The 115,343-nt window shown below is 39.8% G+C and carries 103 protein-coding genes, 1 pseudogene and 1 other annotated feature (2 of these 105 running past the window's edge); of the genes and pseudogenes, 35 read left to right on the top strand and 69 right to left on the bottom strand.

What is annotated here, in order from left to right:
- Nucleotides 1-67, bottom strand: the start of a protein-coding gene (locus tag AC4HCY_RS02750; RefSeq protein WP_323432373.1) for a rhodanese-like domain-containing protein. It extends 908 nt beyond the left edge of the window; only the first 67 of its 975 coding nucleotides appear in the window; the start codon lies at nucleotides 65-67; the stop codon falls past the left edge of the window.
- Between the two features lie 167 nt (nucleotides 68-234).
- Nucleotides 235-1,146: a sulfurtransferase gene (locus AC4HCY_RS02745; protein ID WP_323432372.1), complete on the bottom strand. Its 912-nt coding sequence runs from the start codon at nucleotides 1,144-1,146 to the stop codon at nucleotides 235-237.
- Between the two features lie 204 nt (nucleotides 1,147-1,350).
- Here AC4HCY_RS02745 and AC4HCY_RS02740 point away from each other — a divergent pair, with 204 nt between their 5' ends.
- Complete coding sequence (locus AC4HCY_RS02740; RefSeq protein ID WP_323432371.1) at nucleotides 1,351-2,898, top strand: glycosyltransferase family 39 protein; 1,548 nt, start codon at nucleotides 1,351-1,353, stop codon at nucleotides 2,896-2,898.
- Here the strand turns inward: AC4HCY_RS02740 and AC4HCY_RS02735 are convergent.
- The 8 genes from AC4HCY_RS02735 to rfbB are packed head-to-tail and all read right to left on the bottom strand — an operon-like array spanning nucleotide 2,890 to nucleotide 10,238.
- Nucleotides 2,890-3,618, bottom strand: a complete 729-nt coding sequence (locus AC4HCY_RS02735) for an ABC transporter ATP-binding protein (RefSeq protein ID WP_323432370.1) — start codon at nucleotides 3,616-3,618, stop codon at nucleotides 2,890-2,892. The two genes, AC4HCY_RS02740 and AC4HCY_RS02735, sit on opposite strands and share 9 nt — an antisense overlap.
- Nucleotides 3,615-4,373, bottom strand: a complete 759-nt coding sequence (locus AC4HCY_RS02730) for an ABC transporter permease (RefSeq protein ID WP_323432369.1) — start codon at nucleotides 4,371-4,373, stop codon at nucleotides 3,615-3,617. The genes AC4HCY_RS02735 and AC4HCY_RS02730 overlap by 4 nt, the downstream gene beginning before the upstream one ends.
- The gene (locus tag AC4HCY_RS02725; RefSeq protein ID WP_323432368.1) at nucleotides 4,363-5,340 is read right to left on the bottom strand and encodes an ABC transporter substrate-binding protein; all 978 of its coding nucleotides are present in this window, start codon (nucleotides 5,338-5,340) and stop codon (nucleotides 4,363-4,365) included. The genes AC4HCY_RS02730 and AC4HCY_RS02725 overlap by 11 nt, the downstream gene beginning before the upstream one ends.
- Nucleotides 5,341-5,380: 40 nt before the next feature.
- Nucleotides 5,381-6,610 (bottom strand): ATP-grasp domain-containing protein, encoded by a 1,230-nt coding sequence (locus tag AC4HCY_RS02720; protein ID WP_323432367.1) that lies wholly within the window; start codon nucleotides 6,608-6,610, stop codon nucleotides 5,381-5,383.
- Nucleotides 6,611-6,621: 11 nt separating this feature from the next.
- Nucleotides 6,622-7,356, bottom strand: a complete 735-nt coding sequence (locus tag AC4HCY_RS02715) for a glycosyltransferase family 2 protein (RefSeq protein ID WP_323432366.1) — start codon at nucleotides 7,354-7,356, stop codon at nucleotides 6,622-6,624.
- Between the two features lie 5 nt (nucleotides 7,357-7,361).
- Entirely contained in the window at nucleotides 7,362-8,501 is a 1,140-nt protein-coding gene (gene rffA / locus AC4HCY_RS02710) for a dTDP-4-amino-4,6-dideoxygalactose transaminase (RefSeq protein WP_323432365.1), read from the bottom strand.
- Entirely contained in the window at nucleotides 8,482-9,237 is a 756-nt protein-coding gene (locus AC4HCY_RS02705; protein WP_323432364.1) for a sugar phosphate nucleotidyltransferase, read from the bottom strand. Before AC4HCY_RS02705 ends, rffA begins: the two co-directional genes overlap by 20 nt.
- A 20-nt stretch (nucleotides 9,238-9,257) precedes the next feature.
- The gene (gene rfbB / locus AC4HCY_RS02700) at nucleotides 9,258-10,238 is read right to left on the bottom strand and encodes a dTDP-glucose 4,6-dehydratase (RefSeq protein ID WP_323432363.1); all 981 of its coding nucleotides are present in this window, start codon (nucleotides 10,236-10,238) and stop codon (nucleotides 9,258-9,260) included.
- An 89-nt stretch (nucleotides 10,239-10,327) separates the two neighbouring features.
- Here rfbB and AC4HCY_RS02695 point away from each other — a divergent pair, with 89 nt between their 5' ends.
- On the top strand, nucleotides 10,328-10,546 hold the full coding sequence (locus AC4HCY_RS02695; RefSeq protein WP_323432362.1) for a sulfurtransferase TusA family protein: 219 nt from the start codon (nucleotides 10,328-10,330) through the stop codon (nucleotides 10,544-10,546).
- Here the strand turns inward: AC4HCY_RS02695 and AC4HCY_RS02690 are convergent.
- Nucleotides 10,543-11,439 carry a LysR family transcriptional regulator gene (locus AC4HCY_RS02690; RefSeq protein WP_323432361.1) on the bottom strand — a complete coding sequence of 299 codons (897 nt, stop codon included), beginning with the start codon at nucleotides 11,437-11,439 and terminating at the stop codon, nucleotides 10,543-10,545. The two genes, AC4HCY_RS02695 and AC4HCY_RS02690, sit on opposite strands and share 4 nt — an antisense overlap.
- 228 nt (nucleotides 11,440-11,667) lie before the next feature.
- Here AC4HCY_RS02690 and AC4HCY_RS02685 point away from each other — a divergent pair, with 228 nt between their 5' ends.
- From AC4HCY_RS02685 to AC4HCY_RS02640, 10 genes are all read left to right on the top strand, one after another.
- Nucleotides 11,668-12,375 (top strand): YeeE/YedE thiosulfate transporter family protein, encoded by a 708-nt coding sequence (locus tag AC4HCY_RS02685; protein WP_491095339.1) that lies wholly within the window; start codon nucleotides 11,668-11,670, stop codon nucleotides 12,373-12,375.
- 48 nt (nucleotides 12,376-12,423) lie between these two features.
- Nucleotides 12,424-12,651 (top strand): sulfurtransferase TusA family protein, encoded by a 228-nt coding sequence (locus tag AC4HCY_RS02680; RefSeq protein ID WP_323432359.1) that lies wholly within the window; start codon nucleotides 12,424-12,426, stop codon nucleotides 12,649-12,651.
- Nucleotides 12,652-12,682: 31 nt separating this feature from the next.
- Nucleotides 12,683-13,216, top strand: coding sequence for a YeeE/YedE thiosulfate transporter family protein (locus tag AC4HCY_RS02675; RefSeq protein ID WP_323432358.1), 534 nt, complete (start codon nucleotides 12,683-12,685; stop codon nucleotides 13,214-13,216).
- A gap of 19 nt (nucleotides 13,217-13,235) precedes the next feature.
- Nucleotides 13,236-14,462: an FAD-dependent oxidoreductase gene (locus tag AC4HCY_RS02670; RefSeq protein WP_491095338.1), complete on the top strand. Its 1,227-nt coding sequence runs from the start codon at nucleotides 13,236-13,238 to the stop codon at nucleotides 14,460-14,462.
- Between the two features lie 528 nt (nucleotides 14,463-14,990).
- Nucleotides 14,991-16,214, top strand: a complete 1,224-nt coding sequence (locus tag AC4HCY_RS02665; RefSeq protein WP_491095337.1) for an SPFH domain-containing protein — start codon at nucleotides 14,991-14,993, stop codon at nucleotides 16,212-16,214.
- A 27-nt stretch (nucleotides 16,215-16,241) separates the two neighbouring features.
- On the top strand, nucleotides 16,242-17,270 hold the full coding sequence (locus AC4HCY_RS02660) for a TFIIB-type zinc ribbon-containing protein (protein WP_323433347.1): 1,029 nt from the start codon (nucleotides 16,242-16,244) through the stop codon (nucleotides 17,268-17,270).
- Nucleotides 17,264-18,085: a TPM domain-containing protein gene (locus tag AC4HCY_RS02655; protein ID WP_323433348.1), complete on the top strand. Its 822-nt coding sequence runs from the start codon at nucleotides 17,264-17,266 to the stop codon at nucleotides 18,083-18,085. Before AC4HCY_RS02660 ends, AC4HCY_RS02655 begins: the two co-directional genes overlap by 7 nt.
- A 14-nt stretch (nucleotides 18,086-18,099) precedes the next feature.
- Nucleotides 18,100-18,849 (top strand): YwaF family protein, encoded by a 750-nt coding sequence (locus AC4HCY_RS02650; RefSeq protein ID WP_323433349.1) that lies wholly within the window; start codon nucleotides 18,100-18,102, stop codon nucleotides 18,847-18,849.
- Nucleotides 18,850-19,044: 195 nt separating this feature from the next.
- The gene (locus AC4HCY_RS02645; protein ID WP_323433350.1) at nucleotides 19,045-21,108 is read left to right on the top strand and encodes a 2-dehydropantoate 2-reductase; all 2,064 of its coding nucleotides are present in this window, start codon (nucleotides 19,045-19,047) and stop codon (nucleotides 21,106-21,108) included.
- 153 nt (nucleotides 21,109-21,261) lie between these two features.
- Nucleotides 21,262-22,587, top strand: a complete 1,326-nt coding sequence (locus AC4HCY_RS02640; RefSeq protein WP_323433351.1) for a hypothetical protein — start codon at nucleotides 21,262-21,264, stop codon at nucleotides 22,585-22,587.
- An 84-nt stretch (nucleotides 22,588-22,671) separates the two neighbouring features.
- Here AC4HCY_RS02640 and AC4HCY_RS02635 read toward each other — a convergent pair whose 3' ends face one another.
- The 12 genes from AC4HCY_RS02635 to AC4HCY_RS02580 form a co-directional block, all read right to left on the bottom strand.
- Complete coding sequence (locus AC4HCY_RS02635) at nucleotides 22,672-24,867, bottom strand: DNA topoisomerase III (protein WP_323433352.1); 2,196 nt, start codon at nucleotides 24,865-24,867, stop codon at nucleotides 22,672-22,674.
- A gap of 183 nt (nucleotides 24,868-25,050) precedes the next feature.
- Nucleotides 25,051-26,214, bottom strand: a complete 1,164-nt coding sequence (locus AC4HCY_RS02630) for a M20 family metallopeptidase (RefSeq protein WP_323433353.1) — start codon at nucleotides 26,212-26,214, stop codon at nucleotides 25,051-25,053.
- A complete protein-coding gene (locus tag AC4HCY_RS02625) occupies nucleotides 26,215-27,453 on the bottom strand; it encodes a M20 family metallo-hydrolase (RefSeq protein ID WP_491095336.1) in 1,239 nt (412 codons plus the stop codon). It abuts the gene before it with no gap.
- 42 nt (nucleotides 27,454-27,495) lie between these two features.
- Nucleotides 27,496-28,680, bottom strand: coding sequence for a hypothetical protein (locus AC4HCY_RS02620; RefSeq protein ID WP_323433355.1), 1,185 nt, complete (start codon nucleotides 28,678-28,680; stop codon nucleotides 27,496-27,498).
- 254 nt (nucleotides 28,681-28,934) lie between these two features.
- A complete protein-coding gene (locus AC4HCY_RS02615) occupies nucleotides 28,935-30,347 on the bottom strand; it encodes a sigma-54 interaction domain-containing protein (RefSeq protein WP_323433356.1) in 1,413 nt (470 codons plus the stop codon).
- Between the two features lie 43 nt (nucleotides 30,348-30,390).
- The gene (locus AC4HCY_RS02610; RefSeq protein ID WP_323433357.1) at nucleotides 30,391-32,280 is read right to left on the bottom strand and encodes an ABC-F family ATP-binding cassette domain-containing protein; all 1,890 of its coding nucleotides are present in this window, start codon (nucleotides 32,278-32,280) and stop codon (nucleotides 30,391-30,393) included.
- 226 nt (nucleotides 32,281-32,506) lie between these two features.
- Entirely contained in the window at nucleotides 32,507-33,469 is a 963-nt protein-coding gene (locus AC4HCY_RS02605; RefSeq protein WP_323433358.1) for an ABC transporter ATP-binding protein, read from the bottom strand.
- Nucleotides 33,466-34,488, bottom strand: coding sequence for an ABC transporter ATP-binding protein (locus AC4HCY_RS02600; protein ID WP_491095335.1), 1,023 nt, complete (start codon nucleotides 34,486-34,488; stop codon nucleotides 33,466-33,468). Before AC4HCY_RS02600 ends, AC4HCY_RS02605 begins: the two co-directional genes overlap by 4 nt.
- An 11-nt stretch (nucleotides 34,489-34,499) precedes the next feature.
- Nucleotides 34,500-35,420, bottom strand: coding sequence for an ABC transporter permease (locus AC4HCY_RS02595; protein ID WP_323433360.1), 921 nt, complete (start codon nucleotides 35,418-35,420; stop codon nucleotides 34,500-34,502).
- An 18-nt stretch (nucleotides 35,421-35,438) separates the two neighbouring features.
- Nucleotides 35,439-36,362 (bottom strand): ABC transporter permease, encoded by a 924-nt coding sequence (locus tag AC4HCY_RS02590; RefSeq protein ID WP_323433361.1) that lies wholly within the window; start codon nucleotides 36,360-36,362, stop codon nucleotides 35,439-35,441.
- A 25-nt stretch (nucleotides 36,363-36,387) separates the two neighbouring features.
- Entirely contained in the window at nucleotides 36,388-38,202 is a 1,815-nt protein-coding gene (locus tag AC4HCY_RS02585; protein WP_491095334.1) for an alpha/beta hydrolase family protein, read from the bottom strand.
- A 98-nt stretch (nucleotides 38,203-38,300) separates the two neighbouring features.
- Entirely contained in the window at nucleotides 38,301-39,956 is a 1,656-nt protein-coding gene (locus AC4HCY_RS02580) for a peptide ABC transporter substrate-binding protein (protein WP_491095333.1), read from the bottom strand.
- A gap of 232 nt (nucleotides 39,957-40,188) precedes the next feature.
- Between AC4HCY_RS02580 and AC4HCY_RS02575 the strand changes: the two genes are divergently transcribed.
- Nucleotides 40,189-41,244 (top strand): ArsR family transcriptional regulator, encoded by a 1,056-nt coding sequence (locus tag AC4HCY_RS02575; RefSeq protein ID WP_491095332.1) that lies wholly within the window; start codon nucleotides 40,189-40,191, stop codon nucleotides 41,242-41,244.
- 99 nt (nucleotides 41,245-41,343) lie between these two features.
- Here the strand turns inward: AC4HCY_RS02575 and AC4HCY_RS02570 are convergent, their stop codons facing one another.
- Nucleotides 41,344-42,291, bottom strand: coding sequence for a helix-turn-helix transcriptional regulator (locus AC4HCY_RS02570; RefSeq protein WP_491095331.1), 948 nt, complete (start codon nucleotides 42,289-42,291; stop codon nucleotides 41,344-41,346).
- A 161-nt stretch (nucleotides 42,292-42,452) separates the two neighbouring features.
- Between AC4HCY_RS02570 and AC4HCY_RS02565 the strand changes: the two genes are divergently transcribed.
- The gene (locus AC4HCY_RS02565; protein WP_323433366.1) at nucleotides 42,453-43,109 is read left to right on the top strand and encodes a RibD family protein; all 657 of its coding nucleotides are present in this window, start codon (nucleotides 42,453-42,455) and stop codon (nucleotides 43,107-43,109) included.
- Nucleotides 43,110-43,347: 238 nt separating this feature from the next.
- Nucleotides 43,348-45,708: an ATP-dependent DNA helicase gene (locus AC4HCY_RS02560; protein WP_491095330.1), complete on the top strand. Its 2,361-nt coding sequence runs from the start codon at nucleotides 43,348-43,350 to the stop codon at nucleotides 45,706-45,708.
- A 5-nt stretch (nucleotides 45,709-45,713) separates the two neighbouring features.
- Here AC4HCY_RS02560 and AC4HCY_RS02555 read toward each other — a convergent pair whose 3' ends face one another.
- The 3 genes from AC4HCY_RS02555 to AC4HCY_RS02545 all read right to left on the bottom strand — a co-directional run bounded on the left by AC4HCY_RS02555 (nucleotide 45,714) and on the right by AC4HCY_RS02545 (nucleotide 47,418).
- Nucleotides 45,714-45,863 carry a hypothetical protein gene (locus tag AC4HCY_RS02555; RefSeq protein WP_491095329.1) on the bottom strand — a complete coding sequence of 50 codons (150 nt, stop codon included), beginning with the start codon at nucleotides 45,861-45,863 and terminating at the stop codon, nucleotides 45,714-45,716.
- Nucleotides 45,864-45,876: 13 nt separating this feature from the next.
- Nucleotides 45,877-46,566, bottom strand: a complete 690-nt coding sequence (gene rluF / locus AC4HCY_RS02550; protein WP_491095328.1) for a 23S rRNA pseudouridine(2604) synthase RluF — start codon at nucleotides 46,564-46,566, stop codon at nucleotides 45,877-45,879.
- A 234-nt stretch (nucleotides 46,567-46,800) separates the two neighbouring features.
- Nucleotides 46,801-47,418 (bottom strand): 50S ribosomal protein L25, encoded by a 618-nt coding sequence (locus AC4HCY_RS02545; protein ID WP_323433370.1) that lies wholly within the window; start codon nucleotides 47,416-47,418, stop codon nucleotides 46,801-46,803.
- Nucleotides 47,419-47,781: 363 nt separating this feature from the next.
- Between AC4HCY_RS02545 and AC4HCY_RS02540 the strand changes: the two genes are divergently transcribed.
- Nucleotides 47,782-49,530 (top strand): IS1634 family transposase, encoded by a 1,749-nt coding sequence (locus AC4HCY_RS02540; RefSeq protein ID WP_491095327.1) that lies wholly within the window; start codon nucleotides 47,782-47,784, stop codon nucleotides 49,528-49,530.
- A gap of 204 nt (nucleotides 49,531-49,734) precedes the next feature.
- On the opposite strand, the gene AC4HCY_RS02535 is transcribed toward AC4HCY_RS02540, so the two are convergent.
- Nucleotides 49,735-50,418, bottom strand: a complete 684-nt coding sequence (locus AC4HCY_RS02535; protein ID WP_323433371.1) for a phosphoribosylaminoimidazolesuccinocarboxamide synthase — start codon at nucleotides 50,416-50,418, stop codon at nucleotides 49,735-49,737.
- 154 nt (nucleotides 50,419-50,572) lie between these two features.
- A complete protein-coding gene (locus tag AC4HCY_RS02530; protein WP_491095326.1) occupies nucleotides 50,573-52,171 on the bottom strand; it encodes an MASE3 domain-containing protein in 1,599 nt (532 codons plus the stop codon).
- 372 nt (nucleotides 52,172-52,543) lie between these two features.
- Here AC4HCY_RS02530 and AC4HCY_RS02525 point away from each other — a divergent pair, with 372 nt between their 5' ends.
- Nucleotides 52,544-53,614 carry an ArsR/SmtB family transcription factor gene (locus AC4HCY_RS02525; protein WP_491095325.1) on the top strand — a complete coding sequence of 357 codons (1,071 nt, stop codon included), beginning with the start codon at nucleotides 52,544-52,546 and terminating at the stop codon, nucleotides 53,612-53,614.
- 242 nt (nucleotides 53,615-53,856) lie between these two features.
- Complete coding sequence (locus AC4HCY_RS02520; RefSeq protein WP_491095324.1) at nucleotides 53,857-55,191, top strand: MFS transporter; 1,335 nt, start codon at nucleotides 53,857-53,859, stop codon at nucleotides 55,189-55,191.
- On the opposite strand, the gene AC4HCY_RS02515 is transcribed toward AC4HCY_RS02520, so the two are convergent.
- The 4 genes from AC4HCY_RS02515 to AC4HCY_RS02500 all read right to left on the bottom strand — a co-directional run bounded on the left by AC4HCY_RS02515 (nucleotide 55,158) and on the right by AC4HCY_RS02500 (nucleotide 57,914).
- Nucleotides 55,158-55,913: an exodeoxyribonuclease III gene (locus AC4HCY_RS02515; RefSeq protein WP_323433375.1), complete on the bottom strand. Its 756-nt coding sequence runs from the start codon at nucleotides 55,911-55,913 to the stop codon at nucleotides 55,158-55,160. The genes AC4HCY_RS02520 and AC4HCY_RS02515 overlap by 34 nt on opposite strands.
- Nucleotides 55,914-55,991: 78 nt before the next feature.
- Nucleotides 55,992-56,528: a hypothetical protein gene (locus AC4HCY_RS02510; protein WP_491095323.1), complete on the bottom strand. Its 537-nt coding sequence runs from the start codon at nucleotides 56,526-56,528 to the stop codon at nucleotides 55,992-55,994.
- A 180-nt stretch (nucleotides 56,529-56,708) separates the two neighbouring features.
- Complete coding sequence (locus AC4HCY_RS02505) at nucleotides 56,709-56,912, bottom strand: cold-shock protein (RefSeq protein WP_491095322.1); 204 nt, start codon at nucleotides 56,910-56,912, stop codon at nucleotides 56,709-56,711.
- Between the two features lie 117 nt (nucleotides 56,913-57,029).
- On the bottom strand, nucleotides 57,030-57,914 hold the full coding sequence (locus tag AC4HCY_RS02500; protein ID WP_323433378.1) for a LysR family transcriptional regulator: 885 nt from the start codon (nucleotides 57,912-57,914) through the stop codon (nucleotides 57,030-57,032).
- Nucleotides 57,915-58,033: 119 nt separating this feature from the next.
- Here AC4HCY_RS02500 and AC4HCY_RS02495 point away from each other — a divergent pair, with 119 nt between their 5' ends.
- A complete protein-coding gene (locus AC4HCY_RS02495; protein ID WP_491095321.1) occupies nucleotides 58,034-59,224 on the top strand; it encodes a coenzyme F420-0:L-glutamate ligase in 1,191 nt (396 codons plus the stop codon).
- 72 nt (nucleotides 59,225-59,296) lie between these two features.
- Here the strand turns inward: AC4HCY_RS02495 and AC4HCY_RS02490 are convergent, their stop codons facing one another.
- Together AC4HCY_RS02490 and AC4HCY_RS02485 are read right to left on the bottom strand one after the other, a co-directional pair.
- Nucleotides 59,297-60,223, bottom strand: a complete 927-nt coding sequence (locus tag AC4HCY_RS02490) for a magnesium transporter CorA family protein (protein ID WP_323432937.1) — start codon at nucleotides 60,221-60,223, stop codon at nucleotides 59,297-59,299.
- Nucleotides 60,224-60,226: 3 nt separating this feature from the next.
- Nucleotides 60,227-60,601: a VOC family protein gene (locus AC4HCY_RS02485; protein WP_333783341.1), complete on the bottom strand. Its 375-nt coding sequence runs from the start codon at nucleotides 60,599-60,601 to the stop codon at nucleotides 60,227-60,229.
- A 119-nt stretch (nucleotides 60,602-60,720) separates the two neighbouring features.
- On the opposite strand from AC4HCY_RS02485, the gene AC4HCY_RS02480 reads away from it, so the two are divergent.
- From AC4HCY_RS02480 to AC4HCY_RS02470, 3 genes are read left to right on the top strand one after another with little or no spacing between them, the layout of a single operon-like run.
- Complete coding sequence (locus AC4HCY_RS02480; protein ID WP_323432939.1) at nucleotides 60,721-61,401, top strand: MBL fold metallo-hydrolase; 681 nt, start codon at nucleotides 60,721-60,723, stop codon at nucleotides 61,399-61,401.
- 15 nt (nucleotides 61,402-61,416) lie between these two features.
- Nucleotides 61,417-61,914 (top strand): GAF domain-containing protein, encoded by a 498-nt coding sequence (locus tag AC4HCY_RS02475; RefSeq protein WP_323432940.1) that lies wholly within the window; start codon nucleotides 61,417-61,419, stop codon nucleotides 61,912-61,914.
- A 22-nt stretch (nucleotides 61,915-61,936) separates the two neighbouring features.
- Nucleotides 61,937-63,073 (top strand): DEAD/DEAH box helicase, encoded by a 1,137-nt coding sequence (locus AC4HCY_RS02470; protein WP_491095320.1) that lies wholly within the window; start codon nucleotides 61,937-61,939, stop codon nucleotides 63,071-63,073.
- Nucleotides 63,074-63,216: 143 nt separating this feature from the next.
- Here AC4HCY_RS02470 and AC4HCY_RS02465 read toward each other — a convergent pair whose 3' ends face one another.
- The 3 genes from AC4HCY_RS02465 to AC4HCY_RS02455 form a co-directional block, all read right to left on the bottom strand.
- Complete coding sequence (locus AC4HCY_RS02465) at nucleotides 63,217-64,113, bottom strand: DUF4392 domain-containing protein (RefSeq protein ID WP_491095319.1); 897 nt, start codon at nucleotides 64,111-64,113, stop codon at nucleotides 63,217-63,219.
- A 159-nt stretch (nucleotides 64,114-64,272) separates the two neighbouring features.
- Nucleotides 64,273-64,596 (bottom strand): DUF3870 domain-containing protein, encoded by a 324-nt coding sequence (locus AC4HCY_RS02460; RefSeq protein ID WP_491095318.1) that lies wholly within the window; start codon nucleotides 64,594-64,596, stop codon nucleotides 64,273-64,275.
- 105 nt (nucleotides 64,597-64,701) lie between these two features.
- The gene (locus tag AC4HCY_RS02455) at nucleotides 64,702-66,438 is read right to left on the bottom strand and encodes an MASE3 domain-containing protein (RefSeq protein WP_323432944.1); all 1,737 of its coding nucleotides are present in this window, start codon (nucleotides 66,436-66,438) and stop codon (nucleotides 64,702-64,704) included.
- Between the two features lie 414 nt (nucleotides 66,439-66,852).
- Here AC4HCY_RS02455 and AC4HCY_RS02450 point away from each other — a divergent pair, with 414 nt between their 5' ends.
- Nucleotides 66,853-67,599: a YybI family spore inner coat protein gene (locus tag AC4HCY_RS02450; protein ID WP_323432945.1), complete on the top strand. Its 747-nt coding sequence runs from the start codon at nucleotides 66,853-66,855 to the stop codon at nucleotides 67,597-67,599.
- Between the two features lie 17 nt (nucleotides 67,600-67,616).
- Here the strand turns inward: AC4HCY_RS02450 and AC4HCY_RS02445 are convergent, their stop codons facing one another.
- The 6 genes from AC4HCY_RS02445 to AC4HCY_RS02420 form a co-directional block, all read right to left on the bottom strand.
- The gene (locus AC4HCY_RS02445; protein ID WP_491095317.1) at nucleotides 67,617-68,513 is read right to left on the bottom strand and encodes a GNAT family N-acetyltransferase; all 897 of its coding nucleotides are present in this window, start codon (nucleotides 68,511-68,513) and stop codon (nucleotides 67,617-67,619) included.
- A gap of 75 nt (nucleotides 68,514-68,588) precedes the next feature.
- Nucleotides 68,589-70,181 carry an S-layer homology domain-containing protein gene (locus AC4HCY_RS02440; RefSeq protein WP_491095316.1) on the bottom strand — a complete coding sequence of 531 codons (1,593 nt, stop codon included), beginning with the start codon at nucleotides 70,179-70,181 and terminating at the stop codon, nucleotides 68,589-68,591.
- 119 nt (nucleotides 70,182-70,300) lie between these two features.
- Entirely contained in the window at nucleotides 70,301-70,708 is a 408-nt protein-coding gene (locus AC4HCY_RS02435) for a hypothetical protein (protein WP_323432948.1), read from the bottom strand.
- 272 nt (nucleotides 70,709-70,980) lie between these two features.
- Nucleotides 70,981-72,327 (bottom strand): MATE family efflux transporter, encoded by a 1,347-nt coding sequence (locus AC4HCY_RS02430; RefSeq protein WP_323432949.1) that lies wholly within the window; start codon nucleotides 72,325-72,327, stop codon nucleotides 70,981-70,983.
- A gap of 277 nt (nucleotides 72,328-72,604) precedes the next feature.
- Complete coding sequence (locus tag AC4HCY_RS02425) at nucleotides 72,605-73,282, bottom strand: hypothetical protein (RefSeq protein WP_323432950.1); 678 nt, start codon at nucleotides 73,280-73,282, stop codon at nucleotides 72,605-72,607.
- A gap of 77 nt (nucleotides 73,283-73,359) precedes the next feature.
- The gene (locus tag AC4HCY_RS02420) at nucleotides 73,360-73,926 is read right to left on the bottom strand and encodes a TetR/AcrR family transcriptional regulator (RefSeq protein WP_323432951.1); all 567 of its coding nucleotides are present in this window, start codon (nucleotides 73,924-73,926) and stop codon (nucleotides 73,360-73,362) included.
- Nucleotides 73,927-74,074: 148 nt separating this feature from the next.
- On the opposite strand from AC4HCY_RS02420, the gene AC4HCY_RS02415 reads away from it, so the two are divergent.
- Both AC4HCY_RS02415 and AC4HCY_RS02410 read left to right on the top strand, forming a co-directional pair.
- Nucleotides 74,075-75,169: a threonine aldolase family protein gene (locus tag AC4HCY_RS02415; RefSeq protein WP_491095315.1), complete on the top strand. Its 1,095-nt coding sequence runs from the start codon at nucleotides 74,075-74,077 to the stop codon at nucleotides 75,167-75,169.
- Between the two features lie 61 nt (nucleotides 75,170-75,230).
- A complete protein-coding gene (locus AC4HCY_RS02410; RefSeq protein WP_491095314.1) occupies nucleotides 75,231-75,704 on the top strand; it encodes a flavodoxin family protein in 474 nt (157 codons plus the stop codon).
- Nucleotides 75,705-75,875: 171 nt separating this feature from the next.
- Here AC4HCY_RS02410 and queG read toward each other — a convergent pair whose 3' ends face one another.
- Complete coding sequence (gene queG / locus AC4HCY_RS02405) at nucleotides 75,876-76,766, bottom strand: tRNA epoxyqueuosine(34) reductase QueG (protein ID WP_491095313.1); 891 nt, start codon at nucleotides 76,764-76,766, stop codon at nucleotides 75,876-75,878.
- A 142-nt stretch (nucleotides 76,767-76,908) separates the two neighbouring features.
- Here queG and AC4HCY_RS02400 point away from each other — a divergent pair, with 142 nt between their 5' ends.
- The 5 genes from AC4HCY_RS02400 (at nucleotide 76,909) to AC4HCY_RS02380 (ending at nucleotide 80,863) form a co-directional block, all read left to right on the top strand.
- Nucleotides 76,909-77,886 carry an ABC transporter ATP-binding protein gene (locus AC4HCY_RS02400; protein WP_491095312.1) on the top strand — a complete coding sequence of 326 codons (978 nt, stop codon included), beginning with the start codon at nucleotides 76,909-76,911 and terminating at the stop codon, nucleotides 77,884-77,886.
- Nucleotides 77,883-78,686, top strand: a complete 804-nt coding sequence (locus tag AC4HCY_RS02395; RefSeq protein ID WP_323432956.1) for an ABC transporter permease — start codon at nucleotides 77,883-77,885, stop codon at nucleotides 78,684-78,686. The genes AC4HCY_RS02400 and AC4HCY_RS02395 overlap by 4 nt, the downstream gene beginning before the upstream one ends.
- Before the next feature lie 5 nt (nucleotides 78,687-78,691).
- Nucleotides 78,692-79,474, top strand: coding sequence for an ABC transporter permease (locus tag AC4HCY_RS02390; RefSeq protein ID WP_323432957.1), 783 nt, complete (start codon nucleotides 78,692-78,694; stop codon nucleotides 79,472-79,474).
- A 205-nt stretch (nucleotides 79,475-79,679) separates the two neighbouring features.
- Complete coding sequence (locus tag AC4HCY_RS02385) at nucleotides 79,680-80,273, top strand: hydrolase (protein WP_491095311.1); 594 nt, start codon at nucleotides 79,680-79,682, stop codon at nucleotides 80,271-80,273.
- A gap of 38 nt (nucleotides 80,274-80,311) precedes the next feature.
- Entirely contained in the window at nucleotides 80,312-80,863 is a 552-nt protein-coding gene (locus tag AC4HCY_RS02380; protein ID WP_491095310.1) for a helix-turn-helix domain-containing protein, read from the top strand.
- A 298-nt stretch (nucleotides 80,864-81,161) separates the two neighbouring features.
- Here AC4HCY_RS02380 and AC4HCY_RS02375 read toward each other — a convergent pair whose 3' ends face one another.
- Nucleotides 81,162-82,226 (bottom strand): NlpC/P60 family protein, encoded by a 1,065-nt coding sequence (locus AC4HCY_RS02375; RefSeq protein ID WP_323430403.1) that lies wholly within the window; start codon nucleotides 82,224-82,226, stop codon nucleotides 81,162-81,164.
- A 183-nt stretch (nucleotides 82,227-82,409) separates the two neighbouring features.
- Here AC4HCY_RS02375 and AC4HCY_RS02370 point away from each other — a divergent pair, with 183 nt between their 5' ends.
- Both AC4HCY_RS02370 and AC4HCY_RS02365 read left to right on the top strand, forming a co-directional pair.
- Complete coding sequence (locus AC4HCY_RS02370; protein WP_323430404.1) at nucleotides 82,410-83,084, top strand: uracil-DNA glycosylase; 675 nt, start codon at nucleotides 82,410-82,412, stop codon at nucleotides 83,082-83,084.
- Nucleotides 83,085-83,216: 132 nt separating this feature from the next.
- Nucleotides 83,217-83,488 (top strand) — a binding site (T-box leader).
- A 65-nt stretch (nucleotides 83,489-83,553) separates the two neighbouring features.
- Complete coding sequence (locus AC4HCY_RS02365; protein ID WP_323430405.1) at nucleotides 83,554-84,933, top strand: sodium-dependent transporter; 1,380 nt, start codon at nucleotides 83,554-83,556, stop codon at nucleotides 84,931-84,933.
- Between the two features lie 95 nt (nucleotides 84,934-85,028).
- Here AC4HCY_RS02365 and cysS read toward each other — a convergent pair whose 3' ends face one another.
- From cysS to AC4HCY_RS02330, 7 genes and pseudogenes are all read right to left on the bottom strand, one after another.
- Nucleotides 85,029-86,441, bottom strand: coding sequence for a cysteine--tRNA ligase (cysS, locus tag AC4HCY_RS02360; RefSeq protein ID WP_491095309.1), 1,413 nt, complete (start codon nucleotides 86,439-86,441; stop codon nucleotides 85,029-85,031).
- 337 nt (nucleotides 86,442-86,778) lie between these two features.
- Complete coding sequence (locus tag AC4HCY_RS02355) at nucleotides 86,779-88,077, bottom strand: sensor histidine kinase (RefSeq protein ID WP_491095308.1); 1,299 nt, start codon at nucleotides 88,075-88,077, stop codon at nucleotides 86,779-86,781.
- Nucleotides 88,070-88,525 (bottom strand): annotated as a pseudogene (locus AC4HCY_RS02350) (response regulator transcription factor); the annotation flags it as partial. The gene AC4HCY_RS02355 and the pseudogene AC4HCY_RS02350, both read right to left, overlap by 8 nt.
- A 115-nt stretch (nucleotides 88,526-88,640) precedes the next feature.
- Complete coding sequence (locus tag AC4HCY_RS02345) at nucleotides 88,641-90,572, bottom strand: tetratricopeptide repeat protein (RefSeq protein WP_491095307.1); 1,932 nt, start codon at nucleotides 90,570-90,572, stop codon at nucleotides 88,641-88,643.
- A gap of 266 nt (nucleotides 90,573-90,838) precedes the next feature.
- Entirely contained in the window at nucleotides 90,839-92,314 is a 1,476-nt protein-coding gene (locus AC4HCY_RS02340; RefSeq protein WP_491095306.1) for a protein adenylyltransferase SelO, read from the bottom strand.
- Between the two features lie 99 nt (nucleotides 92,315-92,413).
- On the bottom strand, nucleotides 92,414-92,878 hold the full coding sequence (locus AC4HCY_RS02335) for a hypothetical protein (protein ID WP_323430410.1): 465 nt from the start codon (nucleotides 92,876-92,878) through the stop codon (nucleotides 92,414-92,416).
- Between the two features lie 132 nt (nucleotides 92,879-93,010).
- Nucleotides 93,011-93,061: a hypothetical protein gene (locus AC4HCY_RS02330; RefSeq protein ID WP_442916624.1), complete on the bottom strand. Its 51-nt coding sequence runs from the start codon at nucleotides 93,059-93,061 to the stop codon at nucleotides 93,011-93,013.
- Nucleotides 93,062-93,474: 413 nt separating this feature from the next.
- On the opposite strand from AC4HCY_RS02330, the gene AC4HCY_RS02325 reads away from it, so the two are divergent.
- On the top strand, nucleotides 93,475-94,230 hold the full coding sequence (locus AC4HCY_RS02325) for a class I SAM-dependent methyltransferase (RefSeq protein WP_323430412.1): 756 nt from the start codon (nucleotides 93,475-93,477) through the stop codon (nucleotides 94,228-94,230).
- 304 nt (nucleotides 94,231-94,534) lie between these two features.
- On the opposite strand, the gene AC4HCY_RS02320 is transcribed toward AC4HCY_RS02325, so the two are convergent.
- On the bottom strand, nucleotides 94,535-95,791 hold the full coding sequence (locus AC4HCY_RS02320) for a serine hydrolase domain-containing protein (protein ID WP_491095305.1): 1,257 nt from the start codon (nucleotides 95,789-95,791) through the stop codon (nucleotides 94,535-94,537).
- Between the two features lie 243 nt (nucleotides 95,792-96,034).
- Nucleotides 96,035-96,514, bottom strand: a complete 480-nt coding sequence (rlmH, locus tag AC4HCY_RS02315) for a 23S rRNA (pseudouridine(1915)-N(3))-methyltransferase RlmH (protein ID WP_323430414.1) — start codon at nucleotides 96,512-96,514, stop codon at nucleotides 96,035-96,037.
- 166 nt (nucleotides 96,515-96,680) lie between these two features.
- Between rlmH and AC4HCY_RS02310 the strand changes: the two genes are divergently transcribed.
- Nucleotides 96,681-98,216, top strand: a complete 1,536-nt coding sequence (locus AC4HCY_RS02310; RefSeq protein WP_491096071.1) for an IS1182 family transposase — start codon at nucleotides 96,681-96,683, stop codon at nucleotides 98,214-98,216.
- Between the two features lie 54 nt (nucleotides 98,217-98,270).
- On the opposite strand, the gene AC4HCY_RS02305 is transcribed toward AC4HCY_RS02310, so the two are convergent.
- From AC4HCY_RS02305 to AC4HCY_RS02260, 10 genes are all read right to left on the bottom strand, one after another.
- Complete coding sequence (locus AC4HCY_RS02305) at nucleotides 98,271-99,416, bottom strand: S1C family serine protease (protein ID WP_491095304.1); 1,146 nt, start codon at nucleotides 99,414-99,416, stop codon at nucleotides 98,271-98,273.
- 263 nt (nucleotides 99,417-99,679) lie between these two features.
- Entirely contained in the window at nucleotides 99,680-100,474 is a 795-nt protein-coding gene (locus AC4HCY_RS02300) for an MBL fold metallo-hydrolase (protein WP_323431978.1), read from the bottom strand.
- A 153-nt stretch (nucleotides 100,475-100,627) separates the two neighbouring features.
- Nucleotides 100,628-101,890: a UDP-N-acetylglucosamine 1-carboxyvinyltransferase gene (gene murA / locus AC4HCY_RS02295; protein WP_323431977.1), complete on the bottom strand. Its 1,263-nt coding sequence runs from the start codon at nucleotides 101,888-101,890 to the stop codon at nucleotides 100,628-100,630.
- A gap of 171 nt (nucleotides 101,891-102,061) precedes the next feature.
- The gene (gene yycI / locus AC4HCY_RS02290; protein ID WP_323431976.1) at nucleotides 102,062-102,940 is read right to left on the bottom strand and encodes a two-component system regulatory protein YycI; all 879 of its coding nucleotides are present in this window, start codon (nucleotides 102,938-102,940) and stop codon (nucleotides 102,062-102,064) included.
- Between the two features lie 92 nt (nucleotides 102,941-103,032).
- Nucleotides 103,033-104,352, bottom strand: coding sequence for a hypothetical protein (locus AC4HCY_RS02285; RefSeq protein WP_491095303.1), 1,320 nt, complete (start codon nucleotides 104,350-104,352; stop codon nucleotides 103,033-103,035).
- 133 nt (nucleotides 104,353-104,485) lie between these two features.
- Entirely contained in the window at nucleotides 104,486-105,007 is a 522-nt protein-coding gene (locus AC4HCY_RS02280; protein WP_323431974.1) for a hypothetical protein, read from the bottom strand.
- Nucleotides 105,008-105,099: 92 nt separating this feature from the next.
- Nucleotides 105,100-106,863 carry an ATP-binding protein gene (locus AC4HCY_RS02275; protein WP_491095302.1) on the bottom strand — a complete coding sequence of 588 codons (1,764 nt, stop codon included), beginning with the start codon at nucleotides 106,861-106,863 and terminating at the stop codon, nucleotides 105,100-105,102.
- Nucleotides 106,864-106,866: 3 nt separating this feature from the next.
- On the bottom strand, nucleotides 106,867-107,562 hold the full coding sequence (locus AC4HCY_RS02270; protein ID WP_255228935.1) for a response regulator: 696 nt from the start codon (nucleotides 107,560-107,562) through the stop codon (nucleotides 106,867-106,869).
- 379 nt (nucleotides 107,563-107,941) lie between these two features.
- Nucleotides 107,942-108,724, bottom strand: coding sequence for a peptidase MA family metallohydrolase (locus AC4HCY_RS02265; protein ID WP_491095301.1), 783 nt, complete (start codon nucleotides 108,722-108,724; stop codon nucleotides 107,942-107,944).
- A gap of 222 nt (nucleotides 108,725-108,946) precedes the next feature.
- A complete protein-coding gene (locus tag AC4HCY_RS02260) occupies nucleotides 108,947-109,147 on the bottom strand; it encodes an FmdB family zinc ribbon protein (protein WP_323432387.1) in 201 nt (66 codons plus the stop codon).
- 97 nt (nucleotides 109,148-109,244) lie between these two features.
- Here AC4HCY_RS02260 and AC4HCY_RS02255 point away from each other — a divergent pair, with 97 nt between their 5' ends.
- Nucleotides 109,245-110,354 carry a S8 family serine peptidase gene (locus AC4HCY_RS02255; protein ID WP_491095300.1) on the top strand — a complete coding sequence of 370 codons (1,110 nt, stop codon included), beginning with the start codon at nucleotides 109,245-109,247 and terminating at the stop codon, nucleotides 110,352-110,354.
- A 323-nt stretch (nucleotides 110,355-110,677) separates the two neighbouring features.
- Here AC4HCY_RS02255 and AC4HCY_RS02250 read toward each other — a convergent pair whose 3' ends face one another.
- From AC4HCY_RS02250 to AC4HCY_RS02235, 4 genes are all read right to left on the bottom strand, one after another.
- Nucleotides 110,678-112,183: a LysM peptidoglycan-binding domain-containing M23 family metallopeptidase gene (locus AC4HCY_RS02250; protein ID WP_323432385.1), complete on the bottom strand. Its 1,506-nt coding sequence runs from the start codon at nucleotides 112,181-112,183 to the stop codon at nucleotides 110,678-110,680.
- Nucleotides 112,184-112,634: 451 nt separating this feature from the next.
- Nucleotides 112,635-113,012 carry a RidA family protein gene (locus AC4HCY_RS02245; RefSeq protein WP_323432384.1) on the bottom strand — a complete coding sequence of 126 codons (378 nt, stop codon included), beginning with the start codon at nucleotides 113,010-113,012 and terminating at the stop codon, nucleotides 112,635-112,637.
- Nucleotides 113,013-113,085: 73 nt separating this feature from the next.
- Nucleotides 113,086-114,369 carry a M24 family metallopeptidase gene (locus tag AC4HCY_RS02240; RefSeq protein ID WP_491095299.1) on the bottom strand — a complete coding sequence of 428 codons (1,284 nt, stop codon included), beginning with the start codon at nucleotides 114,367-114,369 and terminating at the stop codon, nucleotides 113,086-113,088.
- A gap of 21 nt (nucleotides 114,370-114,390) precedes the next feature.
- Nucleotides 114,391-115,343, bottom strand: the 3' portion of a protein-coding gene (locus AC4HCY_RS02235) for a M24 family metallopeptidase (RefSeq protein WP_491095298.1). 115 nt of this gene lie beyond the right edge of the window; only the last 953 of its 1,068 coding nucleotides appear in the window; its start codon lies beyond the right edge, outside the window; it ends in the stop codon at nucleotides 114,391-114,393.

Raw genomic sequence — 115,343 nt, 5'->3', positions numbered from 1 at the left:
CAGCCAGTGCAAAGGTGAGGATGACTGCCATCGCTAATGACAGTGTTTTTAGTTTTATAGACTTCATAATATTTCCCCCTTGTTTACAATGTTATTTTTTTCACATTTATTATATCAATAAAAGCAATTGCCACATAACATATTTTCTTTATACTGCATAAGAGTTTGTTATATATCAAACAAATAAAAACCCTGAATATTATAGCATATACGCTTTATATTCAGGGTCAAATATCAGGAATTATCCTTCTGACTTGCTTCTACCTTGCTGCCCTCCGGCATTTGGATAGGATTATTCGGGTTCGCAGACCATTCAAGCCAAGCGCCATCATATAATTTAAGATTTCTGTAGCCTGCATTATAAAGAGCAAGATATGTCTGTGCAGCCCTTATGGATGTTTTGCAATACATAATGACTGTTTTATCCGGTTTTATTCCTTTTTCCATATACTGAATCTTTATATCCTGAATAGACTTATAGGTGCCATCCTTATAATTGTTTTCGGAAAAGTCAAGCAACACAGAACCGGGTATTGTTCCCTGATCAAATTCTTCCTTGGTTCTGGTATCTAAGAGCACAATTCCTTTATTGGGGTCATTGGCAAGATCCTTGACCTCATTGATAGCAGCTATCATATCTGTGTTCTTGTCCTTTGCTTTGAATACAGAAGCCGCAACCGCAGGCACCTCTGTAGTTACTTCAGCCTTCGCAGATTTGAGAGCATTTATTCCGCCGCTTACTACTTTAATATTTTCATGGCCGTAGACCATGGCAGTCCACCAAAATCTTGCAGCCTCCATATTTTTATTATTATCATACACTATTATAGTTGTATCATTGGATATGCCGTTTTTCCCAAAAACCTCCTCTATTTTGGCTTTTGGTGCCAGCATATTATCTACAGGAACATTGATCACTATATCGTCTTTAACAATATTCACTGCTCCCTTGATATGACCTTTGGCATAATCCTCCGGTTTCTGCATGTCTACAAATACTACCTTATCCTTGCCGATCAGTGCCAGTGCATCCTTTGCCCCAATTATAAAATCCCCGGATGATTTGCCTTGGGAACTGCATCCAGGTAATAACATAAGTGCAGACATAAGCATTATGACCAATAAAATACGTGCAATGGTTTTCATAGGCTTACCCCCTTATTCTACTAATTTGTTAATAATTACACAAACCTTCGATTAAATTATACTTTATACCGATGCTCTTTCGATATAAGAGTTTGATATGCTATATATGATTTATTAATATTAAAAGTATGAAATCCCCATATTATTTGAATGATATTTGATATAATAAACTAAAAATGGCTTTTATACAAGAAGGGGACAGCTATGAAATTTTTAGCAAATAAATTTATTGTGGTTTTATTGATTGTTTTTTATTTCTCAATCAACCTGTATTTTTTGACTGATTTTCCCTTCGTTCATTCTGATGAATCCTGGCTAAGCGGTTTATCAAGAAATATATTGGAGAAAGGCAGCTTTGGGGTAACAGAAGCCTTTTTTGATTTGAAGCCAAGGAATCCCCATGCAATTAAAATATTGTTTCACAGCCTTCAGATTTTTTTTATCAAACTTACAGGCTATAGTATCTTTACTTTCAGATTTATATCATTGCTCTTTGGCATGCTGTGCTTAGCCTTGGTTTACCTGACTGCCGGAAAACTGCTGGATAGTAAAGCATTGGCTTTTTCAGCCGCATTCTTCTTAGCATCAGATGTGCAGTTTATATATGCATCGCATTTTGCAAGGCAGGAGATAATCATACTCTTTTTCTGCCTTCTTGCCTTTTATAGATTCATAAGCAGACCCGAAAAAAACAAGCTTAAGGATGATATTATAATCGCCTCAATTATTGGTGCAGCCATAGGCATCCATCCCAATAGCTTTATCATATCTCTGCCCTTTCTGTTTATGTACGCTTACGATGTATTCTGTCTTAAAAAATCAAGCATAAAAAGTGTTCTTATCTACATTTTAACCCTTGCCGTCTTTGCTAGTTTTTTTGTTGGCCTCAGCCTTTATTTTGATCCTGATTTTTTCAGGAATTATGCTTCCTACGGCAGCGAATTTGAGGTGTTCAATCCCATAACATCAAAGGTTGCAGAAATTAAATTTTTTTATCAAAAGCTTTATTATGGCATAAGCGGAACCTATTATACCCCTGATATCAGATTTCAGCTGATTCTCTTCCCATTGTTGATTGCTGCAGCCCTGATAATGATCAAAATAAGCAAGGATAAAAGCTTGAAGACTACCCTAACTTACCTGCTGCTATCCATATTAGGCATAAATACGGGAATCATACTTATCGGCAGATATAATCAGACAAGTGTGGTACTCCTGTTTCCATTCTTTTATTTATTAGCGGCGGCCCTGTTCTCATGTATGAAAAACCGTGGGACCAATTTTTTCGCTTTGCTCATCGGCGCTGCTTTGCTTTGCTCTACTGTTTTCAATGTGCTTCCTTATCTGAACAATAGTTATGATAGATATCTGGAGGAAATATCTCATTATGTTGATAAAGGCAGCAATGTGCTTGCCAACTTGAATGCAGAGTATTATTTTAACAACGGAAGGTTGTTTGACTACAGAAACCTTGGTTATCTTCAGGATTACGGAATAAGCTTCGAAGATTATATAAGAAAGAACCATATTGAATACATCATTTATTCTGAGGAAATGGAGGTCATATATGAGCAAAGGCCGAAATGGAACGGATTATATGGCAGCTTGTCATATTATGAGGACATGAAAAGCTTCATGGAGAATAAGTGCGTTCTGATTCATGAGTTCACCGATAGTACCTATGGTATAAGGATAGCCCGTTATGTAAATAAAGGAGATTGGTTTGTCAAGATATATAAAGTGCTACAATAACTCATATATTTCTTTCCAAAGCTTCATAAGCTCAGGGCTTCCGTAGTTCCTGGGCTTTGCTCCCTCTAATTCCATCCGGGTCTTTATGCCCTCTCCCTTATTCCCCATGACAAGGATTCTGTCAGATATGGCAAGAGCCTCATAAATGTCATGGGTAACAAAAAGTATGGTCAATCCTTTCCTTTTCCATATTCTCAATAAAAGCTCCTGCATAGAGTTTCTTGTTTGAGCATCCAGGCTTGCAAAGGGTTCATCCATCAAAAGCAAATCAGGATTCAGGCACAATGCTCGTGCAAGTGCTACTTTTTGCTTCATTCCTCCGGACAGCTGATGAGGGTATTTGCTGATAGAATCCTTGTATTCAACCATGTCCAGCATTTCCAAGGCTGCTTCATTCCGCTCTTTGTCAGAATATATCTTTCTTATCCCCATAGGGTATATTACATTATCCAATACAGTTCTCCAGGGAAACAGCTGATCAAAGTCCTGAAATATCATAAAGGCTTTACCGGTATTTCCATGCTCTGCTTCTACCCTGATGCTCCCCTCTTCAGGCTGCTCAAGCCCGGCTATAAGCCTTAGCAAGGTTGACTTTCCACAGCCAGAGGGACCCAGGATGCTTAAAACTTCACCCCTGATAAGCTTCAAATCAAAATCCTTCAATATATCAACGCTGTTATAGGATTTTCCCAAGCCTTGGATTTCTAAAACACAGCTCATTTACTCATTCCCCATTTCCTGATGGTCTGCTTTTCCAAAACAGTAAATAGCAGTTCTTCAACAATTACTCCCGTAACAATAATTACTATTAGCCCCGCAAACATACCCGGCGTGTCCATAAATACTCTTTGCTTAAAAATATACCAGCCTATTCCGCCTTTTCCTCCTGCAGCGCCAAAAATCATCTCTGCGCTGATTAGGGCTCTCCAGGCTCTGGCCCACGATATTTTTAAGCCTGCAATAATATAAGGCATAGATGCAGGAATATAAATATCCTTAAATTTATCAATGCCTGCAACTCCTATTAATTGGGCTGTTTCACCATATATTCCGGGTATGCTTTTTATGCCTGTCTTAAGATTTAAGAGCAGAGGCCAAAGAACAGAATGGAAAATTATAAAAATAACCGATTTGCTCCCCGTCCCGAACCATAAAATAACCAGAGGCAAAAGTGCAATACCGGGCAGAGGATGTATGATGGAAATCATAGCGTCTACAAAGCTTTCAAATATAGCACTTTTCAAAGATAAAATCACCAGAACCGCGGAGAAAGCAATGCCTAATATCATGCCCAAGCTTATTAACTCTATGGAATAAATCAATTCACTGATAATATTTCCGCTTGTGACGGATTCCTTCAAGGCTTGAAGTATCTGGCCCAAGGATGGAAATATTAAGGGATCAAAAACTCCTGTATAGTATATGAGCTGCCATGTTATAAGTATCATCATAAACCATATTGCTTTATTTTTCATGAATTTCATCATCCCATACAATATCTTTTTCAGCCGGCATATTTTTGATATATCCATTTTTGCTCATAAACTCTCCGAATTCCTTAATTCCTGACACCTCAGTGCTGTATGATGCTCCAGCCGTATTCATGTATTCATTTACTTCCTTCTCTTCCATTCCATAGGCTTTTGCCAATATTTTTATGCTTTCGTCAGGGTTTGCTTTAATATATTCTACAGCCTCATCAACGGATTTGGTCATTGCTTGATATGCTTCAGTCTTGCCCTTTCTAAATGCTTCCGCAGCTACTCCAACAATAAAGGTAAAATCCTTCCCCAGTGCCTCCTTGCCATCGAGGACTATATGGATTCCCGGTGAAGCCAGCTCCTTTTGCATATAGGGAGGCGTTGTGAAATGAGCGGTGATATCTTTCCCTGAAAGCAAAGCGTTAGTGGCATCAGGGTGAGATAGGGTGACTAATATGTTATCAAATCTATGGGCATCGCCGAATTGTTTTTCACATGCCATAGATAATAAAATATGCTGCACGCTTCCAGGCTGGGGTAATGCTATTCTGTCGCTGCTGCTTATATCCCCCAGCAACAGCACTCTCGGATTATTGCTCACCAATGCCGTTGGCACCGATGACAAGCCGCTGAATATACCCCATTTCATTCCTTTATCATATCCTATGAGAAATGGAGGAATAGCCATAAAGCCAGCATCTACTTCCCCGGCCATCATAGCTTCTCGTATAGCGGCAGTGTTTCCAAGCTGTCTCCAGCTGACCTTGACCCCCGGCAAATTTTTTTCCAGCAGTTTTTGTTCCTTAACTATTTCCAGAGGTGCATAGGCAAGACCATACTGTTCTGCAATGGTTATGGATTTCTCGGAGGTATTTGATTTTGCAGGAAGGCTGCATGCCCCAATACAAAATACCATTGCAGATACTATTCCAATAACTTTAATAAATGAGTCTTTTTTCATCTGTACCCTTCCTCTTATGCATAGAATATTATTGAATGACCTAAAATCTTATTAAAAGATCTCTTCCTTTTTCATCTTTTATCTTTATATGGTCCAGTGCATTTTTTACATTATGAATATATTCTTCCTCATCTTTACCGGATATTATTACAGCTCCTGCTCTGAATCTTGCATCACTGATTTCACCTATGCAATCTCCTTCAGCAAAGTTATAGCAGCCTCCTATTACTCCCGGTAAAGAAAGTATTTCCTCCATTCTTGTCATAAAACCGATTCTACCCGGTTTTATAAACAGCATATAGACAGCAAGATAGGAATTGGACTTCAAAATATCGTAACGGTCCAATAAGCTGTAGTCTATTTCAAGGCCAAGACTGCCGTCTATGAGCATATCCAAGACAGGGACAGCCGTTATTTGAGGAATGAATATATCCTCATAGGCCCCTCCTATACGGCAGGCAATCTCATTGACCAAGACACCCTGATCGCCTATAAGCATTTGATAATATATGGGCCCTTCTTTGATTCCAAATGCCTCAGTGATCCTATTCGTTATATCCTTTATTTCTTCAAAGCGTTCCTTTAAATACTTGGAAGGATATCTATGAGCAGCACAGATTCCGATATGCTTTCCCCTTGAAAAGGTCACTCTATCGGTAACAGTCAGTATATGGGGCTGTCCTTGTTTAACCCAACCGCTTACTGTAATTTCATCGCTTTCATAAAATTCCTCCGCAAGGATCTCTTTCTCACGGGAAAAGCTTAATACCTCCTCCATATGCTCTCTTATGCCGTTTATATCGTTAACCTTGTATACGCCTCTTTGCCCTTGGCTGTCCAAGGGTTTTATGACAAAAGGAGGCTTTAACCCATTAATATCGTCACAAGAGAAATCCTCTTTGAGTATCTTGTATTTGATGGTAGGAATATTGTTTTTGATAAAAATGTCCTTCATCACCTTTTTATTGGTCACAGCCTTGGCTGTATCTATATCAATAAAGAAAGGGAGTCCGAGTTTGTCTGCAACATATGCCGCCGTATAAACAGGCTGGTCGGTTCCTAATGTAAAAACACCGTCAACACTATATTTCAAAGCTACTTTCAAGCAATCCTCTCCATCAAAGGTGCTGGCCATATCGGAATGATCTGCATATTTTTTCCCCGGAGCATTTTCCAGATAGTCCGCTACAACTACCTTGCAGCCTCTGTCCTTGCATCTTTTTACAGCGTTCAGCTGACAGCTGCCGCCTCCTAAAATCAATATGTTCATAAAAGCCCTCCTCATGGTTTTACAACCGAAATGATATATTGAGGCTTCCTATTGAGAAGCTTCATATTCCCTGCATAAGAATAATATAATGCCAGCTTTATGAATAATTTGAAAAGCTTTATAAAGTTATAATTTGAACGGCCTATGGCCCTTCTGTTGTGCATCACGGTGACGTTCCCTATATTTTTTGTATGCTCCAGTGTAATGGCAGATATATATACAAATGATTTGCTGCATTTTTGAACTTTCTTTGCTATGTCGCTTGTCATGATCCTAAAGCTGCTTACACGTGCTCCAGAAGGCTTCCTGCATATTATATTAAATAGTCTGTCAGTAAGCATGGAGCCGAAATTTCTATATTTCCTATGCATTTTTTCTTTGGGTATGCCATATACAACATCAAAGCCCTCCATTATCTTATTCATAAGTTTTGGGATTTCTTCCGGAGGATGCTGCAAATCATCATCCATAGTAATGATATAATCACCCTGTGCATGTCTTATGCCGCATAGCAATGCATTCTGCTGGCCATAATTTGATTGGAGTCTGATTATCTTTGTTTTGGGAAAGCTATCATAAATCCTCATCATGATGCTAAAGCTTTCATCCTTGCTGCAGTCATCCACAAAAATCAGCTCAATGTTAATATCCATTGCATTTATTGCGTTGATTATCCGCGAAGCAAGTTCCTCAAGAGTATTTTGACTGTTATATACAGGTACTACTACAGAAATACATTTTTTCATAAATATTACCTCATTAGGGATTCTCTCAAATTACAGACCACATATTCCACCTCATTAACTTCCATTCCTGTATAAATAGGCAATCTTAAAAGCCTGCTGCTGAGGTCTTCCGTGGCAGGCAAATCTTCTGGCTTAAACCCCAAGGACCTCCCCATAGGCGAGCTGTGCAAGGGCATAAAATGAAAAGCAGTGCCTATTCCGGCTTCCTTAAGCTCTGCCTGTACCCTGCTTCTTTCCTTTTCATTTTTAAGCAGTATATAGAAGATATGATAATTGGGTTCACATCCGTAAGGCACCTTCATCAGCTTAATAATGCCTTTATCTTCCAAATCAGAGAGCTGCTCTATATAAATGTTGAATATCCGGCATCTGGCAGCCTTAACAAAATCAAGGTTTTTAAGCTGTCCATACAGCATTGCCATCAATACCTCAGAGGGGCAATAGCTGGAGCCTGCATTCATCCACCTATAGCTTGAGGCCTGCCCCCTTATCATATCCATTCTGTTGGTGCCTTTTTGCCTGACGATTTCCAAGAATCTCTTCATTGATTCATCTTCAGAATTAAATACAAGGGCTCCTCCCTCTCCGGAAATATAATTTTTAGTACCGTGAAAGCTGAGGCATCCCATATATCCGATGCCTCCGAGATATCTTCCCTTGTAAGCTGCATTTACAGCCTGAGCCGCATCCTCCACAACATAAAGCCTATATTGGGAAGCTAGGTCCATGATGCTGTCCATATCGCAGCCTATACCGGCATAATGGATGACATATATGCCCTTTGTTTTATCCGTGATCCGCCTTTCAATATCAGCAGCATCAATATTCATGGTATCTTCACTGATCTCGGCAAATACCGGCATTGCACCTCTTAAGACTACACTGTTAGCCATGGAAGGGAAATTATAGGAAGGCATTATGATTTCATCACCGACTTTAAGATCCAAAGCAATGGCTGCCATTTCCAGAGCATGAGTCCCGGAAGTGGTCATAAACACTTTGGAAAAATCGAAGCTGGTCTCCAGCAGCTCCTCAACAAGCTTTGTATAAGAACCATCACCTGCCGTGGCCCCTTTGTCCAGCACTTCCTTTATATATTGGATTTCACATTGGAAATGATATTCCTTATTGAAGGGTATCCTCATATTCATCACCGCAAATTATTTTATTTTCAATCCTTAACAGCATCTCATGGGCATAATGATAGGATTCAACAGTACCTGCATCTATCCAAAAGCCTCTCAGCTTTTCATAAGCTAAACGGCCTGCCTGCAGGTATCTGAGGTTAACGGGCGTGATCCCCCATTCTCCTCCATTAGCGGGCTTTGTCTCTCTTATATATTGAAAAACATTATGATCATACATATAAATACCCGTAACTGCAAAGGAGCTTTCGGGACTAACCGGCTTCTCAACAATATTTGCCAGCTTCCCATCACAAAAGCCTGCAATGCCATATCTCTTGGGGTCATCTACATCTTTGAGAAGCAGCATGGCTCCTGCTTTCCGTTTTCTATACTTGTCTACATAGGGCTTAATTGAATGGGCAGCGATATTATCTCCAAGTATCACCAATAAAGGTTCATTATTTGAAAACTCTTCAGAAAGCAAAAGAGCCTCAGCTATGCCTCCGGCAGCAGGCTGAACAACAAAAGAAAACCGGCAGACAGAACCCATATATTTAATGAGCAATCCTCTCATTTCATCAATCGCATCTTCACCGGTAATAACCATGATCTCCTTAATTCCCGAATATATCATCTGTTTAACAGGATTAAATATCATAGGCTCTTTTCCCAAAGGCAGCAAATGCTTATTCTTATTTTTTGTCAAGGGCAAAAGCCTGGTTCCTCTGCCTCCGGCTAAAACTACACCTTTCATACACATCACCAAAATACAGCTTATTTTGCCAAGTCCTTCCCATACCATCTGATTGTGTCATATAATCCTTTCTCAAAGGGCATTAATGGCTCCCAACCCAAATCCGTCCTTATCTTTTCTGAATTTATGCTATACCGTCTGTCATGCCCCTTTCTATCTTCTACAAAGGCTATCAGGTGTTTTAATTGCCCGAGGCTCCCTTCTTGCATATCATTCATATATTTTATTATCAGCTTTATAAGCTCAATATTTTCTACAGGATTATAAGCAGAGATATTATATATCTCACCGGGCATACCCTTAAACAATATACTTCCCAATGCACGGCAGTGATCCTCTACATAAAGCCAATCCCTTATCTGCCTGCCATCACCATAAATAGGGATAGCTTTTCCCTTCAGCAAATGGGCTATAGCCTTGGGGATGAATTTTTCTCCATGCTGGCCCATCCCATAATTATTTGTGCACCGGCTTATATTTACAGGCAGACCATAGGTGCTGTAAAAAGAAAGCACCAGCAAATCAGCCGCAGCCTTACTGGCTCCGTATGGATTTCTGGGCGATAAAGGAGCTTTTTCCGTAAAGGATTCTCCATCATATGCAGGACCATAAACTTCATCGGTGGATACTTGCACAAATTTTTTTATGCTTGAATCCAGAGCGCACTGCAGAAGTATTTGAACTCCCATTACATTGCTTCGGATGAATTCGTTAGAGTCTGCTATGCTTCTATCAACATGGGTCTCTGCTGCAAAATTAATTATATAATCAGGCCTGAAGCTCCCGAATATTTTCTTCATCTCATTATAATCACATATATCCTGCCTTAAAAATATATAATCAATCCTATCATCTATATCTGAAAGATTATTGAGATTACCTGCATAAGTTAGCTTATCTACATTAACTATCTTTATGCTGTCATCAACGCTTGACAATATGCTTTTTATAAAATGAGAACCTATAAAACCGGCACCGCCGGTTACCATGATTGTGTTCATAAGTATCTCCTATCATTTGGTGTATAGAATTTGTAGGTACAGACAAATACTGTTATAATAATATCAAAATATATGCAAAGGTGATTAACATGATTGAAATTGACTGTCTGGGGGATATGTGCCCAATACCCATGCTGAGGTTAAAGGCTGCATTATCTAAAATGAGTTCAGGTCAAAGCTTAAAACTTATCAGTGATCACAGCTGCGTAGTACAGAATGTTACAGATTATTTAAAGAAAACAAAAAACACTATAGTGGTCGATGAAGTAATGAACGGCATATGGGAGATATATGTTACTAAAGCTTAACAGAAGCTTTTTTCGCCGATTTTTTTCAAGAAGCTTATAAATTCCCTAACGCTTCTGTCCATATCCTTATAATGCTTATATATAATATAAACCTCATAATCCAAATTAAAATCAACGACATGTATTTCTTTAAGCTGCTTCGTATACAATTCTTTTTTTATGGAGATATAAGGCAAAAACGAAATGCCCAGATTTTTGGCAAGCAGTGACTTTATGGATTCGACGGAATCCATATTGAAGAGTATATTTTGTTTGTCTATATCAAACCCCAGGTTGGAGAAATACCCGTTAAGCTCTCTCCTGATCTTAAATTGTTCCATAAGCAAAATCATGGGATGCTTAAAGAGCTCTTTCATGCTGATATCTTCTTTAACATAATAGTCTTTACCTGCCACTATCACCATTCTATCCGTTCCGACTTTTGAATAAGCGAGCTCTTCATCGTTTGGCAAGCCCTGTATAAAACCTACATTGCAGACATCATTAATTACATTTTGTTCCACAACATCAGAAAAATTGGAAGTAAGGTTATAATTGCAATCCGGATACTTCTCCTTTATCATATATAATGTGCATGGCAAAGCATAAGTCGCCATAGTGGGACATGCATCGATCCTGATGGTGCTATTATTTTTGATTATAGCATTCAGGTCCTCCAGCATATTATCGTATACTTTTATAATGTTTTTTGCATATCTCTCCACAATTTTCCCTGCTTCAGTCAGCTCTACTCCCTTATTGCTCCTTATAAGCAATTTATATCCTAAATTGTCTTCCAGCTTTTGTATTTGCTGACTAAGTGCCGGCTGGGAAATATGCGAACTGTTTGCTACCTTGGAAATGCTTTTTACTTTTGCAACATCATAAAAGAACTTTAGATATCCAATGTTCAATTGATATTCCTCCTGCGAATTAGGATTTATAATGTTGTTATTTTATTAACAACATTATACTATATCTCTTGCCATAACAAAAGCTTATATTCAAATTTCCATTATAATATCTAGTTATATAGCATAATCAGATTAAATGATTAAAGAAAATTATATATGCTATAATCAAAATTGCAAATGCAGCATGCTTATATTTGTTAAAAATATATCGAAAAGGAGTGTGAAAATATGCCTGAAACCAATGCTTCAATCAGAACATCCTCCAGAACCAGAACAGGAACCAGCAGAAAGCCTAAAAAAAGCCAGTTGCCCTTTGGTATTGGTCTTTTCGCTTTACTGATTGTGTTTGGTATTTATCTATCAACCCTTTCGCCTAAATTAGGTTTGTTCTGGATTACCGGGTTATGCTTTGGATTTATTCTTCAAAAGTCAAGGTTTTGTTTCACTGCATCCATGCGCGACCCCTATTTGACAGGCAGTACAAGCGTTACGCGGGCAGTATTGATAGCCTTTGCTGTTACTACAATCGGTTTTGCTGCCATTAAATATGGGGCTTTCGTTAAAGGTCTTCCGGTTCCCGGCCAAGGTTATATTGTACCAATAAGCTTCGCAACAGTTTTTGGAGCTTTTATATTCGGCATAGGAATGGTAATAGCCGGTGGATGCGCTTCCGGCACGTTAATGCGTGTAGGCGAAGGCTTCGGCATGCAGATATTGTCACTGTTTTTCTTCGTAATAGGTTCTCTTTGGGGAGCCCATGATTTCGGGTGGTGGAAACTGAACTTCATGTTAAAAGGTCCAAAGGTTTTCCTTCCCGATATATTCGGATGGATCGGCGCTGTCGTGATTCAACTTCTCTTTATCGCTGTTTTATATATACTAGCTGATAAATGGGAAAACAGGAAATTTAGTGAAGATAATCAGTCGCAGCATTAATTTTATCTCTATTTAATAAATTGTGCGAAATTTAAGGAGGAATTATTCATGAAAGAAGTTATGTTAGATTGCTTAGGTGAGGCTTGTCCTGTGCCACTAATCAAAACTGAAAATGCTATGAAAAAATTATCAGCAGGCGATGTGCTTATCGTTCAGATTGACCACAGCTGCGCCATGAAGAATGTTCCCGAGTGGGCAAGAAAAGAAGGTCACAATGTTGAAATAGAAGAAGTAGATGACGGTGAGTGGGAAGTTATTATAGAAAAAGTTAGTTAACCCATTGAAATAACCCATTGGAGGTGAAACCTTGGATATCAAGAATAATAAATTCTATCAAACTTGGTTTAAAAATGCCTGGTCTTATGTTGTCGGTGCTATACTTCTATCACTGTTCCAAATCGTTACACTGGCTACAACAGATGATCCCTGGGGTGTGTCCGGAGCTTTTGCCAATTGGGGTGCATGGTTATACAGATTGGTAGGCGGCAATGTGGATAAGTGGTATTACTTCAGCAGCAAAGGAGCTCAGGCCACCTTAGAGGCAGGCTTATTAAGAGATCCCGGTTCAATCAGAAATTTTGGTATAATATTTGGAGCACTGCTTGCCACTTTAATGGCTTCACAGTTTAAGTTCAAGAAAATAAAGACTAGAAGGCAAATCTTGGCTGCCATCCTTGGCGGTCTCATGATGGGGTATGGTGCCCGTATTGCCTTTGGCTGCAATATAGGTGCATTATTCAGCGGAATAGCTTCCTTATCCCTCTCGGGTTGGGTATTTGCTCTATTCCTGTTCCTGGGAGCAATGGTAGGAAGCAAGCTCCTTGTAAAATATTTTATGTAACGGGGCGGTGTATAATTTAATGGAAAAAAAAGTCGAAAAGTATGACGTTGTCATTATCGGAGGAGGTGCCGCCGGCTTAACCGCAGCCATATATTGCGGAAGAGCAAGGCTTAACACTCTCCTTATAGAGAAATCTCTGGTAGGTGGTCTTGCCACATATACCAACGAAATAGAAAACTACCCCGGTTTTCCTGAAGGTGAAACCGGCTTAGGCCTTATGGACTTGTTCCATAAGCAGGCTAAAAAATTCGGTGTGAAATTCAAGCTGACGGATGTAAAATCTGTAAAACTCCATGGTGAAACAAAAATAGTTGAAACCTTTAGAAATATATATGAAGCAAAAGCTGTTGTAGTAGCTACCGGAGGAAAGCCAAGGCTGACCGGTGCCAAAGGCGAAGAAAACTTCCTTTATGATAAGGGTATTTCCTTCTGTGCTACTTGTGATGCCGCTGCAAATACAGATAAGGTTGTTATGGTCATCGGAAGCGGTGATGCAGCTATAGAAGAAGGAATGTTCCTTACTAAGTTTGCAAAAAAGGTAATAGTATCAGTGCTTCACGATACAGGCAAGATGGATTGCAATGAAATTGCCAGGAATCAGGCTCTTTCAAATCCTAAAATGGAATTCATATGGAATACTACAGTAAGTGAGTTTGTAGGAGAAGAAAGATTGCAGAAGGTTATACTCAAAAATCTAAAAACAGATGAGCTGATACCCGTTGAAGTAGATTCCTGCTTTCTTTTCATAGGCTATCTGCCTAATACTGAAATATTCAAGGGCATGTTGGATATGAACAGAGGCGGCTACCTGATAACCAATGAAAAGATGGAAACAAATATTGAAGGTGTTTTTGCAGTGGGGGATGTAAGAGACAAATTCCTCAAGCAGGTAGCTACAGCAGTAGGGGACGGTGCCGTTGCAGGATATGCAGTTGAAAAGTACCTTGCTGAAAGCGAACTATTCCACAATCAGATTATGCAGTCTGATATTCCAGGCATTGTATATATATGGAATGCAATAGATCCTAAATGCAGAGAATTATTGCCTATTATTGAAAGATTTGAAGAAAGCAATAAAGGCAAAATCAGAGTAACAAAGGTTGATATATATAAGTCTGGAGGTATAGCTAACAGACTTGGCGTCTCCTCGTACCCTTGCTTGGTCAGCATCAAAGACGGCAGAATTCAGAATGTAGCGGCCCGAATAGAAGGTGAAGATGAAATTGCAGCGGCTTTCCAGGGCTAAGAGCTGCTTAGGTCTGACTTGGATATTCAACCGCAGTCAGACCTTTTCTTTTTCATTTTACGAATCCTTCTTATATTATGAAAGAAGTAACGGTATTAAAAGGAACACTATTATCCAACTGAAGATTGAGATATATGCATTTGTATAATAGCCTTGCTTGCGGGATGCTCTGGCATATTTCCCAATAATTCTCTTACCGTTATCAAGCAATTCTTCTAATCGCTTGATTTCATCCAAAACTATAGCTCTCCCCCAAATTATTGTCTTTACTTTCTATATCAAATAAAGTTATATCATTTGTCAATATATCGTATAACGTTATATCATATCTTTAATATATCATTCCCCGATATATTCTGTAACATCTTTTTAAAATTATTAAGAATATGTTAAATTAAAAGCTCATATTGCTAATATGCGGCTTTGCTATGTTATACTTGAAGCAAAACTACATTGGCTAAGTAGTTATAAAAAGCATATAATTAATTGAGTAAAATGCAATTCAAGGGTTTTAAAGGAGGGTTTCAAATGGGAATAATCAGAGCTGTGGCAAGTGCCATGGGAGGCTCACTGGCAGACCAATGGTTAGAGGTTATAGAGCCTGATAATATGAGTGATACAACTGTGTTCGCCAACGGAACTAAGGTAAGGAAGAATGATAGGCGCAACTCAAATATAAAAGGTACGGATAATACAGTTTCTAACGGTTCAATCATCCATGTATATCCCAATCAATTTATGATGGTTTTGGATGGGGGAAAAGTTGTAGATTTCACCGCAGAGGAAGGATATTATACTGTCAATAATTCATCACTGCCTTCACTGTTCTCGGGCAGCTTAGGCGATGCAGTAAAGGAATCCTTCAATCGAATAAAATATGGAGGAGTTACTCCGACTGCCCAAAGAGTATATTATATAAACCTTCAGGAAATAAAAGGCATCAAGTTTGGAACTAAAAATCCTCTAAACTATTTTGATAACTTTTATAATTCAGAGCTGTTTTTGAGGACACATGGAACCTATTCCATAAAAATTACTGATCCATTGCTGTTTTACCAGGAAGCCATTCCGCGAAATAAGGATATGGTCGATATACAAGATATAAATGAGCAATATTTATCAGAATTTCTAGAAGCCTTGCAGACTTCTATGAATCAGATGTCCGTTGACGGTATCAGGATATCTCATGTGGCATCCAAGGGCGGGGAGCTGAGCCGGTATATGTCTGATGTATTGGATGAGGAATGGAAAAAGATGAGGGGCTTTGAGATTCAGGCAGTAGGAATCGCCAGCATTTCTTATGATGATGAATCCAAGGAGCTCATCAATATGCGCAATAAAGGTGCAATGCTGGGAGACCCGAGCGTTAGAGAGGGTTATGTCCAAGGCTCCATCGCCCGGGGCTTGGAGTCAGCCGGCTCAAATCCGGCAGGAAGCGCTGCCGCCTTTATGGGTATGGGAGTGGGTATGCAGTCAGGGGGAAGCTTCATAGGTGCAGCATCTCAAGCCAATATGCAGCAAATGCAGCAGCAGGCACGGCAAGCCGGGCAGCCCCAGGCAAAGCAGGCCCCGGCAGAGGCTCAGCCTGGAGCAGACCAATGGAAATGCGGCTGCGGCACCATAAATACCGGCAAGTTCTGCACAGAATGCGGAAATAAGAAGCCCCAAGAGGTCAAATGTACGAACTGCGGTCATATCATCAGCGGGCAAAAGCCTAAATTCTGCCCCGAATGCGGGAATCCGTTTAATTAATATATATTGAATTCAGGAAGTGATAATATGGCTGTTGAGAGCATTAAATGCCCAAACTGCGGCGGCGGGCTTAAATTTGATCCGGAGATTCAGAAATCCAAATGTGAATACTGCTTGAGCGAATTTTCCGCCGAAGAATTAGACAAATTAGCTGAGAGCTTTGAAGATAAAGCTGCCGGTCACGGGCATCTTATGGGGTATATCTGCAATAGCTGCGGAGCGGAAGTGGTGACTGAGGAAACCACCTCCGCCACCTTCTGCTACTATTGCCATAACCCGGTTTTGCTGACTGAAAGGCTTACAGGAGAGTTTAAGCCGACAAAGATCATTCCATTTGCTTATGACAAGGATAAGGCTGTCTCCCGTTTCTTATCTTGGGCAGAAACTAAAAAGTTTGTTCCAAAGGATTTCTACAGCGCTTCTCAATTGGAAAAAATAACGGGCATATATATACCCTACTGGATGGCCGATGTAGAAGCAGATGTGAATTACTCTGGAAAGGGAGTTAATTTAAGGGTTTGGAGAACCGGAAATACCGAATATACGGAGCACAAGGAATTCAGAATCGACAGGCGTGGCACCATCGATGTCCATAATATTCACGAGATAGCCATGAGAAAGATCGATAAAGCCCTCATCGATTCCATCTCTCCCTATGATGAATCAAAGGCCGTTGATTTTTCCATGTCCTATCTGAGCGGTTTTTTTGCAGAAAAGTATGATATCCAAAAGGATGAGATAAAGCCGGGTATAGAAGATAGGGCAAAAGCCTATGCCTCCAACTTGCTGCAGGAGACCATCGGAAGCTATCACAAAGTATATATGGAAAATACCGATATGGATATATCCATCAAGGACTGGAATTATACCCTTCTGCCCGCATGGATACTCACTTATATATATAAGGGCAGGACATATATCTATGCCGTAAACGGCCAGACGGGCAAATCCTTCGGCGAGCTTCCGGTGGATGGCAAAAAGCTCAGTGCAGCATCAGGCATGATAGCAGCAGCAATATTTGCATTTTCTATAATAGGAGGGATGCTGCTATGGTAAAGAGAACAACATACAGACTATCAGCCATAATATTCACATTTGTTTTCCTTTTAGCTTTCATGTCTTCAATATTTGCTGACAAAAGCTTTGCCGTTGACATGGCAGGAGCTTTCACAGCCGAAGAGAAAGAAAGCCTGGAGCAGAAAGCAATCTCATTGGGCCGGCAGTATGACATGGATATAGTGATCGTGACCACCTCCGATGCTGATGGAAAAAGCTCCCGTGACTATGCGGATGATTATTTCGATTATAACGGCTATGGAATAGGGGCAGATAGAGACGGCATACTTTTTTTGATAGACTTTGACAACAGCGAAGCCTATATATCCACATACGGCAGTGCCATACGCTATCTGACGGATGAGAGAATAGAAAACATATTGGATGATGTATTTGATAAGGGGCTTTCCGATAAGAGATATTATGATGCTGCTTCTGCATTCCTGGATTCTGCTGAAATATTCTTAAATAAAGGAATTCCGGAAGGCCAATACAACGTTCCTGAACCGGTGGAAAATACCCTTACCGCCGCCGAGGTGATCATCGGAGCAGCCATCTCCGGAGTTTCGGGCTTAGCTTTCTTATCCGGCACAAAGAGAAGATATAAGAGCAAGCCCAAAGCCCGGATATTTGAATATAAGAATAACAGCCATTTGAATTTGGGTATAACAGAAGATAATCCGGTAAACAGCTATGTAACTACAAGGATAATCCCGGTTGTAAATAAGCCTTCGCGCTCATCCTCTTCCGGCAGAAGCACGATCCATCGCTCCAGCAGCGGAAGGTCTCACGGCGGAGGGGGAAGAAAGTTTTAGAAAGAGGTATCATTATGTCGTTTTATGAATTCATAAGCAAGCATCCCAGTGTCATAAAGCCCTTTGCATTGTTCGGGACAAGCCATATACTGGCTCTTATGACCGCAATATTTTTTATTGCCGCATTTACAAACCTGTCGAATAAATATGAAGGGGTACAAAAATTCTATAAAGTGTTTCTGCTTACAGCCTTGCCTTTGCAAGAAATCACGTTCAGGCTATGGGATTGCTTTTATCAGGATTTAAGATTTGAATCCTTGTTTTCTCTTCATTTATGCAGTATAGCCATATTTTTATGCATAATCATTTTGGTGAAATATAATCAATCTATGTTTGAAATACTGTTTTTCTGGGGATTGGGCGGGGCCACGCAAGCATTGCTGACTCCTGATATCTCTATCTACGGCTTCCCCCACTTCAGGTTTTTCCAGGTATTTCTGTCCCACGGCCTTATAATAGCTACCATAATCTACTTTCTGCTTGTAGAGGGTAAGAGAGTCCGCAAGGGTTCATTGAAAAGAGTTTTGATAAACACCAATATATATGCTCTATTTGTTTTCTTTATAAACTCCATATTTAAAACAAACTATCTGTTTATAAATCATAAGCCCTACACTCCATCTCTGATAGACCTGCTGGGGCCATGGCCTTTTTATATCATCTGGCTTGAGTTGATCATGATAGTAGCATTCAGTTTGTTATATATGCCCGTTTTGTATGCAGAAAAGCATGCAGTAAAAGAAGAATTAGAGGTATCATCATAAGAAGCAGTGGGGATGGTTCTTTTTGCTTTCATTCATCTCAAGCCACTTCCCGGCTTTTTTTGTTTTTGCTATGTATATACCGATGAGTTTGTACATAAATATGTTTTAGAGGATAAAGAGCTTAGTGCCGCTTATATATCAGCAGCCTGGCTCTGGTATAATCAATATGCAAATCAATAAAAAGGGGGTAGTCCAGTGATTAAAAAGGTTGCAGTTCTTGGAGCAGGAGCAATCGGCGGAATAACCGGTGCACTGCTCTATGAAAAAGGCATCGATGTAGTGCTGATTCACCACAATGAGGAATTCATCAGCATAGTCCGCGAAAAAGGGCTTCATATTGACGGGCTTGAACTGGATCGGTACATTAATGTACCTGTGGTAAAAAAACCGGAGGAGGCAGGATGCAAATTTGACATGGTCATACTGGCGGTGAAAAACACCAGCAACAAAGAAGCAGTGCCTTCCATACTCCCGTACCTCAGTGAGGATGGGTTTATTCTAAGCGTACAAAATGGAATTCCTGAGGATGAACTCTTTGCCCTGGCAGGCAAAAACAAAATTGTATCGGGTATGACAGGCTGGGGAGCAAACAACGTGGAACCCGGCCACCTTACAAAGACTACCGGCGGTGTTTTTGAAATTGGAGAATATATGGGCAAGCCGTCCAAAAGGGTGCTGGAAGCTGCTGAAATCCTGAGACATGCATTTGAGGTCAAGGTGATACCCTTTATGGTGGTGCTTAAATGGTATAAGCTGTTTGTCAATGCATCCATGAGCGGCATGGGTGCAATTTCAGGATATCTGTACGGCGATACCCTGGCTGATGAAAATGCCACAAGGCTTGCAATAAAGATAATCACAGAAGCATATGATGTCACCAGGAAAGCCGACATACCATTCCCGGAAAAAGCATTAGCTCCATTTCCTGCACCGGATAAGCTTACGGCAAGATCAGAGCCTGTGCTGAAGAAAACTGCAGCTATGCTGAATGCGGTTTTGAAGGATCATCATGCGATAAAATCCTCAGTCCTTCAGGATCTTGAGAAGGGCAAGAAGACCGAGATCGATTACTGGAACGGATATATTTCTGCCGCAGGAAAAAAGCTTGGGGTAGAAACGCCTGTAAATGATGCCATAACAAGCATGGTCAAGGAAATCGAGGCAGGCACAAGAAAGATAACTCCCGATAATATTAAAGAGCTATGCGATAAAGGACTTCATAAGTTCCTCAATGAATATTATGAGGGAGTTATGGACGAATATAAGGATGTGACTCAATGCATCATCTGGCCTCAGCCCTCTATCGGCTTCATGCTGAGCGATATGTACAGCAGGCCCTTCTTTGAGCCCGGCTCGCCTAAGTGGGATATCCCCAAGCCTTTCGCCCTGAAGATTGCAGCATGCGGTGCTTATATAATGCCGTCCGTCAATCCAAATCAACCTTTGACTCAGGCTTTAATAAATCAGCAGGTAGAAAAATCTATAGATATCGGTGCATGTGCCTGCCACATTCACGTCCGTGATGATAACGGCATGCATACCCTTGAATTATCGCGCTTCCATGAGGTCATAGATAACCTCAGGGCAAAGTATGGAAAGGAAAACCTGCTCATCGACGGATGTCCCGAAGGAGGAAAAGACTTCCTTGACACCTGCGGACCATTGATTGAGTTCAAAGATGATTGGGAGACCTGTCCTTTGACATGCGCAGCCGTGTGGCTGGGCAATCTGTTATTTATACCCTCTACCTCCAAAGCCACTCAAGGAATGGGTGAGATAATGGAATCCGTGGGCATAAAACCGGAGATGGTATGCCATGATCTGGGAGACATAGACAATGCAAGAAGATGGCTTATAGATACCGGAATAGTTAAAAAACCATATTACTTCCGCATTTGCATGGGAGAGCCGGGCTGGGGCACCGTAACCAATCCGAGGGCCCTCATGGACACTTATCGTCAGGCATGTGACAGAATACTTGAAATCGATCCGGACTCTAAGGTCATGGTATCCATGTCAGGACGGGCAGGTATATGGGGCGTAATGCTTGCCGCTATGTACGGCCCTCCGATAATAGGCGCAAGGGTAGGTATGGAAGACTCTATATGGATGAGACCCTTTGATGATGAGGTTATAAAGGATAACCCTTCAGTAGTGGCAGAAATTGTTAAGGGCTTGGAATTCCTGGGAAGGCGCCCTGCTACTGCAAATGAATACAGAGAAATTCTAGGCCTCCCCAAGATATATGATAAGAAGTAATAACGGAGCATCATAATCAAAAAGAACCGTCCCTGCTGCTTTCGAGTATACAAAAATAGCTCATATGCGTATGGATTTGTTTGCATAAGTGCTGTATAATATATCTTACTTTAGGAAGTACTCCCAGACATATTTTATGCAGGAGGGATATTGATGAAAAAGATAGCAGCGATTATGATCATACTGGCAATGGTGTTTACCTGCGGCTTCAGCGACACTGCTCCAAGCGGATTATGGGCCAAATATACAGCGGCTGATGGCAGTTTCTCATTCCATTATCCCAAAGAATGGAAGGCCGCAGCGGACAAATCGGCAGTGTCAATTGATAATGCAAAAACTGACGAGCAGCTGATGATGGCAATGATCCCATATGATAAAGACAAGAATCCGGCCGCAATGGCCAACGATTTTATCACTTTGCTGAAAGAGAGCAATCCCAACATACAAGCTTCCAATTGGCAGACGGATCCTAAAACCGGCAGCAGTCAGGTCATCTTTGATCTTACCGATAAAATTGACCAAAAACAATATAATGGTTTAGGCATCGTCATCAAAGATAGCCAGCAAGCTATCTGGTTCTCATATACGGCACCGGCCGCAGGTTACTCACGTGATCGCGGCATCGCCCTGTTGCAGGGTCTCATAGGATCCCTTGCATATGGATCGGGATCGAAGGACCCGGAGATCATTTATGATCTCGATTTGACCGCCAAAATCGATGCCAATGCCAAGGGCTTCATATTCGTCTTGGAGTTTGCGCTGGGAGCTCCGCTTACCGGAAGCCAGGAGCAGGCAATTCTGGATGAATTGAAAAGCGGCTGGCGCTCGCTGACGGAAAAGGAGCTGACCGAATACGATCAGTATCCGGTGCTTGCTAAAACCATATTGGTGATGGGACAGAAGGATTTGGAGGAACTGCGGAGCGAACTTGAAAAGACCGTCATAGAGTGGATTGATGGATCTCCCGATTCCGATGAAGCGGTAAAGATAATCCGAGATCAGTTGAAAATCCGCGGTAAAGAAGTAATTGCCGGTGATCCGCCGCTTACCGAGATGGCCTTAACAGCGTACAGTGAGATCATCGCCTATTCCAGGCTGCTGCGGCAAAATCCCAAAGCCATGCCGGAACAAATCTCCCCGGATTCGGTAAAAGAGATCAAAAAGCAAGTTGAAGGTGTCTGGAAAACCTTTACAGATAAGGAACGGGAACAAATCGCTACCTGTCCAGGCTTATGGATCTGTCTCAGGACATTGCTGGCCGGTGGTTCCAAGAGCGAACAGGATAAAGTCCGAAGCGATATCGTCAATCTCACCCCGGAAACTCAGGCAATAAAAGGCAATGAAAAATCAGGAGCCGGAGAAAAGCCCATGACTATGGCAGCGCATAATTCATTGATGGCCATCCAGCAAATGACTTTCAATACCTATATGTGGAGCCGGGGCTTTAATTATAGCCCGGTCTTCGGGAAGATGTGGTAAGCCCATAATCAGGTTATATGCACAAGAATAAGCATCGGGGACGGTTTAAGCCGTCCCCGATGCATTTGCAAGCAAAGTCTGCCACTACAGCTTCAGCTTGGCAAGAGCGTCAGCGAGAGCCGTATTCATCGGCTCTTCTTTAGCTTTGTTCTGGTTTCTCAGATAATTTGCCACATCTCTTTTGGATACATTGACATCCTCTTTCTTCCTTCTTTCATTGAAAGCAGAAAGCTTCTCTCTATAGCCGCAACTGCATACGAATATCTGCCCTTCCCCCTCGCCGTGAAGCTCCAGCTTCTTATGGCAGTTGGGGCATCTGGCATTGGTTATTTTAGACAGCCCTTCTCTATGGCCGCATTCTCTGTCCTGGCATATGAGCATCTTCCCCTTTTTCCCGTTGACCTCCAGCATGTACTTGCCGCATTTGGGGCATTTGGTTCTGGTCATATTGTCATGCTTAAACTTTTCCTGGCTGTTTTTTATTTCGCTCACCACAGCTTTGGCATAGCTCCTCATATCATCCAGGAATAAATCCTTGTTCAATGAGCCCTTTGATATGGAGCCAAGCTTTTGTTCCCACACTGCAGTCAGAGCGGGGGTTCTCAGCTCCTCCGGCACCAGATCCAGCAGCTGCCTGCCCTTTGAGGTTATATATATATCCTTGCCTTTCTTCTCCAAAAGGAAGGTGTTGAACAATTTTTCTATTATATCGGCCCTGGTGGCAACAGTGCCGATGCCTCCGGTTTCACCTATGGTCTTTATCAAATCCTTGCTCTCTCCTGCCATATACTTTGCAGGGTTTTCCATGGCTGAAAGCAGTGTGCCTTCGTTGAAGGGTGCCGGAGGCCTGGTGAGCCCCTTTGTTTGTACCAAAGTATTGATGATGAGCTTTTCTCCCTTTTCTATCTTGGGGAGTATCTGATCTCTCAAGTCATCCTTGGGATCCTCTTCCTCATCGGAATCCAAGCTGTTATTATAAACTTCCTTCCAACCGTAATTTATAACGGTTTTGCCTTTGGCTGCGAAAGTCTCATCCCCTATCTTGGCCTTTATGGTTGTTTCCTCATATTCAAAGGGAGGATATAAAACCGCCAAAAAGCGTTTGACCACCAGATCATATATCTTCCTTTCCCTATCGTTCAAGCTGCTGAGATAGACCTTCTGCTCAGTGGGTATTATGGCATGGTGATCCGAAACCTTGCCGTCATCCACAAAGCTCTTGTTTCCCTTTATAGGGCTTATTAATATTTTCGCCGCTGCTGCGGAGTACGAGCCCACACCGCAAGCCTTTACCCTCTCCGCCAATGTATCTACAATGTCCGAAGACAAATATCTCGAGTCGGTCCTGGGATAGGTCAGAAGCTTATGGTTTTCATATAGGCTCTGCATTATAGATAATGTTTCCTTTGCAGAGAAATTGAAAAGCTTGTTGCCGTCCCTTTGAAGCTCGGTGAGGTCATAAAGTGCCGGGGAAAAGCTTTTCTTATAGGCCTTGTTCACCTCAGCCACAATTCCATCCCTGCCCTTAAGAGAAGCAAGTATCTTATCGCATCTATCCTTGTCAAAAATACGTGTTTCCTTTGTATGGGAGTCCTGCCATATAAGCTTCATACCCTTGGCTATGGCGTTTATCCCATAATACTCTCTTGGCTTAAAGCTGTTTATTTCCTCCTCCCGCTTGGCCACCATCGCTAAGGTAGGGGTCTGCACCCTGCCGCAGGAAAGCTGGGCATTGAATTTGCAGGTCAGCGCCCTGGTGGCATTGATGCCCACTATCCAATCCGCTTCAGCCCGTGCTACAGCCGATGCATAAAGATTTTCATATTCCCTGCCGTTTCTCAGCCTGGCGAAGCCTTCCCTTATAGCCTTATCCGTGACGGAGGAAATCCATAGCCTTTTTATTGGTTTCCTTATTTGTGCCTTTTCTATTATCCATCTTGCGACCAATTCGCCTTCACGGCCTGCGTCGGTTGCTATGATGATATCGGATACATCATTTCTTTTCATCTGCTCCCTGACGGTGGAATACTGCTTCGAGGTCTGCTTTATTACCACAAGCTTCAGTTCCTTCGGAAGCATAGGCAGATCCTCCAGCCTCCAGGTCGCATATTTATCTCCATAAGCCTCCGGATCCGCCAAAGTCACCAGATGGCCCAAAGCCCAGGTCACAATATACTTTTCACCTTCGAAAAATCCATTGCCCTTTTTACCGCAATTCAAAACTCTTGCCAGATCCCTCCCTACGGAAGGTTTCTCGGCTAATACCAATGATTTACTCATACAAACAATCCTCTCAATATAGTCTCTGCTAATATTATAACATTTTTAGCGATAAAGGCTTCTATATTTTGCTCTCTTGTTCACGGATATATGACAGCTACACTTTTTATTGCGGTATTTTGAATTGCATAAGGGCATCAAATCCCGGATTGCCCGTAAATTATAAATTTATACTTTACTCTATTATTCACTTAAAAAATCCAATGCATACTGAGCATAAAGAGCTGCTCCCATTTCCAGGGCATCCTCGTCGATATTGAATCTTCCGTGATGATGCGGATAGTTGCTCTCTTTTTCATCATTTCTCACTCCGACAAAGGCAATAGCTCCGGGAGCCTTTTCCAAGTATACGGCAAAATCTTCTCCCCCTGTTACCTTCTCCATGAGGGATACTGCATCTGTGCCGAAAAGCTTTTCGATGGTTTTTATTGCCCTTTCTGAACTTGTGGCATCATTGATAGTGGGCGGCGTGCCCAAAGTATATTCTAATTGTGCTTCGGCTCTATAGCTTTCTGCCGTGCTCTCAATGATCCTCTCCATCATTTTGGGGAATCTTTCCCTGATGTCAGGGCTGAAGCATCTTGTCGTGCCTTCTAAAACGGCTTCGCTTGCTATAACATTGAATCTTGTGCCTGAATTCAATACTCCAACACTGACCACAGCTGATTCCAAAGGGCTGATTTCTCTGCTTACGATGGACTGCAAATTCATAACAATTGCAGAGGAAGCAACCACGGCATCTATGCCTTGATGAGGAAGGGAGCCATGCCCGCCTTTGCCCTTTACCTTTATTTTAAACAAATCTGCAGAAGCCATTCTAGGCCCCGCTTCCACAGATATTTCGCCTTTTTCCAGATCGCTCCATAGATGTATTCCAAAAACTTCATCTACGCCATCCATGCAGCCTTCCTTTACCATGGCATATGCGCCTTCAGCCATCTCCTCGGCGGGTTGGAAAAAGAGCCTTACGGTCCCTTTCATATCATCTTTCATTTCATTCAGCATCTTCGCTGCGCCCAATAGCATGGCCGTATGCCCATCATGACCGCAAGCATGCATTACACCCACATTCTTTGAGCAATAAGGTACTTTATTTTGCTCTTTCACCTGTAAAGCATCCATATCAGCTCTCAGGGCTACCGTTTTGCCTTCATATTTCCCTTTTATGACAGCCATGACCCCTGTTTTGGCTATCTCTTTGTATGGCACTCCCATCTTGGCAAGCTCTTCTTTGACTCTGCCGGAAGTCCTTATTTCCTGCCAGCTGACCTCAGGATGCATATGGAATTCTCTTCTTAAATCCACTATATATTCTTTATACTGCTCTGCAAGATCTCTGATTTTCATTTATATCTCCTTTCCCAAATCCAATAGCGTATGATACATCAACTCAATACCCCTTTGCAGATCCTCATAATCGGTCCATTCCTCGGGGCAATGGCTCCTGCCATTTTTGCTGGGTACAAATATCAGGCCCACCCTGGTGAGTTCTGACATCACCATGGCATCATGGCCCGCTCCGCTGAGCATATTCATCCGGGAAAAGCCAAGAGCTTCACAGTTTTTATAACAAAGCTTAATTATCTCTTCATTCATCTCCACCGGAGACACTTTAAGCTTGCTGTCAATAGTATAAGTTACTTCCTTTTCTCTCCTTGCATCTTCCAGCCTGCTTTTTACAAAGTCTATCACTTTGCATATGGATCCTTCATCCTTTGATCTTACATCTATAGTAAACTTCACTTTCCCCGGCACTATATTGGCAGCCCCCGGAAGCGCCGTAATACTTCCTACAGTTGCTACCGTGCCATCCTTCAATGATCCGGCAAAACCGCTGATGTTATATATGACGCCTGCCGCTGCATCCAATGCATCCCTTCTCATATCCATAGGCGTAGTTCCTGCATGGTCGGCGCGCCCCTCTATGACCACTTCCATCTGGTTTATGCCCACTATATATTGAACGATTCCTATGCTTTTCTCCTCATGCTCCAATACAGGCCCTTGCTCAATATGGAGCTCCAAAAAAGCTTTTATATCACCGGGCTCCCTGACAGCCTGCAAAATATTATCCGGGTCCAGGCCAAAGTCAGACATGGCTTTTGCAATAGTTACTCCGTCTTCATCCTTTAACAGGTCCAGCTGCTCCCTTGGAATTTTTCCTGCCATTGCCCTGCTTCCAAATAGCCCGCTGCCAAAACGGCCGCCTTCTTCTTCAACGATTGCAACGAACTCAACAGGATGATTCAATTCCATTTTGTTTTCTTTGAGGACCCTTGAAATTTCAAGAGCTGTTACAACTCCTGCATTGCCATCGAAATTTCCACCGTTTTTCACGGAATCAAAATGAGAGCCCAGCATGATCACAGGAGCATCCTGGTTTTTGCCTTCCAGCCGGCCTATTATCGTGCCTGCTCCGTCTTCATATACCCTAAGCCCGGCTTTCTCCATCTCTTTTTTTATATATTCCCTCGCTCCCCTGTCTTCCTTAGTGAAAGAAAAACGGGTCAAGCCTTCTCCCGGTGTCGCATTATAACGGGATAAAGCTTCAATATCTTGTGCTATTCTAATCAAATTTGTCTTCATATATTTCTCCTAATAATCAAACGTAATTTTCAACAGGTCCATCTATAAGAACTTGATAAAAACACCGGCTATAATGACGGATGCAATTGTTACTGTTGTAAATCCGCCTACCAGCATCTTGGGAAGCATCTGATCCATTAAAAATTCCTTTTCTTCCGGAGTTTCTGCCAAAGCCTTTGATGCTTCATCCGTAAGTATATAGTTGGGAGGAAATCCGTAGAGGGCTGTCAAGGCTACTGAAAAAGCCATCTCTTTGGAATAGCCTAATCTTTTGCCTATAATAGTAGAAAATAGCGCCATACCTGCAACTCCGATAACGATGATGCCTAACAATGGAACAAAAATCTCCACTAACATGGCCGGTGTAGCCTTAGCCAGTTGAGCAAATACATATGCCATAAGTGAAGTCATAAGCCAGCCGAAGGAGTTTGATTCATTCAAAGGCTTTCTTTCCAGGAAACCGATCTCAGAAGCAATGACGCCAAAGATCAAACATACCACATACCTTGATATCACTTCATTTGTTGCCGCAGCAAAGCTGACCGCCGCCCATGCAACCAATCCAAGCTTTGCTAAGTACATGTAAGTTGTCCGATACTTTTCCGGCAATGGAGGGAATATATTATATTTGGACTTCTTAGGTATATCAACATTGAAGCTCTTAGGCTTTGCTGCAACCATTTCACCGCTTCTGTAAAGCGACAGCAAACGTTTTCCTTCCTTCTTTAAGCACAAAGCCGTAAGCGGATAACCGGCAAAGCCCTGCATGACATACATCACTATTGCCAGCACTGCCAAGTCCTGCATCCCTTTTGCCGCGAAAGCATCCGACATCATTATGGCTGCCACTATACCGCCGGTTAAAGGCGGAGTGCCTGCTACCACAGTATCCCAGCCAAACAGCAAAGTTCCTATGGTCATTGTGCCTGCGCACATTCCCACCAAACCCATAAAGGCGATTGTAATGGTCTTCCATTGACTTATCAATTCGCTGACACTCATCATGGTTCCCATGTGAGTTATGAGCAGATACATTGCTAATAGAGCAAAAGGCATTCCCAAACTGGAAATATCGATCAAATCCTGGGGAAGAAAAGTCCAAAATCCTATTAAAAACAATATTGCGGATACAAATACAGAAGGTATAAATGCTTTTGTTTTGGCTGATATGACATCTCCTATTGCCAAAACCACTAATACGACACAAAAAGCCATGATAATACTCATAATAAGCCTCCTTTTACTTTTTCACAGACTAATATCCATCCTGTATAAAATCATCTCCTTCTTATTTAGCCTGTGCATTGTTTCTAATATTCTTTTTATGTGCAATGTTTGTGCCAATTTTCTAAATTTAAAAAAGTTTTTATAAATTGTTTATTTTCAAGCCTCTCACGAAGCCTATTTTATTTTTATAGTGAAAAAACTCCAAAAAAAATAAAAGTGATGAATTTATTCATCACAAAAGATTCCTCTCGTCATCATCTAATATTTTTGTATTTATTTAATTTTTTTACCACAGTAGATTGATCTATTTCCAGAACCTTGGCGACCTCTCTCGTTGTCTTGAATTCTTCCATAGCCTTAAACAAAAGCTCCTTTTCTACTTTTTCTACCGCCTGCTTAAGAGGTATTATCCCGTTTATTTCTATTGTTGCTCTTTCATTAGAGCCATAAACCGTATTATACACATGGCTTGCATCTATCATATCCTGTCCGCAGGTTATGATAAGCCTCTCTATGACATTCTCAAGCTCCCTTATATTGCCGGGCCACTTATATTGTGCCAAAGCCTTGTGGGCTTCCATAGTCAATTGCTTGTTCATGCAGTATTTATTATTGTATTTGCTTAAGAAATGATGAGTGAGCAGAGGGATATCATCCATTCTTTCCCTTAAGGGAGGTATGAATATGGGAAGGACATTAAGCCTGTAGTATAAGTCTTCTCTAAAGCCTCCATCCTTTACCATAGCTTTCAGATCCTTATTGGTTGCTGTCAATATGCGCACATTGAATTTTGTGGGGCTTGAGCTTCCCACCTTATATATCTCATGATGCTCTAATGCATGAAGGAGCTTTACCTGAAGATACAAAGGAATCTCGGCAATCTCATCTAAAAAGATCGTTCCATCATTAGCTATCTCAAAGAAGCCCTTTTTGCCGCCTTTTGCAGCACCGGTAAAGGCTCCTTCCACATATCCGAACAGCTCAGATTCAAGCAGGTTTTCCGGGATGGCACCGCAGTTTATCTGTACGAAAGGATTTTCTCGCCTTGAACTGAGCTTATGGATCGTTTTGGCGATGAGATTTTTCCCCACCCCTGTTTCCCCCTGAAGCAAAACTGTGGCATCTACTCTGGATACCTGATTCACCAGATTGAAAATCTTCTTCATAGAAGAGGTTTCATTATATATAAAGGTTTCTTCAAACTCCTGCTTTTTCAGTATTTCATAACGGTACCAATCAAGGAGCTCTTCTGTTTCCTTAAGCCTATTATTCAGTTTTTCAATTTCGGTTATATCTCTGGATATGTTTATTATGCGTTTTAACCTTCCCTTATCGTCAAACATCGGGATACCAATGACCATAAACCGTTTTCCGCCCTGGGTGATCTGTACTGATGATATCTTTTTGCCGGTTTCCAAAACTACTCGAGTCACTGAATTGTCCACAATTCCCATTCTCTCTACATCGTAACAGCTTGAACCTATGATCTCGCCTTCCGAAACATTGAAAATCTCTTCTGAACCCTTGCTAAGCCTTAAAAAAATACCTTTTCCATCAGCAATGCTTATAAAATCAAAGGTGGTATCAAGGATCAAATTCAACTCTTCATATACTTGTTTATGATATTCCAGTTCCTTTAGCAGTTCTTCCAGCTGATTTTTCTCCACAATAGCAAACACCTCCATACATTATTGATCGCATAAACCTTGTTTAAACCCCCGGGGTTTTGCTCTCTTGTATCCTCTCTGCCAGTTCATTGAGATAAACCCATCTCTCCATCTTTTCCTCCAGCAGCTTTTCCTGCTCCTCCTTTTCAAGCAGCAGCTTCTGCAAAAGCTCATAGTCTGAAGCCGCTTCGTTTATCTTCGTCTCAAGCTCCCGGATATTCTCTTCTATTGAAGCAATAATTTCATCTATTTGTTCATATTCTTTTTGTTCCTTATAGGTGAATTTCAAAGCTTTCGGCTTTTCCCTGGCCTCAGCCCTTTTTTCCCTTGTATCCTTATGGTCTTCCTTATCGGCTGTATTCTCATCTGATTTTTCTTTGAAATCGGAATAGTTCCCCGTATACCGAGCTATGCTGCCATTCCCTTCAAAGCAAAAAATCTTTTCCGCCGCCTTATCCAGAAAATACCTGTCATGGGATACGGCAATCACCGCTCCCGGGAAGCTTTCGAGATAATCCTCCAATATGGTCAAGGTTTCAATATCCAGATCATTGGTCGGTTCGTCCAGAAGCAGTACATTTGGTGCCTCAATCAGCACCCTCAGAAGATGAAGCCGCCTTCTCTCCCCTCCGGAAAGCTTTCCTATGGGTGTCCACTGCATCGTCGAATCGAACAAAAAAGTCTCCATCATCTGGGAAGCACTGAGCTTGTATCCTTCTGCATTGGCAATGTATTCAGCGCCTTCCCGCACATACTCTATGGCTCTCATATCATCATCCATGTGGCTGGTCTCCTGGGTGAACATTCCTATGCGGACTGTTTCTCCTATATCCACATATCCCTTGTCCGGCGCAGTCTTTCCGGCTATGATATTCAAAAGGGTTGATTTGCCTATGCCGTTAGGCCCTATTATGCCTATGCGGTCATCCCTGAGAAGTATATAGCTGAAATCCTCTATAAGCTTCTTATCACCGTAAGCTTTGGATACGCCATGGATTTCAATTATCTTCCTTCCAAGCCTGCTCCCTCCCACGGATATCTCAAGCTTATCTTCTATAAAATCAGGCTCTCTATCTCTCAGCTCTTCAAAGCGTTGTATTCTCGCTTTCTGCTTTGTACTTCTTGCCTTGGCTCCCCTTTTAATCCAGGCTAGCTCTTTTCTCAGCAGATTTTGCCTTTTTTCCTCGCTGGCCCTTTCCATCTCTTCCCGAAGGAGCTTTTTCTCCAAGAAGCCATCATAGTTTCCGTCGTATTCATAGAGTCTGCCTCTATCCAGCTCTATTGTCTTATTCGTGACTCTCTCCAAAAAGTATCTGTCATGGGTTACCATGAGCAGTGCACCTTTTCTCTTGTTGAGATAAGCTTCCAAATAATCTATTATGTCATTATCCAGATGGTTGGTAGGCTCGTCGAGTATCAAAAGATCCGAGGGGTTTATGAGAGCGGCGGCTAGAGCTATGCGCTTTTTCTGCCCGCCGGATAAAGTGCTTATCTTTGCATTAAAATCAAATATACCCATTTTGGTCAGTATAGCTTTCGCTTCACTTTCCACATTCCAGGCGTCCAGAACGTCCATCTCATGGGTGAGCCTTATGATATGGCCTCCCGCTCCGGCTTCGAGAGCTTTTTCATATGCCCTTATCAGCTTCATCACAGGGGTATCGCCCCTGAATACCTGCTCCAGCACAGTGTCATCGGGATGAAAGTCCGGGCTTTGAGGGAGATACTCAACAATAACTGAGCTGCCCTTAGTGATCCTTCCCTCATCAGGCACTTCATGACCTGCTATTATTTTTAAAAAGGTGCTCTTGCCTGTACCGTTTATGCCGATGACTCCTATCTTATCGCCATCGCTTATTCCAAGGCTTATATTTTTCAGCAATATTTTTTCACTGTAGCTCTTGCTTATATTTTCTGCATTCAATATATTCATCAATATCACATCCTATTGTATATATTATCACATAGCAGGAGCTCCAATCCATAGAGAGTTTGAGAAGCAGACGTGCTTTATCAGATGCATACGGAGAGTTTATGGATAAATTAATAATCACGGGCAAACAAGCAGATTTATTTACCCGTGATTTTAACTGGATATAGCAGCAGTCGCTCAAATATCCTTAAGCTGCTGCGTACACCTTTTGATAGCTGTGCAAGTGCTAATTGTTATACAAAAAACAAGCAACTTTATGGGTTTCATCAATTTCACTGAGCTTCGGCTCTTTTACCTCGCATATATCTATCTTATGGGGACATCTATTCACAAATACACAAGCGCTTTTTCTATCTATTGGAGAAGGTATATCTCCGTTAAGCTTTATCCTTTTTCTTTCTTTTTCAATTCTAGGATTAGCTATAGGTATAGCTGATATCAATATCTTTGAATAAGGATGAAGGGGGTTATTGAATACCTCTTCACTGTTGCCTATTTCAACTATCTTACCAAGATACATTACTGCAATCCTGTCAGAAATTAATTTTACCATTTTTATATCATGGGATATAAATAAATATGTAAGTGAAAGGTCTTTTTGTAGTTTATTTAGTAAATTTACTATTTGTGCTTGTATGGAAACATCCAATGCCGATATAGGCTCATCACATACAACAAATTTTGGGTTTAAGGATATAGCCCTTGCTATGCCTATCCTTTGCCTTTGACCTCCGCTGAACTCATGAGGATATCTTTGAGCAGCCTCTTTCTCTAGTCCAACAGTTTGAAGGAGATTTAATACTCTCTCCTGTCTCTCAATGCCTTTGCATTCACCGAAAATATCAAAGCCTTCCGCTATAATGTCAAGTATCTTCATCCTTGGATTCAACGAGGAATATGGATCTTGAAATATTATCTGAGTGTTTTTTCTAAAATTCGTAAGCTCACCTTTATTCAATTTATGTATGTTTTTATTTTCAAACATGATATCTCCACCAGTGGGCTTAAAAAGATTTATAAGCATTTTCCCTGCTGTAGACTTCCCACAGCCTGACTCGCCTACAAGTCCCAGAGTTTTTCCTTCTTTTATGTCAAAGCTTATTCCATCCACTGCCTTTAAAATATGTCCTCCGCCTAAATCAAAATACTTCTTCAAATCGTTTACGCTTATTAAAATTTTATCACTCATATTTTTACATCCCTTTTCATTTTTTCTATTAATTCCTTTGGAGCATTTTCATGCAAAAGCCAGCAATGAGCAAAATGATTTTCATTAATATCAATGCGCTCGGGAATCATCAGTCTGCAAACCTTCATAGAATATTTGCATCTTGGCGAAAAAGGACACCCTTTAGGCGGACTTATAAGATCTGGAGGATAACCTTCTATAGGGCTTAATATTTGTTTTGATTTACAATCAAGGTCGGGGATTGAATTGATTAAACTTATAGTATATGGATGTTTTGGATTTTCAAACAACTCTATTATTTCTGCTTTTTCTACAATCTTCCCTGCATACATAACTGCTGCATGATTTGCCATGTTGGCTACTACTCCAAGGTCATGGGTAATGAGTATTATAGAGGTACCGAGATTTTTCTGCAAATCCTTTAGAAGATCTAATATTTGAGATTGTATTGTTACATCAAGTGCTGTTGTTGGCTCATCTGCTATTAAAAGCTTAGGATTGCAAGACAAAGCTATTGCTATCATTATTCTTTGACGCATACCTCCGCTGAATTCAAAAGGGTATTGAGCCCCCCTTCGTTTTGCATCCGGAATCCCTACAATCTCCATCATTTCTATAGCCTTTTTATATGCTTCAGCTTTATTTATCTTTTGATGCTTCATTATAACCTGCATTATTTGTTTTTCTACCTTCATAGTCGGATCTATTGCAGTCATAGGGTCTTGAAAAATCATACTTATCTGGGACCCTCTTATATTTTGCATTTCTCTTTCGCTATATTGTGATATTTCTTTACCATCAAATATAATTTCTCCGCTTTTTATTCTGCCAGCTTCTTTTGGAATAAGCTTCAATATAGAATTTGCTGTAACTGATTTCCCACAGCCGGACTCACCCACTATAGCCAGTACTTCTCTCTCATCTACACTTAAGCATACTCCTCTTACTGCCTTAACTTCCCCTGCATATGTATCAAAGGATACATGCAAATCCTTTATTTCTAATATTTTCTTGCTCATTTTTACCCCTCCTAATCCTTCATGCGCGGATCCATCGTATCTCTTAGCGCATCACCTAATATGTTAAATGCAAATATTGTAATGCAAATCATAAGTGATGGGAATAGAAGTTGATATGGGTGAGCTAAAAGCAGCTTTGCGCCATCGTTTGATAAAGTGCCCCAGCTTGCCAGGGGAATAGGAACTCCAAGTCCTATGTAGCTTAGAAATGCTTCCGTATATATGGCTGAAGGAATAGAAAATGTGAGAGATACTATAATAGGACCTATACAGTTTGGCAGTAAATGCTTCATTATAACTCTTCTTGTACTGGCACCAAATACTTTAGCTGCTTGAATAAATTCCATTTCTCTTATTTGAAGCACCTGACCTCTTACAAGCCTTGCCATACCACCCCAACCTACTATGGCAAATACTATAATCATCGTCTTAAGCCCCGGTCCAACAACAACCATAAGCAAAATAATCCATATCATTTCAGGCACAGAGTAAATTATATCAATGATTCTCATCATTATATTATCTACACTTCCGCCCTTATATCCTGCAAAGCCTCCATACAATGTGCCTATTAATAAATTAATGCCGGCAGAAAACACTGCGATTGTCAAAGAGATCCTAGCGCCATACCATACTCTGACAAATATATCCCTTCCAAGCTCATCTGTACCAAATAGATGTTCTGATGATGGACCTTTATTAATAAGGTCCATGTTCTGCTCATCAAAATCATAGGATTGAAGCTTAGGACCAATTGCAGCCATTATAATTATGAGCCCCAATATAAATAGTGAAATAATTGCAAGCTTATTTCTCTTTAATCTCCTCCATACATCCTTCCAATAGGATAGGCTTTTTCTTTGGATTTCGTATTGACATTCTACTTTGTCATCGATTATAAATAATTCTTTATTAATTATTTTAGACTCCATATTAAAACTCCTATACTATTATTTATCTGATTTGTATATCTTGATTCTCGGATCTACAATTCCATAGAGCACGTCAACAATCAATGTCATGACAAGAAGCATTGATGCATAGAATATTGTCATTCCCATTATTACTGTATAATCACTTTGCTGAATGCTTTGTATGTAGTACTTTCCAAGACCGGGTATGGCAAATATTTTTTCTATGACAAAGGTACCGCACATGAGTCCTGCAATCAGCGGACCTATTACAGTAATATTAGGAAGAAGTGAATTTCTCAACACATGAGTTCTTACAGTTTCGCCGAAGGATAACCCCATGGCTTTTGACGTCTTTATATAATCCTGCCTTAATACTTCTACAACACTTGTGCGCATCATTCTTGCCTGGTAAGCAATAATTCCTATTCCAAGGGCAAGGGCCGGAAGCACTATATGTTTTGGAGTCCCCCATCTTGCCACCGGTAGAAGCTTTCCTCCTAACGTTATTTGTAAAAGGGAAGCAATAACAAAGCCGGGGACACATATACCAAGTACGGATATAACACTAATAAAATAATCTATAAACTTTTGCCTGTTAAGCCCCGCTATGGCCCCTCCTGCAATACCCAGGCTTATTCCGAATACTGCAGCTACAAGTCCAAGGGTGGCTGATACAGGGAATCCTTCCGCTATTATTTGTTTTACCGACACATTTTCATATTTCATTGATATTCCCAGGTCACCCTTTAATATGTTTTTAATATAGATAAAATATTGTTCATTAATTGGCTTGTCCAAACCATATTTTGTCCTTAAAGCAGATTTTACTATGGGAGGCATTTTCATGTCATCAGAAAATGGGTCTCCCGGAAGGGCCTTCATAGAGAAAAATGTTATAGTTATTATAATCCAAAGAGTCGCTATTAAGGTGATTATTCTTTTTAAAACATATCCTAGCATTTAAACTCCTCCCGCATAAGTGATGTTATAGATATTTATTCAAGAAGTTCTCTGCTGCTTTATAAAAAATATAATTATTTTTTTCTTTATTTATCAAATGTCCTTCATCCTCAAATAATATGTATTCATATACCTTATTGCTCTCTTTTAAATGTTTTACGATATTTTCTGACTCCGAAACATTTACTCTGGGATCATTCAAACCATGGGCTATTAAAATTGGAACTTTAATTTTGTCCAAATGAAATATTGGGGAAACTTCCATAAGAAGCTCCTTATCCTCTATTGGATGACCTACCCGAAGAAAATAATTATCCTTTAGCAACCGCCAATGATCCGGCAAAGAATTCATAAGATTGATCAAATTGCTTGGACCTACTCTATCTATAGCGCACTTAAAAATGTCCGGTGTTAAGGTTACCCCTGCAAGGGTAGCGTAGCCTCCGTAAGACATTCCCATTATACATATCCGATCCTTATCTGCTATTCCGGAAGAAATAGCCCAATTTATCGCATCGATAAGATCATTGTGCATATCCCTGCCCCACTGCTTGTTGCCTTTATTTAAAAAATCCTTCCCATATCCGGTTGACCCTCTAAAATTTACGTTAAGACATATATAACCTCTATTGGCGATCCATTGAGCCTCACGGGACAAATCCTCTACATACTCTCTATACCATGGTCCCCCATGAACATTCAGCACAAGAGGCAGCTTCTCCTTTTTTTGTCCTTGCGGATATGTGATATAACCCTCTATGGTTAGTCCATCTCTTGATGTATACCTTATACCCTCATGCTTGCTTAATTTATAATTCTTTAGCTCAGAGTTTTGTTCAAACAAAAGAGTAAGTTTTTTGTCTTTATACAAATAAAAGCTTACCAGACCGGTCAAAGAGATAGCCTTTATTATCCATGCTTCATTATTCAAGCTTCTGCTTACAACATAAAACTCCGAATCAATGTTTTTATTTATAAAAAGATAATCTTCTTCTTTGTTTTTATCTACTACTTTATATTCATTTATGTATCTGACAAAAGAGACTGCTTCAATATCACCATTAACAGGCTTTTTACACACATCCCTAATGTCATATCTGTCATCACAGGCTATTATAATTTTTTCACCATTTTCAATATCAATTTTTATAAGCCCTAATGTTCCTTGGCTTGTATCGCTTATGACATAAATATATTTTCCGTCTTTGCTGAAAAATAAAGGTGAGTTTGAAAACCCATCTTCTATATTCCATAAAAGCAATTGTTTAAATTCATTATTTGAATTTCTCACCATCAAGCTTTGACTTCCGTCTTCATTGATCTTTACGCCTGCGCCTATAGTCATTTCTTCTGTATATACCCATTGGGAAAATGAATCTGGGTTCTTCTGAAATATGCTAATATTTCCGCTCTTTAGATGGTATTTATAAACATCAAATTGTGTAGGATTTTCTTTATTCATTTCAAATAAAATATGATCCCTATATTCGGGGCTTAAATTTATGCTTCTTACAACAATATTATCAAAAGGCGTAATTTCTTTTATAGCCTTGCTGCTTAATTCAATTTCATACAGCCTAAAATTTTCATTTCCATTATGATCTTTGATAATAAGAATACGGTCATTATCAAAGGTCCACTGATAATCCATTATGCTATCATCAATATCAGTTAAAATACTTTTTTCTTCCTTCTTATTTATATCCATTATAATGAGGGATGCTTTACCGTTAACATTTTTCAGATAGGAAATCTTCTCGCCGTCCGGAGATATTTTTATTGCATCCTTCTCAGCTTTTTTAAATAAAACTTCCAAAGGTATTTTTTGTGAATCTCTCATATGTTCTTAACCTCCAAAATTAACTAAATCACTTATATAACCTGTTTTAACGACTTTTAAGAGTATATAATCCTCTTAAAAGTCGTTATACTATTCCGCTAATGTTTTTCTATATAAACTTTATTTATGTCAGAGCCATAGAAAGGATTTCTTTCAAATCCTTTTACATAAGGCTTTGTCAAAAAATTATATGCTCGATTATAAGCCGGAGATATGGGCATTTCATCCATCAGCATTTTCTCTGCCTCATAAAGATAATTCATTCTCTCATCTCCTGAAGCTTCCAAAGCCTTCTTAATTAATTCATCATATTTTGGACTTCCCCACAATGCTGTATTCATAGGTGAATCACTTGTGAAATTTTCCAAATATGCCATTGGATCTATGTAAAATCCGGAATAGCCTATGATAAGCATTGAATAATCTCCCTTAAACATTCTATCAATCATAACCTTTAATGTTATTTGATCAATTTTAACATTCACTCCGAAATATTTACTATAGCTTTGCTGCATTACTTGGGCTTGTTTTTTACCTTCTTCATCAAAAACAAGAATACTTGCATTCTTTGAAAGATCTTCCTTAGTTTTTCCCAATTCTAAAAGCCCTTTGTCCAGCAGCTGCTGTGCTTCCTTTGCAACATTATCTTTTGATATATCTTTTATTAGGTCTCCATTGTGGCTTCTGAAATCTTTATCATTTGATCCTCCTGGGAAGCCATAGGGTACATATCCTCTTAACGGTTTGGCACCATTGTTTAAAACTTTACCCGTAAAGGTGTCTCTGTCCAATACCATAGAGAATGCTTTTCTGATATTAATGTTTTTAAAGTATTCATTCTTGCAATTGTATGATGTAAAGGCAATATTGGTTCCAAGCAATGTCTCTAGTTCCTTTGAGTCTCTGAATTTATCAAGCAAGCTTGCATCAAGGTTTATTACATCAAGGTCACCTGATTGATACATTTGCAACGGAACCTGAGGGTCTTGTATTATGTCATAAGTAATTTTTTGAAGCTTTAAGTTATCTGCATTCCAGTGATTTTCATTTTTTTCAAGTACTATTTGCTGCTGACGCGTCCATTTTGATAATTTAAAAGGACCGCTATACATTAGCTTATCAGGAGTACTGGCAAATTCACTTCCATACTTTTCAACAAAATCCTTCTTCACAGGTCTAAATGCATTGCCGACAGCAAGTCCCATAAAATAAGGGGTTGGTCTGCTAAGAGTAACCTTAAAGGTCTTCTGGTCAACAACTTTTATTCCTACCTGTGCAGGATCTGTAAGTTTGCCGGCAAAGTAATCCTCAGCGCCAACAATATTAAAAAATCTATAAGCATTTCCAGATTGAATTTTAGGATCTATAGCTCTCATCCATGAATAATAAAAATCATCAGCAGTTATTGGAGTACCGTCAGACCATTTAGCGTCTCTAAGGTAGAAGATATACTCCTTTTCGTCATCTGCTACTTCCCACTTTTGGGCAAGCGCAGGCTCATATTTGCCTTCTTTGTTTATATTTATAAGCGCGTCTGTACAATAAGCTAATATTTCTCCGCCGTTTGTGTCCACGCAAAGCTGAGGGTCAAGTCCAGCAGGATCATTATCCATGTATAATCTTAATATTTGTTCGTCTGCCAGTTGCTTACTGCTTTCACTTCCAGTAGCAGGTGTGCTCTTTTGACTTTGGCATCCTGTGAGAGATAATATAATTAGAGCAAAACATATGATCAGGCACAAACTTTTTTTCAAAATGCTTCCCCCTTTTTTTATAGAGATATCCTATCTCTTATCAATTCTATTTACATTATACTTTTTTGGATATAGTTAGTCAATATTTATCTAACATATATGTTAGATAAATATTGACTAACTATTATTAGGTTTATTCTTATATATCTGTATTAAATTTTTATTGAACTGCATAGAACATTAATCTATAATATATATTAAACAATTTTCTAGCTATCATGGAGGGATTTTGATGAAACTTCTAATTGAATACAATAAAGCAATTGATTTTTTAAATGCAATAATGAAGTATTGCTCCTATTGCTTAGAGGATGATGTTAGAAATAAATCTAACAATGCGCATTTTGACAACTTTATAGACTTTTCTCCCAGCATGCAAATAAAAAATTGGCTTAAGTTTGTGGACAGCGAAATATCGCCTTTTTTGAAAAGTGATTTGCTGCTTTTAACTTATAAAGTTTTAGGATTTGGAGATACATTTGCTGAAATAATATTATCAAACAATATAACAGAACCGGAAGCTTTGATAAATACGGTTTCCGAAATGTCAGACGACAGCCTGATTAAAACTCTCTATAAATATTATAATAATGTTGGTATAAGCTTCGAAGAAGACTGCAAAACGTTAGTTGACAGCCTTTCAAAGCTTTATGATGAAGAAACAGCTAATATTTATATTCAGATAAGAAGATTTCCATCAGAATATAAATCTAAAATTGTTAATTTGTTTGATAAGTTTTATAAAGCCTTTGTAAAGCCTTACGAAGAATATGTTTCTTCTTTTATGAATGAAAAAATTGAGCTGCATAATAAAAAAATAAAATCTGATCCTATTGGTTTTTTAAATATTATCGGCATTGGAGATTATTCGAAGGCTATAAAAGATACCTCAAGTATAAGAATCTTTATAAGCTATTATATTGATTTAGGCTTCTTCTATACAAACATTAATAATACATTTTTTATACTGTATGGCTTTTACATGGAAGAAAGATTTAATCAACAGATTATGCAAGATAAATACAAAAACCTGTTTAAAGCCCTTTCAGATGAAAAAAGGCTTGAAATAATACGCCTTACAAGCAAGCGCCCATGGTATAACAAAGAGCTTGCTGATTATTTTGGTTTAACAACAGCAACGTTATCTTATCATTTAAACCTTTTATTGGACCTTGGAATACTAAATTTTGACCCAAGTGACAGCAACAGGTATTATTACACCACAAACAAAGAAAATCTAAAGGCTTTACTGGAATATTCTTTGGATGATTTAACTGCTTCCAACTAAAACATAAAGCAGCAGTGCTTTATTAGATACATGTAAAAAGAATAAGATAAATTAGTCTTATCTATGAGCTAATTTAAAAGCCGGGACAATGAGCTGTTTTTATGCGTTTAAGTATTGCTGCGCTATCTCTGCAGCATATTGCAGTATGATTGTTTTTAGTTTAGATGGGTAAAGCACTTCAACATCTTTACCACATAGGAACAACAATTTTCCTAATATGGGCAAAGAATCTGCCATTAGGACGATTTCTATTGTGTCGCCCAAGTCCTTTTCTTCCAAAAAACCTAATGCACACTTTTTCTTGACTATTTCATAGTTATTACCCTTTTTTAAACGTATCGCTACTTTGCATAGACTTTTTGATTCGTACATTTGTCTGATAATCATTTCAATTGGAGGATGCGTTTTTTGAAAATGCTGGTCTACAACAAACAACTTTTTAATACGGTCTACACGAAAATCCCGATAAGCATTTCGCATATGACAAAAAGCAATTAAGTGCCAATGGTTCCCATAAAAGCCCAGTGAAACAGGTTCAATTTTTCTTAATGTCGTTTGTTCTTCAGAGGGAGCAAAATATTGGATTTCTATAATATTCTTCTCAAATAATGCTATTTGGATTTTTTCGATAAAGCTGCCTTGAATAGGCGTATGCTCTCCTGTATCGTATACACCCATTTTATTTTCTATTTCCGAAACGAACATCTTTTCTTCACTATTTAAGACTGCTTTAATTTTATAAAGAGCTGTTTCAAAGCTCTTTTTGGTTTCTGCATCTGCAAAAGCACTTGTCAATTTTCCAGCTATTAATAATGCTCCTGCTTCCTCAATTGTAAACTTCACAGGAGGTAAATGATATCCCTCAACAAGAAAATAGCCTATACCAGGTTCAGAGCCTATTGGAATCCCTGCGGCTTCAAGTGACCTTATATCTCTATATACGGTTCTAGTACATATATCAAATCGCTGTGCTAATTCTTGAGCCGTCACTGTTTTTTTAGATTGAAGATGTACGAGAATCGCTGATAGCCTGTCCAGTCTATTCATAGAACCCCTCCTTTGTAAGGAATTGCTTTTAATATGTTATAAACAGATTATAACATAGAATACAAGTATTAAAAATTAAAGCTAAAACCCTGCTGACATAGGGTTGTCACTTTGACAAAGTATACTAAAAATATAAAATTTACATATAAGGAGGAGGATTTATGAAACCCAAAGTAATCATGCACACACAAATAAGTTTAGATGGTTGTATTCGTGGCTTTATTGATACAGGCATCTATTATACCATTGCAAATCAGTTCAATGCTGATATGGTGCTATTTGGAAGTAAGACAGTTTGTATGGCAGCAGAACAATATCCCCCAGAGACAGAAAAAGCATTTATAAAGCCTGCTGATATGCCAGAGGATAAAAGATCCCTATGGGTGGTACCGGATAGCCGTGGAACCTTGCGGAATTTGCATGTCTTTAGAGATTCAGAATATTGTAAGGATTTTATTATTTTAGCATCTGCATCCACGCCAAAGAATTATATTGAATACTTAAAAGAGCGCAACTATGATTTTATTATTGCCGGGGATGATAACGTGGATTATGCTAAAGCATTTGAAGTTTTATACGATAAGTATAATTGTAGAATTATAAGAACAGACAGTGGCGGGGAATTAACCAATGTACTTATTAAGCAGGGGCTTGTTGATGAAATCAGCCTTATTATATCGCCATGTTTGGTGGGTACAAATACTCCGCAGTTATTTCGCAGTTTATCAATACAGGATAAGCTTGAATTAAAATTAATAGGATGTGAGACTGTAGATGATAATTACGTCTCTCTAAACTATATAATCCCGAAAGATTAAGGAGAAAAAGTTTTTATGTTGGGGATATGGCACAAGGTCGAAACCGTATAATTGTATAACTTCTGTCCCGCACCCGAATAGCGGGTGGTTTATTGTTTCGCAAGCTCAACAGACTAAAGTCCATAAATTATTCTACAAACTTTTACCCGCCTCTCCAATATTTTCTCTTATTATTTAAATGTTCCATTTGGTTCCACCATTTTGATTGTAGTGTTATAATATAACCTGTGGTGATGATATGAAAGACGAGAAGCAAAAAGAACCGTCACGAATGCTTCTGAGATTATCTGTCCGCAATCTGGTAGAGTTTGTGCTCCGCTCAGGGGATATAGAATCCGGATTTGTGAGCATGGATAGAGCTCTGGAAGGAAGCAAAGCCCACAGAAGGCTGCAGAAATCCTACGGTGATGATTATAGGGCGGAAGTGCCGCTGAAAAAAACCATAGAATTTGATGCTTACAGCCTGGTCATAGAAGGCAGAGCCGATGGCATCCTCATTGAAGATGATGATGTAATAATAGATGAAATAAAGTCTGTGACCTTGCCCCTTGAGCTGGTGAATGAGGATTACGATTTCAGGCATTGGGCTCAGGCCATGTGCTATGGGTATATATACGGCGAGGAAAACGGCTTAGAGAGCCTCACCATACAATTGACGTACATACAGCTGGATACGGATGAGACCAAGAAGCTTAGAAGGAGCTTTGATATATCAGAGCTTAAAGATTTCTTCGATGATCTGGTCAAGAAATATTGCGTTTGGGCTGATTACAGCAGCTCATGGATATCCTGCCGGGATCAATCCATCAAGGATCTGCAGTTTCCTTTTCCTCAGTACAGGAAAGGCCAAAGAGAGATGGCTGCAGCCGTTTATAGAGCTATAAGGGATGAAAATATACTTTTTGCCCAGGCACCCACAGGAATAGGCAAGACAATATCCTCTGTCTTCCCGGCGGTAAAGGCCATGGGTGAAGGAAAGACCTCTAAAATATTTTATCTCACCGCAAAAACCACTACTCAAAGAGTAGCGGAGGAAGCCTTTCAGCGCATGAGAGATAAAGGCCTGCAATTTATCTCCATCACTATAACGGCAAAGGATAAGATCTGCTTCAAGGAGGTAAGGGAGTGCAATCCGAGATATTGCGAGTATGCAAAAGGCCATTTTGACAGGATAAACGAAGCCTTAATGGATATGCTGCGCAATGAAACCCAAATGGATCGGGAAAAGCTGCTCCTTTACGCAGAAAAGCATAGGGTCTGCCCTTTTGAATATTCCCTGGATTTGGCTATTTGGGCGGATTGCGTAATATGCGATTATAATTATCTCTTCGATCCCAACGCAAGCTTGAAGAGATTTTTCATGGATAAGAAGTCCGATTTCACCTTCCTCATCGATGAAGCCCATAATCTGGTGGACAGAGCAAGAGAAATGTATTCTGCAGAGCTTCACAAAAAAGATTTCCTTGAGCTTAAAAAGCAGATGAAGGATAAAAACAAAGAGTTGCATACTGCATGCAGCAGCATAAATAAATATTTCATCGAATTGAAGAAGAAGCTTGAGGATGAAAGTCACTTTGTAAGCCGGGAAGAGGACAAGGATCTATACCATCTGCTGAACTCCTTTGTCATAAAGGCTGACAAATACCTGGCTATGAACGAAGACAGCCATAAGGACGAGGAGTTCATGTCCTTGTATTTTGGCGTGCTGAATCTTCTGAAGATATCCGAAAACTATGATGAGCATTATGTAACTTATATCGAAAGGTTCAGCAATGATGTGAGGCTGAAGCTTTTTTGCCATGACCCTTCCCTGCTCATAAGCCAGGTCCTGAAAAAAGGCCGAGCTGCAGTTTTCTTTTCCGCCACCCTTCTGCCCATGGATTATTTTCTGGAAATATTGGGCGGCGGAGAAAACAGCAAAGCCATATATCTCCAATCTCCCTTTGATATAACGAACAGATGCCTTTTAATAGGGGACAATGTAGCAACCCGCTATACAAAAAGGGATACAAGCTACAGCAGGATAGCGGACTATTTGTACAGTACCGTAGAAAGCAAAACAGGCAACTATATGGTATTCTTTCCTTCCTATAAGTATATGGAGAATGTTTATGAGGAGTTTATGACCAAATATCCGGGGTTCAATGTCAAGATTCAATCTCCCGGCATGACAGAAGAGGAAAAAGAACTTTTCATGGAGTTTTTCCAGCCTGAGCCCAAGGCTCATAATATAGGATTCTGCGTATTGGGAGGAGTTTATTCGGAGGGAATAGACCTGAGAGACGATAGGCTCATAGGAGTTGTTATTGTAGGGGTGGGACTGCCTCAGCTCTGCCTTGAGAGGGATATCATAAAGGACTACTACGATAACAAGAATCACAAGGGCTTCGAGTATTCCTACATGTATCCGGGCATGAATAAGGTGATGCAGGCCGCTGGCAGATTGATCCGTTCGGAAACCGACAGAGGAGTCATACTCCTGCTGGATGAAAGATTCTCACGCTGGGACTATCAGAAGCTTTTCCCCAGGGAATGGTTTCCCCACACCAGAGTCAACGAAAGCTGTTTGCCGGAAATTTTAAAAGACTTTTGGAGTTAGCTCAATCACTGCCACTCCAAAAGTCTTTTTTCCCCTTCCATCCTTTTTATTTCTGTTATATCCTGGCTCAGCTCTCCTGTTTCTGTTTTCATTATAAAACTATTTTCTTCTTTCACAACTTCATCTGCCATATTAGATAAAGTCTCTTTATCCATTGGAGATCCTCCTTTACCTGGTAAGCTTCTTCAGCTCATCCATTTCATTCTTGGTTATGTTTCTCCAGTGTCCTGTTTTCAGCAGACCTAATCTGATGTTCATAATGCGTATGCGCTTAAGCTTCAGCACTTTGTAGCCAAAAGCTTCACACATGCGGCGTATTTGGCGGTTCAAGCCTTGAGTGAGTATTATGCGGAAGGTAGTTTTGTCTACAGAATATATCTTGCAAGGCTTTGTCTTTCTTCCAAGTATCTCGACACCCTCAGTCATGCCCTGCAGAAAATCATCCTTTACAGGCTTGTTGACGGTTACTATGTATTCCTTCTCATGATTATTCTCGGCCCTCAATATTTTGTTCACTATATCTCCGTCATTTGTCATAAGAATAAGGCCTTCAGAATCCTTATCCAGCCTTCCGATGGGAAAAACCCGCTGGGGATGATCTACAAAGTCCACTATATTATCTGCAACGCGGCGATCCGTGGTGCATTCTATGCCAACAGGCTTATTCAATGCAATATAGACCTTCTTTCTCTTTGAGCCTACAGGTCTTCCGTCTATATATACCAAATCACCGGGCTCCACAACTGTTCCCAGTTCGCAGACCCTGCCATTTATGGTGACTCTTTTTTCCTCTATAAGTTTATCTGCTTCCCGCCGCGAGCAGGCTCCGCTTTCGGCTATATACTTATTTATTCTCATATATGATTATTTTCACCTTTCCCTTGTCTGATCATCTATAGGCCCCCTTCCCACCAGCGCTTTCCTTCCGTCGTTTATGCATATTTTAAGGGAGCCGCATTACAAATGCGCCTCCCTAATATTATACCATAATATCTGCACCAAATACTTCAGTATTAAAAATGCCAATTATATAAGCTTACCTCTATAAATTATTTAATGCCTTATATATAGATAAACTTTTTTCCCACGGTGTTAAGCGTTTTCCATTGCTTCTGCGGGAGCGCCTTCGCTATTGGATTCGACATCATCGGTTTTTTCATCAGCTTCATCTATTTTGGCTGCTGTAACTACAGCTAAAGGAATATCGTCCATATTGGCACATGTCACGGTATCAGGCAGATCAATATCGGTCAGCAGTATGGTATCACCGCTTTTGGCATTGCTTACATCCACTTCTATCACATCGGGAATGAGCTTTGCCTTTCCTGTAAGCTGGATTTCATTTGCATTGATTTGCAGGATCAACCGATTGTATATCAATGCATCAGTGCCCTTAAATACCAGAGGTACGCTGTGGCTTATTTCAGAGTCTTTATTTACAACCTGGATATCCATATGCATCAAATCCCCTGTAAGCACATCTCTTGCGGTATCCTTTATGAAACCGAAGCTCTCCTTTTCATTCAGGATTACTGTTAGCTTTGCCCGGCTGCCGGATTCCTTTATCAGCCTATCTACATCCTTTTTTCTGAACTTGACCGAGGCTGCCTCAACCTCCTTTCCGTAGATAACGCCAGGCACAAACTGCTCCTGTCTTACTTTATATCCTTTTTGATCTCTTTCAAAAACTTCTAGCTTAGCTGTTCTCATATAAACGCCTCCCTTTTCATAAATTTTATCACTGAACTAACATCCAGTAAGAGTTGAATCCCCCTCTGGATGAAGTCTCGTTCAACCTATGGCCGAATAATGCATGGCAGCCACAGGATAAGGATTTCTAAAAGAAACCGGTTGATACGAGTTATACATAGCCTTTCACTAGTTTATCCTATTATACCATATGTATTATAATAAGGCTAATTCCGGCAATAAAATCGGATCTTTGACAGTTGAATAAAGAAAAAATGCTTAAAAGCCCTGAAACAGGCTTATTTTTTTGTCAATTTTCTCATTTTATTATATCGCACTTTATAGCACTGTGTTATAATATAAGATAAGGGGGCGATATTTTAAATGAGACTTAAGGTAACCAAATCTAAAAATGCGGCTTCACTTTATGTGATTAAATCTGTTTATAATAGCAAAACTCAATCAAATTCCTCCAAGATTGTAGAGAAACTTGGAACCGAAATTGAACTCAGAGAAAAACTTAATGGTGCAGATCCATATGAGTGGGCTAAAGAATATATAAAAAGGTTAAATGAAGAAGAAAAGGAACAAACACGAAAAATACTTGTTCCTTTCGAACAGTCTAAAATTATTTCGAAAGGCGAACAACGTTCCTTCAACGGCGGGTATCTATTCCTGCAAAAAATATATCATGAACTAAAGCTTAATAAGATTTGCAAGTATATTTCCCAAAAATATAAATTTGGTTTTGACCTGGATTCAATTCTTTCCAGATTAATCTACGGCAGAGTTATCTTCCCTTCTTCAAAACTCGCAACTTATGCGCTTTCTAAAAGGTTTATTGAACAGCCGAATTTTGACTTGCATCAAATATACCGAGCTCTTGAAGTACTCGCCAAGGAGACTGATTTTATTCAATCTTGTTTATACGAAAACAGCCTGAAAGTTTCAAAAAGAAATACCGGTATACTTTACTATGATTGCACCAATTACTTTTTCGAAATTGAACAAGAGGATGGAGATAAGCAATATGGCCCTTCTAAAGATCATAAGCCTAATCCAATCATTCAGATGGGTTTATTTATGGATGGAGATGGTATTCCTCTAGCGTTTAGCATCAACAGAGGAAATATGAATGAACAGTTGACTTTGAAGCCATTGGAAAAGAAAATTATTTCTGACTTTGAGCTTTCTAAATTTATCATCTGCACCGATGCAGGACTGGCTTCTGAAGATAATCGAAAGTTTAACAGCAAGGATGATCGTGCCTTTATTACAACACAGTCTATAAAAAAATTAAAAGAACACCTAAAAAAATGGGCTCTTGACCCAGATGGCTGGAAACTCCCGGGTAGCGAAAAAACCTATGCCATTTCTAAGCTTGATGAGATGATAAATAAAGCTACTACTGAAGATAAAGCAAAAATAAAAGCTGCAGTCTTTTACAAGGAACGTTGGATCAAAGAAAATGGCTTTGAACAAAGACTGATTGTAACTTATTCTATTAGATATAGGGATTATCATCGTAAAATTCGTAGTTCTCAAATAGAACGTGCCCGAAAGGTTATAGATACAAACCCAATAAAAATCAAGAAATGCAACCCTAACGATTATAAAAGGTTTATACATAAAACAAGCTATACCCCGGATGGAGAAGTCGCAGCAAAAGAGATCTATAGCATTGATTCTTCACTCATAGAGAAAGAAGAAGCCTTCGATGGTTTTTATGGAGTTTGTACAAACCTTGAGGATGATGTATCTAAAATCATCAAAGTAAATCACAGAAGATGGGAAATTGAAGAATGCTTTAGAATTATGAAAAGTGAATTCAAAGCAAGACCTGTGTACTTAAGAAACGATGACAGGATTGAAGCTCATTTCACCACTTGCTTTATATCTTTGATTATTTACAGGTTACTTGAAAAGAAGCTCGAAGAAAAATACACATGCCATGAGATTATTAGTGGGCTAAGAGATATGGGCTTTTTGGAAGTTAAAGGCGAAGGGTATGTTCCAACCTACACTAGAACAGATTTTACCGATGCTATTCATGATGCTTTTAATTTTCGAACAGACTACCAGATTGTTACTACAAATATGATGAAAAAAATTTTTAAAGATACGAAAAAGTAAAAAAAGTACGCACTTTTTACATCAATATTAAATCCTGCAAGATTCCTTGTATCAAGGCTTTGCAGGATTTCTATTTTGTTCAACTGTCAAAGAGGGGATTATACCATATGTATTATAATAAGGCTAATTCCGGCAATAAAATCATGCCCGCCCCATATAATAAAAACCCCCAAGCTTAAACAGCTTGAGGGGTTAAATTGATCATTACTCCAGCATCAATTTTTCCAATTCGAGAGGTTCTACATGCTTTCCATCCTTAAAGGCTCTCATATTGCCTCCGGAGATTTCATCTATCAAGGCGATATGCCTATCTTCTCCTATCCTGCCAAATTCAAATTTTATATCATAGAGCTCTATGCCGCGTTTTTCCAGCTCTTCTTTTACTATGGCTCCGATTTTCTTTGTAAGCTCCTTCAAAACCTTATATTCGTCATGAGAAAGAATTCCCAGCATATCCAAGGCATCTTCAGTGATAGGCGGATCCTGACGATCATCATCCTTCAACGTCACCTCTACAAAGGCATCCAGAGCCTGACCCTCCTTTGCATACATGCCGTATCGGCGCATAAAGCTCCCTACAGCTCTATACCTGCATATGACTTCCAATCCCTTGCCGAATAATGCGGCAGGCTTTACCGTCATGGTCGCCGCATCTATGTCTGCATCCACATAATGAGTGGGTATTCCCTTTTCATTTAATATCTCAAAAAACATCTTGGTCAGCCTAAGACCCGCTCTCCCTGCTCCCTCCATAGTCAAGCCTACAGAATTTGAGCCAGGATCGAATACCCCGTTTTCACCCGTCATATCATCCTTAAATTTGAGCAAATAATTTCCATCTTCAAGAAGAAATACATCCTTGGTTTTTCCTTTATAAACAAGCTTCATGCAACATGGCTCCTTTTATATAAATTTGAAAACTGTTAATATACATTATACTACATGCGAACATTTTTTTAAATATATTTTTAAATGTTTTTTAGCATATTTGCTTCATCATTCTTGTTCCCTGTATTTATAAGCTATAAACCTTTATGCCTCATCAAATGTTGCAGGACATCTCCAGCATATTGTTCGTATATTCTTTCTCATCTTCACCCTCCTCTTCCTCGATCAAACAAGGAAGCTTTATAGTGAAGGTTGTCCCGCAGCCTAACTCACTGCTCACCTCAAGCCTTCCCTTATGCTCTTTTATGATATGATTGCAAACATAGAGCCCCAAGCCTGTACCCATACTTTTTGTAGTAAAAAATGGAGTGCCTATTCTGACCAGATCAGCGGCCGAGATACCCTTTCCGTTGTCTATCACACTGACGTACATTTCATTTGCCGCATCGTCATAGCCTGTTTCAATGGTGAGTTTAGCGCTTGGCATGCCTTCCATAGCTTCTACAGCATTTTTGCATAGATTTAATATTACTTGATTTATCTGGCCTTCATCGCAGAGCAGATACCTTTCCTCCTTGGAGTTTTCAAAGCAGACATCAACCTTTTTTACAATAGAAGTGCTCAAAATAAGGCCCTCCAAAGATTGAAGCAAATCACACATGGATACCTCGGTAAACTCAGTGTCCCTGGGCCTTGCCATAAACAAAAACTTGCTTATGATCTGATCCATTTCGTCCACATTTTTGCTTATCTTCTTTGCATGTTTGATCGTTCCTTCCTCTTTTGTCAAGAGGCTTATCAATTGGCAGCTGCCTTTTATGGTAGTGAGATAATTCTTGGTCTCGTGGACTATGCCGGCTCCCATCTGCCCTAGCAAGGCAAGCTTCTCCTGCTGCATCAGTACATCCTGCCTCCTCAATATCTCATGCTTGCTTTCTTCCAGCTGCCTATATGCTTCCTCAAGCTTGATTTTTTCAAGCTGCATTTTTTCATAGGGGTATTCTACATAGGCCACAAACACAGACCTATATATATAGTAGTAATAAAATACCCTAAGAACATGCCCGTAAACAATATTGAAGGAATAAATCGATGAAAATGCTATAAACATCATTTCGGTAGGAATAGCTATGATAAGAGCCATGTAAAAATGCCTGAAGGACACAGGCGAATCGTGATCAAAGTGTTTACTCAAATTTACTATGCTCAAAAATATGAGCAATATAATGATGAATTCTATTGCTCCTTTGGCCAATGTAGAGCCTTCAACAGTGATCATGGCAGGAAAAACCCAGGGAAATTCATATATAATTGCCGCTGTCCCAAAGGGGATGATCATGGCAATAGTGAGAGCAAGCCATTTATTCAGCTTGAGATTCAAGGCATTTAGAGATACCAGATATAAAACGATTGCCTCGCAGAACCTCCCCAGTATCCAGTATTTCATGTTTAAATCCATAAAAATATCATGGGCAAGTGACTGGCTTACAAATAGATACGCATGATAAGCATCATAGATTGCCACGGATAGAAATCCATAGCCTATGATATAGTTTGTTTTAAACATTTTATCTGCCGTATTCCATGCTATCAAAAATGTAGATGCTCCTATGAATAAGCACACCGCCTCAAGGAAGGTATGAATGGCATAAATATGGCTTTCCCATAAAGTATAATAGAGAATGACTGATATTATAAATCCAATAATAAGAACAAAAATATAATGAACAAATGGACATTCCCTTTTGTCCATATAATTTAACCCCCAATTCTCCTTATGGATTATGATCAATAAGCAATATAACTGGTATACCAATTGCCGCCAAGTATTTATATATTCTAGATAAATTTGTAAAATCCTCTAATTTTCATATTATCTATATGTTTTTTGATTTTCTGCCTCTTTCACCCTTATAGCCGGCTATATAGCTTCCATTCGTAACTATTAATGAACCGGTGAATCATCGTTTATCTCAATGGTTTTCTCTCTTACATAGATGTTATCCATCCATAATTTGAATTAAGTCAATAGAATCCTATTGACTTCTATGTATGTCAAATATATTATTATATTAGATAGTCATCTATCCTTTGAGTATGTTTTATGAATTTGAGAGGTGATATTATGAAGCTTTCAAAGGAACAGGTAGCTTTTACAGTTCATCCCCCGGTAGAATTTATATATGCCCTCAACTTTACAGCAAACGAGGAGTCGTTATATAAATTCTACTTGGATTTTAATTTCAGCCCTTCCGAAGAGCTCCGGCTATTGATTGAAGAAATGAAAGCAAAGCTTTCTAAATACATGAACAATGAGTTGTTATATTTCTTTGAATGGCAGGACATGCTGCATGTATTGGGAAGAATTATATTGGAAAATGAAAGCATCAAAGCCACGCAGGATTTGATAAGTTTTATAGAGCAAAGCTGTGATAAAGAGTTGCTTTCCTATATAATCAGGCAGGCATTATACAGCGAGAACGATGCCAGTCAGAGTCTTGTTTGCTGGAGTGATTGCCAGCATATAACCGGCAATATCAGGCAATTGATTTCTGATATGGACGATAAAACCGATGAAGATAAAGAAAAGCTCATGGAATGTGTGGAAAATCCATCGGAAATAAAGGCTAGGCTATACCTTCTCATGACGCAGTTCTATGAGAAATGCTATAAGCCTGTAGAGCATAAGATATTGATGAAATTAGGGTCAGCAAAAGAGAAATATGAAACCCTGCTGCATGAAGATCCGGATTATTTTGACAAGGAGTTTCTGGGCAATTTCTCAGGCTTTAAATTTGAAAGGATGAAAATCCATATAAGCTACTTCACGCAGATAAGGCCATGGCTTTTCCATATGAAGCCATACAGCGATACCCTCTGGGTCAATCTGGGGATATATACCGATCAATATCCCAGGAAAATGTTCACAAAAGCAAAGGTTCAAAAATTTGTAAAGCTGCTGTCGGATAAGAAGAGGTTTGAAATGGTTGAGCTGCTCGGAAAGAAGCCTCATTATGTATATGAGCTTGCAGCAGCCCTGGAGCTTACGCCCCCTACAGTATCCTATCACCTGACCTCTCTGACCGACTTAAATCTTTTGTGCATAGAGAGAAAAAACAACAGGGCCTACTATTCCTTAGATAAAGAGATAGTAAGAGAGCTGCTGAAAAACGCTGAAGAAGTTTTACTGCCATAGAATAGATATAGCGCATTAAATATTTCACGACAGTAAGCTTATATTAACGGATAAAAGAGTGCAGCACTGAATGAAGTCTCGTTCAATGCGGAGGGCTTTAGAGTTTGTTAGTTTTGACGCAACCCTATGCAAGCTTACAAAGTCTTAGTGCCGGAGCATAAGCAATCGTTATCAGTCAATATAAAAGCTATGTAACGTATTTATTGCAACTTATATAGACAATTTTATTGCTGGAGGAAATTATGCAGGACAGATTTGAAAAGAGATACCGTGATAATTGTGTAATCTATATACTCATATATGCATTCATAGGAATGATGACCGGCCTGATATTTGATGCTTTGATCACATTTCTCATGACCGTATCACCGGACACCGCCAAGAGCATGGCTTCTTATATGGGGATTGCAACCTTTGCAGCATCATCCATAGCCATATTGGCACCCAAAGCCGGCTATAAAAGGATAATAATATTTGCGGCCATCGTCACATCGGCTTCCCTTGCAGCAATATCCTACGTTCAAAATCAATGGCTTATAAGCGCCTGCCTGTTCTTGCTGATGACAGGCATTACACTATTTGATGTAATACTATCCCCATATATAGCCACCTATACAGCAGCGGCAAGCCGGACTTCTTTTCTGACGAAAGCATCCTGTGCCAGCGTGCTTGGGACAATAATAGGAACCTTTGCAGGGGGACCAATGATAGTCCTTCTGTTTTCAAAAAAGCTGAATATTCCATATAATGCAGCAAAAATATTGACTCAAGACATAAGCTCCTTCAGCTTTGGGTATTACTCCGGCTATATTGATGCGCATCGCATCGTAATGATGGTTTTTGCAGCAGCCTCAATTCTGATCCTTATCCCGGCATTCAGCATAAGAGAATCGGTTGGTGATCATGCTTCTCATGCAAAAGAAAAGCAAAGCTCCGGTTTGCCGGAGCTTCTAAACAAATATGTTGTCCTATTCCTTATTTACACAATACTGAGCAGATTTGCCGCTTCTCTAATAGCTCCTTATGTGTCCGTATACCTGACCAAAATAGGTATAAACAGAGCAGCTGTATCAATGCTGGCAACGCTGCAGTATTTATCAGCATTAGTATTTATGGCATCATCGGGCAAACTTGTGAAAAAAATAGGGCAGATATATGCCATAGCCGCTTTATGCCTGGCTTCTGTGCCATTTATGCTCATTCTTGCAAACGGACATAGGTTTGGAAGTCAAGTAGAATTGATAGTTGGAACAGCATTGTTCTTCAGAGCTGGATTAGCCAATGCTGCCGTTCCCGTCACCAATTCATTGACCATGGAGCTTGTGCCTAAAAAATCCTGGGCTTTATATGCAAGCCTGGTATTCATGATGCAAAGTACTGCACAAATATTTGCCGGTCTTTTTACAAAGCTCTATTTATTCAATAATACCAGCGGTTATGCCGATGCCTATTATTATGCGGCAATATTATACATCACCGCCCATGGTATGCTGCTAGCTGCCTTTTCTAAAAGATATAACTGTTCCGAGAGAGCAGAGTGCAATCAAAAGCACATTTCCAGCACTACAGGACAGTGATCGCTGCCCATTACCTGGGAGTGTATTTCTGCATCCTTCATGTTTCCCTTTAATCTCTCAGAGACAATAAAGTAGTCAATTCTCCATCCTACGTTTTTAGCTCTTGCATTGCCCATATAGGACCACCAAGAATAAGCTCCTTCTTTGTCAGGGTAAAAATAGCGGAATGAGTCTATGAAGCCTGAATCCAGCAATTTGGTCATCTTCTCCCTTTCCTCATCGGTAAAGCCTGCATTCCTCCTGTTGGATTTTGGATTCTTCAAGTCTATTTCCTTGTGGGCTACATTCAGATCGCCGCAGAGTATGACGGGCTTTATCCTGTCCAGCTCCATCAAGTAGCTTCTGAAATCATCCTCCCATTTCATTCTGTAATCAAGCCTTGCCAGTTCTCTTTGGGAATTGGGTATGTAAGCGTTAACCAGATAGAAATTTTCATATTCCAGAGTAATAGCTCGTCCCTCCTGATCATGCTCGTCCATTCCAATACCATACTTCACATCTAAAGGCTTTTTCTTCGTAAAAACAGCCGTACCGGAATAGCCTTTTTTCAATGCATAATTCCAATATTGCTCATACCCGGAAATATCCAGAACTATCTGACCCTGCTGCAGCTTTGTCTCCTGAATGCAGAAGATATCCGCATCCTTCTCTCTGAAATACTCCAGGAATCCCTTGCCCGCACAGGCCCTGAGGCCATTTACATTCCAAGAAATCAGTTTCATACAATTCCTCCACAATAAGCTTGTCTTAAATATATTTTCTCTGGTTCAGTATAACATTAATCCCTTCATGATTTAAAGCTATAGATGATAATCTTTTATATTTGTATTTTTGTTGTTGAAATCATCCGTTGAACAGTATTTTGAAATAATGTCCAGATGAGCCTGGGACATGGCAGGGCAAACTTTCAATATGCTGTCTATAACATAATCGATATTATCATCATCTACTCTTTTAGCTCTGACGCCATCATCAAAATACATCTCTTCACTATTTAAGGAGTCAAATATTGCCTCTACCGCCGGCATCTGCATGACAGTATCGCTTTCCAGACACTTTTCCGAAAAATACAAAGCTCCGTCATCTATTATAAATTGGCCGTATGCGTATTCCTTCCGCCCTTTCTCCGAGCCATCCTTGCCGCCGGAATTGCAATCATACTGAATATGCTCTACATGCTTTAAGTCAAGAATATTGCTTTTTTCATCCCTAGTCAGGATGCACCTCGGCCAAAGCTCCAGCAGCTTTTTCTTCATTTGCTTGGTCATATCCTCTCCAAACTCAGTAATAAACTGCTTCATAGATATCGTCTTCTTCATTTTATAATTCTTTTTCATCACCATAGTCTCCCTTTTACTTTATTTTTCTCCTATAATCGGACATACCCCCTAAACAGCTGTATTTCCGCGCTTGACAACACATATTCAAGTCTTACAAAAGCCGGAGATGGCAGTGCCGCCGAAGGCAATTTAAAGCTAAAAGCCACCTGCATGAAGGTGGCTTTTGTCATTTATATCTTAGATCTTAACAACATTAGCTGCTTGGGGTCCTTTGGGTCCTTGTTCTATTTCGAACTGCACCTTTTCCCCTTCCGTTAAGTTCTTATGAGCATCATCGCTCTGTATTGCTTTATAATGAACGAAAACATCCTTCTCGCCTTCAACTTCTATAAAGCCGTAACCCTTCTCCGAATTAAACCATTTTACTGTTCCTACCTTCATGAACCGTCCTCCTATAATTAAAACACTTCTAGCCATCATGATTTTGAAATCAATGATGTTTATTATTATATATATATTGTACCACAACCAGAAAAAAATATCCTGTCGATTGAAAAACTATACATTTTTGAGGATTTGGACAAACTTTGCAGATGTGGGAGACAAGGACACGCTTTTTAAAAAGCAAATACCTATGTTCCTTTTTGGGATGCTTTCCTCTAAGCTTACTTCAAACAGTATTTTTTTCTTCAAATACTCCTGAGAAAACTCCTTTACCACGCAGGATATGCCAAGGTTTATCCTGGAGAATTCCAGCAATAAATCATGGGAGCCAAGCTCGATCTCAGGCTTTATAGTTACGCCCTTTGACAGGAAATACCGTTCCACATATCTTCGTGAATTTGATTTCGGCTCCAGAAGTATGAGTGGGAAATGATTTAGTTCCTCCAGGCTTATAGGTTTGGAAAGCTTATCTCTGTATGCTTCTCCGCAGACAAAGATGTCATGTATGTCCATGGCTTTTATAATCTCTAAGGCAGGATCTTCTATGGGCAAATTACATATGGCGATATCGGTTTCCCCCGATTTTACCAATGTACAAAGCTCCAAAGTGGTGCTGTTTATTATTTTAAGCTTTATATTAGAGTAGGCCTTATGGAATTTCTCCAGATAAGGCAGGAGGAAATAGCGGGAAATAGTATCTCCGACGCCTATCTTCAGCTCTCCTGATGATAGATTCTTCCATTCATCCAGCTTTTCTTCCCCTTTGGAAATAAGGTTGATGGCCGAGTTTATATACTCAAAAAGCATGCTGCCTTCATTTGTAAGTATTACCCCCCTGGAGGTCCGTGTAAAAAGCCTGAGTCCCAGCTCCCTCTCCAGCTGCATTATAGACTGGCTCACGGCAGGTTGAGTCATAAAAAGGATGGATGCAGCCTTTGAAAGGCTTTTTTGTTTTGCTACCTCACAAAAAATTTTGTATAGCTCCAGCTTAACCATGATATAATTTCTCCTTATATCTATTATAAAAGATATTTATTTTACTTATATCATATAATAGTATATAGTACAAGTATAGAATGCATATTAACAGTTAGAACAAATTTAAGGGGAGATTTTGAATGGAAAGAATGGTTGGAACTGTAGTTCGCGGTCTTCGCACTCCGATAATAATGCAGGGCGATGATATTCCGTCCATTACCGTGGATGCCGTGCTAAAGGCTTCAGAGATAGAAGGCTTTCCCATATTGGATAGAGATGTGATAGCAGTGACTGAATCCGTAGTAGCCCGTGCTCAGGGCAATTATGCAGGCATTGATGCCATCGCCAAGGATATACATGGAAAATTTGGCGACGATACTATAGGTGTAATTTTTCCTATTCTTAGCCGGAATCGCTTTGCCATATGCTTGAGAGGCATAGCAAAAGGCGCAAAGAATATTGTTCTGATGTTCAGTTATCCGTCCGATGAGGTGGGCAACAATTTGGTGGATATAAATGTTTTAGACATAAAGGGAGTAAATCCTTGGACCGATGTGCTGACCGAAAAGGAGTTCAGAGACTATTTCGGCTACAACAAGCATACCTTTACAGGTGTCGATTATATAGAATATTACAAATCCATAGCAGAGGAATATGGCGTACCATGCGAGATAATATTCTCCAACGATCCCAGAACCATATTGAATTATACCAAAAGCGTGCTTGCCTGCGATATCCATACAAGAGCAAGGACCAAGAGGATTCTCAAGGAAAACGGAGGAGAAAAAATCTATGGCCTGGAGGATATTCTGACTGCCTCAATAGACGGCAGCGGGTACAATGACAAATACGGCTTATTAGGCTCCAATAAAGCTACGGAGAACAGCATCAAGCTTTTCCCCAGGGATTGCCAGCCCATAGTTGAAAAAATACAGGAGATGCTTTTTGAGAAGACAGGGAAGAAGGTTGAAGTCATGGTCTATGGGGATGGAGCCTTCAAAGATCCGGTGGGCAAAATATGGGAACTGGCCGACCCGGTAGTTTCTCCCGGATATACATCCGGCCTTGAGGGCACACCCAATGAGATCAAGCTGAAATATATAGCAGATAACAATTTCGCCCATTTAAAGGGTGAAGAATTGAAGAAGGCCATATCCGAATATATAAAGAATAAGGAAACAGATCTGAAGGGCAAAATGGAGACCCAAGGCACTACTCCGAGAAGGCTCACAGACCTTATCGGTTCCCTTTGCGATCTGACTTCGGGCAGCGGAGACAAAGGCACGCCCATCATATACATCCAGGGCTATTTCGACAACTATACAAAGTAGAAATAAGAATCAACGGGACGGTTATTGTTGCTTCTAAGTAAAAGCAAAAATAACCGTCCCCAATGCTTTTTTCTATATGAAATCATGTTTTTTAAAGTAGATGAGACATATGGCTACAACAATCCCGCTGAGCAAAAATGCGAAGGGATAGCCCATAACCCAGCCAAGCTCGGGCATATATTTGAAGTTCATGCCATACCAGCCTGCGATAAGGCTCAAAGGCAGAAATATTGCAGTTATCACGGTAAAAAGCTTCATGATCTTGTTCAGGTTTATATCCACCTGGGCCTGGTATGCCTCCCGGACTTGGGTTATATAATCCCTGAGATTTAAAACATTTCTATTCAATCTCTCCATCCTATCCTTAAGTATGGTGAAGTACCTTATGGATTTTTCATTTATCAGCCCATTTTCGTTCTCTTCCAGGCCTTCGGCGATATCCAGAAGAGGCTCATAATATCTCTTGAGAAAAAGAAGCTGCTTCTTAAGGCTCACGATATCCATTATATAATCCCTGTTCTCCCCTTTTATTACCAGCTCTTCTATATCCGATATATCCTCCTCTATATCCTTCAGTATCTCATTATCCGACGCAGTCAGCCTGTCCAAAAATATATAGAGTATCCTCTCCAGATCTATACTGTTTCCGTCTATTTCATCTTTCACAGCCTTTATCATATCTGAGCTGCTGTCTTTTGTCACAAAGATTAGGTAATTAGAGGTCAGATAGAAATTCAGCTCCGAAGCCAGAATAAAATCTTTTTCTTTATTGATGATATTTATCACGCCAAAGCTGAAACTTTCATATACCTCAAGCCTTGGCACCTGATTATTGGATAAGCATTCATCTATGGTTCGGGAATTGAAATTAAAAAATCCATTAGCATTTACCAGCTCTTCGGGGGTTAAAAGCAGCCAATACCGGTTCCCCTTTTCCCTTGACATATCATCGAACCGGCAGTTCTCTAAGCCCCTTGGCGTAATCTTATATATCTCCATAGCTTATTTATTCCGTGTGGGCAGTATCTCCAGCCAATAACCATCCGGGTCCTCTATAAAATATATGCCCATATCCTTGTTTTCATAGCAAATGCAGCCCATCTTCTTATGATGTTCATAGGCTGCTTCAAAATCATCTACCCTGAAGGCTATATGAGATTCATTATCCCCCAGATCATAGGGCTCAGTCCTATCCCGCAGCCAGGTGAGCTCCAATTGGTGCTCTGTGATGCCGTCGCCTAGAAAGACCAGTACAAAATCCCCATCCTTATGCTCTTTCCTTTTTACCTCTGAAAGGCCCAATGCTTCTTTATAAAAGGCTATGCTCTTTTCCTGATCCAGCACATTGATATTGTTATGTATAAATTTAAATTTCAAAACCATACACCTCCTGTGGATTTTCTTTTATTATACCAATAAATTTGGAATAATAATACTTATGCTTCAAAGGCTTTGGTATAATATATATTATTAATATTAAAAAAGGTGGGCTGCCCATGAAAAATATAAAGATCCAGTACCTGTTCAACAGCGGCTTTTCGGTAGAAACCCCAAACCACCAGCTGGTATTTGACTACTGGAAAGGCCCCTTGAAAATCGGTGATAAGAGCATTCTCGTCTTTTCATCTCACGGACATCCCGATCATTTTAACCCGGAGATATTAAAATGGAGAAATGCAAACCCATATATAAAATACATATTCAGCGATGATATAAGCGCCGGCAGCCTTGATGACAGCATTTGCTTTATGCCGCCCGATAAGGATATTGAAATAGGCGATGTAAAAATCAAAACCTTAGGCTCCACCGACCTGGGAGTCTCCTTTTTGGTGAGTGCAGACGGCATAAGCATATTCCATGCCGGAGACTTGAACTGGTGGTATTGGTGGGATGATACCCCGGAAGAAATACGTACCATGGAGCAGGCTTTCAAGAAGGAAATCCGCAAGCTGCGGGATATAAAGATCGATGTGGCTTTTTTCCCTGTGGACCCAAGATTAAAGCACAACTATAGCTTGGGCGGAGAGTATTTCATCAAAGAAATAAAGCCTGAAGTATTCATCCCCATGCATTTTGGAGAAGATTACAGAGCAATAAAGGTCTTTGCTGATAAGGTAAAGGAATATCCTGCAAAAGTTATTGAAATAACTGCTAAAGGCCAGGAAATATATATTTAAACAGGAGGTATTCAAATGTTTAAGCTGGATGGAATAGAAAAGATGAATGAGGAGCAGAAGCTTGGATATATGCTCATTTTATTGGAGGGCCAATTGAGCTCGGAGCGGGATGCCCTGGCAAACCTGTCCAATGGGGCCGCAATCATTAAGGCCGTAATGAACAGGCTCAACTGGGCCGGCTTCTACATCATGAGAAGCAGCGAGCTGGTTCTAGGCCCATTTCAAGGTTTACCGGCCTGCAACAGGATAAAGCTTAACTCCGGCGTTTGCGGAACTGCAGCAACCTCGGGAAAAACTCAGCTGGTCCCCAATGTCCATGAATTCCCCGGGCATATAGCCTGTGACAGCGCTTCAAACTCCGAGATAGTAATCCCCATCATCAAAGATGAAACTGTTTATGGCGTATTGGACTTGGATAGTCCCGAGTTCAATAGATTTACGGAATTAGAAGCCAGGTACCTTGAGAAGTATGTAGAGAAGCTCAATAAGTATATCGATTGGAAAGAAATTTAGAAATAACTTTAAGGAGAAAGCTATGGAAACATCATTTAATAAATTCGGTTTAAACCAGAGCCTGATAGAAGGCTTAAAAAAAGAAAATATACAGTCCCCCACAGCCATACAAGAGGCGGCTATACCGCCGGCCCTGGAGAACAAGGATATAATAGGCCAGTCCATAACAGGCAGCGGAAAAACTCTGGCATATATCCTCCCCATACTCCAAAGGGTGCATACGGACAAGAAGGAGGCGCAGGCCATAATCCTTGCTCCTACTCATGAGCTGGCCATGCAGATTTTCGGTGTGATAACCGCGCTGTCAAAAGATTCGGGGCTGCCTGTCCGCACTGCGTCCATCATAGGAAGGGTGAGAATAGACCGCCAGATAGAAAAGTTAAAGGAAAAGCCTCATATAATAGTAGGCTCCCCCGGCAGGATACTGGAGCTTATAAAAATGCGGAAGATAGGCGCTCATACCGTAAAGACCATTGTGGTGGATGAGGCTGACAGACTTCTGGATGAAAACAACCTCTCCCAGGTAAAGGATGTCATCAAAACTACGCTGAGAGACAGACAGCTGATGATGTTCTCCGCCACCATGAATGAGGGCACAATAAATATCGCAAAAACCATGATGAAAGAGCCTGAGATAATAAAGATTGAAGAATATCTGATGAGCCCTGATATAGAGCATATGTATATAGAGGCAGAACAAAGGGATAAGGTCGAAGTCCTGAGAAAGTTGGCAGCTGCTATCAAGCCGGAAAAGGCCATAGTTTTTCTCAACAAGAATGAAGAGATACAGGAAGTCACATTAAAGCTCAGGTTCCACCATATCAAGGCATACGGGATATATGGAAATGCCTCCAAGGAAGAGCGCAAAAAAGCTCTGGAGGATTTCAGGAAAGGCAAGCTTCAGCTTCTCATCGCTTCCGATATAGCCTCCAGAGGCCTGGATATCAAGGATGTAACCCATATATTCAATCTGGATCTGCCGGAAAACCTGAAGGAGTATCTTCACAGAGCCGGCAGAACAGGCAGGACGGGCAATACAGGCGCAGCAATCTCTATAGTAAATGAAAAAGAAGCCGCCATACTAAAGAGGATTGAAAAGGCCTATGATATAAAGATCAAGGCCAAACGGCTGTATGGAGGCAGGCTGCTGGATCGATAAAAATGCAGAGCTTTAGGAATTTACGGTAATAGTATCTTATCTATTCGTCATACCTTCTTATGCTAAATGGCAGGGCTAGCCTTCCAAGGGTCTTGCCCGCCATTACCTTGGAAACATTTTTCAACATCCTTATATATTTTTTGTTATAGCTCCATCCTCATATATTGCTCTTTCAAGGCCTCAGCAGTTATATTCTTTATGGACATAAATGCGTTAAGATTATCTTCAAGGCTTAGCCCGTCTACTGTCAGGCTTCTCTTTTTGGTGCAGCCGTCTACAGCGCCTGCATCAACCGCGCTTTTCAGCATTGCTATTTCAGTATTTATATCATGAAGCAGCATCTTATGGCTCAGCAGTGAAAGAGCTGCAGCCAGTGCATGTCCGCCCCAATTTGATACCCCGGCGGCAATAAGGAAATCGGAAGCAAAAGCGGCACATATCAGCTCCCCTTTGTCTACTGAGTTCACTATATATGGGCGGATTTTACCCATGCCTATCTCATTCCCGCCGTCTCCGATCCCTATTGTGATAACCCCTGCCTTTTTTGCCTCCTCAAACAAATCATCCATGATCGGCACCAGGCCGCTCAAGTCCTCGCCCCTCATGGAATAGCATATGCCGTCGGCAGCCCTGCCGGGTCTTTCGACAGCTATTATATGGGAAGGCTTATATTCTTTCAGCAGCCTTTGCGAAAGCTGCCTGCCGATATGGCTGCCGATTATCTCCATGGCAGCGTTGACGCCCCTTGCCAAGGAGCACTGCGTCAATATATCTCCGGAGTACTTGTCCGAAATAAGCACAACCCTTTTCCCCAGTTCTTCCAATGCCGCAGCCATGGAAACAGCGCCGATAGGGCCATCAGTCTCACCTATGCCGGCATCCTTGACCATAAACCCCGTAACTATAAAAATAGTATCTCCCTCCATAAGGCTCCTGGCTGCTTTTTTAAGCTCTCCTTCCAGAAAAGCATTCTCCATTCCTCTATAGCCCAGATTGGCTTTCAGTATATTCTCCAATTCTTTAAAATAGCCTTGATGCATACTCTCCGCTCCCTTTCAAAAAATCAAAAAACCCAGCATAACGATTGTTATCTGAGTCTTATTTACAGCCGTATACCGGTATGATCCATATACATGCAAACAAAACATATATGCACTTTTCATACTTTATTTTTAGTATAGACCATCTTTAAGTCAAATTCAATTGCTCTTTAGCATCATATACTTGTTCCTGGCATCTTTTATAGCTGCTATCACAGCCTTTTGAGCGATTCCCTGGAATCTGTCCTTTATTTCCCCGGCAATGAGCTCAATATCATCTGACAGTTTATAATCCAAAAGAATGGATTTGATAAAATCTGAAGTCATATCTCTGACCATATTGCATGTAACATCAATAATTTTTCCGCTTTCCTTCTCCAATATTATTCCTACGAAAAACATATCGAACACGGCAGAAATAGGATCATTGCTGCTTACCTTAGCCGTACCCGTAATATAGATTGTATTTTCAGGATATATCAAATCCGTCACCCCCATGATAGATATTGATTCAATCTCCGCATTTCTAACTACATAATATTATCGGCAGATATTTTATGCAAGTTTAATTTCATCAAAGGAGCCCTCTTATATGTCATATATGTCGGAAAATTCTATGCTCACCCTCTCCATATTTGACTGCCTCGCTGCGGCTGTTTCCTTGCATTCGCCCTCATCCTCCGCCAGATATGCAGGCAGCTCGATTATAAATTCACTGCCCTTGCCAACCTCACTGTTTAAAGAGATCTTTCCTCCGTGCAATTCTACTATTGACTTTACAATGCATAAGCCTATGCCGCTGCCTTCACTTTTTCTTGTAAAGGATGAGTCCACCTGCCTGAATCTGTGAAATACAGCTTCCAACATATTCTCAGGTATTCCTATTCCCGTATCCTTCACAGATATTTCTATTTTTTCTCCCTTATCCCTTACATTTACCCAGATGCCTCCTCCGGGTGCCGTAAATTTTATGGCATTCGAAAGCAGATTTAACATAACCCGCTCTAATCTGTATGCGTCGCAGGCGATTATTTTTTCTTCCATATCCGTGTCAAAGGTCAGCGAGATGCTTTTGCTTTCTATGTGCCTGGCTGCAGATAATGTTATATCTTCGATTATTGCAACGATATCGCTATTTTTTAAGTTCAGCTGCAAATACCCTGAATCGATCTTCGTAATATCAACAAGGTTATTCACCAGCTTAATAAGCCTGTTGCAGTTTTGCTGCATGACTTTCATATATTTTTGAGACTGATCATAGCGGCAGTATATTGAGCTGCTCTTGTTCATATTGCTTATCAATTGTATGGAACCAAATATGGCATTTACCGGAGTCTTTAATTCGTGGGATACGGTACAAAAGAAATGATTCTTCAGCTCTTCCATTTCCTTGCTTTTCTCCAGCAAAGCCTGCTTGATCTCCATCTCCTTTTGCAGCTCTTCGACCTCTTCTCTTTTTTTAGATTCCACCTTCAATCGCTCTATCGCCTTTTCCAGTTTTCTGTTTTTTTCATTTAAAAGCCTGTTCAGCTCCCTTTGTACCAAGTAGGACTGTTTTAAGCCAAACTCCGACAGAGCTTTGTAAATAAAGTAAAAAGATATCAATTTGAAAATATGTCCAATAAAAACCAAGGGATCATTTATCCTAATATAATAAATAAAAAATATTTCAGAAAAAAAGGCAGCCGTTAAAGACAGCAATAAAAAAATGTTCATTCGCTTTGAAATGCTGTAGTTGTTTTTTTGTAAGCAATATATGGCCGAGAGCAAAATTATTATAATGATGCATTCGCTTACTATTTTAAAGGGAGTCAAGCCCGAATTTTCCAAATAACATTTGGGGAAAATATCCCACCAAAATACGGAAAGCAATAGGGCTGCAGTTATGCTGGAGTATATAGATATGATTCGTTTTATATTAAGTCTCATATCAGGAAATTTAAAAGCAATCAATAAGGATATGCTTTCCATATATCTTGCTATGATCCCCAGCTGCGTTGAAAGGTTGGCGCTATTTTGTGGAAAAAAGTCCATACCCTTAAAGGCCAAAGCATGTATAAAATTAAAGCATGCAACGAAGCCATAGGCTATACCCAAAAATAATATTCTGTTGCTTTTATTTGCCTCATAGGTGCTGACAGATATAATAGTAATATTAAAAGCAATAACAATGCTGAATAACTCTGTTACCGCGTGAAACATCAAAAAATTTATATGTCCGAGATACATGATTCCTGCTAAAACCGCCATGTAATCAAATGCCTTCGCATACTTTCCCATATTAGGCATGCCAATGCTAATGCCTGCGTTTTTTAGGCTCTCCAATTGCTTTCCCTACCTTCTGGTTATTCATATTATTACAAGTACAAACATATTATACTAAGTGTAAACAAAATATTTTGTCAAATTGTGTAGCTCATTTATCTTTTTATTAAAATATTTTTAATTTCACCTGTACCTATTAAAATATTGAAAGCAGAAACCAGGATTATACATATTATAACAGTAAGTTAACTCGTTGCGGCAGCTGTTGAACGAGACTTCATTCAGGGGGGGATTCAATCCCCACTGAATGTTAGTGGAGTCCATAGAAGGTGAATTGCCCCGCAGGAGCAAGAGAGGCTGCCCTGGGGCACTGGACTTAGCCCTATACAAGCTTACAAAGTCTTAGCCTTGAAGCTTTATACTTGTTATCAGCTACCACAACAGATTAAGTTAACTATGGAGAGGAAGAGCAATATGTATAATTATCCCATGTATTTCGCAAGGCCTGTGAAAGCAAACAAAAAAATCGGCTATATATTGGATTTTAAAAAGGGAGATGTCAACGGGGATAAAATTGTAGATTATGTGTATCTCATAGGAGACAAACCTTATGGAGATGAAAGCCCTATAAGAAGCAACATAAGACTGAGAGTTATTGACGGTAAGACCCATAAAGAGACCATAATCCGTTTAAAGCAGAATACAGGATATAACCCAACATTGTTTTTAGGCGACTTCACGGGAGATAAAACGGATGATATCCTTATAAGCATGGATTCCGGCGGAAGCGGCGGATATGCTTATTATTATATTTACTCCTTCAAAGATGATCAGCCTAATAAGATATTCGATTTTGAAGCATTTGATGAAGAATATAATTATGAAGTGAATTATCTGGACGGCTACAAGGTTGAAGTGGTCGCTGAAGAGCCGGGCACAAGGTATATACTGGATATCACCTATAAGGGTGAAGAATACTTATCTGAGATTTATGATGATGAATGCATGTTGAAAGAGCCTATAAGCGGCTGGGTCAATCCTCTTGGAGGCCTGTATCCTATAGATTTCCAGAGAGACGGAACTTATGAGCTATATGCGGAGCAGCGGATTGCCGGCAGGTATAATGCAGATGGGCTAGGCTATGTACAGACTTCACTGAAGTGGGATGGGGAGCGCTTTGTACCCTTTTATCAAACTGTGGGCATATATGGGGAAGAATAAGTCCTTCCCCATGACGGCTATATCAGATAGTATTCCCAGCATGCCACTGCCTCCACCTGTTTAAAGCCTTCTTGTATATATAATGCCTTTGCCCTATCGTTATCTCCATTTACACAGAGCACTGTCCTGTCGTAGCTTTTATCCTTTGCAAATCTCAGCGCAGCTCTGAGAAGGCTCCTTCCCAGGCCTTTTCCCTGATACTCCGGTATTATTGCAACGGGACCTATGTTCATTATGGGTGAGCCTTCATAGTCATCATCCGCACACCTGACCACTCCTACAGGCTTTTCCTCATGATATAGTATCATCAAACCCCCTTCGATATAGTCACTGCCGGAGATCATAGCGGAAACCCCCTCCGGCGTTATAGGCGTTTCACTTCCTTTAAGCTTTGCAAATGCTGCATTCCTTACCTGGCACCAAATATCCTCATCATGCCCCGGCATAAAGGCCCTTAACTCATAATCCTCCGGCAGGCAGACCTCAGGCAGCTCCGGATCTTCCCTGACAAGAAGGAAGGAATATCTCTCCACTCGGAATTTCAACTCTTCCATGAATTTCATTAACTTTTCGTTCACCAAAGGGACAAAAATAAAGACCTTATCCAATCCTTCCGCATGCTTTAATATGGCTTGCATGAGCATATTATAGCAATGGATATCATCGACCTCCGAATGAAATATTCTAAAGCGCGCCCTCCTGCCCCTCCTGTTATAATCATCAATTATAAGGGAGGCTGCTGCTTTTATATGGCCTTTCTCATCAACAGCTATATAAGCAGGGTTTTCACCATCGGGTTTGAAGTCCTTCAGATCCTCGTCATACAAAAAAGAATCATCTATCTCCATTTTATGCTTTTTACAGTAATCTACAAATGCTCCGATCCTCTCATCCTTTAAAGCTTCTATTTTCATACGATCTGCTCCCTTTTTATCAAAACCTGGTAAAGGATCCATCATGGCAGCGGATTCTCTACCAGGCTATCTTTATTAGAATTTTATGCTAAAGGATGTATTGTAATCTACTCCATCCTTAAATTTTTTATTCAGTTCTTCCAAGTTTGGATGCTTTATAACACCATTGTCCATTGATTTTTCAAACAGAACTTTAGCTGAGTCATTGCTGAGTATCGTATTTAATTCTTCTTCTGTCAACGGTAGTAACTTTTTAACATTATCTACATAATCTTTCGGAACAACAAAAGGCCAGTCGCTGCCAACCACCATATTGCTCAATCCCCATTTTCTCATCATTTCAGCTATTTCGTCGGCTTGTTCTTCAGTGATTGGCTCAAGCACTCCTTCCATTCTTTCCTTTTCAGTCACCACTACACCGGAAAAATCAAAGTATATGTTGCTTTTATTCAAGCTTGGATTCTTTTCATATTTTTCAATAAATGTAGAAAATACCTGGACCGCTGCATCATCAAATCCTCCCCAGCCCCCGAGGTGAGCTATTTGAAGCTTGAGGTTCGGTATTTTTTCTATTACCTCATCGATCAATATCTCTGCGTCTTTTTTCCCGAATTCAGGGCTTCTGCTTCTAAAATGGAGTAAAATAGGAATGTTTTTGTCTGCCGCACTTTTAAATAGCTTTTGGATCTTCATCAAATGTTCAGGATTTGTTAAATCTACATCAGAATTTGTAAAATGCAATTTCAAACCGGGCAGCTTCAATTCATTATAGCATCTTTCCATTTCTTCTTCTGCGTATTCCTTCAATGGGTTAAAGCTAAAAAATCCGATCAATCTATCCGGATATTTTGCGGTCTGAATTGCCACATAATTATTTTCTTTTTTTACATCGTCATATTCATCTTTCCCTGCGATCCCATCCATGCCCAATATGTAACTGTTTGAAACTACAAAAGCCGCATCGATATTTGCGCTGTCCAGCAAGGAAATAATCTTCTCGCCTGAATATTCTTCAATAAGATTGCCGTTAGAAGTGTCTCCTCCCATTAGAACTTTAAAAATCTTAGAGAACTCACCGCTCATCATGTGCATGTGATAGTCAGCTTTTATACCTGCAACCGCATCCTCAGCTTTTGTGGCCTGCGCCTTTGCTTTCTTTATTATTTCATCAGCTTCTACTGCGGTGATATGCTTTTGGGGGCCGAAGGTCCCGTCTTCAAAAGCTGTCATTATTAATCTGTCTTTCACTATGCCTACATAATTCCTGGCCCATTCATCGATTTCATCAGCATCCGCAAAGCCGGAAGCAGAATTGGAAAGCTCATTATTTAAGCCGCAAGCCACTGCAGCTATTTTTGCAGCTTCTTGCCTTGTTATAAACTTTTCAGGTCTTATGGTGCCGTCCGTATATCCTTGGACATACCCGGCCGCAACGGCTTTTCTGATTTCTTCATAGGATTCGTCATCCTTAGTCAAATCCTTATACTCTTTATCTGATGCTTCAGTAAAGCCAAATGAAGCATTGACTGCCTTGAAGAATTCCAGCCTGGTAATGCCCTTGTTGGCTTCAGAGGCATCTTCGGCAAATAGAATGCTTATTGAGGAAGTCATCAATAGAGATATGATCAGGAAAAAAATAAGTGTTTTTGATTTTTTCATCGAATGCATCTTACACTCCTCCTTAGTATTTAAATAAATTTTTATAATATTGAAACTTATCTAGTAATATAAGCCTTAATGCCCCTCTTGTCAACCTAAGCCATTTTCATCCGCCTTTCCTTTCAGCTTTAAGAGAAAGGAAACTGCTTGAGCTTGACAAGCATATATAAAGAGATCCCGCTTTCTGCCAAGCCTATCATGAAAAATATCACATGCAGAATATTGATGGACTGAAGCATATAGCATTGAATCATTATCCATGCCATCAATATACATCCTGCCGCACCGCTGATATAGGGATGGAATTTCATCCTTCTTTTAACAAATACAAATGCGGCCAGATGCCCTAATCCGATGGCAATAAATAAAAACAATCCCGGGATCAAAAAGCTGGTAAAAGGCCCTCGCTTCAACAGCTCAGTGGACATCCCGAAGGAAACTCCATAAGGGTCCGTAATCCCCAGCATGCCGCCAAACAGTGCCCCTACACCAACAAAACAAAGAATGATTGATTGAATCCTATACAAGCCTTTCAAATGCCCTCACCTCACAACTCCGCATATTTGTCCCATGACCAAACGCTGACACTCCTATTTCCCATTATACCAAAATTCTCATCTTCCGCATTATAGTTTGCTTATTATCAGATTGCCCGGCTCATATTTTATATGATAAGTTTTTCCTTTTATTATGCTCATGAATAACACCTCCCCAATGAATAGGTAAAAAAATAAAGCCCCGGGACAAATCTCTGAGCAGAGACTCGTCCTCCGGGCTTTTCTCCCAAAAGTGTAGATGCTATATGATATTAGATCGTTGCTCTTTCTTCATCCTTGATTTCTTTAAAATATTTTCTATAAGACAACATTTCATATACAAGCATTACCACCCATCCGGCAGCAATGGCATAGCATACGCTTGCGATCCCGAAATGGGGCGCAAGGATATAAGACAATGCAACCCTTATGATGATCTGTATGAAGGTAGCAAAAAATGTTATGCGCAGCTTGCCGATCCCTCTGAATAATCCTTGAAAAACATTGTTTATATTTGAAAGCATGTAAAAAAATGATATAGCCTTTAAGTATCCTATGCCTATGGATATGACCTCTTTTTCATCAGCGGAGACAAACAACTTCATTATGCCTTCGGCTTTGAAGTATATGGCCAGGCCTATAATAATGCTATATACAGCCATTATGGCAGCACTTTTCTTGAAGCCTTCCATGATCCTGTCCGTCCTGCCTGCGCCTTTGTTTTGAGCGGAATAGGTTGCAACGGATGCAGATAAGCTTTCGCCGCCCGCCATTACAAAGGAATCGATCCTTGTAACAGAGTTGTAGGCAGCTATGGCATTTGTCCCAAAGGGATTAACAACTCCCTGGACCATAAGCTTTCCAATATATATGCAAGTCTGCTGCAGCGCTGTCACCCAGCTATATTGGAGGCTCAGCTTCAACAAGTCTTTTTCCACCACAAGCTCATCCTTTTTAAGGCTGAGCAACGGAATTCTGGTATAAACATATGCCACGCATAATAAGGACGATATGCCTTGTGCAATCACCGTTGCAATTGCCGAACCGGCTACACCCAGCTTAAAGCCTGCAACGAAAACAATGCATAACACTGCATTGAGCACGCAGGAAATGATCAGAAATATCAGCGGTGTGTTTGAATCCCCTATGGCTCTGAGTGAAGATGAATAAAAGTTATATAAGAAGGAAAAGATCAGCCCGCCGAATATTATTTTTAAAAATATATCGGCATCGTCTAAAATCTCCCCGGGCGTACCTGTTATTATGAGCATCCATCTGGATAGAAGGATGCAAACAATAGATAATGCTATAGTAAAAATTATCCCGGCAATCAATGAGGTAGAAACCTCTTTTTTTAATTCATCATATTTCCCGGCTCCGAAAAGCTGAGCCATAAGCACCGAAGTGCCGATGCATATACCGAATATAAAGAAGATAGCAACAGACATGATTGGATTGGCAACCCCTACCGCTGCCAATGCGTTCTTTCCGATATATCTCCCCACTATTATAGCGTCCGTCGTATTATAAAGCTGTTGAAACAAATTCCCCAGCAAAAGGGGAATTGCAAACTTGATCAATATCCTCGTCGTGTTTCCCCGAGTCATATCACCCTTCATGAAATCATACCTGCTGCATTATGCCCTTTCATATTTGTTATTCGTTATTTACCATATGCCCTTTACTTTACATATTTCTATATCTTTCATCATATTCCTTCTTTAATTGCTGTTATTATTGATGAAAAAGACACCCTGCATAAAGCTATATGATATGCAAGGTGCCTTTCTTAAAATGTTTGCCTAATATATTTTTGTAAATAATATCACCATAAAATACATGGCGGCTCCAATTAGCATAACGAATCAAGTGCTTTGATCGTTAATTTTAAAACTCTTAAATACTGGTGTTAGCTTTCTGGTTCCGTAATTCGTTATAGCCCATAATCACTATCCAAACATAGGCCAGGGTTTTGGGTATCATCAAAATTCCGATCCATCTGATTGTCGTTGCCCATAGCACAACCGGAATATATAAAGCAAAAGACAGTACTATTGCCAGCCACATATATTTAAAATTTTTATCGTTATGCCTATTAACTTCTGAATAGAAAATACAAATGATAATAATTCCCATAATTGCGAATGGGATATTCCTATATATACCCCAAGAAATGGGAGCATTGTAGTTCAGCCATTGATTTTGAGGCAATAGACACAAAGCTATACGTATGATGCTTAAAGCATAAATCGAAAAGGATAAACCATTGCGGCCTTTAATATGGTACCTCTGCCTCCAGATATGATATAGGATAACATAAAATACTGTCATTGTAATAGATGTAATAAGCTTCCCTATTCCAAGTGCTGCGGCATTAGCTTCTAATCCTGTTGTAAGCAGGGCATAGGATCTGGGTATTAAATGGAATGCATCACCTGATCCCAGTAATACCGCCATAAAGCCAAACAGCTTATATTGCTTATTGTCCTTCCCCGTCACAATCATTGCTATTCCTACAGAAATAACACCAATAAGATAAACTGCATCAAATAAGGTTTCCATAATTGCTTGCATATTAAAATCACCCCTAAATAAAATGTGAACATTGTTCATTTCTGTTCATATTAAAAATCATACCATAAGTATGACTTTTAATATGACAACATCTTCTCTAAAATCATTATAAAAAAACTTATATCTTTTTCGCCTTTTCTCAGCATTGTAAGCATATTATCAAATATGAATTCTGATGTTTTTTCTTTTGAAAAACTATCAGTCCAGGGATAATGTCTTAATCTATCATCCATATCCATCAATGTAGTTATTCTATTACGAATTTTATCCATATATTCATGCTCTTTTTTCTTGCCGATAATCTTTTCCTGAGTTTTCAGCAAAGAAAGATGTTCCAGCCAATTGTCTTTGAAGCTTTCAAGATAAAGGTATAAGCTGCTATAAATCTTCTCCAAATTGTTATAAAAATTACTATTTGAAAAGCTCTGCCAGTCAATCCCGGCAAAAGCTCCGTCCCAAAAGTCCTCAATAACTGCTATTAATAAATGTGCCTTTGACGGAAAGTAGTTATATACTGTGCCAATAGCTATACCACTGTCTTGTGCTACAGAGCGTATATTTATTTTTGTTATGCCTTGCGTTATGGCAATATTCTTGGCTGCAGATAAGATAGTCTTCTTTTGGGTTTCATTGTTATAAGGCATTTCAATTTACCACCTCTGAACATTGTTCATTCTTATTATATAATATACTTTTTAAACTATCAATATATTTTTTTTACCTAATTAATCCATATTTGCAATAAATAAATGCTATAATCAAATTATACTATACCTTAAGGAGGATATTGCCATGCCTAAATCTTATAATGAAATTTGCCAATCTGCTAAATATAAGCTTACCGGTCACGGTGACAGGCGAATCGATGCGCTGATGGAGTGCTTTGAACATATGGATCCATCTATGGAGGCTGACATTTATGGGACAGGCGGTATAATCAACGATTTTGAAAAAGATATTGCATGTTTTCTCGGGAAAGAGAATGCGGTGTTTTTTCCCAGCGGAACCATGGCACAGCAAATAGCTTTGCGGATATGGTGTGATGCAAAGGGTTTGAAAAATGTGGCTTATCATCCCCTTTGCCATCTAGAAATTCATGAAAAAGACGGTATGAAAATACTTCACCATTTAGAGCCAACTTTACTCGGCACCAAAGATAGGCTTTTCAACATGGAGGACCTGAAGTCCGTAAATAAACCAATTGCATGCTTGCTGGTCGAACTTCCCCAGCGTGAAATAGGCGGCCAGCTGCCTCCTTGGGAGGAATTGATCAGCATTTCGGAGTTCTGTAAGAACGGAGGAATAAAGCTTCATCTGGATGGTGCCCGCCTTTTTGAGATACTTCCTTATTACAATAAATCTGCTGCTGATATCTGCAGCCTGTTTGACAGTGTCTATATCTCTTTTTATAAAGGCTTGGGGGGTATTGCCGGAGCTATGCTTGCCGGAAGGACTGAATTCATTGAGAGCGCTAAGGTCTGGAAAAGAAGGCACGGCGGTGACCTTATAAGCCTGTATCCCTATATAGTCAGTGCTAAGCATTCCATGAACAAACGTATAGGAAATATGGGAAAATACTGGCAGCATGCTTTGACCGCAGCCGAACGATTAAACAAAATAGAAGGTGTAAGTACCGTACCCGAGGTGCCGGTTTGCAATATGTTTCATGCCTATTTTGACACTACCAAAGAAAATCTGGAAAGCATATTTGCAGATATTATTGAAAAATACAACCTTGCTATAGTAAGAAATATCAGAGAAATAGACAACTCAATTTGTAAATCTGAATTGTCCTTTGGCGACAGCTTCGAACTCATTCCACAAGAAATTTTGGATAAGGCCTTTGAGCAGCTAGAGTCAGAATTTATTAAACTCGTAGAAAAATAAGAATCAGCATCATCAATGGGAGCCAACCGCCCCAACAGATCAACTAAGAAAGGAGTGTATTATGATCATGAAAATTGGCATTATAGTTCATTCTCACACAGGCAACACCTATTCTGTTGCCGAAAGACTCAAGGAAAGATTAATGGTAACAGGACATTCACTGGCACTGGAAAGAGTAAGTGCTTTTAATGATGAGCAAGCAAAGGCCGGAAGCATCCGACTTAAAGAAGTTCCCGAGATCAGCGGATACGATGCACTGGTTTTCGCTGCTCCAGTGCAGGGTTTCTCACTTTCATCGGTTATGAAGGCCTATCTGACCCAAGTCCCAACATTGAAAAATAAAAAAGTTGCCTGCTTTGTCACCGAATTCTTCCCCTATCCTTGGATGGGAGGGAATAGAGCAATCCTTCAAATGAAAAGTCTTTGTGAATCCAAGGGAGCCGAAATTTGCGGCACAGGTGTCATAAACTGGTCAAGTTCACAAAGGAATAGCATGATCGCACAACTTATTGAAAGATTGAGCAGCTCATTTTAATTTTATCTTGTCATTCATTAGATATCTCTTCAGTTTAAACTATTCTGTAAATATGAATATAAGAAGGGAGATATGAGGTATTTCCGGTTGCAGCCGAAGTTAATGTAGCTGTAAAAAACCATATCATATCGAACATTGAGCTGGTGAAGCGAATAGAGGCCGGAGCGGCCCCTATTCGCGCAATATCTTACAGCTTCTGAGCAATACCTTTCTGCCTCTCCAGCCGAAGGCCCTGTTTCCATATCTTCTTATGAATTCCTTGTTGGAAATCCGGCTAAGCTCTTCACAATCAACGCTGTATATGAGATTCTTCTTGAATTCTTCCATTATTGTTTTTTCGACCTTTTGATTATGGGGGCATACATCCTGGCAAACATCACAGCCCCATACCAATCGATGCTTCTTTAATATCCCTATATCCTCATCGTTAAGCTCTTCCTTCTTTTGGGTTATATAGGACTTGCATCTCAATGGATCTATTGTGAAATCTCCCAATATGCACTGCCCGGGACAGCTTCTTACACAGTTAAAGCATTTGAGGCAGGTCCTTCCCTGGGGCCTATCCGCTTCAAAGGGATAATTGTTGAGTATATAGCCGATGAACACATAAGAGCCGTATTTGTCTGTTATTATGTGGTTATTGATCCCCCAAAAGCCAAGGCCGGCTTTATAAGCCAGATATCTGTCGCTTAAGGGGCCTGCATCCACAAAAGCCTTATAATGAAACCCCTCTATTCTCCGGTCCAAAAATCTTCCAATGGCTTCAAGCTTTTCCTTGACTATTATATGGTAATCTATACTATAAGCATATTTGGACAGGTTAGCTCCCTCTGCGTTCCCCGTATAATAAGGGAATAGGCATACTATGATCGATTCCACATCCTCCAGGGTCAGGCTCGGATATATCCTTCTTTCAAAATCCTTTTCCTCAAGGCCTGATATATGCCCTCTTTCAATCTGTCTTCTCCATACTTTTTCAAAGTCATAGTATGGCCCCGGGGGAGCTATTCCTACATATTCTATATTTATTGAATTGCAAAACCTTATCAGTTCTTCCTTCATTTGCATCCTTCCAGTCACCTTTTACTCAATTCTTGAATTTAATACTATCTATATAATATCAAAAACCGTCATAATTTACTTGAATTTAATATCATATATTGCTATATTTATTTGTGAAATACAGGCAGGATGGGGGGAGAAAATGATTGAAGTTGAAGCTTTGAATAAAAGCTTTAAGGTTGCAAAAAGAGGTGCCGGCGTCGGTGCCGCATTAAAATCCTTGTTCAAACCTGATTATTCCAGAGTTCAAGCCTTAGAGGACATTTCTTTTAAAATCGATGAAAGCGAAATAGTGGGCTACATAGGGCCTAATGGTGCAGGCAAGTCAACTACCATTAAGATCATAAGCGGAATATTAGTCCCTGACAGCGGTAAATGCAATATTCTTGGCAACACTCCCTGGAAAAATAGAATCAAGCATGTTAAGAATATCGGCGTAGTTTTCGGCCAGCGTTCTCAGCTTTGGTGGGATGTTCCCGTGATTGACTCTTACAATTTGCTTAAGGATATCTATAAAATTCCGGATAAAGATTTTAAAAATAATCTTGAATTGTTAACATCAACTTTGGATTTATCTGGGTTATTGACGACTCCTGTGCGCCAATTAAGCCTTGGTCAAAGAATGAGATGCGAAATTGCTGCCTCTTTGCTTCATAGTCCTAAAATTTTGTTTCTTGATGAACCGACAATAGGTCTTGATGCGGTTTCTAAAATTGCAGTGCGCAATTTCATTAAAACCATAAATAAAGAAAAAAAGGTTACTGTTATATTGACAACCCATGACATGAACGATATTGAGGCTTTGGCCGACAGAATAATACTGATAGGAAAAGGCAGGCTCTTGCTTGATGGCAATTTGACAGATTTAAAAAATAAATATGTGACTCATAAAACCTTAACCGTTTATTTTGCTGAAAGCCATGAGGATATAGATATTGAAGGGACAACCATTCTATTTAAATCCAAGGAAAGACTATCAGTATCTGTAGATTTAAACAAAATTAAAGTGTCAGAGGTTATAGGCTTGTTATCAAATAAACTGGATATCATTGATGTTTCTGTGGACAGCAGACCGATTGAAGAGATTATAGTTGACTTATATAAGGAATATCAGATATGAAGGCTTATTACTCTTTATTTAAAATGCGATTGCTGAAGGGATTGCAATATAGGGTTGCAGCTCTGGCCGGGGTTTGTACTCAATTCTTCTGGGGTTTCATGTTCATAATGATTTTTGAAGCCTTTTATAACAGTACAACGGCTTCCCAGCCCATATCCTTAAGGGAATTGATCCAGGTATTATGGCTGCAGCAAAGCTTTCTGGTTTTTATTATGTTATGGTATAGGGATACCGAGCTTATAAGTCTTATAACCAGCGGCAACATTGCTTATGAGCTTTGCCGACCGTCAGACCTGTATAATTTATGGTATGCTAAGCTTATAGCTCAAAGGCTCTCCGGGGCAGCTCTCAGATGCTTCCCCATAATAATTGCAGCCTCATTATTGCCCTATCCCTATAATTTTTCTTTACCCCCGAGTTTTACATCTTTCATGCTATTTCTAATCACCTTGACATTAGGCCTGATTTTAATTGTAGCAATTTCCATGCTGATTTATATATCTATTTTTTACACCATGTCTCCGACCGGCTCTCTATTGATTATGGGTACATTTGGTGAGTTTTTTTCTGGTTTGATCATTCCGGTGCCGTTGATGCCCGACGGTTTAAAAAGACTGGTATACCTGCTTCCCTTCAGATATTCCTCCGACTTGCCCTTCAGGATCTATGCGGGGAACATAGGAATAAAGGAAGCCGTGCTCAGCATTGGTGTTCAAGTTATATGGATAATTCTCCTCATAACCTTAGGAAAGCTTTGGATGAAAAAAGCTTTAAAAAGAGTAGTAATCCAGGGAGGTTGATACTGATGAAGCTATACTTAAGATATATTTCAATACTATTTAAAAGCCAAATGGAATACAGAACCTCCTTTATCCTTCTTTCCATAGGACAGTTTTTCGTGCCCTTTTTAGTTTTTGTATCTATATTTTTATTTTTTCAAAGATTTCCTAATATAGCCGGCTGGTCGCTTTATGAGGTAGCCTTATGCTATTCTGTCGTTCATATAGCCTTTTCCTTAAGTGAGTGCTTTGCAAGGGGTTTCGACTCTTTTTCCTCTTTGATCATTAACGGCGACTTTGACAGGATTCTGGTCAGGCCGCGTACAGCAATCCTTCAAGTTTTAGGGTCGAAATTTGAGTTTACAAGGATAGGACGTCTTGCACAAAGCATCATTGTGTTGATTTTTTCATTAGCTAATATCAATATTGCTTGGGATCCATATAAGGCAATAACTTTAATGTTCATGATAATAAGCGGAATCTTTATTTTTGCAGGAATATATATGCTCGGCGCTACCCTATGCTTTTGGACGATAGAAGGCATAGAGGTGGTTAATATCTTTACGGACGGCGGCAGGGAAATGACACAATATCCTTTAAGCATATATAAGGAATGGGTAAGAAAATTCTTTACCTTTGTCATTCCCTTCGGAACAGTAAATTACCTTCCCCTCATGTTTGTATTGGACAAGGCTCAGGGAAATAAGTATATATATATGTTTGCTCCTCTTCTGGGAATGCTTTTTATAATCCCTTGCATTCTCATATGGACTTTAGGTGTTAAGCATTATAAATCAACAGGTTCATAATTAAAAGAAACATCGAGAAGCAAAAAGAATCGTCCCCGATGCTTTACAACAGCTCTTGACAAATATATTTAACGAACGTACAATATATCTAACATTCAATAGAAAGTTGTTTCCATTGGCTATGTAAGCAGGTATTATGAAGCTGATGAAGGATGCCGCTGAGGCAATTTGTTTGAAGAAGTATAAATGATTGGAGGAAATTATAATGACAAGCACGATCACAAGAGACAAAGCTCTGGAACTGCTTATGAAGTATAACAAGGATCCGTTCCATATCTTGCACGGACTGACTGTATCCGGCGTAATGAAGTGGTATGCCGAGAACCATGGATATGCAAATGAATCCGAATATTGGGAGATTGTAGGGCTGCTTCACGATATCGATTATGAAATATTCCCGGAGGAGCATTGTGTTAAAGCTCAGGAATTGCTGCGGGAAGCAAATGTCGGCGAAGAAATGATATATTCTATCTGCAGCCATGGCTACGGCATATGCGTGGATATGAAGCCCAACCATCTTATGGAGAAAATATTATATGCTGCCGATGAGCTTACCGGCTTGATCGGTGCGGCTGTAAGAATGCGCCCTTCAAAAAGTGCTATGGACCTGGAGCTTTCCAGCTTAAAAAAGAAATTTAAAGACAAAAAATTTGCAGCAGGCTGCTCTCGGGATATTATAGAAAATGGAGCCGCTATGCTGGGCTGGAGTTTGGATGAGCTTCTTGAGAAAACAATATTGGCGATGAGATCCTGCGAGGAGTCTGTGAACAGCGCAATGAAAGATTTAAAGCTGGCATAGATCTATTTTCCATTCTATTTATAATAGGAGGTTCTTGAATGAATTTAAACGCAATAATCGCAGCAAATCTGAAGCGGCTTCGCATGGAGAGAAACCTGAGCTTAGGTCAGCTGGCAGAACTATCAGATGTCAGCAAGGTTATGCTGGGCCAAATCGAAAAAGGCGAGTCAAATCCCACCATCAACATGCTGTGGAAAATTGCAAACGGCCTTAAAGTACCATATACTGTTTTGCTTGATGAGCAGGAAAATGATTCGGAATTCATTTCACGGGATCAGAGAAAGGAGCAGCAAGATTTAAACGGACATTACCGGATTTTCAGGTACTATAACAGCACTCCAAGGCGAAATTTTGAACTATTCATGATAGAGCTCGATGCCGGAACGGAGTATGCTTCTGTAGGGCATTCCGAGAAATCCCAGGAATATCTTATTGTATTGGAAGGCAGCCTATGCCTTAAGTCCGGTGAGAATGAATATAATTTGAGTCAGGAAGACTCCATCTGCTTCTTTTCTGCAAATCCGCATGCTTACATCAATACAGGAGATTGTACGGTAAAGGCTATCCTGATAAATTACTATCCAAGCTAAATTGATCTGTTGTGGTAGTTGATAAAAGAGTATTTCACTGGACTTAGCCTTGAAGCTTTATACTTGTTATCAACTACCACAACGAGTTAAATTAACTTCTATGTATTTGCTTATATGGGAGTATAAAATATTGCAATATATTGAAAGAGGCTGTTGCATAACGCATTCAACCTGTCATTCTGAAAGAGCAAAGCGACTGAAGAATCTTTTTGCTGCAATGTCTTAAAGATTCTTCGCTGTGCTCAGAATAACAAAATTGGAATTTTGCAACAGCCTCTTATTTTAATTTGGAGGCCTTTTAGTTGATAACCCTTCTGCCTGTATAATAGCCCTTTTCATAATATCCTGAAGTGAATGCGGTTTTCTTCACCACGTCTCCTGCTTGAGGAGCATGTACAAATTCACCATTCCCCACATATATTCCTACATGATTTATGGTCTTCCCATTTCTTGCAAAGAACACCAGATCTCCATATGTCAAATCCTGTCTGGCTACATAAGTCCCAGCCTTTGCCTGAGAGCTTGCTACTCTCGGCAATGATATGCCAAGCTTGCCAAACAGTGAATACACCAAACCGGAGCAGTCATAGCTGTTAGGCCCCATTCCTCCCCATTTATAGGGCTTGCCCATCTCTTTTGCTATAAGCTCTTCCAGCTTTAATTTTAAAGCAGTCCCGCGCCTGCTTACCCCGCTTCGCGACACAGCCAAACTGCTATTGGAAGCTGAAACTTTATCATGCATTCTTTTTGCAAGGATTATTGCTTCTTCCGCAGTCGTATTTCCCCCGGGATTAAACAGATTGTCACCAACTCCGTTTATGACTCCGACACTATATAAATACCCTACGGCGTCCCGTGCCCAAGATGAAATCATATTATAGTCTTCGAATATGTATTCATACACATCTGAATAATTATATTCAGGCTTTGCAGCTTGCAATGTGCGATATAGCATAACACTGATTTCCTGCCGGGTTATCATGCCATCGGGCTCAAACTCCCCGTCTCCTCCGCCCTGCACTATTCCTAAAGCGCTTGCTGTTATGACATCCGTGCTTTGTGTATCAGTAAAGGGGTTTTCTTCCGGCAATATGCCTTTTTTGCCGCTCAAAGCTTCATATAATTTCACGGCAACCTCACTGAATTCTTCTCTCGTGATATCGCTTGCATATTTGCCTTGAAGCTTCTCCGGAAGGAGATCAATTTCTTTAGCCTTGTCGATTTCCGCCTTTGCCCAGTCGCTCGGAATGTCCGGATCACTTTGTGCCAAAGCTGAATCAGCATATGTAATCGCGGCCATCATCACAATAGTCATGGTCATAAGAATAAAAATCAATTTAAACTTGTCAATTCTTTCATTCATAAGTTGCGCCATCCTTTCTAGCGAAGCCAATACATAAAGTTGCTGCTCACTCACATGTTTAATGTTTACATAATATCACAAAACTTGGCCTTTGTGTTTTCCTTATTATTCCATACACATTCTCATATGTTAATCTTTAGTGTTCCTCAGTATTTTATGATATAATCTATTAGGGTGATTTATATGCAAATATTTAAAAATGATTGGCAAGGTTTATTGGAAGATGAATTGCAAAAGGATTATTACTTAAAGCTGAGAAAATTTTTGATCAGTGAATATAGGACAAGAAGAATATATCCGGATATGTATGATATATTTAATGCTTTACACTATACGCCTTATAGCGAGGTGAAGGTCGTCATACTGGGTCAGGACCCGTATCATGGGCCTAACCAGGCCCATGGACTGAGCTTCTCCGTAAAGCCGGGTGTAGAGGCTCCTCCTTCCCTCATCAATATATATAAAGAGCTCAACAGCGATTTGGGCTGCTATATTCCTAATAATGGTTACTTGAAGAAATGGGCCGATCAAGGAGTCATGCTTCTCAATACTGCACTGACAGTCAGAGCAGGCCAGGCGAATTCTCACAGGAACATAGGATGGGAACACTTTACCGATAAAATAATCAGCTTGCTGAATGACAGAGAAGATCCTATCGTTTTCATATTGTGGGGAAGCAATGCACAATCAAAGATGAGTATAATAAATAATCCCAAGCATTACATAATAAAAGCCCCGCATCCAAGCCCCCTATCTGCCCATAGAGGCTTCTTCGGAAGCAAGCCCTTTTCCAAGACCAATGATTTCCTCATTTCAATAGGGAAGGAACCTATTGACTGGCAGATTGAAAATATTTAAAAGAGTGTCCTCCTGATGCTTTTAGAAATCTATTTGAATAAATATATCATAAAATGATTGGATTTTTCAAAAAAAATGTTGACATTTCTATTTTAGAGATATATTATATTCATTAACAATGAAAACTTATACAGAAATACTTTGATGGAGACAAAAAGAACTTCACTTTATCTACAGAGAGTTGGCATTAGGTGGAAGTCAATGTTAAACAGGTTTCTAATATCGCTCCGGAGTTGCAGCATCAAAAGTAATATACGAGTAGATGCTGACGGAATGTGTGCATGCACATGAGCCGCCGTTATACGGCTATGGTTAACGGAATTTCCCGTCGACCTGAAGAGGCGTTTGATGTGAATCTGACGTAAAACAGAGTGGTACCATGAGAAATATCTCTCATCCCTGTGATAATTAAATCACTGGGAGTGGGAGATTTTTTAATATCAAAAAAAGACAAAAAGGAGGACAAAAAATGGAAAACAGAAAAAGAGAAACTTTCTCATCAGGTATCGCAGTGTTCTTTGCAACACTGGGTTCTGCAGTCGGATTGGGGAATATATGGAAGTTTCCTTACCTAACAGGTGCCAATGGAGGTGGTGCATTTGTATTTACTTATTTAATTTGTATATTATTGGTGGGTATGCCCGTGATGATATCGGAATTTTACATCGGAAGGAAGACAAGGAAAAACGCTGTAGGAGCATTCAAAGAGCTAAAGGCAAAGCCTTTTTGGAAATCTATAGGTTTTATGGGTGTTATTTCGTCATTTTTAATCATGTTTTTTTATAGCAGTGTAGCAGGATGGGTATATTCCTATGTGTTTAAGACCCTAAAGGGAGATTTTGCCGTTCTGGCATCCCAATCCATGGAGCAAGCCGCGGCAACTGTCAGCCAACAATTTGACGCCGCCGTAGGAGGACCTGTATCCCCATTCGTATGGCAGGTTATTGTTATGGCCGTAGTTTCCATAATAATTATAGCCGGTGTCAGAAAGGGTATAGAGAGAATAACGAAAACATTGCTCCCCTTATTGTTTGTATTGATAATCATTTGCGGTATACGTGCATTGACATTAGACGGAGCGGTTCCGGGCCTTAAATTCTTATTCCAGCCCGATTTCTCCAAGCTTTCTCCCTCTGTCATTTTGGCTGCCCTGGGACTGGCATTCTTTAAGCTTTCTTTGGGCATGGGCACAATGATAACCTACAGCAGTTATTTCACAGAAGAGGATAATTTATTTGTGACTTCCGCAAAGGTAGCCATATCGGATACTATAGTTTCATTGCTTGCAGGCATAGCAATATTCCCGGTAGTATTCACCTTCGGAATGGAGCCCGCAGCGGGGACCGGATTGTTATTTAAGACCATACCTCTGGTATTTTCAAAGATACCTTTTGGTAATCTGCTGCTTACAGCATTTTTCTTCCTTACATCCATTGCAGCCACAACAGCGATGCTGTCTCTGCTGGAAGTTCCTGTGGCTTATTTTATCGAGGAAAAAGAAATGTCAAGGAATAAAGCTGTGCTTCTTACTTCCGGAATCATTCTTTTGATAGGAATACTGACAGTACATCCGAAAAGCATCTTCGGAAATGTGGTAATCGCCGGTAAAGGATTTTTCGACCTGTTCGACTTCATATCTTCGAATATACTCATGCCTATCGGCGGACTGCTTATATCCATATTTGTAGGATATATTGCAAATAGAGAAGATACCGAAAATGAACTTTCAAACCATGGGACACTTAACAATCGGGGCATGACTAAAACATATTTAAATATTTTGAGATATGTAACCCCTGCACTTTTAATAATTGTGTTCTTAAATTGCATAGGAATAATCAAGCTCTAAACGAATTTCTCTGCATTTGCAGCGAGGCAGGAAACAGGCAAAACAATCACCTGATTTCCGGCCTTTCGCATAATGCTTCTCCATGGAGGCTTATATCATTTGACCTTCCACGCTGTGCCATCCTTTGAATCTATCAGCTCAATGCTGTTCTCCAAAAGGGTATTTCTTATTTCATCCGCTTTGGCCCAGTCCTTTTCCTTTCTTGCCTTATTTCTCTCAAGTATAAGCGCCTCAATATATTCTTCATCAATATTATCACTATCATTTATTTCCTCAGCTGCAGTGAGATTTAGAGAAAACACTTTATCGAAATCATCTATCAAGTAAATCTTCTCAGTATTATTCAGCATATCGCTCTTAATGACTTCAGATAATACCGTGAAGGCGTTTGCTATATTCAAGTCATCGGCTATCTGCTCCGCAAATCTGTCCTGGTATTCTTTTACTTTGCTCATATCCGGTATTTCATCATCTCTTTGGCTCTCAACTATATTTTTAATCCTGCTCTTCAGCTTCTTAAGAGCCCGCTGAGACTCTTTCAGGCTTTCAAAGCTGAATACGAGCTGCTTTCTATATCTGGATTGAAGGCAAAAATGCCTGTAGTCCAAAGGGCTGTATCCTTCCTCAATGAGCCTTGAAAGGGTCAAAAAATCTCCGCTTGATTTTGACATTTTCCCGCTATCGATTACCAGAAACTCTCCGTGCATCCAATAGTTTACCCACTTATGCCCTACAGCGCTCTCCGATTGAGCTATCTCGTTGGTATGGTGCACAGGGATATGATCCACTCCCCCGCAGTGTATGTCTATTCTTTCGCCCAGATACTTCATTGACATGGCAGAGCACTCGATATGCCAGCCCGGGAAGCCTTTTCCCCAGGGTGACTCCCATTGCATTATTTGGTTCGAGAACTTTGAGTTTGTAAACCACAAAACAAAATCAAGGGGATTTTTCTTGAATGGGTCCACCTCGACCCTGCTCCCCGCCTCAAGCTCCTCCATGCTCAGATTTGCAAGCCTGGCATAGTCAGGATATTTTTCTATGGAAAAGTAAACATTGCCATTGGCTATATAAGTGAAGCCCTTGTCCTCCAATATTTGAATGAATTTGATCATATCTTCGATATGTTCCGTAGCCCTGCAGACAATTGCAGGCGCCTCTATATTGAGAAGCCGGCAGTCCCTTAAAAAAGCCTCTTCATAAAATCTCGCAATTTCCCATACGGTTTTCTTTTCTCTGCTGGCTCCCAGAGCCATCTTGTCTTCTCCCGTATCCGAATCTGATTCCAAATGCCCTACATCCGTTATATTCATGACGTGCCTGATCTTCAGGCCCGTATACTCCATGGATTTTTTGAGGACATCTTCAAAGATATAGGTCCTCAGGTTGCCTATATGGGCATAATTGTACACAGTAGGCCCGCAGGTGTACAATCTTATCCTGCCTTCCTCTACCGGTATTATCTCTTCCTTTGCTCTTGTTAAAGTGTTATAAACTGAAAACTTCATACCCTCTCCTCCTATTTTATAAAAAATAAAAAAGGCTTCCTTCGAAAACATTCTATAGCAAGGAAGTCTTTCTTTAATCCATACTTTTCTATGGATAATAAAAAACTGCAGACAATAAAGCTGCAGTTGATAATCCTGATATAAGCTATAAGGCTATCTCAAAAAAGCAGACTTGTTGCTATCATCATATAACAATATTAAATTGACCAATAAACAGCAACAACAACATGTCATTCTGAGAAACCTCCTAAAAATAGTATATATTTATTATACAACCAATTGTATGAAATTGATATACATATTTTAAATATTATTAACGATCTGCATAAAGCTATGCTTATATATTCAACACAACACACATCCTGACCTTGTTTGCTTCTGACTCTGCGTATATTGTCCCTCCGTGAAGCTCTATTATGCTTTTGGATATTGCAAGCCCAAGACCGGAGCCTACGATTTTTGAGCTTCTTGATTTATCGACCCTATAAAACCTTTCAAATATGAGAGGCAGAATTTCTGTGGGAATAGTATCTCCCTGATTTTCAACGATTATGGTTGCTTTGCTGTCATCTTTAACAACCTTGACCAATATTTTGCCGCTTAATTCTTTATAGCTGTATTTGATCGCATTTGAAAGTATGTTTTCAAAGGTTCTTGCCATAAGATCCGAGTCAATATTTACTATTATTTCAGAATGCGAATAATCGCTTTCAATGGAAAGATTGTTTTGCTTAGCAATCACAGACATTTCCCCAAGAAGCTGCTCCATAAGCTCAACAAGGTTTACATCACTTTTATGGACCTTTATGACTCCGTTTGAAATCTTTGTATACTCAAACAAATCTTCAATCAATTTCTTAAGCTTTAAAGATTTAGAATATGCTTTTTCTATATAATCATCCATGACCTTTTCGTTGTCATAGGTTTTGTCCTTTACCAAGGTAAGGTAGCCTATGATGGTTGTAAGCGGCGTTTTCAAGTCGTGGGACACATTGGTTATCAATTCATTCTTGGTCTGCTCCGCCCTCTTCTCGTCCTCAATCTTTCTCTTCAGCTCCACGGACATTTTATTTATGTTCTCAGCGAGTATCCTCAATTCATCATTTCCCATTTCTGCTACTTTGTAATCCAGGTTTCCCTTTGATATTTCCAGAATGCCGTCCGCTATCTCTCTAATATATCCGATCTTCTTCCTCGTCAAAAGCTGCAGCACCACATAATAAGCATAAACAGCCCATATCAAGGCAGTGATAATATTTTTCCCGATGAAGCCGGATATCCAAAATACAATTATAGCTATTAAAAAGCTGTTTACGTTAGCGACAAATATTTCAACACCTATACTCCTCATGATATAATTCTGATTAAATCTGCCGATGCCGGTGAAAATCCTCGTGAGCAGCTTCTTTCTCAACATAAGATAAAATATGATCACAAACGTTACGGCACCGGAAATAGAATAATTGTTCAGCATTCCATAGGCACCATACTCGTAATATGGCACAAAAAATGAAACTGCGACTCCTCCTGCAATAGCAGATATAAAGCTTATAAGGAGCTTGAGCAATATTTTAAGCACCTTTAAAACCCCGGCATTGATGACTATTACCTTGCCCGGCTCAGTTTTTTTACTCAACTTTATAGCCTACCCCCCATACAACCTTAATGTATCTCGGCTCTTTCGGATTTATCTCCACCTTTTCTCTGATATTCCTTATATGAACTGCAACCGTATTCTCCGATTCATAGGCTGGCTCATTCCAGACCCTTTCGTAGATTGTCTCCGTGCTTAAAACCCTGCCCCTGTTTCTGGCAAGGAATTCAAGAATAGAAAATTCAGTGGGCGTAAGCTTTATCTCCCTTTCATCGACCTTAACCTGATGGGTAGCCGTGTTTATTATAAGCCCTCCGATCTCGATCTCCTCATCGGATTTAGGTGCAGTGCTCCTCAGCATATTGCATCTTCTGAGCTGAGACTTAACCCTGGCAACGACTTCAAGGGGGTTGAAGGGTTTTGTCACATAATCATCCGCACCTGTATTCAGCCCGAGGATCTTATCTATATCCTCACTATTACCACTCAATGGCATACTGGACTTTTTACACTGATATTAATTCTTAATGTATACTTTTTTGTACATTCATTTTCGATAACTCTTATATTTTGTCTTCAAATCTATTCCTGGCCAAACCCTACCCCTACTGGTATTTCTCATCAGGGTAGCTCTTTTGAAATACATCAACAGCTATACCTTTTAAATCATCATCACTTAATTTAGTAAGCTGAACCAAGATATTCTTTTTGATATCTATCTGTGGAAATTTACCATTATTATCATATACATATTGAACTATATCCTTGAAAACCTGTGTATTTGCCTTTGTATGCGTATTATTTATTTCCATACCAATAGTAGAATTATAAAACTCATTCAAGCAGATAAATGGCATATTTCCGTAGGCTAACTGCGAAAGCTTAGCCCTGTATTCAGTTTCACCCGACCATTTAGATTTAAATCCAGTGCTGTTATCAATGGAATGCTGACTCTCATGGATAATATTTGATTTTATATTATAATTCTTTTCTAGCTTATCAAAAAGGTAGCCTTGCAATCCATTATCAGATATACCTTTCTCCTTTGCCTTTTGGACCTCGGTAGCTATCTGTTTAGTGATAAACTGGAATGCAATATTTGGTGAAAAATATAACTGTAAGGGCTCTCTTTCCTCTTTGTCTGCCTGTGCGCCCCCATATTCCTTTATGATATCTTCTCTTGCAGCTTCATTATAAAAAGAAGCCATACGAAGCGTATTATTATATCCATTGTCTTGTATAACCTTGACAACCTCTGTTGGACTAATGCTCCAGCCTCCTACTCCCCCGCCTTTCATAGTCCTCCAATAATCCAATCCATTGCTGATCATGTTTTTCAGTGTGATAACCTTTAGATCTGCTTCTTCCCCCCATAAAGCAGAATGTATCATAGAACTGTCTATAATCCTACCAAAATGTGCCCCCAGCATGCTTCCGTTTGCTTTTATATTAACAATTCTAACATGGAATTTCTTTTCTATTTCATTATTCAGCATATCAATCCACGCAGAAGTGTTCCCTGTATTATCTTTTATCTGAGGAAATAAGCCGGCCATTTTTTCATAGGCCGGTTTAATTCTTTTATAAAAAGTTGCTTCTTCCTTCATGCCATTTATGCATCTGTCTCGGTAATAGGCATCAAGCAAAGCCTGAAATTCATCCTTGAAAGATAGATACAACTCCACCTCATAAAGCTTATTCTTGATATCCTCATTTGTCTTATCATGAGCTAAAGCCTTTTTATATTCTATTGCTGCTTCATCATAAAGAACAAGATTCGCATAAAGCTCGGCCATTTGTAGATGTGTCATATTATCTTTATCCTCAATTGCAGCCTTATAAAGTTTATTCCACTCTAATATTCCTTTATATACATGGTCTCCGCTTTCATCTATGAGGTTATCGTTTTTCCATGTTTTATAAGCCTTTTCGTACTCTCCTGCTTCAACATAAAATTTATGCAATATAGCATTTGCTTCTATATTGAAGGGATTCTTCTCTGATGCTTTTTCTAGAGCTTCTAAAGCTTTTTTTCTATCATTTAGTTTTAGATATCCATTACCAATATATGTGTATAAATCGGCTTGTTTTGGATTGAGCGGCAGATTCTCGTAGTTAGTAGTGTTTTTTACTGCTTTTCCATAGTATTTTATAGCTTTTTTGTACTCTTTCTTTGCCTCATAAACACATCCCATTCCTATATAGTGTTTAGGATTTTTCGGATTCAATTTTATGGCCCCTTGAAATAATTCTTCTGCCTTTTCATAATTATTGAAAATATGAAACTCCATAAATCCATATGTATTTAGTGCCATATCGTTATCCTTGATAATGTCATATTTATCCTCCAATAGCTTTCTTGTTTCTTTATATTTAAGCGAATCAGCCAGCATTGCTGCTTCATTAAGTATGGCAACGCTTTCCTTGCTTGGTTCTACAGCAGTATTTGCTGCCGGAATACCGCTTGAACAAGAGGTTAACGTCAATATTAAAGTAACAGTCAGAATAATCTTACCGATTCTTGTTATATTTTTCATAATATTTATCCTCCCCGTGAGCCACTATTAATTATATATCAGTTAGTTATATTCCCTGACATAATTAGCACTCATTTACCTATACGTAAATATTTGTAATTTGTCTTTTGTGACATGATTATATCTATAAAAAATATATAGGATGATTCCTTTTGATTTTATATACATAATGAAATACTAATAAAAATAAGGAATACCATATGCAGTATTCCTTATTAAATAAAAATATTTTAAGTTACTATCTCTATAGCTATTTGCTTTTATATTTAAGTACCACAAAAGGTTCGGTAGGGACAAGACGATGGTGCAGGAAGTGCAGTGTAATCCTCCTGTTCAGCAGAGTAAGCGTAGGGGTTTGAAAGTACGTTAAGAAATCGCTCCATGACACTGTAATCTCCTTGCTTCCATGCGGCTTCAAGAGCTTCCTCTACTCGATGATTGCGAGGGATTATTGACGGGTTGGATCTCATCATCAGCTGATTGGAAGAGGCTTTTGGTTCCTGCTGCCTGCTTAATCTGCCCTGCCACAGCTTATACCATTCTGCAAATCCTTCAGTATCAAACAGAACTATATCCCCCAGTTTATCTAAAGTTAATGCGCGGAAGGTATTAGTGTAATCAGCACCATACCGATGCATCATACTGAGAAGGTCTTCAATAAGGGATTCATCCTCTGGTTCTGCGTTAAATATTCCCAGTTTTGCTCTCATTCCCGCCAGCCAATTATTGTGATATAACTCGGCAAAATTCGTAATCTCCTCCTGGGCCATTTTAGCAGCCTGTTCCTTGCTGTGATGCAGCAGTGGCAATAAAGTTTCAGCAAAACGGGCAAGATTCCACGCAGCAATGCCGGGCTGATTGCAGTAAGCATAGCGTCCATAGTTATCAATAGAACTGAATACGGTTTCCGGATCATAGACATCCATGAAGGCGCAAGGACCATAATCAATGGTTTCACCACTAAGGCTCATATTATCAGTATTCATTACCCCGTGAATAAATCCGACTAACTGCCATTTGGCAATGAGCAAAGCCTGCCGTTTGATAACTTCCTCAAGCAAGAAAAGATAGCGGTTATCATCAAGGGCTGCATTCGGGAAATGCCTTTGCAGTGTGTAATCAGCCAGAACCCTAAGTTCCTCAACAGTCCCCCATTTTGAAACATATTGAAAGGTGCCGACCCTCAGATGACTTGCAGCGACGCGGATTAGAACTGCACCAGGCTGTACGGTTTCACGTATTACTGATTCACCGGTGGTCACCACCGCCAGGCTTCGAGTGGTAGGAATGCCAAGACCATGCATTGCTTCACTTATAATATATTCGCGCAGCATGGGTCCAAAGGCGGCTCGACCATCACCTCCGCGGGAATATGGCGTTCTGCCTGAACCCTTAAGCTGAATATCAAACCGTTCACCTAAAGGCGTAATCTGCTCGCCAAGCAGCAGAGCCCTGCCGTCTCCTAGCATGGTAAAATGTCCGAACTGGTGCCCTGCGTATGCTTGAGCAAGGGGCAGAGCACCTTGGGGAATCTGGTTACCAGCAAGCATCTCTATGCCATCATTGCTTTTAAGCACCGAAACATTTAATCCCAATGATGATGCCAGCGGATAATTCAGGATAATCAGCTTAGGTAAAGGTACAGGGGTTGGCTTCAGACTAGTAAAAAAAGATTTAGGCAGCCGGGCATAGCTATTATCCAGATTCCACCCAGTTTCAATTATTTTATTTGCATTTGTCATAGTATCACCTTTTCTTTTTTCTTTTGCACCTTAGTTTTTCTTTTAATAGAACAAATTATCATAGGCATTGTATTAAAATAACGAAGTATCAGCGAATTATTATTCCGAATCACCATAGCTGGCAGAATCACGATGATGGTTTCCCCTGAAGCATGTGACTCCCTTTACAGCCGAATAACTTTCAGCCTTATCCATAATGATTTTGTTCTCTCTCATAAAACCATTGATTATTTCCTTTTCATCAGCCACTTCATACTTTAACCTATCCAATAGATTCCCATCGATTCTGTCCATATCAATTATTGCCTCTTTAGGGGTGTCTTTCTCCGGAATGCTTTCTTGAGCATCTATATCTCCGGCTGTGCTTTCATCCGCCTCTGGTTTGGGCTCCATTGGATAATGCCCAGTATCTTTTTCCAAGACATTTGTTTGCTTTATCGGCAGCTCTTCTTGCCCTATAACCGCCTTGCTTTCATCATAACCGGACTGGACTGCATCCAACAGCATAAAAATGGCCATGGTTATAACGATGCCCATTATAATTTTTCCTTCTCTATTTTCCATAAAGCGTTCCTCCATATCAGTTGACTCCTATAAACTATATGAAGGAAACGCGTAAACATTCTTTTCTTTTGTCCATAGAGATAAATAAAAAATAAGTGCCGGATATGTCAACGGGTAATAAATGCTAAGAAATCACTTCAAGTTAAATTTATCCAACTTATAGTTAAATGCCTGTCTTGACATATGGAGCATCTTTGCAGCTTCTGTTTTGACTGGTTTCCATATCTGTTGTCCTGCTGCCTTTTAATATCAAGATATTGATAATCAATAGCGAAATCCCTCCCGTCATTGGTAAAATATATGATGGCAGCATATTTATTAATAATCCGGATATTATCAATGCTAAATGGTATTATTAATTTAAATAGACTTTATAGTTTTGAAACCCATGCCGGTTTTACAAAAGCCTTCAAAAAAGTCTCTGGGTACCCTCCAAGCTTTTACAGAATACATGCACCTGTAGCACCGCCCCGAAGAATTAATCTAAAAAGATCAAAGGAAAATTTCTATGGAAATTTACGTATCTATTAAAAAGGCTTAGAACTGTTTAGTAAATGATTTCAATTGTTTTAACAATTATGAGGAGGTAAAACAATATGTTTAGTTTTTATAGTAAGCTTTCTACAGAAGTATATAATATAGACAAGCCTATCGGACACTCCTTTGGAGACGTGGAGTTTTACAAAGAAAGACTTAATGCTGTTAAAGGAAGAATTCTTGAGCCGGCAGCAGGAACAGGCCGTATCTTAATTCCTCTGCTGGAGGAAGGCTTTATTGTAGATGGCATAGATTCCTCTCCCCAGATGCTGGACTTATGTAGATTTCACTGTGAACAGAGAGGACTTAGAGCTGATCTTTATGAAAAAAATATGCAAGCTTTTTCCCTGCCCCATAAATATGAAGCAATTATTATTCCCACAGGCTCTTTTCTATTGCTGGAGAATTTAACAGAAGCTATAAATGGGTTAAAATGCTTTTATGAGCATCTTGCCATAGGCGGCCGTCTTATTGTTGATATATTTATACAATCAAATTTCAATACCGGGCCTATCTCAACAAGAACCTGGAGCACCCCTGAAGGAGATTTAATTACCTTAAATGAATCCCTTGTTGAAGTCAATTTTATTGACCAATATACGGTTTCTCATTTGCGATATGAAAAATGGCGTAGCAATCAGCTGATACAAACTGAATTAGAGCGTTTTCCGCTGCGGTGGTATGGAGTAGAGGAATTTAGATTAATTCTGGAGAAGGTTGGTTTTGTTGACATTACCATTTCCTCTGATTATAGATTTGGCATATATCCTACAGATAAAAATCAAATCATTACTTTTGAAGCTTATCGCAAATAGAGTAATATCAGATTATTCTTTAAGCCAGAGGGAGTGTCTTACGAACTGTGTAAACAAAATAATCTAACAAAAGTTTGTAATAATAATGTTTTTATTCACATGCAGGATAGGCCAACGCTGGGAAGCGACTCGAGCGGCATGTGAAGTTTTACGGGGCGGATTCCTATAGGGATCGCCTTTTTTACCGCCCTGGAAAACCAAGCGATAAACCCTAGGGGCAGGTGCCCCTATGCTACGAAGCGATCCTTACGCACTTTGAACATGATACCGTCTAAAAACACGATTGGATAAATCGTCAATGGCTTCATTTAACATTTTTCTTAATGCCATCAAAATAAATTTCTCCTTTTCCATCCTTTTCGAATATATACTCTTGGTCTACCCATGTATGATGGAACGTGTTTTCTGATATTGGGTATATAAGCATTACCCATTTGCCTTCTTGTATAAAATATAGATTATCTTCATTCCTTTTAAATTCATATTTAGAATACTCTTCCTCATATATGCCAGCATAACTACTATCATATACATTTAAATCCAAGTTATATGCCTTAGGATTTGAAGGCATGCAATAAGTGTTACCAAAAACTATTTTTGCTATATTTTCATTAATACTGATAGAATTAGAAAATCCATAATTACTTAATACAAGGATAGTAACTTTATCATCTATATACCTGTGAAGTTGGTGATTAAATCCGTTACCGCCACCACTATGTCGAACTCTTTTACGATTAAGGTTACTATCTATAAACCATCCATAACCATATCCCTCTTTGTATGGTGTAAAGATCTCGTTCATGGTCTCTTTTGAAACAAGTTTTTCATTATACAGAGCTTCATCCCATAAAAGCATATCAGTAACGGTGGAATAAAGTGCTCCCGCGGAAAAAGCACTCATGGTATCTATTTCGGAGCATATTAATCTATCTCCGCTTACATAATATCCACTGGCTTTATCAGGAAGAATCTCCCTGCAATCATCTAAACCGCTACTATTCATTCCCAAAGGCTCAAATATATTCTCCTTTATAAATTCGATATATGATTTTCCTGAAACTCTTTCAATTACAACACCTAGTAAATAGTATCCAAAAAAACAATAACTCCATCCTTCACCTGGTTGGAATTCTAGAGGCATATCTTTAAAGAGATTAAATATCTCCCTTTGTGTAAGCAAACATTTTCCCATTATAAGATAAGGGTCTATAACTGAAAAGTCATTATATAGTCCAGATGTATGTGTCATTAAATGATGAATAGTTATCCTTTCATCAAATTCAGGATAATCAGGAAAAAACCTTCTGATACTATCTTGAGTGCTAAGTAATCCTCTTTCTTTTAGAATCATTATTCCCATGCAAGTAATCTGTTTCGTAAGAGAAGCTATTTTATATTTTGTTTTTATTGTATTTGGGGCACTGTGTTCTATGCTCGCCATACCATAGCTTTTATTGAAAATAACCTTACTTTTATCTACCACTACAACCGCCCCACTAAATGGCCATAATTGTGTGTATGCATTCATATATTCATTTATCTTGCAATTAATACTCATGCTATTTACCTCACATTTCTATTTATATAATACAGAATTGCTTTATATAATTCTAACTTAATTATACAATCTATAAAAGGGAATTTATTTTTCTGTATAATAATTTACACAACAGAGAATTATAACGTCTTTTATTTGTTTTCTGTTAATTATAAGAGCATATAATAAAAAGCTGCCACTCATTAAAGAGCACCAGCCTTGACCTATATTATTTTGCATATACAATTTTAGTAAAAACCGCATTTACTTATGATACGGCTCCCCCATATTAATCCTGTACCCTCTATATATCTGCTCCAGCAGTATCACCCTCATGAGCTGATGGGGAAAGGTCATAGGCGAAAAGGACAGCTTGAAGTCCGCTCTTTTGAGCACTTCATCGCTGAGGCCCAGGGAGCCGCCGATGATAAAAGCTATATTGCTTCTCCCCTTTATACCGAGATCGTTGATAAAATCAGCGAAGACTTCGGAGGAGAGCAGCTTGCCGTCTATGGCCAAAGCTATTACATAGGTATCGCTTTTCACATGCTTTAATATTGCCTGGCCTTCTCTTCCCTTTACTGCCGCTTCTTCCGCCCGGCTCATATTTTCCGGAGCCTTTTCGTCAGCTACTTCGATTATATCCATCCTGCAATATTTTGAAAGCCGTTTGGAGTATTCCGAAACGGCTTCTTTCAAATATTTTTCTTTTAATTTTCCAACTGCTATTATATTGATATTCATCAGAACACCTCTTTTGTGAGAAGCAAAAAGAACCGTCCGAAACCACTGAAAAACGTTAAATAAAAATTGTAAGATATTCAATAATATTCTACAAGAATCAACATAAAACCCCCTCTGTATGATATAATGAATGTGAAGCAAACATTACAAACAAGGGGGTTTTATGATGCTTAAGAACAAGCCTAAGCAATTAAGTTTATATTCAATATTATACAATAGAATTCCTAAAAATCATATATTAAAATTAATAAATGATGCTGTGGATTTTGGTTTTATTAATAAACTACTAGAAAAGTCTTACTGCAAGTATTATGGAAGACCAGCTAAAGAACCCGAACTTATGACTAGGCTTTTAGTACTTCAGTATTTATATAATTTATCAGATGAACGGGTGATTGAAGAAGCCTCTTTGAATCTTGCATATATGTGGTTTCTTGGAATTAATCCTGAAGAAGAACTTCCTCATCCAAGTCTTTTAGCTAAATTTAGAACCATAAGACTTAAGGAAACTACCTTGGATGATATTATTCAAGAAGTAGTCAGGCAATGTATAGAAAAAGGCATCATTAAAGGAAGCAGTATCAGTATTGATGCAACACATACAGAGGCTAACACTGTAAAAAAGGTTCCTGAGAGAATCATGAAACATCTTGCTAAGAAAATATTTAAAAACATGGGAGAAGAAATTGGGACAGTACCAGATCAAATAGATACAAACATACCTAATTACAAGGAAATAGAAGATCATAATATAGCAAAGCAAACTATGAAGAACTATCTGGAAAAAACTATTGAAAATGTAGAATCAAGCGTTGATTTAACTGTTGCCCCTAAAACAGTAGAAATTATTGAGGAAGCTAAACAAATACTGAATTCTCCCAAATTCATAGAACAAAAGGGTATCAGATCATTAGTTGATAAAGATGCCAGAGTAGGGTGCAAATCTAAAACAGATAGCTTCTTCGGGTATAAAGTTGAATTTGCAATGATACCTGAAGAGAGAATAATAACGGCGGTAAATGTACAAGATGGGGCTTATGTAGATGGAACAGACTTCAAAGAGTTATATGAAAAAACAAAAAACTGTGGAGTTGAAATAAAGGAGGCATATGGGGACAAGGCATATTTTAGGAAGCCCATATTGGACTTTTTAAAAGAAGAAAAAGTAAAAGCATATATTCCGGTAAGCGAATCGGTATATAAACTAGACGATAGTAAATTTAGTTACAACAAGGATTCAGACCAATGGACATGTGAAATGGGCAATTGTACTGCCAATAAGAAAAAGAGCAAGAAAAAGGATAGAGAAAGTTACTACTATTACTTTAAAAAAGAGGATTGTAAAAACTGTCCTAAAAGGGAGGAATGTTTATACAAAGGTAAAGTAAGAAAAATACTTGAGATTACAGTAAATACAACAGCATTTTATGAATACAGCAAATTTACAAAGTTAGAAGGCTTTCTAGAAAAGTATAAAATGCGAGCAAGTCATGAATGGAAAAACGGAGAAATGAAAAGGTTCCATGGTATGGACCGTGCGAGAGGGTACGGTCTTAGAAGCATGGGAACCCAAGCAAAGCTAACGGCGCTGGTAGTAAATTTAAAGAGGATAGCAAGCATACTATCCTCTCGTTCTACTTGTTTTATTGCTATAATTGAAGAATTATGGTTACTTCCTAAAAAAGTTCAAATTGCTGGTTAAAACCTATCTAAAAACATTAATTTTTCAGTGGTTTCGAACCGTCCCCGATGCTTCTTAGCGGCCCTGGAGGACGGCCTGGGTTTCATATTCCTTGCCGTTCCTTTGATATTTTATATTGACTGTATCTCCGGGTTTTTTGTTATACAAAACACTCCTGAGCTTCAGCATAGTATTTATTTCAACATTGTCTATGTGAGTGATTATGTCTCCTTCTCTAAGGCCTGCGGTCTCCGCTGCAGAGCCTTTGATTACCTCGCGTATATACAGTCCGGATTTGATCACTATATCGGTTTCATAATATCCGACGATTTCTCTGTCCAGGGTATATATGCCCAAGTATGGCGGATTGAAGACTCCATTTTCCACAAATTGCTTTATTACCGGCTTGGTAACATTTATGGGTATTGCAAATCCTAAGCCTTCCGCTGAAGCTTTTACCGTATTTATGCCTATTATCTGGCCCTTGCTGTTGATGAGGGGTCCTCCGCTGTTGCCCGGGTTTATTGCTGCATCGGTCTGGATCAGGTCTTCCATTATGGTGCTTTGGTCCAACATTATGCTTCTGTTCAATCCGGAGACGATCCCTTGAGTGACAGTCCTTTCATATCTCAAACCCAATGGATTGCCTATGGCAATAGCGATTTCGCCTACTCCAAGGCTATCCGAATCGCCGAGCTCCGCAGCGGTCAGACCGGTGGCTTCAACCTTTACCACTGCAAGGTCCAAGCCTGCATCCTGCCATAATACCTTGCCTTCCAGCTCCCTGCCGTCGATTAAAAATACGGTGAGCTTGCTTCTATTATCTCCAACCACATGGGAATTGGTGAGTATGTATCCTCTAGAATCCACAATTACGCCGGAGCCTACCCCTTCCGTATATCTGGTGCCAAAGAAATAGTCCTTGCGAACCGATACGGTGCTTATCCCAACGACAGTCGGCATGACCTTCTTTGCAACCGCCCCTGCCACATTGATCTCTTCCTTAGGATTGATCACTATTTGCTGTGCAATACTGCCCCCGCTGCTGTTAGGAACAGGTGTGTATTTGCTGTAAAAATACGCGGGTACTATAGCAGCTACGATCAAGCCGCCTATTATAGCTCCGATAAGTCCAACTGCAAAATAGGCCAGGCCGCTTCCTCTTCTGCTCTTCCTTCTGAAGTCTTCGGGAGGTCCATAATTGCCGGGGTAATTATCCATATATATCACCTTCTTTTATAAAAAATATGCAGTATTTTTTATGGCTGCGAGGCACGGGGCACGGGGCACGGGGCACGAGGCACGAGGGTTAGGGTATTCCTTTTGGGTCAGACCCTAGAGCTCTGCTATAACACTCGAACCTCGTACCAAGACCACATAGAAGTGACCCTAGGCGATGCACCACGTACCCGAAAAAAATTGCTACGCAATTTTCTACTAATATGATATACCTTATATAGCCGTATTATCCCTATTTGCAGCAGCTATACGGTGAATACCTTGCTTACCGAGCTTCTCGGCGCTACATCAAGGGTCACATCCTTTTGGACTGAAATGCCCTTTTCTTCCATAATACCTCTAACTGTCTCATATGCCAACTGGGGAAAATTATTTTCCTTGCTCAAATGCCCCAGCATTATCTGCTTGACGCCTAAACCCACAAGCTCACAGGCTGCGTATCCCGATGCCTCATTGGACAAGTGTCCGAACTCCCCGAGTATCCTTCTTTTCAAAAAATACGGGTAGCTGCCCACCTTGAGCATTTCCACATCATGATTTGCTTCAAGCATTACAAAATGTGCACCCTTCAAAGCGTCCTTCACAGTCTGGCTGAAATAGCCTAAATCCGTAGCCAGTCCAAGCTTTTCGCTGCCAAAAGAAAAGGTAAAGCCTACAGGCTCTGCAGCATCATGAGAAATAGAAAATGGGGAAATGCATACGTCATCTATGCAAAACTCCTCTCCTGTCTCAAATATCCTTATGTTTTCCGTTTTCACGGTCCCTATGCCGCCGCCCAGTGCCTCCCAGGTCTTGGCATTGGCATAGATGGGTATGTTAAGCTTTCTGGACATGGCCCCTATGCTTTTCATATGATCTGAGTGTTCATGGGTTACCAAAATTCCCTTTATTGAACTGGTGCATATCCCTATATTTTTTAAGTTCTCCAAAATGTTTTTGCAGCTTACCCCTGCATCTATCAGCAGGCCTGATTCATCATTGCCTACATATATGCAATTTCCGCTGCTTCCGCTGGCAATAGAACAAAATTTTGTAATCATAATGACCCCCATAGCTGTTATACTGACTGATAACATATTGCTTTAAAATCTTTTTCGCGCTATATATAAAAAAGGCGATAGACCGAACCTAATGATCTATGCCCAAGGAATTCTTAACTTCTCATTCCTGATTCCTCATTCCTAATTAATTTTTTACTCTTCTTCAGAAACTTTTCTTATTTTGGCTCCAAGGTCAAGAAGTTTGTCTTCCAATTTTTCATAGCCTCTTTCTATATGAATGAGATTGCTGATGGCTGTTTCGCCCTCTGCGCATAGTCCTGCCACCACCATGGCAGCGCCTGCTCTGAGGTCCGTGGCACATACCGGCGATCCGGAAAGCTTTTTTACACCTTCTATTACAGCGATTCTTCCCTCAACATTTATCTTGGCACCCATTTTCTTCAGCTCATCCACATGCTTAAATCTGCCGTCATATATGCTTTCATTGATTATGGCCGTACCATCTGCAATGGACAGCAGAACGCTCATGGGCTGCTGCAGATCTGTAGGAAAGCCGGGATAAGGCATCGTCTTTATGTTGGCTGCCTTTGGTCTGCCATTGGCTACTACCCTGAGAGAGTCTCCATTTTCTATTATTCCGATTCCCATTTCCTTCATCTTAGCGCTGATGGAGTCTAAATGGGTAGGTATTATATTCCTTATAAGAACATTGCCCTTTGAGGCTGCTGCAGCTATCATATAGGTTCCTGCTTCCATCTGGTCAGGTATGACGGCATGCTCACATCCGCCCAGCCGCTCCACGCCTTTTATTTTTATTTCATCTGTACCTGCACCTTTGATATTGGCTCCCAAGGCATTCAAAAAGTTTGCTGTATCAACTATATAAGGCTCCTTAGCAGCATTTTCTATGGTGGTAGTACCTTTAGCCATACAGGCCGCCAGCATTATATTGATGGTTGCCCCCACACTTACTACATCCAGGAATATAGAGGCACCGATAAGCTCATCCGCTTCGGCTCTGATTATGCCGTGCTCAATGGTTATCTTGGCGCCCAATGCTTCAAAACCTTTAATGTGTTGATCGATAGGCCTTACCCCGATGTCACAGCCTCCGGGAAAAGGCACCTCAGCTTTTTTGAAACGCCCCAATAAAGCTCCGATGAAGTAATAAGAAGCTCTTAATTTTTTTGAAAGTTCAAAGTCTACTTTATATGTACTTATGCCGCTGCTATTTATTATAAGCCTGTCACGTCCGTCTCTTTTTACGTCTGCTCCCAGTTGAATAAGAATATCCATTATATTTGCTACGTCTTTTATATCGGGAAGGTTTTTAATGGTAGAGGTGGCTCCTGCCAGCAGTGCTGCAGGCAGTATTGCCACAGCGGAATTTTTGGCCCCGCTTATGTTTACTTCTCCTTGCAGTGCATGACCGCCTTCTATAATTAACTTATCCAATTGTTTTCTACTCCTTATCAATTGTAATTAAAGTTAAAACATGCATAATACCGTTTCATATATTATAGCATTATCAAAATTCTTTTATAATATAGCCAACAATAAAAGCTTTTAATTTATAATCAAAAGCTTTTTATATTATACCATACTGTTAATATTTTGCACTACTTTTTAATTTTTTTCAACTATGCCATTATAGGCATTTATGTATATTCTTCCCTTATCCGTTATAACCTTCCACACAGGTATGGCCGTTCCTTCTTTTACGGTAGTTACATCAAACTCTTTTACATCTTCCACATCTGTATTGAAATAATATCCTAAGCTCATATCCAATACGATTATATTTTGCTCGTCATCTTTATAAAGCTCCGACAGTTTCATCAAAGCATTTACCGGAGATATGACTTCCTTTTTAGCCTTCCCATTATTTACTGTTTCAAACCACAGCATTTTCATAGAAACCACGCCTTTATCAGTTGCCTGAATCTCCAGACAGCTTCTATCCAAAAAAGTACCCTTATATCCTTGGCTGCAGCTCATTTCCAGATAGCCGTTTTTCATTTTTTTTATCCCGCTATATCTGTCCTTTTGATTTATCCCCATCTTCTTTAGAAATGCCTCCATCTTCTTTTGGGCTTCTCCTTCATCAAAAGATCCTGTTTGTCCCTCAATCAGAGCTTTGTTTGTATATATCAACTCTACGTTTCCATTGATCTCCACGTAGATATCTTTATTCTCCATCACTATTCTATCATCGTAGTTCTTTACATCAACATCCTCTAAGCCATCAAAAAAATTTCCCATGGCATATTGCTCGTTGAAATATTTATATTTTACATCGAGAGCGGCCTTGGATGAGCCGGGCTTAGGAATAGCACTTTTTACCGATATGCCTTGCTTTTCAAGATAATCCACAATTTCCTTCGTATTCTCCTTATCCCTTGCCATTCTCAATGCCAAGGGTCCTAAATATGATTCATAAAGCAGAAAAATATCTGCTATCAGAAATACAACGATGAGTATTGTTTTAGCTTTTGACCAATTCATACCAAATACCCCGTTTCTTTTAATCAAGTAGCAATAACGAGGGGACATTCCGCAACAAGGAATACTCCCCTGCAGCGGTGTGTCCCCTTTCCTTAGTATGGCTCCGAAAGTATTACCCCTGATTCTGCATTCAATATATACCTGCCTGCCGCCCCGGTATCGCCTCCTGCTTCTATAACCCATACAGGTATCATAGAAGTTGTGCCTTCTAATTTGTATTCAAAATATGACAATTGTATATCCTTTATCTTAATATCATCAATATCAATATTTTTATCGTAGCTCAGCCTCTTCAAAACTATATCTATTATTTCATCAAGAGGATTTTTGATGATCTTTCCTTCACCTGTCATCTTAATATCTTTAACGACCCTCTTGTATCTTTTAACTTCCCCGTTTACTATTTCAATCTCTATAGGGTTATCCATTATTGTTTCGTCATTTATTATAGGAATTCCTTCATATCTATAATTATACCTTATAGTGCAGCTATATAATTTATTATTTTTAGCCACCTGCTCTATGGAAGAAATATAGGAATCCTTAGGAAAGCCCATATGGCTGTTTACAAAGTTTGTGGCTATATTTACAGCATCCAGTACAGTGAAATCGTCCTTTTGATTTTTAGATTGAGTGGAATAATTCACATATTCAATAACTCCCGCTTTGCTCATCCTTATGCCTCCCCTTCTTTCCCCATCGGTGTATACAACTGTGCCTGAAGGGTCTACGATGCGTCTTAGCGTAGAAGGATCTCCGCCAAAGAAATTCACCGCAATACTTTCAAAGCTATCATCGTCAGTTTCTGCAGACGAAGAAAGTTTGGCCATGGTATGTGTATCTTCTATATTTATAGGGATGAGAACATTTTCTCCATATTTCTCAGGTTCTACCTCATTTAAGAACATATAGGCATAGGTCTTGCTTCTGTTTATCATATCCACCATAACTCTTATGCTGCTCCTTAATGCCTTTGAGCGGAATTCATATATACTGTCGGATGTCTTGTCCACTATATAAACTGCGTTGCTATCATAACCTACTAAAACACTATCTATAGTTTTTATTTCCTCCCATTGCGCTTTGGCAGCTCCCAGCATATTTGCATAAATTCTGTAATCATAGGCAAATGGGTATTCTAATTCAATGGTACGTCCCGTCCTTAAATTTTTCATAAATTCCATGGAATGTTTTTCTGATTCGATGCCTTCCTTGGACTCAAAAATTATAGCCAGCATATTCTTAGTATCTTCCAAAATCCTATCATAGATCAATCCGATCTCTGTTTCATTCAGAAGCAAAGTATGCTTACCGTTATTATTTAATATGAGCTTCTCGGGTTTTATCAGACTTGCCTTGTCATTATTAGAGCTTAGGAGTTCATTAGAATTCACTTCTTGCTTTTTAAACATAATAAAAATACCCTCAATGGATATATCTAACCATATTTGGGTAGTCAATATTACGCTTATCAGCACAAGACAAAAAAGAGTTGCAGATTTGAGTTTTTCCCGCTTCAATTTTTACCATTCCTCGAACACATTTTTAGTTCACTATCTCTAAGTCAAGATCTTTAAAAAGTATATTGTTTATCTTTTCAGTTATTTCTTCATTATTAACATACTCAACTTCTAATTCATAGGATGATCCGTCGCCGGCTTCAACAACTATTTTGTTTTTCCCAGACTTAATAGTCACGGATACCCCAAAAATTCCGGATATACCTACTTTGCAGCTTTTATTGGCCTGCAGTATCCATTCTCCAAGGCTATCATCAGCTTCACCATCTATAGGTTTATTTTTATGGATAATAGTCTTCTCATTATTTGGTTTATACCAGAATGTGCTTATATCAATTTTGGTTCCTTTCAATGCTTTTCCCTTGATGGTCAAGTCCTTGTTGCTATATTTTATAGGTTGTATTTCTTCTTCAATACCCTTGACAAAATCAAAAACAGGTATAGGATCATCTGCTCTTCTGGCGTAAACACCAGTAAAAGAAGATAATGTGAAAACAAATACCATAGCCAAGGTCAACGTAAATTTTAGATGCTTGCTGCCGCGCATTGAATTTCCCCCCAAATTTTTAACCATAATCAATCTATTTCAATATCATTATACAATATGATTGTTACAATAGTATTACAGTCAAATTAAGGTTAATTTACACTTGATACAATCGGGAGTATAACTGTGACCCAAGTACCTTCCCCATATACGCTGTCTAATTGAATCTGGCCGTTGTGAGCTTCCACTATCTGCTTTGCAATGGATAGCCCAAGGCCAGTACCTCCAAGGCCTCTGGAACGCGCTTTGTCCACCCTGTAGAATCTCTCAAACAATCTTGCCATGTCCTTCTTTGGTATGCCAATACCATTATCCCTGACCTTTATATAAATATATTCTGCCTCTTTCCACATTGATACATGAATTTTTCCCTTTTCCTGCGTGTATTTTATTGAATTGCTGATTATATTGATCATAACTTGCTCGATTCTATCCTTATCGCCTATTGTCTGCGGGATCTCATCATTGATTTCCAGAGAGATGCTTTGATTCTTTTGCTTTGCGGATATATCCATCTTATAAACACAGTCGCTGAGTATTTTTGTCAGATCTATTTCTTTCATATTCAACTGAGTTTTGTCATAGTCCAGTTTGGACAGCATCAATAGATCCTTTACCAGTCTTGTCATCCTGTCGGATTCGCTGTCTATCACATTTAAAAACCTTAAAGTCATATCCCTGTCTTCCGAAGCTCCGTCCAGCAGAGTTTCCGTATAGCTTTTTATGGTTGTAAGTGGCGTTCGAAGCTCATGGGAAACGTTTGCCACAAACTCTTTCCTCATCCTATCCAAGTTTTCCTGCTCGGTTACATCCTGCAGCACTATTATTGCACCGGCAGTTTCAGCGCCTTGATTCTTAAAGGGTACAATGCTGTATCTTATTGTAGAGTCACCGTTACTTATGAGGTTGCTTTTCTCTGCCTCATCTTGGAATAAGGCTTTCACATCAAAAGGAAGACTCAGCATATTTGCTACATCATCAAAGTTCTTCCCTTCCACATCTATTTTAGCTAGTTTAAACAATTCAAAAGCCGCAGGGTTTGCATGGATTATTGTGCCTTCCGAGCTGACGGCAACAACGCCGTCAGTCATATAAGTGAGAATGGTCTCCATCTTGCTTTTTTCATTATTCATCTCATTCAGAGTGGTCTTCAATCTGACTGTAAGGTAGTTAAACATTTCCGTGAGCTTCCCCACTTCATCGTCGGATCTGACGGGGATTATATGCTCAAAGTCTCCCGTTGCAAGCTTCGCGGCCTTTGAGGTTACTTCCTTGATAGGTCCTGTTATGGTTCTGGCCAATATGCTTCCCAAAAGCACGGTAAAACACAGCGCCCATATAGTAGCGCTGGTAAGTATATTTTTAATATTGGATATGGAGTTATTTATCGAAGTAAGGCCCATATTGAGATAAATTGCGCCTACAACTTCACTGCCGTCAGAAGTGATAGGGACAGCTATGCTCTTATAGTTGTTTTTTAGATCTGCAGAGTCGTTTAAGTCTTTGACCCTTTCACCCGTTAGAGCCCTGCTGATCATCCAGCCGTCTTCCATGGGCAGCTCCTCGCCATTATGAGCCAAAGATCTTCCATTTTTATTAAAGACATAAACAGATCGAATCTGGCCGCCCCGTCCGCTGAACCAATTATACACAATATCCTGCACATCATAGGCCCCGATGGCCATATCTTTCAATAAAAAGGAAAGGTCATCAGCTTTGGCCTCTATATCGCTTGCCACATTGCTGATCTGGTCCTTCTCGACAGCCTGCACTATGTAAAGACCAATTATGGACATGGCAAGCCATACCAGCAGGACATAAATTATTACAAGCTTCCATTGGATGCTTTTTAACATATGTTAAATCCTCCTGAAATAATAACCTACGCCTCTCTTGGTCTGAACATATTTGGCATTGCTGGGATCATCCTCAACTTTTTCCCTGAGCCGCCTCACAGTAACATCTACGGTTCGGACATCGCCATAATACTCATATCCCCAAACCTCTTCCAGCAGAGTCTCTCTGGAAAACACCTGCTCTGCATTGAGGGCTAAATATTTTAACAATTCAAACTCTCTAAGAGTGAGCTCAATTATCCTGTCTTCTTTTCTTACTTCATATTTATTCAGATCAATGACCAGATTGTTTGATTTTATTATCTGGCCCCCGGCTTCTGCACCATTATTTAAGAAGTTTACTCTTCTTATATTGGCCTTTACCCTTGCCAACAGCTCTCTGAAGCTGAAGGGCTTGGTCATATAGTCATCTGCGCCTAGCTCAAGACCCAGTACCTTGTCCACTTCTTCTTCTTTTGCGGTCAGCATTATTATTGGAGTATTTATGTTCTCCCTGAGCTTCTTACATACAGTAAAGCCATCCATAACCGGAAGCATTATATCAAGAATTATAAGATCAGGCTTGTGCTCATATGTACTGTCAATAGCTTGCTGTCCGTCCTCTGCAATGAAAACCTTATAGCCCTCTTTCTCCAGATTGTATTTTATTATATCTGCTATTGGCCTTTCATCGTCAACAACTAATATCTTGCTATTCATACATCAATACCCCTCTTTACAGTTATTTATATATTATTTCGGCATCACTGCCGCTAAGTTTACCTTAACTCTTTTTATTTCTATTGTACTATTTAATCCATATATGTGCAAAGTATTAAATTTTTTGTCGTATTAGGTCTATTTTCCTAGAAAAATAATCCAATTTTCGCATATTATTAGGGAAAAAAATGTCATATAATGAATTCAGATACTAAAAATACAATTGATACAAAACCAATTTGTGTCCCCCCGGATGCTGGAAAACAGGCAGGGGCCTGTTTTCTTTTTTGGGCTGTTTCTGATATTAACAATATTCTTAGTTTCAGGATTTTAGAATAGGTTATTCGGGCTGACCAACCTTTATATGAATTGGCGCCGATCAGCTATCGTATAAGGAAGCAAAAGCTTTATAAAAGTCATGTCCTGCTTTCAATTCCTTTAATAAATCCAATACTTCATGATTTCCCTTTCTATCGTAAATATCCTTCATTATCAGGAAAGATTTTCTGTAGGCCTTGTCACTGTCCAATGCCATAAAATTTCCGCGCAAATCTTCCAATGAGTATTCATCCTTAGAGTCCATAAACTGTCCCCATTCGGTGCCGTAAACATTGTATTCCTGGTATAAGGCCAGTCCTTCGGTAAACCATGTTTCCAGATTTCCTCCCGTCAGCTCGTCCACAACCAAATGAGTATACTCATGAAGAACCGGCCCATTTGTTTCATATTGCTCCAAAGTCAGGTCAAAAGCTTCAGGCACCACTAAATGAATCACGCCCATATTGTAAAGGCCCATAACAGTTTCTCCGTCCAAAGCCTTATTATAATCCCAAAATGCCTCCATGCTTCCATAGACGAATACGGGAATGTTTTTAGTTGGATAATAATTAAATTCTTTTCCCACCAAATCATAGCTTTTTTCCAGCAAGTTTCCCAATTCTTCCACCGTTTTTTCATCAGCGCCCCTGCTTTTCAATATAAAGTGAGGTTTATTCACTTCTTCTATGCTGGATGAAAGCTCCGTACTCTTATAGTATTCGAAAACCTTCAAAGCTTTATAGCCCGTTGACCTTGCAAGAATGTATGTCCTGCCGTCCATTAAAAAAAATAGCGCCAGCAATATTGTCAGCACTATATATGTTTTAAGAAATTTTCTTTTCATATCTGCATCACCACAGATATATTATACAATAAATTTTATGTCAACTTAACTGGTATTTTATAGAGCTTTTTTAGTGTCTGCGAGTACTTAAGATTTTGAGCAGATTTTTCGTCAGACAAGGCAAATTTTCGAAGGAATACTGGTGGTATTCCAAGAAAATTTAACGCAGTATGACGGAAAATCTGCCAAAAGATCAAGTGCAAGTAGACGCTAAAAAGGCTCTCAGTGGCAGCCTCCGCAAGTTCCGCAGCTTCCGCCGCAGCCTCCCTTTGAAGAGCCACCGGTTTGGCATTTTCCTTCAAATACCTGTCTTACATTTTTGCTTTGGCATTTGGGGCAAACCACTTTATCTTTATTATATGAGTTCACTATCTCAAAAAATTTTTCACCGCAATCATCGCATTTAAAATCCAATGCTGCCATGATAATCCTCTCCTTTTGATAAGCTTGATATTATTCACCTATTAATATTTACAGGCATATTATATTATATCATTTATTTTTTCGATGGGGGATTTCTATGAAAAAATTTTTTACGTTTACCAGAAGGATCGATCCTGAAATAAAATATGCAATATCTGTCAAGGGTGTGAAAAATATACCTTTGATTCTTCAGTTGAAGCATTACATAGACAATCCTACCAAAAGAAGATTAAGCCGGATGGGCTTTAAAATTAAATATGAAGTCAATTTTCTGAAATGTATTTGCGGAAGCTTGCCTGTCAGAAATTTCGACAGCCTTAAAGCTCTCGTAGAAATAAAAAAAATTTTTTATGACGATAAAGCCGAGATCATGGGAAGGATCATTCCCCAGTTAGAGAGCGTAAATAGCGGCATCGCCGTACAATCCCGGCTTTTAAACGGCCGGGCCGTATCCATGGCCTTTATAGATACAGGTGTAAAGCCCTTGCCGGCTTTCACAAAGCCAAGGCGGAGGATACTTGCTTTTAAGGATTTTATAACGGATAAAAAGGACCCCTTTGATGACAGCGGCCATGGGACTGCAGCCATAGCAGCCGCATCCGTGCTGGCCGCGGAGGCGGGCATAGTATGTGCCAGGGCCTTCGATATCAGCGGTCATGGATTCTACTCGGATATCATCGCTTCTATGGATTGGATTTTAGAATTAAAGGAAAAGCATAATATAAGGATTGCGGTATTAAATTTTGGTGCCAAGGTAAAAGATGATGCCTTTGATATTTTGGCTGCCGCTGCAGAAGCGCTGTGGAAAAGCGGGCTGCTTGTGGTTGCCTGTGCAGGGAACCTGGGTCCGGAAGCCGCTACCATCACAAGCCCAGGACATAATGCTAAGCTATTGACCATAGGGGCAATGGATACAGGCGGCGAGAAGCCTTCTGTATCCTCCTGGAGCAGCCGGGGCCCCGCATCAGGGAATATTGACAAGCCGGATCTGGTGATGCCGGGCTGCATCCCTTCAGAAAACCTGATCGGCACATCTGCTTCTGCAAGCATGGTCGCAGGTGTCGCGGCCATGCTGTATGAAAAAAAGCCCCAGCTTTCTCCCGATGATGCAAAAAGCTTGCTGAAGGTTTGCTGCGCATCCTTCGGAGCTCTTAAGCAATCACAGGGGAAAGGCTATATAAAGCTTGAAAAAATAGAGGAGCTATAAGTTTGGAGAGCTTGGGTATTCCTTTTAGGTCATGGGGAACGGAAACCACGGAAAGACACGGAATTTTGTGAAGAACCTTAGAGTAAGTTAACGAAGCGTAACGGACGCCAAGCAAGCTTTCCAGGTCACGGATGACCTTTGGGAAGCGTAGGGTTTTCTTAGGCTCAGCTCATAAGGGTCATCAATTTTTATATACTATACTTGACTATATATGGATGCTATTGCTTGTATAGCTAAATAAATGGTATGTATATTTGTATTCAGATATACATACCATTCTACTTATAGCTGCTGTATCAGCAAGCTCTTAACAACAAGTCTTTTTATAAATATTTCGTCGGGTTGACCGGACTGCCGTTCTTCCTTATTTCAAAATGCAGGTGAGGTCCGGTGCTTCTGCCTGTATTTCCTACTGCACCGATGGTTTGTCCCTTATATACTTTATCGCCTACCTTGACGCTTATCTTGCTCAAGTGGCCGTAATATGTGACAAAGCCTCCGCCGTGGTCAATCTTTATCAGCTTTCCATAACCTCCGCTTGACCCTGTATAGATTACCTCGCCTCCATCGGCAGCCTTTACCGGGGTGCCCACGGGAGCTCCAATATCTATTCCTTCATGGAGTCTTCCCCATCTTCTGCCGTATCGGGAGGTTATGCTTCCCCTGGCAGGGGTAGAAAAAGTTCCGGTGCCTTTTTTAGGAGGAGGAGCCTTGGTACCCTTTACCAAAATCTGATCCTTAGGCTGCTTTATTATTTTCTCCGACAAGATAACTCGACCTGTTTCAATGCCGTTGGCCTTGGTCACTTCAGCTTTAATTTCTTTTTCGCCGTATTCACCTTTTACTCTTATTTGAGTCTGGTCCTTATACATGCTGCTGCTGAGTTCCAGCTTTTGTTCATATGGTATTTTATCGATATATGTAACATCTTCAACAGTTTTCACTCTGATCAAAGATTTTGGGACCACTAGGTTTATTTCTTGGCCTATTTTAATCTTTTCCGGGTTTGCTCCGGGGTTAGCCTTCTGCAAATCCTCTATACTTATGTCATATTTCCTTGATATGCTCCAAAAGCTTTCTCCTGATTCAACCTTATGTACTCGTATTTCGCTGGTGCCCTTTATGATGAAATCCGTCGCATCTCCTGTGCCCATAGAGCTGGAAGCATCAGCGAACTCTTCCTTGATCTCAACCTTCTCAAAAAAGCTCGTTTCCTTCACTCTGCTGCGATCCAGACCTTTGAGAAAATATTCTTCCACATCCGATAAAACTTTGTCTGCCTCATCCTTTGTTTTCAAGGTGACTACGGGCTTATCATCCGCATATATTACAGCAGCTTTTACCGCATAGCTCATATGCTTTTTTAATTGGCCCTCTAATACGCTGCCCTCTAAAAGTTCCTTTTTAGAAGCCTTTATTTTTTCATAGGAGATCTGATCCTTAAAGGCGACTGCCGCATCATTTTCTTTTTCAAATTCTTGCTTTAAAGCTTCAATAGCAGCTTCTGCTGTTTTCTTATCCTTTACCTTTGCTACTTGTTTTCCATTAATCATTACCCCAAAGGCCGTATTGGCAAAGATTAAATATGTAATGGTTATCAATATGACAACTAAAGCCCCTCCTGTTGCCATAAACCTTTTGGTGTTGACCACTTTCATAGTAAATTTTTTATTGCCTGTGGCCGGCTTTATATTAAACTTAGACAAAGTCTTTTTTATGTCTAGCTTTGACATGCTTCCTTTGGATTTCGCAAACCATTCGGATGCGTGCTGTTTCAGGTTTTTAATCTTCTGCTTCAACTTAGTAAAATTATCCCCGTCTCCCCCCATCAATGCATCTCCTTCCTTAACATCGCTCTTTATATTTTATACCATACAAGCTTGTTATTCAACCAAATATTAACGTAAAAATCTTCCTGCTTGTCTATATAATATTCTTTATTTCTTGAAATTATACCCTTTGGTATTATTTCACATATAAAGGTAATGCAGCATTATCTTATCGATGTTATGAAAGTGCCTGATTTTAGAGGATATGAATAAAATTTTACATATCAGCATTACATGTCTGAATCCGCTATAACTTAACTCGTTGTTCTGGCTGATAAAAGAGTATTTTGTGAAGAGGCTTAGCGTTTGTTAGTTTTGACGCAGCCCTATACAAGCTTACAAAGTCTTAGCCTTGAAGCTTTATACTTGTTATCATCTAGAACAACAGATTAATTAGAAGCTTCAGACATGCTGCTGTATCATAGAGATGAAATAGATAAAATACTATAAATTATTTGATTCTTGCTATGGCTTCAATCTCAATTTGGGCGCCCTTGGGAATAGCAGCTACCTGTACGCATGAACGTGCAGGAGCAGACCCACCGAAGAATTCCGCATAAGCTTCATTAACTGCAGCAAAATTAGATAGATCTGCTACAAAAATTGTTGTCTTGATGACCTTGCTAAGTCCTGTTCCTGCTTCTTCGAGGATTGCGCCGATATTTCTTATGCACTGACGCGTCAATTCTTTGATGTCACCTTCTGCAAAATTTCCTGTTGCAGGATTAATCGGAAGCTGTCCTGATACAAAAACCAAATTGTCAACAACAACCCCTTGGGAATATGGGCCTATAGCCGCTGGTGCATTATTTGTTTTTATACTTGCCATAATATACATCCTTTACTTTTTTATTTTAAAGCATTATGCTTTAATGTGCTCTTAATACAATGAATATATGCTTCTATACAAGCATTAGCTTTTCCTGCCGCCCATCAAGGAAATCAACGGTGCCATCCTTGCAGATATCTTCCTCAAGATACATAAATACAAGCTGGCCATCCCAAAGCTTGATATTGTCGGAAACATTAAGTTCCAACGCGTAGCAGGTCTTGTCTTCGATGGGTCTTTCCCCGGCACCGGGAATAAGCTCCTGTTTGCCATACTGGCCTATCCTGGGGCCTGAGCCATGGCCAAATGTACCCAGGGGATGGGTATATATCATGGAGTTAATGCCCTCAGCTTTAGCAGTATTGATAGAATTAAAGAATGCATCATTTCCCGTTGCACAGACCTTTATGTTCTCTCTAACTATATCCTGGAGCCTGTTTCCTTTAGCAAGAAGGTCCTCGAATTCCTTGGGAGCCTCTGTTTCTCCATCCTTGAGTATATAGGCCACCCATTGCATGTCTGTATGCAGCTGCACATAAATACCGTTTATGCCTACATCACAATGAATAAGATCCCCGGGAAGGATAACTTCGTTGAACATTCGCGAAACATTGCTGCCTTTGCGCTGAAGGTCAATATCTGGTCCAAACCAATAGAGAAATCCCAGGCGGTTGATAACATCACGCATGAACCACTCAATATCAGTTGTTGTGGTTTCGCCTACTTTAATGAACTGTTTAGAGAAAGAGTAGTTAACGATATCATGTGTTATGTTGACAAGTGTCTTCATCGTTTCTTTCTCCATAGGAGAAACTCTCTGGAGCCAGCGTACTGTAAGAGGTTCACCATCGCAGAGCTTTGCAGCGTTTTCCCCGAGAGCATCTTTCAATTGCTCATACATTGTGGAGGAAAGACCATCACAAAAGCCATCTATTAAACTCCTGTTAAGAGCTATCTTTGAAGGATTGCATTCCTTGACAATTCTGCTGATGGCTTCCCAGACACTTTCATTTGCCCCCTGCACTCTTTCGTAAATGCTTTCCATCTCGGAAGAATACGAACCTATTACCATCTTGCGGATGGCACCATTTTCTTTATTACGATGGAATGCAAGTATTCCGATCCTTCTTGAATCATACATATCCCATGGATATAGTGTTTTAAGTATGGGATCTTTACAATTTTCTCTTGCTGCTATTATCCAGAAGTCCATTCCGGATTTCTCCATTGCCCATGGTAGTATGACCTCAAGTCTTTCCTTCAGGATCCTTGTGCTCAATTCAGCCTGTTTTTTTATGGGCAAAAGACCGGCAGCCTCCATTTTTGCTTCAATTGTTTTCATTAAGGCTTCGTGCATTTTCAAATACACTCCTTTTAATTAAATTTCTATAAGATCTTTACAGGCGCCTGTAAGGTTAATACATCCATTTTCGGTTATTATTATATCATCCTCTATTCGTACGCCGCCCCAACCGGGAATATATATGCCAGGCTCCACAGTCATTGTCATCCCCGGCTTCAAGGTAATATCACCCTGGGTGTTTTGAGCGAAGCGCGGAGCTTCGTGTATATCCAAACCAAAGCTGTGACCCAGACCGTGCCCGAAATATTTGCCATAGCCGGCTTTTTCTATGACATCGCGGGCAGCTTTATCCGCCTGTCGTCCGGTTATACCTACTCTCACCATATTTATTGCAGCTTGCTGTGCAGAATGAACTATGGAGTATATTTCTTTTTGTTTAGCATTAGCCTTGCCCAGGCATACGGTGCGTGTAACGTCCGACCAGTATCCGCCGCAGTTACATCCAAAGTCCATCGTTATAAAATCGCCGTTTCTCACCTTGCGTGCACCTGCAATGCCGTGTGGCAATGAACCGTGCTCGCCGCTCGCCACAATAAATCTTTCAGCCATCCTCTCAACTTCCGGGAACTTTCGCATATAGCTTTGCAGCTCCAAGTCTATTTCCGCTTCTGTCATACCCTCGCGTATCTGTGTGATGACATGCTCAAAGGCAAGATCGGTTATCTCGCAGGCGCGCCGTATTCTGGAAAGCTCTGCATCATCCTTTATCATTCGAAGATTAACTATTTGATCATCTATGCCTGACAATATTTGTACGCCGCTGATAATGCGAAGAGCGTCAGCAAAGCGCAGCGTCATGAAGTCTCTCTCCACTCCCAGCTTGCCTATTTTTTTCTCCTTCAAATAAGCAAGTACATCATCCTCACCTTTTATAGGTATGATCTCATATCCGTTACATTCACCCTGAGCCTGTTCTATATAGCGAAAATCCGAAAAAAAAATTTTTGAGATTGGAGTTATAAGTACAT

It is taken from the genome of Lutispora sp. QWL-02, assembly GCF_058315355.1.
The sequence above is the reverse complement of the archived record's forward strand: the minus strand, read 5'-3'. Positions and strand labels throughout refer to the sequence as shown.

What these genes read in the sequence shown, in the direction of transcription:
- AC4HCY_RS02745 (WP_323432372.1), bottom strand. Translation starts at nt 1,146, where the DNA reads ATGAAAACCATTGCACGTATTTTATTGGTCATAATGCTTATGTCTGCA.
- AC4HCY_RS02740 (WP_323432371.1), top strand. Translation starts at nt 1,351, where the DNA reads ATGAAATTTTTAGCAAATAAATTTATTGTGGTTTTATTGATTGTTTTT.
- AC4HCY_RS02735 (WP_323432370.1), bottom strand. Translation starts at nt 3,618, where the DNA reads ATGAGCTGTGTTTTAGAAATCCAAGGCTTGGGAAAATCCTATAACAGC.
- AC4HCY_RS02730 (WP_323432369.1), bottom strand. Translation starts at nt 4,373, where the DNA reads ATGAAAAATAAAGCAATATGGTTTATGATGATACTTATAACATGGCAG.
- AC4HCY_RS02725 (WP_323432368.1), bottom strand. Translation starts at nt 5,340, where the DNA reads ATGAAAAAAGACTCATTTATTAAAGTTATTGGAATAGTATCTGCAATG.
- AC4HCY_RS02720 (WP_323432367.1), bottom strand. Translation starts at nt 6,610, where the DNA reads ATGAACATATTGATTTTAGGAGGCGGCAGCTGTCAGCTGAACGCTGTA.
- AC4HCY_RS02715 (WP_323432366.1), bottom strand. Translation starts at nt 7,356, where the DNA reads ATGAAAAAATGTATTTCTGTAGTAGTACCTGTATATAACAGTCAAAAT.
- rffA (WP_323432365.1), bottom strand. Translation starts at nt 8,501, where the DNA reads ATGAGGATACCCTTCAATAAGGAATATCATTTCCAATGTGAAATCCAA.
- AC4HCY_RS02705 (WP_323432364.1), bottom strand. Translation starts at nt 9,237, where the DNA reads ATGAAAGGTGTAGTTTTAGCCGGAGGCAGAGGAACCAGGCTTTTGCCC.
- rfbB (WP_323432363.1), bottom strand. Translation starts at nt 10,238, where the DNA reads ATGAACACAATCATGGTAACCGGCGGTGCCGGTTTTATAGGTTCTCAT.
- AC4HCY_RS02695 (WP_323432362.1), top strand. Translation starts at nt 10,328, where the DNA reads ATGATTGAAATTGACTGTCTGGGGGATATGTGCCCAATACCCATGCTG.
- AC4HCY_RS02685 (WP_491095339.1), top strand. Translation starts at nt 11,668, where the DNA reads ATGCCTGAAACCAATGCTTCAATCAGAACATCCTCCAGAACCAGAACA.
- AC4HCY_RS02680 (WP_323432359.1), top strand. Translation starts at nt 12,424, where the DNA reads ATGAAAGAAGTTATGTTAGATTGCTTAGGTGAGGCTTGTCCTGTGCCA.
- AC4HCY_RS02670 (WP_491095338.1), top strand. Translation starts at nt 13,236, where the DNA reads ATGGAAAAAAAAGTCGAAAAGTATGACGTTGTCATTATCGGAGGAGGT.
- AC4HCY_RS02665 (WP_491095337.1), top strand. Translation starts at nt 14,991, where the DNA reads ATGGGAATAATCAGAGCTGTGGCAAGTGCCATGGGAGGCTCACTGGCA.
- AC4HCY_RS02660 (WP_323433347.1), top strand. Translation starts at nt 16,242, where the DNA reads ATGGCTGTTGAGAGCATTAAATGCCCAAACTGCGGCGGCGGGCTTAAA.
- AC4HCY_RS02655 (WP_323433348.1), top strand. Translation starts at nt 17,264, where the DNA reads ATGGTAAAGAGAACAACATACAGACTATCAGCCATAATATTCACATTT.
- AC4HCY_RS02650 (WP_323433349.1), top strand. Translation starts at nt 18,100, where the DNA reads ATGTCGTTTTATGAATTCATAAGCAAGCATCCCAGTGTCATAAAGCCC.
- AC4HCY_RS02640 (WP_323433351.1), top strand. Translation starts at nt 21,262, where the DNA reads ATGAAAAAGATAGCAGCGATTATGATCATACTGGCAATGGTGTTTACC.
- AC4HCY_RS02635 (WP_323433352.1), bottom strand. Translation starts at nt 24,867, where the DNA reads ATGAGTAAATCATTGGTATTAGCCGAGAAACCTTCCGTAGGGAGGGAT.
- AC4HCY_RS02630 (WP_323433353.1), bottom strand. Translation starts at nt 26,214, where the DNA reads ATGAAAATCAGAGATCTTGCAGAGCAGTATAAAGAATATATAGTGGAT.
- AC4HCY_RS02625 (WP_491095336.1), bottom strand. Translation starts at nt 27,453, where the DNA reads ATGAAGACAAATTTGATTAGAATAGCACAAGATATTGAAGCTTTATCC.
- AC4HCY_RS02620 (WP_323433355.1), bottom strand. Translation starts at nt 28,680, where the DNA reads ATGAGTATTATCATGGCTTTTTGTGTCGTATTAGTGGTTTTGGCAATA.
- AC4HCY_RS02610 (WP_323433357.1), bottom strand. Translation starts at nt 32,280, where the DNA reads ATGAATATATTGAATGCAGAAAATATAAGCAAGAGCTACAGTGAAAAA.
- AC4HCY_RS02605 (WP_323433358.1), bottom strand. Translation starts at nt 33,469, where the DNA reads ATGAGTGATAAAATTTTAATAAGCGTAAACGATTTGAAGAAGTATTTT.
- AC4HCY_RS02600 (WP_491095335.1), bottom strand. Translation starts at nt 34,488, where the DNA reads ATGAGCAAGAAAATATTAGAAATAAAGGATTTGCATGTATCCTTTGAT.
- AC4HCY_RS02595 (WP_323433360.1), bottom strand. Translation starts at nt 35,420, where the DNA reads ATGGAGTCTAAAATAATTAATAAAGAATTATTTATAATCGATGACAAA.
- AC4HCY_RS02590 (WP_323433361.1), bottom strand. Translation starts at nt 36,362, where the DNA reads ATGCTAGGATATGTTTTAAAAAGAATAATCACCTTAATAGCGACTCTT.
- AC4HCY_RS02585 (WP_491095334.1), bottom strand. Translation starts at nt 38,202, where the DNA reads ATGAGAGATTCACAAAAAATACCTTTGGAAGTTTTATTTAAAAAAGCT.
- AC4HCY_RS02575 (WP_491095332.1), top strand. Translation starts at nt 40,189, where the DNA reads ATGAAACTTCTAATTGAATACAATAAAGCAATTGATTTTTTAAATGCA.
- AC4HCY_RS02570 (WP_491095331.1), bottom strand. Translation starts at nt 42,291, where the DNA reads ATGAATAGACTGGACAGGCTATCAGCGATTCTCGTACATCTTCAATCT.
- AC4HCY_RS02565 (WP_323433366.1), top strand. Translation starts at nt 42,453, where the DNA reads ATGAAACCCAAAGTAATCATGCACACACAAATAAGTTTAGATGGTTGT.
- AC4HCY_RS02560 (WP_491095330.1), top strand. Translation starts at nt 43,348, where the DNA reads ATGAAAGACGAGAAGCAAAAAGAACCGTCACGAATGCTTCTGAGATTA.
- AC4HCY_RS02555 (WP_491095329.1), bottom strand. Translation starts at nt 45,863, where the DNA reads ATGGATAAAGAGACTTTATCTAATATGGCAGATGAAGTTGTGAAAGAA.
- rluF (WP_491095328.1), bottom strand. Translation starts at nt 46,566, where the DNA reads ATGAGAATAAATAAGTATATAGCCGAAAGCGGAGCCTGCTCGCGGCGG.
- AC4HCY_RS02545 (WP_323433370.1), bottom strand. Translation starts at nt 47,418, where the DNA reads ATGAGAACAGCTAAGCTAGAAGTTTTTGAAAGAGATCAAAAAGGATAT.
- AC4HCY_RS02540 (WP_491095327.1), top strand. Translation starts at nt 47,782, where the DNA reads ATGAGACTTAAGGTAACCAAATCTAAAAATGCGGCTTCACTTTATGTG.
- AC4HCY_RS02535 (WP_323433371.1), bottom strand. Translation starts at nt 50,418, where the DNA reads ATGAAGCTTGTTTATAAAGGAAAAACCAAGGATGTATTTCTTCTTGAA.
- AC4HCY_RS02530 (WP_491095326.1), bottom strand. Translation starts at nt 52,171, where the DNA reads ATGGACAAAAGGGAATGTCCATTTGTTCATTATATTTTTGTTCTTATT.
- AC4HCY_RS02525 (WP_491095325.1), top strand. Translation starts at nt 52,544, where the DNA reads ATGAAGCTTTCAAAGGAACAGGTAGCTTTTACAGTTCATCCCCCGGTA.
- AC4HCY_RS02520 (WP_491095324.1), top strand. Translation starts at nt 53,857, where the DNA reads ATGCAGGACAGATTTGAAAAGAGATACCGTGATAATTGTGTAATCTAT.
- AC4HCY_RS02515 (WP_323433375.1), bottom strand. Translation starts at nt 55,913, where the DNA reads ATGAAACTGATTTCTTGGAATGTAAATGGCCTCAGGGCCTGTGCGGGC.
- AC4HCY_RS02510 (WP_491095323.1), bottom strand. Translation starts at nt 56,528, where the DNA reads ATGAAAAAGAATTATAAAATGAAGAAGACGATATCTATGAAGCAGTTT.
- AC4HCY_RS02505 (WP_491095322.1), bottom strand. Translation starts at nt 56,912, where the DNA reads ATGAAGGTAGGAACAGTAAAATGGTTTAATTCGGAGAAGGGTTACGGC.
- AC4HCY_RS02495 (WP_491095321.1), top strand. Translation starts at nt 58,034, where the DNA reads ATGGAAAGAATGGTTGGAACTGTAGTTCGCGGTCTTCGCACTCCGATA.
- AC4HCY_RS02490 (WP_323432937.1), bottom strand. Translation starts at nt 60,223, where the DNA reads ATGGAGATATATAAGATTACGCCAAGGGGCTTAGAGAACTGCCGGTTC.
- AC4HCY_RS02480 (WP_323432939.1), top strand. Translation starts at nt 60,721, where the DNA reads ATGAAAAATATAAAGATCCAGTACCTGTTCAACAGCGGCTTTTCGGTA.
- AC4HCY_RS02475 (WP_323432940.1), top strand. Translation starts at nt 61,417, where the DNA reads ATGTTTAAGCTGGATGGAATAGAAAAGATGAATGAGGAGCAGAAGCTT.
- AC4HCY_RS02470 (WP_491095320.1), top strand. Translation starts at nt 61,937, where the DNA reads ATGGAAACATCATTTAATAAATTCGGTTTAAACCAGAGCCTGATAGAA.
- AC4HCY_RS02465 (WP_491095319.1), bottom strand. Translation starts at nt 64,113, where the DNA reads ATGCATCAAGGCTATTTTAAAGAATTGGAGAATATACTGAAAGCCAAT.
- AC4HCY_RS02450 (WP_323432945.1), top strand. Translation starts at nt 66,853, where the DNA reads ATGTATAATTATCCCATGTATTTCGCAAGGCCTGTGAAAGCAAACAAA.
- AC4HCY_RS02445 (WP_491095317.1), bottom strand. Translation starts at nt 68,513, where the DNA reads ATGAAAATAGAAGCTTTAAAGGATGAGAGGATCGGAGCATTTGTAGAT.
- AC4HCY_RS02440 (WP_491095316.1), bottom strand. Translation starts at nt 70,181, where the DNA reads ATGCATTCGATGAAAAAATCAAAAACACTTATTTTTTTCCTGATCATA.
- AC4HCY_RS02430 (WP_323432949.1), bottom strand. Translation starts at nt 72,327, where the DNA reads ATGAAGGGTGATATGACTCGGGGAAACACGACGAGGATATTGATCAAG.
- AC4HCY_RS02425 (WP_323432950.1), bottom strand. Translation starts at nt 73,282, where the DNA reads ATGCAAGCAATTATGGAAACCTTATTTGATGCAGTTTATCTTATTGGT.
- AC4HCY_RS02420 (WP_323432951.1), bottom strand. Translation starts at nt 73,926, where the DNA reads ATGCCTTATAACAATGAAACCCAAAAGAAGACTATCTTATCTGCAGCC.
- AC4HCY_RS02415 (WP_491095315.1), top strand. Translation starts at nt 74,075, where the DNA reads ATGCCTAAATCTTATAATGAAATTTGCCAATCTGCTAAATATAAGCTT.
- AC4HCY_RS02410 (WP_491095314.1), top strand. Translation starts at nt 75,231, where the DNA reads ATGATCATGAAAATTGGCATTATAGTTCATTCTCACACAGGCAACACC.
- queG (WP_491095313.1), bottom strand. Translation starts at nt 76,766, where the DNA reads ATGAAGGAAGAACTGATAAGGTTTTGCAATTCAATAAATATAGAATAT.
- AC4HCY_RS02400 (WP_491095312.1), top strand. Translation starts at nt 76,909, where the DNA reads ATGATTGAAGTTGAAGCTTTGAATAAAAGCTTTAAGGTTGCAAAAAGA.
- AC4HCY_RS02395 (WP_323432956.1), top strand. Translation starts at nt 77,883, where the DNA reads ATGAAGGCTTATTACTCTTTATTTAAAATGCGATTGCTGAAGGGATTG.
- AC4HCY_RS02390 (WP_323432957.1), top strand. Translation starts at nt 78,692, where the DNA reads ATGAAGCTATACTTAAGATATATTTCAATACTATTTAAAAGCCAAATG.
- AC4HCY_RS02385 (WP_491095311.1), top strand. Translation starts at nt 79,680, where the DNA reads ATGACAAGCACGATCACAAGAGACAAAGCTCTGGAACTGCTTATGAAG.
- AC4HCY_RS02380 (WP_491095310.1), top strand. Translation starts at nt 80,312, where the DNA reads ATGAATTTAAACGCAATAATCGCAGCAAATCTGAAGCGGCTTCGCATG.
- AC4HCY_RS02375 (WP_323430403.1), bottom strand. Translation starts at nt 82,226, where the DNA reads ATGAATGAAAGAATTGACAAGTTTAAATTGATTTTTATTCTTATGACC.
- AC4HCY_RS02370 (WP_323430404.1), top strand. Translation starts at nt 82,410, where the DNA reads ATGCAAATATTTAAAAATGATTGGCAAGGTTTATTGGAAGATGAATTG.
- AC4HCY_RS02365 (WP_323430405.1), top strand. Translation starts at nt 83,554, where the DNA reads ATGGAAAACAGAAAAAGAGAAACTTTCTCATCAGGTATCGCAGTGTTC.
- cysS (WP_491095309.1), bottom strand. Translation starts at nt 86,441, where the DNA reads ATGAAGTTTTCAGTTTATAACACTTTAACAAGAGCAAAGGAAGAGATA.
- AC4HCY_RS02345 (WP_491095307.1), bottom strand. Translation starts at nt 90,572, where the DNA reads ATGAAAAATATAACAAGAATCGGTAAGATTATTCTGACTGTTACTTTA.
- AC4HCY_RS02340 (WP_491095306.1), bottom strand. Translation starts at nt 92,314, where the DNA reads ATGACAAATGCAAATAAAATAATTGAAACTGGGTGGAATCTGGATAAT.
- AC4HCY_RS02335 (WP_323430410.1), bottom strand. Translation starts at nt 92,878, where the DNA reads ATGGAAAATAGAGAAGGAAAAATTATAATGGGCATCGTTATAACCATG.
- AC4HCY_RS02325 (WP_323430412.1), top strand. Translation starts at nt 93,475, where the DNA reads ATGTTTAGTTTTTATAGTAAGCTTTCTACAGAAGTATATAATATAGAC.
- AC4HCY_RS02320 (WP_491095305.1), bottom strand. Translation starts at nt 95,791, where the DNA reads ATGAGTATTAATTGCAAGATAAATGAATATATGAATGCATACACACAA.
- rlmH (WP_323430414.1), bottom strand. Translation starts at nt 96,514, where the DNA reads ATGAATATCAATATAATAGCAGTTGGAAAATTAAAAGAAAAATATTTG.
- AC4HCY_RS02310 (WP_491096071.1), top strand. Translation starts at nt 96,681, where the DNA reads ATGCTTAAGAACAAGCCTAAGCAATTAAGTTTATATTCAATATTATAC.
- AC4HCY_RS02305 (WP_491095304.1), bottom strand. Translation starts at nt 99,416, where the DNA reads ATGGATAATTACCCCGGCAATTATGGACCTCCCGAAGACTTCAGAAGG.
- AC4HCY_RS02300 (WP_323431978.1), bottom strand. Translation starts at nt 100,474, where the DNA reads ATGATTACAAAATTTTGTTCTATTGCCAGCGGAAGCAGCGGAAATTGC.
- yycI (WP_323431976.1), bottom strand. Translation starts at nt 102,940, where the DNA reads ATGAATTGGTCAAAAGCTAAAACAATACTCATCGTTGTATTTCTGATA.
- AC4HCY_RS02285 (WP_491095303.1), bottom strand. Translation starts at nt 104,352, where the DNA reads ATGTTTAAAAAGCAAGAAGTGAATTCTAATGAACTCCTAAGCTCTAAT.
- AC4HCY_RS02280 (WP_323431974.1), bottom strand. Translation starts at nt 105,007, where the DNA reads ATGCGCGGCAGCAAGCATCTAAAATTTACGTTGACCTTGGCTATGGTA.
- AC4HCY_RS02275 (WP_491095302.1), bottom strand. Translation starts at nt 106,863, where the DNA reads ATGTTAAAAAGCATCCAATGGAAGCTTGTAATAATTTATGTCCTGCTG.
- AC4HCY_RS02270 (WP_255228935.1), bottom strand. Translation starts at nt 107,562, where the DNA reads ATGAATAGCAAGATATTAGTTGTTGACGATGAAAGGCCAATAGCAGAT.
- AC4HCY_RS02265 (WP_491095301.1), bottom strand. Translation starts at nt 108,724, where the DNA reads ATGAAAAGAAAATTTCTTAAAACATATATAGTGCTGACAATATTGCTG.
- AC4HCY_RS02260 (WP_323432387.1), bottom strand. Translation starts at nt 109,147, where the DNA reads ATGGCAGCATTGGATTTTAAATGCGATGATTGCGGTGAAAAATTTTTT.
- AC4HCY_RS02255 (WP_491095300.1), top strand. Translation starts at nt 109,245, where the DNA reads ATGAAAAAATTTTTTACGTTTACCAGAAGGATCGATCCTGAAATAAAA.
- AC4HCY_RS02250 (WP_323432385.1), bottom strand. Translation starts at nt 112,183, where the DNA reads ATGGGGGGAGACGGGGATAATTTTACTAAGTTGAAGCAGAAGATTAAA.
- AC4HCY_RS02245 (WP_323432384.1), bottom strand. Translation starts at nt 113,012, where the DNA reads ATGGCAAGTATAAAAACAAATAATGCACCAGCGGCTATAGGCCCATAT.
- AC4HCY_RS02240 (WP_491095299.1), bottom strand. Translation starts at nt 114,369, where the DNA reads ATGCACGAAGCCTTAATGAAAACAATTGAAGCAAAAATGGAGGCTGCC.